General features: G+C 65.1%; 76 protein-coding genes. 16 read left to right on the top strand and 60 right to left on the bottom strand.

Annotated elements, in window-relative coordinates:
• Nucleotides 1-40: 40 nt before the first annotated feature.
• Genes acsF through bchF form a run of 12 tightly spaced genes read right to left on the bottom strand, consistent with a single transcriptional unit; the run spans nt 41 to nt 13,588 of the window.
• Nucleotides 41-1,138 (bottom strand): magnesium-protoporphyrin IX monomethyl ester (oxidative) cyclase, encoded by a 1,098-nt coding sequence (gene acsF, locus DY467_RS18330; protein ID WP_164638052.1) that lies wholly within the window; start codon nt 1,136-1,138, stop codon nt 41-43.
• Entirely contained in the window at nt 1,135-1,434 is a 300-nt protein-coding gene (locus DY467_RS18325) for an O2-dependent cyclase accessory protein (RefSeq protein ID WP_107343561.1), read from the bottom strand. The genes acsF and DY467_RS18325 overlap by 4 nt, the downstream gene beginning before the upstream one ends.
• A gap of 2 nt (nt 1,435-1,436) precedes the next feature.
• Nucleotides 1,437-1,943, bottom strand: coding sequence for a photosynthetic complex assembly protein PuhC (gene puhC, locus DY467_RS18320; protein ID WP_107343560.1), 507 nt, complete (start codon nt 1,941-1,943; stop codon nt 1,437-1,439).
• Nucleotides 1,944-1,955: 12 nt separating this feature from the next.
• Nucleotides 1,956-2,618: a photosynthetic complex putative assembly protein PuhB gene (gene puhB / locus DY467_RS18315; RefSeq protein WP_164638050.1), complete on the bottom strand. Its 663-nt coding sequence runs from the start codon at nt 2,616-2,618 to the stop codon at nt 1,956-1,958.
• Nucleotides 2,615-3,382 carry a photosynthetic reaction center subunit H gene (gene puhA / locus DY467_RS18310; RefSeq protein WP_107343558.1) on the bottom strand — a complete coding sequence of 256 codons (768 nt, stop codon included), beginning with the start codon at nt 3,380-3,382 and terminating at the stop codon, nt 2,615-2,617. The genes puhB and puhA overlap by 4 nt, the downstream gene beginning before the upstream one ends.
• Nucleotides 3,383-3,404: 22 nt before the next feature.
• Entirely contained in the window at nt 3,405-4,838 is a 1,434-nt protein-coding gene (locus tag DY467_RS18305; RefSeq protein ID WP_164638048.1) for a BCD family MFS transporter, read from the bottom strand.
• Nucleotides 4,835-5,536: a magnesium protoporphyrin IX methyltransferase gene (gene bchM / locus DY467_RS18300; RefSeq protein WP_107343556.1), complete on the bottom strand. Its 702-nt coding sequence runs from the start codon at nt 5,534-5,536 to the stop codon at nt 4,835-4,837. The genes DY467_RS18305 and bchM overlap by 4 nt, the downstream gene beginning before the upstream one ends.
• Nucleotides 5,536-6,474, bottom strand: a complete 939-nt coding sequence (gene bchL / locus DY467_RS18295; RefSeq protein ID WP_107343555.1) for a ferredoxin:protochlorophyllide reductase (ATP-dependent) iron-sulfur ATP-binding protein — start codon at nt 6,472-6,474, stop codon at nt 5,536-5,538. Before bchL ends, bchM begins: the two co-directional genes overlap by 1 nt.
• Complete coding sequence (locus DY467_RS18290; protein WP_164638046.1) at nt 6,471-10,217, bottom strand: magnesium chelatase subunit H; 3,747 nt, start codon at nt 10,215-10,217, stop codon at nt 6,471-6,473. Before DY467_RS18290 ends, bchL begins: the two co-directional genes overlap by 4 nt.
• Nucleotides 10,192-11,814, bottom strand: coding sequence for a ferredoxin:protochlorophyllide reductase (ATP-dependent) subunit B (gene bchB, locus DY467_RS18285; protein ID WP_164638044.1), 1,623 nt, complete (start codon nt 11,812-11,814; stop codon nt 10,192-10,194). Before bchB ends, DY467_RS18290 begins: the two co-directional genes overlap by 26 nt.
• A gap of 2 nt (nt 11,815-11,816) precedes the next feature.
• Nucleotides 11,817-13,106, bottom strand: coding sequence for a ferredoxin:protochlorophyllide reductase (ATP-dependent) subunit N (locus DY467_RS18280; RefSeq protein ID WP_164572280.1), 1,290 nt, complete (start codon nt 13,104-13,106; stop codon nt 11,817-11,819).
• Nucleotides 13,103-13,588 (bottom strand): 2-vinyl bacteriochlorophyllide hydratase, encoded by a 486-nt coding sequence (bchF, locus tag DY467_RS18275; RefSeq protein ID WP_107343551.1) that lies wholly within the window; start codon nt 13,586-13,588, stop codon nt 13,103-13,105. Before bchF ends, DY467_RS18280 begins: the two co-directional genes overlap by 4 nt.
• Nucleotides 13,589-14,117: 529 nt before the next feature.
• Between bchF and DY467_RS18270 the strand changes: the two genes are divergently transcribed.
• Nucleotides 14,118-14,801 carry a cobalamin B12-binding domain-containing protein gene (locus tag DY467_RS18270; protein WP_234820135.1) on the top strand — a complete coding sequence of 228 codons (684 nt, stop codon included), beginning with the start codon at nt 14,118-14,120 and terminating at the stop codon, nt 14,799-14,801.
• A gap of 60 nt (nt 14,802-14,861) precedes the next feature.
• On the top strand, nt 14,862-15,524 hold the full coding sequence (locus DY467_RS18265; protein ID WP_164638040.1) for a biliverdin-producing heme oxygenase: 663 nt from the start codon (nt 14,862-14,864) through the stop codon (nt 15,522-15,524).
• Nucleotides 15,525-15,781: 257 nt separating this feature from the next.
• Here the strand turns inward: DY467_RS18265 and DY467_RS18260 are convergent, their stop codons facing one another.
• Nucleotides 15,782-17,977 (bottom strand): GAF domain-containing protein, encoded by a 2,196-nt coding sequence (locus tag DY467_RS18260; RefSeq protein ID WP_164638038.1) that lies wholly within the window; start codon nt 17,975-17,977, stop codon nt 15,782-15,784.
• Nucleotides 17,978-19,369: a transcriptional regulator PpsR gene (gene ppsR / locus DY467_RS18255; protein ID WP_164638036.1), complete on the bottom strand. Its 1,392-nt coding sequence runs from the start codon at nt 19,367-19,369 to the stop codon at nt 17,978-17,980.
• A gap of 321 nt (nt 19,370-19,690) precedes the next feature.
• On the opposite strand from ppsR (DY467_RS18255), the gene DY467_RS18250 reads away from it, so the two are divergent.
• Nucleotides 19,691-20,110 (top strand): c-type cytochrome, encoded by a 420-nt coding sequence (locus DY467_RS18250; RefSeq protein WP_011157096.1) that lies wholly within the window; start codon nt 19,691-19,693, stop codon nt 20,108-20,110.
• Nucleotides 20,111-20,231: 121 nt separating this feature from the next.
• Here DY467_RS18250 and DY467_RS18245 read toward each other — a convergent pair whose 3' ends face one another.
• The 17 genes from DY467_RS18245 to DY467_RS18165 form a co-directional block, all read right to left on the bottom strand.
• On the bottom strand, nt 20,232-20,504 hold the full coding sequence (locus DY467_RS18245) for a hypothetical protein (RefSeq protein ID WP_164573483.1): 273 nt from the start codon (nt 20,502-20,504) through the stop codon (nt 20,232-20,234).
• 33 nt (nt 20,505-20,537) lie between these two features.
• Complete coding sequence (locus DY467_RS18240) at nt 20,538-21,002, bottom strand: TspO/MBR family protein (RefSeq protein ID WP_011157094.1); 465 nt, start codon at nt 21,000-21,002, stop codon at nt 20,538-20,540.
• A 19-nt stretch (nt 21,003-21,021) separates the two neighbouring features.
• Complete coding sequence (locus tag DY467_RS18235) at nt 21,022-22,227, bottom strand: geranylgeranyl diphosphate reductase (protein ID WP_164638034.1); 1,206 nt, start codon at nt 22,225-22,227, stop codon at nt 21,022-21,024.
• 1 nt (nt 22,228) lies between these two features.
• Entirely contained in the window at nt 22,229-23,545 is a 1,317-nt protein-coding gene (locus DY467_RS18230) for a BCD family MFS transporter (protein WP_164638032.1), read from the bottom strand.
• Nucleotides 23,546-23,547: 2 nt separating this feature from the next.
• Nucleotides 23,548-24,441 (bottom strand): chlorophyll synthase ChlG, encoded by an 894-nt coding sequence (chlG, locus tag DY467_RS18225; protein ID WP_234820134.1) that lies wholly within the window; start codon nt 24,439-24,441, stop codon nt 23,548-23,550.
• Nucleotides 24,434-25,867 carry a transcriptional regulator PpsR gene (gene ppsR, locus DY467_RS18220; protein WP_107343542.1) on the bottom strand — a complete coding sequence of 478 codons (1,434 nt, stop codon included), beginning with the start codon at nt 25,865-25,867 and terminating at the stop codon, nt 24,434-24,436. The genes chlG and ppsR (DY467_RS18220) overlap by 8 nt, the downstream gene beginning before the upstream one ends.
• A gap of 285 nt (nt 25,868-26,152) precedes the next feature.
• Nucleotides 26,153-27,076: a photosynthetic reaction center subunit M gene (gene pufM, locus DY467_RS18215; RefSeq protein ID WP_107343541.1), complete on the bottom strand. Its 924-nt coding sequence runs from the start codon at nt 27,074-27,076 to the stop codon at nt 26,153-26,155.
• Between the two features lie 27 nt (nt 27,077-27,103).
• The gene (gene pufL, locus DY467_RS18210) at nt 27,104-27,937 is read right to left on the bottom strand and encodes a photosynthetic reaction center subunit L (protein ID WP_107354746.1); all 834 of its coding nucleotides are present in this window, start codon (nt 27,935-27,937) and stop codon (nt 27,104-27,106) included.
• A gap of 131 nt (nt 27,938-28,068) precedes the next feature.
• Nucleotides 28,069-28,260: a light-harvesting antenna LH1, alpha subunit gene (gene pufA, locus DY467_RS18205; RefSeq protein ID WP_011157087.1), complete on the bottom strand. Its 192-nt coding sequence runs from the start codon at nt 28,258-28,260 to the stop codon at nt 28,069-28,071.
• A gap of 15 nt (nt 28,261-28,275) precedes the next feature.
• Nucleotides 28,276-28,473, bottom strand: a complete 198-nt coding sequence (gene pufB, locus DY467_RS18200; protein WP_011157086.1) for a light-harvesting antenna LH1, beta subunit — start codon at nt 28,471-28,473, stop codon at nt 28,276-28,278.
• Between the two features lie 153 nt (nt 28,474-28,626).
• Nucleotides 28,627-28,851 (bottom strand): hypothetical protein, encoded by a 225-nt coding sequence (locus DY467_RS18195; protein ID WP_107346496.1) that lies wholly within the window; start codon nt 28,849-28,851, stop codon nt 28,627-28,629.
• A 76-nt stretch (nt 28,852-28,927) separates the two neighbouring features.
• The gene (gene bchZ / locus DY467_RS18190) at nt 28,928-30,376 is read right to left on the bottom strand and encodes a chlorophyllide a reductase subunit Z (protein ID WP_164638030.1); all 1,449 of its coding nucleotides are present in this window, start codon (nt 30,374-30,376) and stop codon (nt 28,928-28,930) included.
• Nucleotides 30,376-31,965: a chlorophyllide a reductase subunit Y gene (bchY, locus tag DY467_RS18185; RefSeq protein ID WP_164638028.1), complete on the bottom strand. Its 1,590-nt coding sequence runs from the start codon at nt 31,963-31,965 to the stop codon at nt 30,376-30,378. Before bchY ends, bchZ begins: the two co-directional genes overlap by 1 nt.
• A gap of 23 nt (nt 31,966-31,988) precedes the next feature.
• On the bottom strand, nt 31,989-32,987 hold the full coding sequence (locus tag DY467_RS18180; protein WP_107346495.1) for a chlorophyllide a reductase iron protein subunit X: 999 nt from the start codon (nt 32,985-32,987) through the stop codon (nt 31,989-31,991).
• Nucleotides 32,987-33,925, bottom strand: a complete 939-nt coding sequence (bchC, locus tag DY467_RS18175) for a chlorophyll synthesis pathway protein BchC (RefSeq protein ID WP_011157082.1) — start codon at nt 33,923-33,925, stop codon at nt 32,987-32,989. Before bchC ends, DY467_RS18180 begins: the two co-directional genes overlap by 1 nt.
• 87 nt (nt 33,926-34,012) lie before the next feature.
• Nucleotides 34,013-35,134 carry a methyltransferase gene (locus DY467_RS18170; protein ID WP_164638027.1) on the bottom strand — a complete coding sequence of 374 codons (1,122 nt, stop codon included), beginning with the start codon at nt 35,132-35,134 and terminating at the stop codon, nt 34,013-34,015.
• 49 nt (nt 35,135-35,183) lie between these two features.
• Entirely contained in the window at nt 35,184-36,050 is an 867-nt protein-coding gene (locus DY467_RS18165; RefSeq protein ID WP_107354742.1) for a polyprenyl synthetase family protein, read from the bottom strand.
• 121 nt (nt 36,051-36,171) lie between these two features.
• Here DY467_RS18165 and crtD point away from each other — a divergent pair, with 121 nt between their 5' ends.
• Both crtD and DY467_RS18155 read left to right on the top strand, forming a co-directional pair.
• Nucleotides 36,172-37,731: a 1-hydroxycarotenoid 3,4-desaturase CrtD gene (gene crtD, locus DY467_RS18160; RefSeq protein WP_164638025.1), complete on the top strand. Its 1,560-nt coding sequence runs from the start codon at nt 36,172-36,174 to the stop codon at nt 37,729-37,731.
• A 4-nt stretch (nt 37,732-37,735) separates the two neighbouring features.
• Complete coding sequence (locus DY467_RS18155; protein ID WP_107343534.1) at nt 37,736-38,689, top strand: carotenoid 1,2-hydratase family protein; 954 nt, start codon at nt 37,736-37,738, stop codon at nt 38,687-38,689.
• A 329-nt stretch (nt 38,690-39,018) separates the two neighbouring features.
• Here DY467_RS18155 and DY467_RS18150 read toward each other — a convergent pair whose 3' ends face one another.
• From DY467_RS18150 to DY467_RS26725, 3 genes are all read right to left on the bottom strand, one after another.
• Nucleotides 39,019-39,321: a GIY-YIG nuclease family protein gene (locus DY467_RS18150; RefSeq protein ID WP_164638023.1), complete on the bottom strand. Its 303-nt coding sequence runs from the start codon at nt 39,319-39,321 to the stop codon at nt 39,019-39,021.
• A gap of 79 nt (nt 39,322-39,400) precedes the next feature.
• Nucleotides 39,401-39,544, bottom strand: coding sequence for a hypothetical protein (locus tag DY467_RS26240; protein WP_205502519.1), 144 nt, complete (start codon nt 39,542-39,544; stop codon nt 39,401-39,403).
• Nucleotides 39,541-39,675 carry a hypothetical protein gene (locus tag DY467_RS26725; protein ID WP_283811805.1) on the bottom strand — a complete coding sequence of 45 codons (135 nt, stop codon included), beginning with the start codon at nt 39,673-39,675 and terminating at the stop codon, nt 39,541-39,543. Before DY467_RS26725 ends, DY467_RS26240 begins: the two co-directional genes overlap by 4 nt.
• 299 nt (nt 39,676-39,974) lie before the next feature.
• Here DY467_RS26725 and DY467_RS18145 point away from each other — a divergent pair, with 299 nt between their 5' ends.
• Nucleotides 39,975-40,811 carry a universal stress protein gene (locus tag DY467_RS18145; RefSeq protein ID WP_164638021.1) on the top strand — a complete coding sequence of 279 codons (837 nt, stop codon included), beginning with the start codon at nt 39,975-39,977 and terminating at the stop codon, nt 40,809-40,811.
• 39 nt (nt 40,812-40,850) lie between these two features.
• Here DY467_RS18145 and hemF read toward each other — a convergent pair whose 3' ends face one another.
• The 5 genes from hemF to DY467_RS18120 form a co-directional block, all read right to left on the bottom strand.
• Nucleotides 40,851-41,762, bottom strand: coding sequence for an oxygen-dependent coproporphyrinogen oxidase (gene hemF / locus DY467_RS18140; RefSeq protein ID WP_164638019.1), 912 nt, complete (start codon nt 41,760-41,762; stop codon nt 40,851-40,853).
• Nucleotides 41,763-42,217: 455 nt separating this feature from the next.
• Nucleotides 42,218-43,285, bottom strand: a complete 1,068-nt coding sequence (locus DY467_RS18135; protein WP_107343529.1) for a phytoene/squalene synthase family protein — start codon at nt 43,283-43,285, stop codon at nt 42,218-42,220.
• The gene (locus DY467_RS18130) at nt 43,282-44,817 is read right to left on the bottom strand and encodes a phytoene desaturase (RefSeq protein ID WP_107343528.1); all 1,536 of its coding nucleotides are present in this window, start codon (nt 44,815-44,817) and stop codon (nt 43,282-43,284) included. Before DY467_RS18130 ends, DY467_RS18135 begins: the two co-directional genes overlap by 4 nt.
• A gap of 75 nt (nt 44,818-44,892) precedes the next feature.
• Nucleotides 44,893-45,780, bottom strand: coding sequence for an alpha/beta fold hydrolase BchO (gene bchO / locus DY467_RS18125; RefSeq protein WP_164638017.1), 888 nt, complete (start codon nt 45,778-45,780; stop codon nt 44,893-44,895).
• Between the two features lie 10 nt (nt 45,781-45,790).
• A complete protein-coding gene (locus tag DY467_RS18120) occupies nt 45,791-46,744 on the bottom strand; it encodes an alpha/beta fold hydrolase (RefSeq protein WP_164638015.1) in 954 nt (317 codons plus the stop codon).
• A gap of 110 nt (nt 46,745-46,854) precedes the next feature.
• Here DY467_RS18120 and hemE point away from each other — a divergent pair, with 110 nt between their 5' ends.
• Nucleotides 46,855-47,901, top strand: a complete 1,047-nt coding sequence (hemE, locus tag DY467_RS18115; protein ID WP_164638014.1) for a uroporphyrinogen decarboxylase — start codon at nt 46,855-46,857, stop codon at nt 47,899-47,901.
• 386 nt (nt 47,902-48,287) lie between these two features.
• Nucleotides 48,288-49,016: a PilZ domain-containing protein gene (locus DY467_RS18110; protein WP_164638012.1), complete on the top strand. Its 729-nt coding sequence runs from the start codon at nt 48,288-48,290 to the stop codon at nt 49,014-49,016.
• Between the two features lie 42 nt (nt 49,017-49,058).
• On the opposite strand, the gene DY467_RS18105 is transcribed toward DY467_RS18110, so the two are convergent.
• From DY467_RS18105 to hemC, 3 genes are read right to left on the bottom strand one after another with little or no spacing between them, the layout of a single operon-like run.
• Nucleotides 49,059-50,831, bottom strand: coding sequence for a magnesium chelatase subunit D (locus DY467_RS18105; RefSeq protein ID WP_164638010.1), 1,773 nt, complete (start codon nt 50,829-50,831; stop codon nt 49,059-49,061).
• Complete coding sequence (gene bchI / locus DY467_RS18100; RefSeq protein ID WP_107354732.1) at nt 50,828-51,850, bottom strand: magnesium chelatase ATPase subunit I; 1,023 nt, start codon at nt 51,848-51,850, stop codon at nt 50,828-50,830. The genes DY467_RS18105 and bchI overlap by 4 nt, the downstream gene beginning before the upstream one ends.
• A 5-nt stretch (nt 51,851-51,855) precedes the next feature.
• On the bottom strand, nt 51,856-52,848 hold the full coding sequence (hemC, locus tag DY467_RS18095) for a hydroxymethylbilane synthase (protein WP_205502517.1): 993 nt from the start codon (nt 52,846-52,848) through the stop codon (nt 51,856-51,858).
• Between the two features lie 238 nt (nt 52,849-53,086).
• On the opposite strand from hemC, the gene DY467_RS18090 reads away from it, so the two are divergent.
• The 5 genes from DY467_RS18090 (at nt 53,087) to DY467_RS18070 (ending at nt 58,347) form a co-directional block, all read left to right on the top strand.
• Complete coding sequence (locus tag DY467_RS18090) at nt 53,087-54,400, top strand: DUF3422 family protein (RefSeq protein ID WP_164638006.1); 1,314 nt, start codon at nt 53,087-53,089, stop codon at nt 54,398-54,400.
• Nucleotides 54,400-56,004 (top strand): alpha/beta hydrolase family protein, encoded by a 1,605-nt coding sequence (locus DY467_RS18085; RefSeq protein WP_164638004.1) that lies wholly within the window; start codon nt 54,400-54,402, stop codon nt 56,002-56,004. Before DY467_RS18090 ends, DY467_RS18085 begins: the two co-directional genes overlap by 1 nt.
• Nucleotides 56,004-56,492 carry a CIA30 family protein gene (locus DY467_RS18080; protein ID WP_164638003.1) on the top strand — a complete coding sequence of 163 codons (489 nt, stop codon included), beginning with the start codon at nt 56,004-56,006 and terminating at the stop codon, nt 56,490-56,492. Before DY467_RS18085 ends, DY467_RS18080 begins: the two co-directional genes overlap by 1 nt.
• Before the next feature lie 60 nt (nt 56,493-56,552).
• On the top strand, nt 56,553-57,782 hold the full coding sequence (locus tag DY467_RS18075) for a Coenzyme F420 hydrogenase/dehydrogenase, beta subunit C-terminal domain (RefSeq protein WP_164638001.1): 1,230 nt from the start codon (nt 56,553-56,555) through the stop codon (nt 57,780-57,782).
• 115 nt (nt 57,783-57,897) lie between these two features.
• Entirely contained in the window at nt 57,898-58,347 is a 450-nt protein-coding gene (locus tag DY467_RS18070; protein WP_107346492.1) for a ferritin-like domain-containing protein, read from the top strand.
• Nucleotides 58,348-58,664: 317 nt separating this feature from the next.
• Here DY467_RS18070 and DY467_RS18065 read toward each other — a convergent pair whose 3' ends face one another.
• The 9 genes from DY467_RS18065 to pufB (DY467_RS18025) all read right to left on the bottom strand — a co-directional run bounded on the left by DY467_RS18065 (nt 58,665) and on the right by pufB (DY467_RS18025) (nt 68,602).
• On the bottom strand, nt 58,665-59,120 hold the full coding sequence (locus tag DY467_RS18065; RefSeq protein WP_107343518.1) for a hypothetical protein: 456 nt from the start codon (nt 59,118-59,120) through the stop codon (nt 58,665-58,667).
• Between the two features lie 126 nt (nt 59,121-59,246).
• Complete coding sequence (locus DY467_RS18060) at nt 59,247-62,414, bottom strand: multidrug efflux RND transporter permease subunit (RefSeq protein WP_164637999.1); 3,168 nt, start codon at nt 62,412-62,414, stop codon at nt 59,247-59,249.
• 10 nt (nt 62,415-62,424) lie between these two features.
• Nucleotides 62,425-63,624, bottom strand: a complete 1,200-nt coding sequence (locus DY467_RS18055; RefSeq protein WP_107354727.1) for an efflux RND transporter periplasmic adaptor subunit — start codon at nt 63,622-63,624, stop codon at nt 62,425-62,427.
• Nucleotides 63,625-63,971: 347 nt separating this feature from the next.
• A complete protein-coding gene (locus DY467_RS18050; protein ID WP_205502514.1) occupies nt 63,972-65,513 on the bottom strand; it encodes a flavin-containing monooxygenase in 1,542 nt (513 codons plus the stop codon).
• 140 nt (nt 65,514-65,653) lie between these two features.
• Entirely contained in the window at nt 65,654-65,947 is a 294-nt protein-coding gene (locus DY467_RS18045) for a hypothetical protein (protein ID WP_107343515.1), read from the bottom strand.
• A gap of 15 nt (nt 65,948-65,962) precedes the next feature.
• Nucleotides 65,963-66,613, bottom strand: coding sequence for a hypothetical protein (locus tag DY467_RS18040; RefSeq protein ID WP_164573230.1), 651 nt, complete (start codon nt 66,611-66,613; stop codon nt 65,963-65,965).
• Between the two features lie 18 nt (nt 66,614-66,631).
• Nucleotides 66,632-68,068 (bottom strand): PucC family protein, encoded by a 1,437-nt coding sequence (locus tag DY467_RS18035; RefSeq protein WP_107343513.1) that lies wholly within the window; start codon nt 68,066-68,068, stop codon nt 66,632-66,634.
• Nucleotides 68,069-68,254: 186 nt separating this feature from the next.
• Nucleotides 68,255-68,434 carry a light-harvesting protein gene (locus DY467_RS18030; protein ID WP_011157053.1) on the bottom strand — a complete coding sequence of 60 codons (180 nt, stop codon included), beginning with the start codon at nt 68,432-68,434 and terminating at the stop codon, nt 68,255-68,257.
• A gap of 12 nt (nt 68,435-68,446) precedes the next feature.
• Nucleotides 68,447-68,602, bottom strand: coding sequence for a light-harvesting antenna LH1, beta subunit (gene pufB, locus DY467_RS18025; protein ID WP_011157052.1), 156 nt, complete (start codon nt 68,600-68,602; stop codon nt 68,447-68,449).
• A gap of 345 nt (nt 68,603-68,947) precedes the next feature.
• On the opposite strand from pufB (DY467_RS18025), the gene DY467_RS18020 reads away from it, so the two are divergent.
• From DY467_RS18020 to DY467_RS18010, 3 genes are all read left to right on the top strand, one after another.
• Nucleotides 68,948-71,260, top strand: coding sequence for a GAF domain-containing protein (locus DY467_RS18020; RefSeq protein WP_164637997.1), 2,313 nt, complete (start codon nt 68,948-68,950; stop codon nt 71,258-71,260).
• A gap of 19 nt (nt 71,261-71,279) precedes the next feature.
• Nucleotides 71,280-71,951, top strand: a complete 672-nt coding sequence (locus DY467_RS18015) for a response regulator transcription factor (protein ID WP_107346490.1) — start codon at nt 71,280-71,282, stop codon at nt 71,949-71,951.
• Between the two features lie 133 nt (nt 71,952-72,084).
• Complete coding sequence (locus DY467_RS18010) at nt 72,085-73,287, top strand: CaiB/BaiF CoA transferase family protein (protein ID WP_164637995.1); 1,203 nt, start codon at nt 72,085-72,087, stop codon at nt 73,285-73,287.
• A 3-nt stretch (nt 73,288-73,290) separates the two neighbouring features.
• Here DY467_RS18010 and DY467_RS18005 read toward each other — a convergent pair whose 3' ends face one another.
• From DY467_RS18005 to DY467_RS17965, 9 genes are all read right to left on the bottom strand, one after another.
• Entirely contained in the window at nt 73,291-73,539 is a 249-nt protein-coding gene (locus DY467_RS18005) for a DUF2249 domain-containing protein (RefSeq protein ID WP_107343510.1), read from the bottom strand.
• A gap of 39 nt (nt 73,540-73,578) precedes the next feature.
• Complete coding sequence (locus DY467_RS18000; RefSeq protein WP_164637993.1) at nt 73,579-74,805, bottom strand: NnrS family protein; 1,227 nt, start codon at nt 74,803-74,805, stop codon at nt 73,579-73,581.
• A gap of 209 nt (nt 74,806-75,014) precedes the next feature.
• Nucleotides 75,015-75,707 (bottom strand): NnrU family protein, encoded by a 693-nt coding sequence (locus tag DY467_RS17995; RefSeq protein WP_164637991.1) that lies wholly within the window; start codon nt 75,705-75,707, stop codon nt 75,015-75,017.
• 177 nt (nt 75,708-75,884) lie between these two features.
• Nucleotides 75,885-77,537, bottom strand: a complete 1,653-nt coding sequence (pgm, locus tag DY467_RS17990) for a phosphoglucomutase (alpha-D-glucose-1,6-bisphosphate-dependent) (RefSeq protein WP_164637989.1) — start codon at nt 77,535-77,537, stop codon at nt 75,885-75,887.
• A gap of 339 nt (nt 77,538-77,876) precedes the next feature.
• Nucleotides 77,877-78,722, bottom strand: a complete 846-nt coding sequence (locus DY467_RS17985) for an alpha/beta fold hydrolase (RefSeq protein ID WP_164572107.1) — start codon at nt 78,720-78,722, stop codon at nt 77,877-77,879.
• Between the two features lie 130 nt (nt 78,723-78,852).
• Nucleotides 78,853-79,248 carry a response regulator gene (locus DY467_RS17980; RefSeq protein WP_264075930.1) on the bottom strand — a complete coding sequence of 132 codons (396 nt, stop codon included), beginning with the start codon at nt 79,246-79,248 and terminating at the stop codon, nt 78,853-78,855.
• 102 nt (nt 79,249-79,350) lie between these two features.
• Entirely contained in the window at nt 79,351-80,181 is an 831-nt protein-coding gene (locus DY467_RS17975) for a phosphodiesterase (RefSeq protein WP_164638055.1), read from the bottom strand.
• Between the two features lie 24 nt (nt 80,182-80,205).
• Nucleotides 80,206-81,267 carry an ABC transporter ATP-binding protein gene (locus DY467_RS17970; protein ID WP_164637987.1) on the bottom strand — a complete coding sequence of 354 codons (1,062 nt, stop codon included), beginning with the start codon at nt 81,265-81,267 and terminating at the stop codon, nt 80,206-80,208.
• Nucleotides 81,264-81,558, bottom strand: a 295-nt coding sequence (locus tag DY467_RS17965; protein ID WP_164637985.1) for an ABC transporter permease, incomplete at its 5' end; no start/stop codon positions are given. The genes DY467_RS17965 and DY467_RS17970, both read right to left, overlap by 4 nt.

Here is an 81,558-nt window from a genome sequence, read left to right as displayed (position 1 = left end):
GACCGGTGGGCCGAGGTAGCGGACCATCACACCGTCCCCCTCACCACGCCGGACGCAGGCCGATGACGCGCGGCAGTTCGTTACGCTTGGCCGGCAGCAGGAACAGCCGGCCGAATGCCAGCGCCGCCGAGGCGGCGTAGAACGGCCGCTTCAACTTGCCGAGCAGGCCCTGGCGGTGGCTCTTGTCGATCTTCTCCGCGGCGATCCGCAGCCGCTCGAGGTTCTGGAGAAAACGCGGGTCGTCGAGATTGATCGTCACCGGGAAGACCTGCTTGGAGATCTCGGTGGTGATGCGGAACACCTGCATGCCGTAGTCGGTGGCATCGACCCCGAGCGCCTCATAGAACGCCGGGCGCATGTGGTCGCGCACATACATCGTGGCGAACACCGCGAGCAGGAAGAACCGGATCCACAGCTTGTTGACGCCGGACAGCAGCGACGGATCGGCGCGCATCAGGAGCGCGAACGCCTCGCCGTGCCGGAACTCGTCGTTGCACCAACGCTCGAACCACTTGAAGATCGGGTGGAAGCGGAGCTCCGGATGGCGCTCCATCTGGCGATAGATCGTGATGTAGCGGGCGTAGCCGATCTTCTCCGACAGATAGGTCGCGTAGAAGATGAACTTCGGCCGGAAGTAGGTGTACTTCTTGACCTTGGTCAGGAACGACAGGTCGACGCCGATGCCGTGATCCTTGAGGATCTCGTTGATGAAGCCGGCATGGCGGGCTTCGTCGCGGCTGAGCAGGCCGAACAGTTCGCGGATCTCCGGGTTCTTGATCCGCTTCTTGATTTCGGCGTAGAGCACGCAGCCGGAGAACTCGGCCGTCAGCGACGACACCAGAAAGTCCTTGAACTCGGCGCGCAGCTCGGGCGGCAGCTTGTCGAGGTCGCTGTTCAGAAACTCGTCGGTCTTCTTGAAGTGCGACTTGTTATAGTCGGCACGCAGCTCGTTCATCATCGCGGTCCATTCGGCCCGCACCAGACTGACGTCGAGCTTGTCCATCGCCGCGTAATCGGTCGTGTAGAACCGCGGCGTCAGGATGGTATCTTGCTTGGCGATGTTGAGGCTGTCGACGCTGCCCTTGATGTCCGGCCGCGTTCGCAGCGCGCCTTGGGCGCCACCCTCCATTGGAATCATTGTACCCTCCCGGTCGAAAAGCTGACTTCGTACAGTTCGGTCAGTTCACGGTAGCCTTCGAACCGCGCACGAATCTTGTCGAGAAGACCGGCACGGACCACGGTTGCGGTGCGACGAACTACCAAACGTTCGCCGAAGTCGACGTGGGTCGGCGCATCATGAACCAGGACTTCGTCGCCAGGTCCGATTTCGATGTCGCCGTCGAGAGTGACGTGCGCATGCAGGGTTTCCGAGGTCTGTTCGATCTCGACCGTGCAGGGGACGTCGAAGCTCGTGCGTTTCCCTAGTCCGAACATGCTTATTTCGAAGCGCCCTTCTCGTTGAGGATCTCATTATTGGAGGTGGTTTGATCGGTGCCGTTGCCGGCGGGCATCAACTGCGAAAAGGCGCGCAGATTGTCGGCGCCGAACGCGTTGAGATCGATCACCTTGTTGGTGACCGGATCGGTCAGCGTGTACTGACCGTTGACGTAGCGGGCGAGCTTGAACGACGGCTGCGAGCCGACGCCGGCGAGTTGACGCTCGCGCGCCAGCCCGTGCAACACCACGCGGACGAAGCCGGACTGACCCGGCTGCAACGACTTCACCAAGCTGCGATCGGAAGTCCGATACACGAGCACGGCGCCGTCGGGACTGTCTTCGAAGTTCAGGTCGAGGCTTTCGACCATCGCCGGAGGGGTCATTCGGGAATGACCGACCCCGGTCAGTCGGGCGGTTGCCGCCACGGCAATCGTGAACAACACGACCGCCGCAGCCGCGATCAAAGCGCCCTTCGGAACATTGAGATTGTGCGCGGCCTCGCTCATCTCGATCTCCGTTTAGGCTACTGCCGGTGCGGTTGGACTTGGCAGCGGACCGTCTTCTGGGCCGCTACTGGTGGATTGTACGATCGCCACCGCGGAGCTGTCGGTCTGCGCCTTCACCGCTTCGGTGAGTTTGGCAGCGACTGCGGCGACGTCCGGGACCGAGTTGAGCATCGGCTCCGGATTGTTGATGTACCAGGGCCGCACATGCGGCCACAGCAACACGTAGGATGCGCGCTTGTCGTCGATGACCCGCAGGGGGATATCGCCGCTGCCGTCACGATTCTGGCGGAGGTCGGCGTTGGCGATCCGGGTCAACGGGATGTTGATCGTGATCGGCAGCGCCACGCCCATCTGAAGCAGCACGCGCTTTGAGGTGATGGTGTAGCAGGTCGCCCGGCGGAACAGCCAGACGAGCAGTGAGAGCAGGCCGAGACCGGCAGCCGCCGGGATCAGAAGCATCGACGCGGACGTCAATGCTTCCGCCGGCGACTGGCCGTTCGACCAGTTCGACCAGGCCTTCCACGCGATCAGCAGGACGAAATAAATCGCCACGGCCCGCATGTGGAAGGACCTGATGGCCAACCCTTTATAGGTCGGCTTCCCCTGCCAGATAACGCGCTCTCCCTCCGGCAAGGGCGACGGAAGCTCACGAAACTGGCTGGGGCTGTCGGTCATACGATCGACTCCGAACGCATCGGCGTGGCGTAGAGAGTGCCGGCGCCGTAGTACGCGCAGATCTTGTCTTCTTCGAGCTTCGAGACCTGATCGCTCTTCGAGGTGGTCGGGACGCCGGCGAACTGATCGCCGCGGATGGCGTCGACGGACACCTTGCCGAATGGGTCGTTGATCAGCGCGAACGGCACCGGGAGCAGAACGCGCTTACGGCTCTTGGCGACCTCGACTTCGAGGTAGCGGGCGATCACTTCGGCGCGGTCGACCCACACCTCGGTCACCGTACCACCGACCACGCCGTCGCAGCCGACGACCGACATGCCGACCGGGTTCGGGTCACGCGGGTCGAGGAACATGCCCTTCGCGGCGCGCAGCGGCGCGATGATCGGCAGGTTGTCGAGGCCGAGTTCCGGCACGTCGGCGCGCTGAGCGTAGGAGCCCGGGCCAACGCCATCGGCGAACGGATTGCCGGTCGGAACGAACGGCGCACCGGGCCACGGCGCAGACGGAGCGAGCGCCACGTTCGGGCGATCGTTGCTGGTCGACGGCACGGTCTTGGTCGCGCCACCACGCAGCAGGTAGGTCTTCGGATCCGGCGGCGCAGGCACGCCGATCTTCGCCAGGCGGGTGCCGGTGCCGGCATCGGCGACCAGCGGATAGCCCTCGCGCTTATCTTCCCGGCGCAAGTAGAACAGCAAGCCAGCGAAGAAGATCCAAAATACGTACAGGGTAACCTGTGCTAAGTCCAAATACGCTCCGGGTTGCATGGGACAGACCCCTTCCTCTTAGTTAACCTGGAAATTCGGCAAGGCCGAATTTGGCTGACGACTGCGCGTAGTTCGTTCGTGTCGTGCGCACGAGCGGACCGACCGCAACAAGCGTTGCAAACAGCAACGCGATCTCGATGTAGTAAACGAAGCAGTAACCGATTGCCGGCCCCGACAGCACGGCACCGAGCATGCCGTCACTGGCGAGCGAAGCGACGGCGTCGCGAATGCCGCCGCCGAGCAGGATGCCGCCGCCGGCAGCGGTCGCCTGCACTGCGCCCCACGTACCGAGCGCCATTCCCGAATCGCTACCGGACGCAACGGCCATCGCCGCCGTCAGCGTGCCGGCCGCAAACAATCCGCCGCCGAAGCCGATCAGCGCCGTGCCGGCGCGGAACAGCAGCACCGACTGCGCCGGCGCCGACATCACCACCGCCGCGAAAGCGAACATGCCGATCATCGCGCCGAGCCCAGCAAGGCGATACGGATCGCCGCCGCGGCCGAGCATCCGCGCCGACAGCGCAAAGCCGCCCAGCGTGCCGATCGCGAAGAAAGCCGTGAGCGCGGTGGTCTGACCGACGGTGAGTTGCAGCACCTGGGCGCCGAACGGCTCCAGCAGAATGTCCTGCATCGAAAAGCCGGCAGTGCCGAGCGCCACCGCAACCAGCATCCGGGTCGAGCCGCCGGCGGCACGGAACTGCGCCCACGACTCGCCGAACTGCGGACGCAGCCGCGAGGCCGAAGTCAGCGTCGGGTTACGGGCTTCCTGCTTCCACAGCGCGACGATGTTCAGCAGCAGCTGCACCACCGCCACGCCCTGAATCACCTGAATGAGCTTGAGCTCGCTGAAGTCGCGCAGCAGCTCGCTGAAGATCACGGCGCTGCCGGTCATGCCGATCAGCAGCATCACATACAGAAACGCCACCACCCGCGGCCGCGAATCTTCCGGCGCGATGTCGGTGGCGAGTGCGAGACCGGCTGTCTGAGTGGTGTGCAGGCCGGCGCCGACCAGCAGGAACGCCAGCGCGGCGCCGAACTGACCGTACACCGCCGGATAAGCGCCCTCGCCCGACAGCACCAGCAGCGCGAACGGCATGATGGCGAAGCCGCCGAACTGCAGCAGCGTGCCCATCCAGATATACGGCACGCGGCGCCAGCCGAGCACCGAGCGGTGATGGTCGGACTTGAAGCCGATCAGCACGCGGAACGGCGCGAACACCAGAGGCAGCGACACCATCAGCGAGACGAGCAGCGTGGTGACGCCGAGCTCGACGATCATCACCCGGTTGAGGGTGCCGTTGAGAAGAACGATCGAAGCGCCGACCGAGACCTGAAACAGCGACAGACGCAGCAGACGACCGAGCGGAAGCTCCTTCGTCGCCGCGTCAGCGAACGGCAGGAAACGCGTCCCGAGACGCATCCAGCCCTTCGCCAATGTCGCCGCCACTTGGCTCATCGTCGAACCATCTCCAAGGCCTGCGAGGTGTAGAAGCCGGACGACACCCGATGGGTGCGGCCGGGCTGCCATTGCGCCAGCAGCGGCTCTTCGGCCACCAGGCTGCGCAGTGTCTTTTCGCTGATCGGTTCGATCGCCGGCGCACGGTCGGCGCGCGGGAAGAAGCCGCCGACGAAATGCATCAGCGTCAGCAGTGGGGTCTTCGGCGCGAACGTCACCGCCATCGACTGCCGGGTGCGCGATGCCAGCGTCGCCAGCATGCGGCAGATGTCGTGCGGCAGGTAGTGGATCAGCGAATCCATCGCGACCACGAAATCGAACTCGCCGAGTTCGGGGTCGAGCATATCGCCGGAGCGGAAGTCGATCGCGGCCGGATCGATGTCGGCCGGCAGACGCTCGCGCGCCACCGCCACCAGCGTCGGCGACAGATCGATCGCAACGATCTTGGCGCCGCGCCGCGCCGCCTCAATCGACAGCGCGCCGGTGCCGCAACCGGCGTCGAGCAGCCGGGTGCCGGTCATGTCGGCTGGAAGCCACGACAGCAGCGTGTTGCGCATTTCGTCGCGGCCGGCGCGCACGGTGGCGCGAATGCCGCTGACGGGAGCGTCCGACGTCAGCTTGGCCCAGGTGTCGGCCGCGGTGCGATCGAAATAGGTTTCAAGCTCGCCGCGACGCTCGATGTAGCTGCCCAACGCCATCAATCAAATCCCAAGAGATCAAAGATGTCGCGATCCTTCAGCGGCTTGCCCTGGACCGGGGGTTCCTTCGCCTCCCACAAATCCGTCGCGAGCCGAAGATACTCATTTTGCACAGCTTCAATTTCTGGGGTGTGATCCATCTCAAAAAGCGTCATCTTTTTCAGACGGCTCTTTCGGATGACATCCAGATCCGGCAGATGCGCGACGCGCTTGATGCCGGTGCGCTCGCCGAACTTGTCGATCTGGTCGGTTTCGCGGCTGCGATTGGCAATCACTCCCGCCAGACGCACGGCATAGTTCTTCGACTTCGCCTGGATCGCCGCGGCGATGCGGTTGGCGGCGAAGATCGAATCGAAATCGTTGGCGGCGACGATCATCGCCCGCTCGGAATGCTGCAGCGGCGAGGCGAAGCCGCCGCACACCACGTCACCGAGCACGTCGAAGATCACCACGTCGGTATCTTCGAGCAGATGATGCTCCTTGAGCAGCTTGACAGTCTGGCCGACGACGTAGCCGCCGCAGCCGGTGCCGGCCGGCGGACCGCCCGCCTCGACGCACATCACGCCGTTGTAGCCCTCGAACACGAAGTCTTCGGGGCGCAGCTCCTCGGAGTGGAAGTTCACCGACTCCAGGACGTCGATCACCGTCGGCATCAGCTTCTTGGTGAGCGTGAAGGTCGAGTCGTGCTTCGGATCGCAGCCGATCTGCAGCACGCGCTTGCCGAGCTTGGAGAACGCCACCGACAGGTTCGACGAGGTCGTGCTCTTGCCGATACCGCCCTTGCCGTAGATCGAAAACACCTTGGCGGTGCCGATGTTGAGGTTGGGGTCGAGCTGGACCTGGACACTGCCCTCGCCGTCGCCCTCGGCGCATTTCGACGCGTTGACGTCGGCGCAGCCCGAGGTCTTCAGCTTGTTGGGATCAGTCAGGATGTTCATGCGGCCACTCCCACGCCTTCCAGGCGATCCTCGAGCTCTTCGCCTGCCTTGCGCAGGGTCTCGAGCATTTCCGGGTCCGGAGACCAGTAGTTGCGTTCGTGCGCTTCGATCAGGCGGTTGGCGACTTTCGCCGAGGCTACCGGATTGAGCGCGGCGAGGCGTGCCCGCATTTCAGGATCGAGCACGAAGGTCTCGGTGAGCTGCTTGTACACCCAGGGGGCGACTTCGCCCGTGGTTGCCGACCAGCCCATAGTATTTGTCACGTGCTCTTCGATCTGACGCACGCCTTCGTAGCCATGCTTGAGCATGCCCTCGTACCACTTCGGATTCAGCATCCGCGTGCGAGTTTCGAGTGCGACCTGCTCCGACAGCGTGCGCACCGTGCCGGCGCCGCGGGTCTGGTCGCCGATATAGACCGGCGCGGCCTGGCCACCCTTCGCCTTGCGCACCGCGCGGCTGATGCCGCCGAGCGTGTCGAAGTAGTGATCGACCGTGGTGACGCCGAGTTCGACCGAGTCGAGGTTCTGATAAGCCAGATCGACGTCGGCGAGCGCGCTCTTGAGCAGCTCGGCGTGTTGCACCGGCTGGCCCTTGAGGCCGTAAGCGAAGCTCTTGCGCTTGGTATAGGTCTCGGCGAGCTCGTCCTCGTCTTCCCAGCGGCTGTTCTCGACCAGATGGTTGACGTTGGAGCCGTAGGCGCCGTCGGCATTGCCGAACACCCGCAGCGAGGCTGTCTCCATGTCGCAGTTGTGCGCGGCCTGATAGGCCAGCGAATGCTTGCGGATGAAGTTCTGCTCGGCCGGCTCCTCGGCGCTCGCCGCCATGAATGCGGCTTCGGCGAGCAGCTTGATCTGCAGCGGCAGCAGGTCGCGGAAGATGCCCGACATGGTGATGATCACGTCGATGCGCGGCCGCCCGAGTTCTTCCAGCGGGATCAGATCGGCGCCGGCGAGACGGCCGTAGCCGTCGAACCGCGGCCGTGCACCCATCAGCGCCAGGGCCTGGCCGATCGGCGCGCCTTCGTTCTTGAGGTTGTCGGTGCCCCACAGCACGATCGCGACCGTCTCGGGCAGCGGATTGCCCTCGGCGATGTGCTTGTCGATCAGCCGCTGCGCCTGCTTGGCGCCGTCCTGCAGCGCGTAGGCCGACGGAATCCGGAACGGATCGAAGCCGTGCAGGTTGCGGCCGGTCGGCAGCACTTGAGGCGTGCGCAGCAGGTCGCCGCCCGGCGCCGGACGGATGAACTTGCCGTCGAGCGCGCGCAGGATCGCGGCGAGTTCGTGATCCTCGGCGAGCAGCTTGTCGATCCCGACGAGCTCCTTGAGCATGTCGAGATTGGCCTGCGCTTCCGGACCATTGCCCGACAGATGTTCGGGATGGCCGCCGCGCACCAGCGCTTCGAGCAGGGCCTTGTCGGGGCGCTTGCCGTGCATCGCATCGGCGACGGCTTCCAGCGTCTCGACCCGCTCCTCTTCGGACGGCACGTTGCCGACGACATGGAGGCCGTGCGGGATCAGCGCGTATTCCATCTCGAGCACGGCGTCGGCGAGCTTGGCGATGGTGTCGCCCGCTTCCTCGGCGGTCCAGGCCGGCTCGGCCGGGGCGAGGTCGAGGCCCGCGGCCTGCGCCTGCACCAGCGTCGCGAGATTAGCGCGCTCGGTCTCTTCCTCCGGCGTCAGCCCGCGCCAGCGCTCGAGCGACGACTTCAGTTCGAGCAGCCCGCGATACAGGCCGGCATGCGCGACCGGCGGCGTCAGGTAGCTGACCAGCGTCGCGGCCGAGCGGCGCTTGGCGATCGCGCCTTCGGACGGATTGTTGGAGGCGTACAGATACATGTTCGGCAGATCGCCGATCATGCGGTCGGGCCAGCAGGTGCCGGACAGGCCGGTCTGCTTGCCGGGCATGAATTCCAGCGCGCCGTGGGTGCCGAAATGCAGCACCGCGTGGGCGCCGAAATCCTGCTTGATCCAGCGATAGAACGCCGAGAAGGCGTGCGTCGGCGCAAACCCCTTCTCGAACAGCAGCCGCATCGGGTCGCCTTCGTAACCGAACGCCGGCTGCACGCCGACGAACACGTTGCCGAAGCGCTCGCCGAGAATGAAGATCGACGAACCGTCGCTCTGCTGCTTGCCGGGCGCCGGACCCCACTGCGCTTCGATCTCGCGCAGATAGCGTTCGTTCTTGACGTGATCACCGGCCATCACGCGGGCATGGACGTTGGCATTGGCGCCGAACCGTGCCGCATTGCCGTTGATGATCGCCTCGCGCAGCGCGTCGACGCTTTCGGGGACCTCGACGGTGTAGCCTTCGGCCTTCATCGCCTTCAGCGTGTTGTAGAGCGACTCGAACACGCCGAGGAACGCCGCGGTGCCGGTGTTGCCGGCGTTCGGCGGGAAGTTGAACAGCACCGCAGCGACCTTGCGGTCCTTGCGTTCGCTCCGGCGCAGCGCCACCAGCTTGGCGGTGCGCGACGCCAGCATTTCGGCGCGCTCGCTGCAGACATGCATGTCGCCGCCGCTTTCGTTGCGCTCGAACTTGCAGAACTTCTCGCAGCCCGGGCAGGCAACGTCGCCGCCGTCGGAGCGGCCGCCATAGACCATCGGGTTGGAGCAGCCGTCGAGTTCGGGGATCGCCACCATGATGGTGCTTTCCACCGGCATCAGGCCGCGATCGGACGTCGCCCACTGCTCCAGCGTCTGGAACTCGACCGGATGCGCCGACAGATACGGCACGTCGAGCGCGGCGAGGATGTCTTCGGCCGCCTTGGAGTCGTTGTAGGCGGGACCACCGACCAGCGAGAAGCCGGTGAGCGACACCACTGCATCGACCGTGGGACGGCCGTTCTTGATGAAGAACTGCTCGATCGCCGGGCGCTGATCGAGGCCCGAGGCGAACACCGGAATCACCCGCAGGCCCTTGGCCTCGAACGTCTCCAGCATGCCGTCATAATGCCCGGCATTGCCGGCGAGCAGATAGGAGCGCAGCAGCAGCACGCCGACCGTGCCCTTGGCTTCGGACGGGCCCGTCGGCAGCTTATCGACCGACTCGGCGATCCGGCCCTTCATCTTCGGGTGGTACACGCCAATATCGGGATATTCGAGCGGCGGCTCGACCTTGGCGACGCCGCGCAGCCCCTTGCGCGGACCGTTGGCGTAGCGGTCGATCAGCAGCCGCACCATGTTGGCGATGTTCTGCTCGCAGCCCGCCAGCCAGTACTGCAGCGTCAGGAAGTAGGCGCGCATGTCCTGCGCGGTGCCGGGGACGAAGCGCAGCAGCTTCGGCAGCTGCCGCAGCATCTTCATCTCGCCCTTGCCGGCCGAGCCCTCGTGCTTCTTGCCGCGCAGCTTCTTCAGCCAGTTGATCATGCCGAGCGCTTCGGCGCTCATGTCGAACTTGCCGATGTGGGTGAGCTTCACCACCTCAGAGGCCGACATGCAGCACACCATCGCGTCGCATTCGGTGCGCCGCGCCTGCAGCGCCGGCATCACCGCACGGACGTGATCGTCCATGAACAGCATGGTGGCGATGATGATGTCGCCGGTGGCGATGTCGGCGAGGCAGCGCTGCAAAGCGTGTCCGTCGCTGCCCCACTCGTCGGCGGAGTGCACCGTCAGCTCGATTCCTGGATAATCCTTCCGCAACACGTTGCGAGCACGTGCGGCGGCACCGGACAAATGGCTGTCCAGCGTGACGATGACGACCCGAACCGGGGTCTTGTCAGCGGGCGAAGTGCGCTTTGGCATCGTACAAGGTCTCGACAGTAATGGTTGCGACACCATTTTCGTTGGCGAAGCGCTCGGTATTCCGGCGAGCCTTGCCGCGGACGAAGAACGGTATCTTCAGCAGTTCCTTTTCGGCTTCCGGTGCCCACACAGCCCCGGTGGGGGCGGGTGCGGTCGGAGCCGGCTCAGATGCTGCACCGTCGAGAACCGGCGCGCTTTGCGGCAGCGCAACGGCGACCTCCGCCACAGCAGGCGCCGAAGCGGGTGCGTGGCCAGTGCCGAGATGCGACGGCAGCGCGCCGTCCTTGAATTCGAAATCGTCCTTGAACATCGCCAAAAGATGCTCTTCGAGGCCCATCATCAGCGGATGGACCCAGGTGTCGAAGATCACATTGGCGCCTTCGAATCCCATCTGCGGCGCATAGCGCGCGGGGAAATCCTGGACATGCACCGGCGCCGAGATCACCGCGCAGGGCACGCCGAGGCGCTTGGCGATGTGGCGCTCCATCTGGGTGCCGAGCACCAGCTCCGGATGCAGTTCGGCAACCTTGGCTTCGACCTCGAGATAGTCGTCGGTGATCAGCGCCTCGACGCCGTACTTCGCCGCCGCCTCGCGGACGTCGCGGCCGAATTCACGGCTGTAAGTGCCGAGCCCGACCACCTTGAAGCCGAGTTCTTCCGACGCGATCCGCGCCGAGGCGATCGCATGGGTGGCATCGCCGAAGATGAAGACGCGCTTGTTGGTCAGGTAGGTCGAGTCGACCGAATGCGAGTACCACGGCAGCCGGGTCGAAGCAGCCGCCAGCACCGGCTCCGGATCGACGCCGGCAAGGCCGGCGACTTCGCGCACGAATTCGCGGGTCGCCGAGACACCGATCGGAATCGTCTTGGTGAACGGCTGATGGAAGATCCGCTGCAGCCAGGACGCTGCCTGCGAAGCCACTTCCGGATACAGCACGACGTTGAAGTCGGCTTCGCCGAGCCGGGTCAGGTCCGCCGGTGTCGCCCCCATCGGCGCCACCACGTTGACGTCGATCCCGAGCTGACCGAGCAGCTTGGTGATCTCGGTGATGTCGTCGCGATGACGGAAGCCGAGCGCGGTCGGCCCGAGCAGATTGCACTTGGCACGCTGGCCCGGCGCGCGCTCGGCGCGCTTGGTGCCGGGCGGCGGCGCCTTCGGACCGGCGATCGCGCGCACCAGCTGATAGAACGTCTCGGACGCGCCCCAGTTTTCCTTGCGCTGATACGCCGGCAGATCGATCGGAATCACCGGAATCGAAAAGCCGAGCGACTTGGCGAGACCGCCCGGATCGTCCTGAATCAGCGAGCCGGTGCAGGATGCGCCGACGATCATCGCCTGCGGCTTGAAGCGCGCATAGGCGTTGCGGGCCGCGCTCATGAACAGCTCGGCAGTGTCCTTGCCGAGATCGCGCGCGGCGAACGTCGTGTAGGTCACCGGCGGCCGCTTGTTGCGGCGCTCGATCATCGTGAACAACAGATCGGCGTAGGTGTCGCCCTGCGGAGCGTGCAGCACGTAGTGCAATTGCTCCATACCCGTGGCAACGCGCATCGCGCCGACATGGGGAGGGCCTTCATAGGTCCATACGGTGAGCTGCATGGTCAGGCCACCAACTTGGCGCGCCGCACCAGCGGCCGCGCGAACAATTCAGCAAGATCGGCCGCCTGCTCGTATCCCTGGATCGGGGTGAACACGAGTTCGATCGACCATTTGGTTGTGATGCCTTCCGCTTCGAGCGGATTGGCGAGACCGAGGCCGCACACCACGATATCGGGACGCGCGATGCGGCAGCGGTCGAGCTGATCGTCGACGTCCTGACCTTCGGTCAGCGCGACTTCGGCCGGCAGCAGCTTGAGCTCTTCGGCGAGCTGCTCGCGGTGCAGATACGGCGTCGCGACTTCGACGAGCTGCATGTCCAGCTCACGCGACAGGAAGCGCGCCAGCGGAATCTCGAGCTGCGAATCCGGGAAGAAGAAGATACGCCGGCCGCCCAGCTCGCTCTTGAACGCAGCGAGCGCACGCTCGGCGCGGGCGCGGTTGGGCGCAGTGACTTGATCGAACTTCGCCGGGTCGACACCGAACGCATCGGCCGCAGCACGCAGCCAGCCGGTGGTGCCTTCGACGCCGAGCGGGAACGGCGCCGCGAGGCGCTTGGCGCCGCGCTCTTCCAGGGCCCGCACGGTGTCGGGCAGGAATGGCTGCGCCATCAGGATCTTGGTGTTCGGCCCGACGCTCGGCAGCGCGGTCGACTTGCGCGGCGGGAAGAACGCGACATTGCCGATGCCGAGCGCGTCGAACATCCGCGCGAACTGATCTTCCACCACGTCGGCGAGCGAACCGATCACCAGCAGCGACGGCTTGGTATCGGTCTGCGCCGGAAGCTCCGGCACCAGCGACGCCAGACAGGCGTCTTCACCCTGGGTGAAGGTGGTCTCGATGCCGCTGCCCGAGTAGTTGAGGATGCGCACGCCCGGCGAGAACCGCTGCGACAAGCGGAGCGCGGCGCGCGACAGATCGAGCTTGATGACTTCCGACGGGCACGAGCCGACCAGGAACAGGAGCTTGATGTCGGGTCGGCGCGCCAGCAGCTGCGTCACCACACGATCGAGCTCATCATTGGCGTCGGTGAGACCGGCCAGATCCTTCTCTTCCATGATCGCCGTGCCGAATCGCGGCTCGGCGAAGATCATCACGCCGGCGGCCGACTGGACCAGATGCGCGCAGGTGCGCGAGCCGACCACGAGGAAGAATGCGTCCTGGATCTTACGATGCAGCCAGACGATGCCGGTCAACCCGCAGAACACCTCGCGCTGTCCGCTCTCGGTGCGGATTTCGCGAGCGACCAGCTGATCCGCGGTCGCGGTCGAACAACCTGTGACGTGAGCGGTCATGCGCGGCTCCCGGACACCGAGGGCTCACGCAGGCCGGCCAGACGTTCGTCGCGGCGCGCGGCGCGCAGCTTGAGGACGAACTGGGTGGCGTTGACGACGTAAGTCGCATAGGCCGCGAGCGCGACGTACATCTGATCGCGCGCATCGCCGAGGCCGAGGAACAGCATCACCAGATAGACGGTGTGCAGCGCCAGCACGAGGAAGCTGAACACGTCCTCCCAGAAGAACGCGGGCGCGAACAAGTAACAGCCGAAGACTTCGCGCTCCCAAATCGCGCCGGTGATCATGATGGTGTAGAGCACCAGCGTCTTGATCACGACCGACACGGTCGCAGCGGTGTAGCCATCACCGGTTCCGAGATAGCGGAGCACCAGACCGAGGCTGACGAGGAAGACGACGAACTGGACCGGCGCCAGGATACCCTGCACCAGCGTCCATTTTGTTGCGTCTCGGCGAACCCGCTCTTCGGGCGTGTAGAGCATCTTAACCGTCTGCTTTTGCTGAGAAACCGACCCAGCGGTGCCATCGTGCGGCACAGCACCCTCCGCGCTCTTCATGTAAAGAACGTTTGACACGTGCGTGTCGCGGTGGTGCGATACCGGAACGTTAGATTGGGAGGCCGGGACTGTCGCACCGAGACCCTCTTTTTCTTGATCTGATGCTGACGGACGATGCACCGCGCCACTCCCTAAAGTGCGGCTGATCAACAAAGGCTAGTCTCCACACATGCCACTGTCAATCAAACCATACGTAAATTAAACTTGACGGTCTGTCGGCCGTCAGCCTTAAGTCGAAGGTCAGGGAGTACCGCTCATGACGGACTGGGACGACCATCCGATCGCGGCCATTGCCGACGCCGAACCGGCCAACCTCCCGGTGACGCCCCTGCCCCCTCCGATCCCGGAGCCACTCTGGCGAGCACGCCCCCGGGTCCAGACCTCTGCCATTGCCCTATCGCTTCGAACGCTCACCCATTCCCGAATTAAGCTGCACACGATCCCGTTTTCGAACATGTCCGCCCCGGTCGATCCTGGTACGCCTTTCGGTGTGCAGCACTTCACCCTGCTGGTTCTCGGTCACGACGAGACTGCTGCCTTCGACTACGTGGAGAGTCTTATCGCGCAGGGGACTGCCACCGAATTGATCTTCCTCAACCTGCTCGCGCCGGCTGCGCAGCGCCTCGGCGAGATGTGGGAGCACGACAGCGCGAACTTCCTCAACGTCACGCTCGGCGTCAGTCGACTGCAACGAATTCTTCGCCATCTCGGCGAAAGCGTTGCCGATGATCACCGCGCCAGCGGTGGTGGCACGGTGCTGCTGACCACGCTGGACGGCGAACAACACAGCTTCGGGCTGACGATGGTCGCAGAGTTCTTCAGGCGCGATGGCTGGGACATTTGGACCGGACCATTCAACACGCGCCGCGAGATGATGTCGCTGGTGCAGGAACGCATGTTCGACGTCGTCGGCTTTTCGGTCGGCGGCGATCGCCACCTCGATCAGCTCAAGCGCTACGTCCAGGACATCCGCCGCGACTCGCGCAATCGCGACGTTGCGATCCTGCTCGGCGGCCCGTTGCTGCTGCTCAGGCCGGAACTGATCCGCTCGATCGGAGCGGATGGCTATGCGGTCGATGGCGCGACCGCGCCACGGCTCGCCCGCGCGCTGGTCCACGCCGCGCGAAACAAGAGCTGACGCGGGTTCGCAATCGCGAATCGATTTCTGCTATAACGCCTCCTGCATTGGAGGCTTGGTATGGTGGTGGAAGCAGCGGAGCGCGGCGCCGAGAGCGTCGTCACCGCGTTGTATGTGCGGACCCGACAGCTGCATCTGGAAGCCGAGAAGTCGGGCATCCTCTCCGAGATTCTGCACGGCACCGCTGGCCGCGATGGCTACACGCTGTTGCTGCGCAATCTGCATCCGGCCTATCGGGCGATCGAAGCGGGCATCGAACGCCACCGCGACAATCCGATCCTGGCGCCGCTTGCCGCGCATCCGCTGGCCCGCACGCCGGCGATCGAATCCGACCTCGCCGCACTTGCCGGCGCAGATTGGCACGAGCGGCTGCCGGTGCTGCCGGCGGCGGAAGCTTATGCCGAGCGGATCACGGAGGTGAGCGAAGGCGACGGCAGCCGCCTGATCGCGCATGCCTACACCCGCTATCTCGGCGATCTCAACGGCGGACAGATCGTGCGCCGGCTGCTGGAGAAGACCATGCAGCTCAGCGCCGCTGAACTCGCCCACTACGACTTTTCGGCAATCGGCGATCCGGCCTCCTTGAAGACCGAATACCGCGAAGCACTGGAGCGCGCCGGCGCGGCGGCTCCCGATGCAGCAGCGGTGATCGAGGAAGGCGCGGTCGCATTTACCTGCAACATCGCGCTCTCGGTCGCGGTGCAGCAGCATCTGGCTGCTTAAACTCCTTCATCGATTGATTGCAGCCGATATGGTCCTTGTGAAGGGTACTGAGTCCTCGTCCTGAGGAGCCCGGCAAAGCCGGGCGTCTCGAAGGATGAGGAGCCGCATCGCCTGCGGCGCATGGTTCGAGACGGCGCTTTGCGCCTCCTCACCATGAGGTTCTTCGTGTTGCAAAGATCGAGAGTCGCAGCCTGTCTCGATCGACCACAGAGCTGCTTAGGCGCTGGTCGCCACGCCTGCGGCTGAGAGACGCAGCGCTAAGTCTTATTCTGCGAGCCGTTGTTGGAGCTGTCGCTGCCGGCGGTGCGCGCCGCGTGCTGCACCAGATGGCCGAGCACTTCGGCGGTGCGCAGCATCGACTGGCGGACGCCTTCGAGCAGTTCTGCGATTCGTCCGGTCTCGACGCCGTAGGTGATCTCCAACGCGGCGAGCTGCGCGTTCTCGACCAGCGCCGACAGCAGCTTCTCGTGCAACAGGTCCGACCTGGAGTCGAGCCGCACGCCGGGACGCGCGCTGGCGAGAATGCCTTCCTGGAAACGCGTGCGTGCGGCATCTGCCGTGCGACGATCGGTAGCGTCGCTGAAGATCAGCACGAAGCCGAGCGACTGATCCTCCGTCCGCGTCACCGGATCGGCGCGCACCGCCAGCGGCAACGGGCTGTTGCCGGCGCCGCGCAGCAGAACCTCGCCGCGCCAGCCACGGCCGTGATCGATCAGCTCGGCGACGTTGCGCAGGAAGTCGTTGGATTCGACGAACAGGCCGGCGAGATCGTCGAGATGGACGGCCGACGGCGAACCCGCCGGCAGCATCTCGCGGAACGAGTCGTTCATCAGCAGGATGCGGCCTTCGGAGTCGGTGATCAGCACCGGCTGCATCGAGGCATGCACCTGAGACGAAAACTGTTCGTATTGTTCGCGGGCGATCAATGTCCGCACCGCGCGGAATTGCAGCACGATGTCGGCGACGGTCTGCCCGATCGTGCGGGCTGCGGCGAGATCGGCGGCGGTCCACGGATCGGACGTGCCTTCGACCACCTGATGCCATTTGGCGAAGGAGCGCCGCGGCGACAGATCCGCCGGCGTATCGCCCATCGTGAACGGCTTCTTCGGATCGCCGCCCCAGGTGACGGTGTGGACGCGCTCGGGGCGGAACCACATCAGAAACTCGCCGCGGTGATCCGAAATCGGCGCCGCGACCACGCCGCTCGCCATCCGCGTCAGATGTGCGAGCTCCGGCACGTCGAGACCCAGCGAAGCGGTCGACGTCACCGCCGTGCGCGGCTGGCGATCGAGCCAGGCGGCAATCTCGCGGACATCCTGCGTGGCCGGCACTTCGCCGATCGTTCGGATCTGATCTTCGTACACCAGCGCGCAGCCGGCGGCGTGTAGCGGCTGCAGAATCGATTGCGTGGTGTCGAAGATCGCCGCACGCCAGTCGCCCTCACGGGTGATCGCCTCGATCATGCGCTGCTCGAGCCGCTGCACGAACAGCTCCGACTGGCTTTGCGCGAAGCTTTCGAGCGCGGTGATCCGCGTCGCCATCGCTTCCGCAAGCAGCTCGCAGATCGCCCGCAATTCGAAATGGATGAAGCGCGGCAGATAGTGGTGGCAGGCGATCAGGCCCCACAGCTTGCCACCGACCACCAGCGACACCACCAGGGTGGCGCGCACGCCCATGTTCTTCAGGTACTGCAGATGGATCGGTGACATCGAGCGCAGGAAGCAGCCCGACATGTCGAGGTCGCGCCCGGTGAGCGGCGACAGCCGCGGCTGCAGCGGCACCGGCTGGTAGCCGACATCGACCAGCACGCGAACGCGCTGCCGCTCGTACAGCCGCCGCGCCATCTGCGGAATGTCCGACGACGGATAGCGGTTGCCGAAATAGGATTCGAGCCCGGGCACGTGGCGCTCGGAGAACACTTCGCCGTGGCCCTGCTCGTCGAAGCGATACACCATCACCCGGTCGTAGCCGGTGCGCTGCTGGAACAGCAGCGCGGCGTCGTCGCACAGCGCGCGCAGCGATCCCGCCGTACGGATGCGCTCCAACGCCGGCGCCAGCGTGCCGGACAGATCGATCGGCGGGCCGGCGCGTTCGAGTTCGATGATCATCCCGCCTTCCGGCGGCCGATGGATCAAGCCATCATATTCCGCCGAGGGATTGCCGATCCGGCAGCGCACCGCAACCGGCATGCCTTCGGCGGTGGGATCGAGATGCGGCAGGATCTTGATCAACAGATCGCCGTCGATCTCGGCGAGCGGAACGCCGAGCACGTTTCCGAGGTTCAGGAATTCGGCGGCGTTGGCGCTGGCCTGGATGACGCGATGATCCGGCTCGCTGACGACCAGAAGCGCGCCGTGCGGCTGGATCGAGGCGGCGAGGTGAATTTCTTCACGTTCGCAATTCGAAAGATCGGCAGTCCCGAATGCGGGGCTGCCAGAGGCATGACCTGCCACTCAATCCTCTGCGTCGTCTGAGGCGCTCTCTGCACCGTCGGCAGCAGCAGCGACGGCACCTTTGTCGTCGAAGCCGTAACGGTTGAGTTTTGCATAAAGACTCTGCCGGCTCAATCCGAGCAGTTCGGCAGTTGCCGTGCGGTTCCCCTTGGATCGCAGCAGCGCTTCCTTGACGTAGTGCTGCTCGACGATGCTCACGGCATTCTTCACCAGCTTGCGCAGCGAGGATCGCCCGAGCTGCTTGCTGATCGGACCGAGCGCCTGCCGCAAGGCATCGTTGTCGTCGGCAGCGTCGAGCCGCCGCGCGACATTGCGCATCAGCACGCCGATGTACTGATCCTCTTCGCCATCGACGGCCGAGACTTCGATTTCGGTCTCGGTGCCGAGCTCGCCGCGGATCGTGGTCTGGAACAGCCGCACGGTCTTGTAGCGCCGCAGCAGCGTCAGCAGGCTCGACAGATCGGCACCCGGGCGGCCCATCCAGCTGCCCAGCGATCGTCCGACCGCCGCGGGCTTGGAGCCGATCTGCACCAGATCGAGAAACGCCTGATTGACGTGACGGACGACACCTTCCGAATCCAGCGCGACGAAACCATCGGGAATGCGGTCGATCAGTCCGCGCAGCACGGCGTCGTCGTCGACTTCGTCGATCGCGGGCGTCGTCGTCACCGGGGTGAAATGCAGCAGGAAGACCTGACGGCGTTCCGACGACATCAGCGAGCCGCGCAGCATCCAGGCGCGGTCATAGCGGCCGAGATGGACGAGGACGCTGAGCGCGGTGCCGCGCTGACGAACCTGGGCCAGCATGTCGCGCACCGCATCGCGATCGGCAGCCGCAACTTCGGCGAGGAAATCGCGACCGGCGAGGTCGTCATTGCCGCGCTCGCGGCTGATCGCATTGGCCGCCGCGCGGTTGGCTTCGACGATGCGCATATCTCCGGCGGAGACGATCATCACCGCATCGGCGGCGGCGTCGAACACCAGCCGGTAGCGGGTCTCCAGTTCACGCAACCGCCAATAGTCGCGCTCCATCGCCTGCTGCGCCGCGATCAGGCGGGAATGCAGCTCGGTGACGGCCTGCATGTTCTTGCCGACCGCGATCATGCCGGTGCGATCGCCCAGCAGCATCGTGGTGAATTCGATCGGGATTTCGACGCCGCTCGGGAAAGGCTGATTGATTTGGCGGAAAGCCGAGATGCCGCTGCGGCGGGCGTCTTCCACCATGCGGCGAACCTTGTCGCCACCGTCGGTGCCGGCGATGTCGCTCCAGCGACGCCCCAGCCAACCGTCCACGCTTTCAGCCGCCATTGTCGGAGACAGAGTGGCTTCGCGAATCACACCCTCCATATCGAGCAGAAGGGTGATGTCGGCATGAACGGATTTTGACGCCATGAGCTCCGCTCGCACACAGCGGGGCGTCAATACGACGCATTGTCCAGAACACCGCCGTGCTCACAAGCACTTATGCAGGTTACGCCCCCTTGACAAGGGCCTGTTCGGGCCAGGGAAGGGAAAATTAGCCGAATTGTCTAACCGGTAATATAATTTCGACAGATCAACGTCATCTAGCACAAACGCATCGAACGGACGGTGTCCAATTGTGTTAGAACGACTTTACAGAACCGATCAGAACGGGTTTGGATGCGACTGTTTGTCGTGGCCTACGAGGCCCGGGGTCGCTTGACGCCAAGACGGGTTCTTAAGGAGAGAGACGTGGTCAAAAAACTTCTCACAATTCTCAGCATCGCCGCTACCGCCGGATCTCTGTCGATCGGCACTGCCTCGGCTCAGGACGCCAAGGCGGGTGAGGCGGTGTTCAAGCAGTGCATGACCTGCCACCGCGCCGACAAGAACATGGTCGGTCCGGCTCTCGGCGGCGTCGTCGGCCGTAAGGCGGGTACCGCGGCTGGGTTCACCTATTCGCCGCTGAACCACAACTCGGGTGAAGCGGGTCTGGTCTGGACCGCTGACAACATCATCAACTACCTCAACGATCCGAACGCGTTCCTGAAGAAGTTTCTGACCGATAAGGGTAAGGCTGATCAGGCGGTTGGCGTCACCAAGATGACCTTCAAGCTCGCCAACGAGCAGCAGCGTAAGGACGTGGTCGCCTACCTGGCCACCCTCAAGTAAGTCGATCAGACTTAACGACGCTTTGGAATCACAAGGGCTTCGGTTCGCAAGAACCGAAGCCCTTCGTGTTTTGGGAAGCCTTCTGACCGCGCGCCGGGAGCGTCCGCGCCCTGCCCGGTCTTCAGCGCCAGCGGCGCAGCACGTCGACCAGATGCGCGCCGCCCGCAGCCATCAGGCACAGCGTCGGCACCATCCAGCCCGCGCCGGCGAGCACGGCGCGCAGCGCCAGCAGCATCAGCGCGCCGGAGATCATGCCCGGCAGGAAGTCGGCCGGCGCGATGCCGCGCTTGCGCCACAGCCAATAGCCGATCACCGCGATCGCCTCGACGAGCAGGAAGATCAGCACCGCGTCGACCACGGTGCCGCTGGCGAACAGTTCGGACATCATCTGCATGGCGGCTCTCGATGCGACCGCATCGTCAGGGGCTCAGAACGGCGTGTTCAGCGCGACCACGGTCCAGTTGAGGTAGGCGGCGAACGTCACCCAGACCAGATACGGCAGCAGGTAGTAACTGGCGGTGCGGGCGCTGCGCCAGAACACCACGACGCCGGCCAGCACCGACAGCCACAACAGCGGCACTTCGAGCAGCGCCCAATCGGGCCGCCGCACCGTGAAGAACAGCATGCTCCACAGCACGTTGAAGAAGCCGTTGGCGGCGAACAGGCCGATCACCCAGTCGCGTTGCGCGCGGGTGCGGGCGCCGCGCCAGGCGTACACCGCCGACATCGCGGCGAGCGCGAAGATCACCGTCCAGGCCGGACCGAACGCCCAGTCCGGCGGCTGCCACCACGGTTTCACCAGGCTTTGGTACCAAGTCCCGGTGTCGGTCAGCGAGCCGCCGAGCAGACCAACGAAGATTGCGACGGCGGCCGCAACAAAGATCGGATTCACAAGCCACCGCCTGCAGGTATCAGACCGAAGCCAGCCCCGTCATGTGGGCCAGGTTCTTGAAGAAGATCCGGACGTGGGCGATCGGTTTCGCCCGCACCAGCTTTTTGTTCATGTAGGCGTCCCACGTCAACTTCTGCACGTCGCGATCGCGGCAGATGCTGACGAATTGTTCGCGGCGCTTGTCGTTGGCGTACCAATACCACTGCATCAGGCCGAGGATCCGGAACACCGAACCGTTGCCGCGCATGAAGCGCTTGCGGGCCAGCTTCAGCGCCTTGGCGTCGGCCGTCTGCAGGAATTCCTCGACCGCTTCGGCGGCGAGCCGGCCGCCGAGCAGCGCGTAGTAGATGCCTTCGCCCGACGCCGGCGCGACCACGCCCGCGGCATCGCCGGCGAGCAGCACGCTGTGGCCGTCGTCCCAGCGCGGCAGCGGATGCAGCGGGATCGGCGCGCCTTCCTTGCGGATGGTCTCGACCTCGTCGAGGCCGGTCTGCTTGCGCAGCTCCGCGACCGAATCGCGCAGCGAGAAGCCCTTGTGCATCGAGCCGGTGCCGACGCTGACCGTATTGCCGTGCGGGAACACCCAGCCGTAGAAGTCCGGCGAGACGTGGCCCTGATAGTACACGTCGCAGCGGCGGCTTTCATAAGCGGCTTTCTGCTCAGCGGTCGGCGCCTTGATAATCTCGTGATAGGCGAACACGAACGGCACGCGGTCGGCGTCCTGCAGGAACTGCCGCGCCACGCCCGACACCGCGCCATCGGCGCCGATGATCGCGCGGCAGCGCACCGTCTGGTCGATCATCGACCCATCCGGGCCGCGCCCTTCGTAGTGCACCGTGTTGACGCCGGCTTCGTCGCGGCTGAACCGCTTGAACAGGCCGGTGCGCCGCTCGGCGCCGACGGTCGCGGCGCGCTGGCGCAGCCACTCGTCGAAATGCTCGCGGTCGACCATGCCGACGAAGCCGCCGTCAATCGGCATGTCGACCTCGACATTGCTCGGCGACACCATCCGGGCGGCGTTGATCTTGGCGACCAGCATGCTGTCGGGAATCGCGAAATCGCGGATCGCGCGCGGCGGGATCGCGCCGCCGCACGGCTTGATACGGCCGGCGCGGTCGAGCAGCACCACCCGCTTGCCGGCGCGCGCCAGATCGCACGCCGCAGTAGCGCCGGCAGGGCCGCCGCCGACGACAACGACATCGTAAATTGCGGAGCTATCACTCATTTCAACCTCCGGCGACTGCTGCATTGGCCAAATCAACGTCACGACGATTTTGCGCGCGATGCACCCACACAGCCATCGCCGCCGACACCACAAACAAACCAGCTTCCGCGGCGAACACCGCCGCATAGGACAAAGCGGGCGCCCCCAGGATCAGGCGCGCCAGGTCGCTCGCCAGCGTGCCGATGAAGCCGCCGATGCCGAACGCGATCGCCTGCGCGGCGCCCCACAGCCCCATCCGCACGCCTTCGCGATGCTCGCCGCCGGCGCCGACCAATTCCATCATCGAGCCGATCGCCGCGACCGCATAAGCGCCGTTGGTGACGCCGAGCATGAACACGGTGCCGCGCAGCGGCCAGCTCGGACCGACGATCGCGGCCGACGACAGCCCGAGCAGCGCGATCGCCGACGCGATACAGCCGCCGATCGTCCAGATCTGCAGATTGCCGCGTGTCCTTGGAAACAGCGCGCCGATGATCGGCACCATCGCCATGCCGATCAGCGTGCCGCCGTGCTGCACGCTCGACAGCTTGGTGGTCTCGCCCGGCGTGAAGCCGAACACCGCGCCGGCAAACGGCTCCAGGATCAGATCCTGCGCGCTGTAGGCCAGCATCGACACGAACACGAAGATCGCAAACCGCCGCGCCTGCGGCTCGTGCCAGACCTCGAGGAAAGCCTTGCGGAACGACCCCTTCGGCGCCGCCGCGGGTGCCGCGACCGCGGCGCGGCCCTCGACGCCCCACACGCCCGCGAAGGTCAGCACCATCGCGATCAGCGACACACCGCCCGACACTGCGATCAGGCGCTGCGGCGAGAACGGATCAAGCAGCTGGCCGGCGATCGCAGTGGTGACGATGAAGCCCGCGATCATCATCACCCAGACGATCGTGGCCGCCGCCGCGCGGCGCTTCTCGTCAGTGCGCTTGGCCAGCAGCACCAGAAGCGACGTGCCGGCCGCGCCGACACCGCCGCCGATCAGGCAGAACGCGACGATCGCCAGCGCCGTACCGAACAGCGGCTGCACCGTCATCCAGGCGGTGGCGACCGCGGCCATGAAACCGCCGAGCGCCAGCACCGCCATGCCGCCGATGATCCACGGCGTGCGGCGCGAACCGCGGTCCGAGCCATGGCCCCAGGCGGGACGGAACACCTGCAGCGCGTAGTGAATCGCGACCAGCGCGCCGGGCAGCATCGCCGGCAACGCCAGCTCCACCACCATCACCCGGTTCAGCGTCGAGGTGGTCAGCACGACGATCGCACCAAGGCCGGTCTGCACCAGCCCCATCCGAACAATGCCGAGCCAGGACAGCGGTCGCATCATGATCAAGCTGCTCCGAACGATGAAACGGCGACGGCGCTGGCCATCATGCCGGACACATACAGCGCGACGCCGAGGCCCGAGAACCAGGTGGCGCGCTCGACCGGCGAGCGCAGAAACCGCACCATCAAGGCGAGCTGGACGACGAGCACGAAGCCGACGATGCCGGCCTGGATCGGCCGATCCCACGACAGCAGCAGCGCCACCACGATCACCTGCGGGATCGCCATCACGGCGCAGAGCACCCGCGCCGCGTTGTCGACGCCGAGCTTCACCGGCAGCGAGCCGACGCCGGTTTTGATGTCGCCTTCGATCGACTTGAAGTCGTTGAGCGTCATGATGCCGTGAGCGCCGGCGCTATACAGCAGTGCCAGCGTCACGATCCACCACGGCGGCAGGCCGCCGAGCATCACCGCGGCGCCGGTGAACCACGCGAAGCCTTCATAGGTGATGGCGCAGGCACCGTTGCCGAGCCAACCGTTCTGCTTCAGGCGGAACGGAGGCATCGAATACATCCAGGCCAGCACCAGGCCGAGCGCGGCGGCGCCGAACACCCAGGCGCCGAGCTGGCTGGCGACCAGCAGCGAGGCCGCAGTCCACAGGAACGACAGATACAGGCCCCAGCGGCCCGGAATGCGACCCGACGGAATCGGACGGTTCGGTTCGTTGATGGCGTCGACGTCGCGGTCGAACCAGTCGTTGACGACCTGGCTGGTGGCGACCAGCAGCGGGCCGCACAGCACGATGCCGGCGATGACTTCGACCCAACGCGTGGAGATCGGCACGCCGGACGACACGACGCCGCAGCCGAACGCCCACATCGGCGGAAACCAGGTGATCGGGTGCAGCACCTCGAGCACCGCCGAGGGCGCTGGACGCACGGCCACACTGTTACTCATCGGCTCCGTCTCCTTCCGGCGCATGTTCAGCTAAGCCGTACCGGCGCAATTTCACGTAGAGGCTCTGGCGGCTCAGTCCGAGCATATCTGCGGCCGAAGCGCGATTGTCGCCGGTCAATTCCAGCGCCGCCTCGATCGACAATTTTTCGATCACGTCGGTGGTCTCGCGCACCAAGTCGCGCAGCGGCACCCGGCCGATCAGTTCGGTGAGCTGCGCCACCGAGCGCGGCAGTTCGCGCTTCGACGTCGCCGCCGTGGTCAGCCGCTTCTCGACATTGCGGATCGCAAAGCCGAAGCATGGCTTGTCATCATTATCCTTGAGGGCGACCGCCGAGACTTCAACCTCGGCGACCGCGCCGTATTCGCCGCGTAGTACGGTGGCGAACAGTTTGATCGCCCCGCTCTGGCGCAGATTGGCGAGCGCCACTGACAGATCGACGCCGGTGCGGCCGAGCCAGCGATCGAGCAGCTCGCCGCGCGCCTGCTCGGCGCTGCCGAGCTGTGCCATCTCCAGGAACGCCAGATTGGCGCGGGCAACCCGGCCGTCATATTGCGTAATCACCAACGCATCGGCGGCGGATTCGAAATAGTTGAGCAGCAGCGACGCAGTCTTGGCGCTGCCGGCTTCGGGCGGCGCGCCGTGCGACGCGAGCCGCACCAGATACAGCGACGCATTCTCCTGGCGGAACAGCGACGCCGACAGCTCACATTCGCGGCGGCCATCGGCCAGCTTGACTCGGGCGCGACCGTCGCGGCCGGTCGAGCGCACATCGGCGAACAGGTTCAACACCGTCTGCTGATCGGCACCGTCGACGAATCCAATCACCGGCGCATTCAGCGCCTCGGGCGCGCTGGTATCGAACAATGCCAGCGTCGCCGGATTGGCATCCACGATGAGTTCACTCGCCGCATCCACGATCATCACCGCTTCCGACGACACCTGGAACAGCAGCCGGTACCTCGTCTCAGCGTGCCGCAGCCGGATGTAGTCGCGCTCCATCGATTGCTGCGCGTTGATTAACCGCTGCTGCATCATGGCGAGTTGACGCAGATCACGCCCCACCACCAGCAGGCGGTCGTCTCTCCCGAAATTGATCGCGGAATAAAGCACCGGAATGTCTTCGCCATTGGGCGAAGGATGGTTGACCTGCCGCCAGGTCGGGGCGTCGCGCACGGTGGCGTCGAGCAGTAATTCGCGGATCTTCGGCTGGGTATCGGAGGTGACGATGTCAACGAGCCGCGAGCCGAGCCAACGGCTCTGGCCGTCCAGCTCGTGGGCCAGTTCGTCCCTAGTAAACGCTACGTCCCGGATCACACCCTGCGGATCGACCACCAGCGCGACATCGGTCGCAGCGGCGATCAGCTTCGCAGCAGACTGTGCACCGAGATCCCCCAGCGACTCCTTCGGAGATTTGAACACTTGCACCAGGGCAAATATCCTCCAGCAAGAACTCGTCCCTCCACTCCGGCGTCTGCGTCCTAAAAGCCCAGCCCTGTTCTTAAAGTCTTCTCAGGCTTTGTTTTGTTGGCCTCTCAGGCGGAGTTGGAGGCGCTTCGTTTACAGCAGGCCGCTTCCCTCGTCACCAGTCAGCGGTACAAAAGAACCGCCTGCTGTCATCTTTCTCGGGAGCCGAAAGCAGAAGCGCGCGCCTGATTGGGTCTATAACCATCAGGCGCGCGCATCATTCGTTCAGATAGACGTGCGGTTGTATTACCGCGGCGGCGCCAGGCCGTGCTTCACGCCCCAATCGAACCAGTTGTCGACAACCGGACCGGTCAGGATGATGCCGATGGCACCGGTCAGCGGGCAGAGCACCGCGAACCACCAGGCCCAACGATGGATCGATTCGGCCGTCGCGTTGAAGCCCATCGTCCAGCGCCAGAACAGAGCAGCGCGTTCAAGTGCAGTACCGCGGTCCAGCATCTGCTCGATTTCGCGCTCGCCACCGTAGCGGCTCACAGCGAGGATGGTCGCACCGTGCATGGCGAACAGCAGGGCCGAGCCATACAGGAAGGCGATCGAGAGACAGTGGAAGGGGTTGTAGTACAGGTTACCGTACTTGATCGAGAAGTTGTTGGTCCAATCCAGGTGCGGGAAGATGCCGAACGGAGGTGCTTCACTCCAGGAGCCCATCAACACCGGCTGAATGAAGCCGAGCGCCAGGTACAGCAGGATCGCGGAAGCGAACGCCCACGACACGTGAGTGCCCATACCGAGCGCCCGCGAGCGCCGATAGGTGCGAACCCACCACAGGGCGATCGAGACGGTCAGGAAGAACCCGGCCATCAGCCACCAGCCACCTTCCTTCAGCGGCGGAATGGTCAGGCCGTATTCCGGCTTCGGCGGCTCGAGAGCCAGCCAGCAGAACTGACGCAGGAATTCGATCGGGCTCCAGTTCACCGACGCCAGCATATTGAGGCCGATGATCTCGAACGCGACCAACCCGCACAGCACGGAAGCCACACCGGTGAACCCGAGGTAGACAGGACCAACCTGCGCGTCACCGATTTTGCCGAGCCAGTAGTTGAACGTCGTCTGGGTCTCGCGAGGAGAGCTGCCGGGACGTAGCGGCACCCCCGCATAGGCAGGTCCTTCAACCTGGACCTGCGTAAAGATGTTCTGGTATTGGGCCATGACAAGACTCTCTTGTGACCGGTTGAATTACGGATTCCAGATCGGCAGGTTGCGCCACCAATTCCACCAATCGGGCCACGAACCACCTTCCGCCAGCACCGGACCGCTGAGGATCATGCAGACCGCGCTGAAGAACACGGCCGACAACGCCAGGAACAGACCGAGGCGGTGAATGCCGATGGTACCAATCGAGTAGCCGACGAGATCACGGAACACGGTGTTTTCATGTTCCGGAGACTTCACAGGTTCGCCACGGTCGGGATTGAGCGCCGACAGCACCAGGCCGCCATGCAGCGCGAGCGCCAGACAGGTGGTGAAGAAGAACGTGATCGCGATCATGTGCGCGGGATTGTAGTGGAACTGGCCGTAGGAGTAGCCGGTGTTCGACACCCAATCGAGATGCGTGAAGATGCCGTAGGGGAAGCCGTAGCTCCAGGAGCCCATCAGGACCGGACGGATCACCACCAGCGTAACGTAAGCGAAGATCGCGAAGCTGAAGGCGAACGGAACGTGGAAGCCAATGCCGAGCTTGCGGCAGATTTCGACTTCACGCAGCGCCCAGGTGACGAACGCGCCAGTCGCGCAGATGCTCACCCACTGCCAAATGCCGCCCTCGGCGAGCGGCGCAAATCCCAGACCGTATTTCGCGTCCGGCGGGTTGACGCTGATCTGCCAGAGATTCCAGGTGGGGCCGAGCGCGGTATTCCACGCGATCAGCGCAATGCCGATCAGCGCGAAGAACACGGTCATCACCCCGAAGATCCCAACGTAGAACGGGCCAACCCAAAAATCGAACAGGTCGCCCCCGATTAGCGTTCCGCCACGAACGCGGTATTTTTTCTCAAAGCTGAGCATTGCCATCGATCGTTCCTCCGCGTGCGAGCCAGGGAAAATCCATCGTCGTCGTCCAGTCCATGTCGCTTCCCGGAAGGGTGTGGGCCCGGCAGATCGGTCCGTTTCCCAGCCCTTCCGGCAAGCAGTGAGTCACGCCATTAGACCGGCATGCTCGGCGGAGTGAACGGCAGCGAGATCGACGCCGCCTTCGCCGCACGCGGACCATCGAGCCAGTTGAACCGGCTGGTGCTCAGCAGGATGAAGTGGATGATGATGGCCAGGCCGAACAGGAACACGAACAGCAGGACCAGCGCGCGACGCGGATCAAACAGAAGCCAAATTCGCCACATAGTAGTCGTCTCCCCTTAGCACAGGAACGAGGTCAGTTGATGAACGCTGTCCATCGCGTAGCCGGTCGCTTTGGGCAGCCACGGACGCCACATCCAGGCGAGGATGTGAGCGACAACCGCAACGACGATGAAGAGGAAGAAGCTGGTCACGAAGATCGAGTGGAATTCCTTGGCTTCCGCTTCGGAAAGTCCCGAGATGGAACCGTCACTCATTTGGTCACCTCCTAGTGATGGCCTTTCGGCCGACACGCCGCCCGAGCGAGGGCGGCAACGATTGCCGTATCGTTTCCGAAACGACAGCGATTTACCGTTTCGTCTCCAAAACGGCAGCCTTCCGTCCGGCGGAGGCCGGACGAAATCCCCGAATTACATTCCCATGAACGAGGAGGTCACCAGCACGCTTGCGGCGTTGTGAGCCTCGCTAAATACCGATTCCTGGGAGCCGGATTTCTTGCGCCACGGCATGGCACGCACCACGATGGCGCGAGTCAGAAACAGCGCGTAGCACGCACCGAACATCACCCGACATTCGAACGCGGCACTATCCGGTAGAACCCTCGAGCGACGGCCGGTGTGGACATAGTCGGACATCGTCATCTCCTCACTCTTGGATTGCTCATATTTGGTCGCGACATTGTGAAGCGCATTGTTCTAGCTCAAATCATCGTTACACCGATTGTCCGTCGAGCAGCGCAGCACGCGCTTTACTGACGAATTCGGTAGTGACTTTTTCCTGTCCGGCACGGCGCGCGCTGTTTTCAGCGGCATCGCGCAGACGTTTTGCCGCAGAGATTCGCACCAGCACCGGATGCTGCTCGAGCACTTCGTCGAGCAGCGCCTTGGCTTCGTCGCTCCACAGCAGTTCTTCGTGCCGGCGCGCAGGCGTCGGATCGACGCGATCGAGATCGCTGCCGAGCGGAAGAATGTTGAAAAGTGCGTCGAACAGCGCGTTACAGACTTCCTGCACCAGGTAAGTGGCGCCGGAATACCCCATGAACGGCGTGCCGGTGTGACGGCGGATCACAGCACCCGGGAATGACGCCGGAATGTACACGGCGCGACCACCGGTCTCGGCCAAGTACATTCTTTCGTTGTAGCTGCCGAACATGATCAGCGGCGGGGTCTGACGAATCGCCGCACGCACCGCTTCGTTGTCAGTCTTTTTGCCGACACAGCGCGAGATCGCGAAGGTGCACGGCAGCCCCATCTCGTCTTCGAGGAAATGCCGCACGCCGCGGGCATAGGTATCGGTCGCGACGATCGCGAAGCTGGCGGTGCCGAAGAAGTCCTGCGTCACCGACCGCCACAGATCCCACAGCGGCTTGATGGTGGTGTTCTTCTCGCGCTCGACAAACGGCTCCGGATCGAGGCCGGTGAGTTCACCGAGCTTGCGCAGGAAGCGCGTGGTCGAATGCAGACCGATCGGCGCCTGCAGGTACGGCCGCTCCAGTGATTCGCACAGCAGCCGGCCGAACTCGCGATACATGCAGACGTTGACGTCGGCATTCACCAGCTTGGGAATATCAGACAGGTGCGTGCCCAGCGGGAACACCATGTTGACTTCGGCGCCGATGCCTTCGATCAGCCGGCGGATTTCGGCGAGATCGGACGGCATGTTGAAGGTGCCGTAGATCGGTCCGATGATGTTGACCCGCGGCTTCTCGCCGTCCTTGCGTTTGCGCTCCGGAATCTTCTTCGGGCCGTATTCTTTCCACAGCCACGAGATCGCGCGGTCGGCGCTCTGCCACTGATCCTCATCGATGGTGCGCGGCAGGAAGCGCTTGATGCCGGTGCCTTCGGGCGTGACGCCGCCGCCGATCATTTCGGCGATCGAACCGGTGACGACGACGGCCGGCAGATAAGGATCAAGCGCCTTGTGGGCACGGTGCATCGCGCCTTCGGTGCCGAGCTTGCCGAGTTCTTCTTCGCCGAGGCCGGTGACGACGATCGGCAATTCGTGCGGCGGCAGCGCATCGGTGTAGTGCAGCACCGAGGTCACCGGCAGGTTTTCGCAACCGACCGGACCGTCGATGATCACCTGCAGGCCCTTCACCGCGGTGAAGGCGTACACGGCGCCCCAATAGCCGCCGGCGCGATCGTGATCGAGGACGAGCATCAGATCATCTCCTCCGCCTTGCGCTTCTTGGCTGCGGCTTCGATCTGCTTCTTGTACTTCTCGCGATAGGCAGGAACGTCCTTCGGAGTGTCTTCCCAGACGCCGGCGGCATAGCCCTGCCCGACGTCGCCGAAGAACTCCTTCATCTCGTCGAATCGCGCCTTGTTGCCGAGCGCGGCGTTGATCACTTGCGCCAGCGAGCCGGCACCGGCGGGACCGAACAGCGGCCGCGCCGAGATCAGGTTGGTGAAGTACAAGGCCGGGATCGACATCGTCTTGGCCTTCTGCACCACCGGGGTGGTGCCGATGGCGAGATCCGGCTTAAATTCATCGACCGCTGCGAAGTCCTGCTCAAGCGAAGCGCGGTACTGCACCCGCACGCCCTTGGCCTCGAGCCATTCGCGATCCGGATCCGACCACTGCGTGCGCGGCACCGCGGTGCCGACATAAGGCACGTTCGCGCCGCTCTCGATCAGCAGGCGCGCGACCAACAGCTCCGAGCCTTCGTAGCCCGACACGGTGATACGCGCATTGATCGGCTTGGCGGCGAGCGCGGCCTTGATAGCCGGCAGGAAACGATTCTTGGCGGCGTCGATCTTGGAGCGCTCGACGTTGCACGCCGTGCCGATCGCTTCCAGCCACGCTTCGGTGCCGTCGTGACCGACCGGCGCCGAGCCGACGACCTTGCGGCCGGCGAGATCGAACTGGCGGATGCACGATTTGTAGAACGGGTGAATCGCCGCAACGACCTGGCAGTCGAGCGCGGCATAGAGCTCGCGCCACTCGCGGGTCGGCACCACCGGACCCACGGCAAGGCCGAGCGGGTCGAGCATCAGGTTGATACCAACCGGATCGGCCGGGAACATTTCACCCAGCAGCGTCACGGTCGGACGCTCGCTGCGGCCGCCGCGCGGCGCCTGCACCGGGCCCTGCTCGGCCTCCTTGCGGGCGTATTCTAGCATCGCGCCGGACAGCACGTCCTTGGCCTCGGCGTGAGTCGGTACGCCGAATCCCGGCACGTCGATGCCGATGATGCGGACGCCATTGATCTCCTTCGGCAGCAGATCGAGCGGCACGCCCGACGCGGTCGGGACGCAGAGATTGGTGATGATGATGGTGTCGTACTGCGCCGGATCGGCCAGCTTGTACACCGCCTCGCGGATGTCTTCGAACAGCTTGCCGGTGACCAGCGTTTCCGAACTGAACGGCACGTAGCCGACGGTGCGGCGGGCGCCGTAGAAATGCGACACGAAGGTCAGGCCGTACACGCAGCAGGCCGAGCCGGACAGCACGGTCGCGGTGCGGCGCATCCGCAGGCCGACGCGGAGCGAGCCGAACGCCGGGCACATGCTCTGCGGCTGATCGTGCGGTCCCTTCGGATAGTCCTCGGCGTAGCGTTCGAGCACGTCGCTCTTGCCGGCGGCTTGCGCCGCCGCCTTCATCTCGGCAGCGCCGGCATGGCAGCCGAGACCGTCGGTTTTGGTCGCGGCTTCATTGATCGCGGGCGCGTCGGTGTCGACGGAAAAGTCCGCCGCATCGTCGCCGATCGATCCGGCGATACGGCCGGAATAACGAGACATCCCACTCATGACGAACTCCCGATCACCCGATCTCAGACCTCGTCGTAGATCACTTCGAGCGACGGCTTGTTCAGCACCGAGGCGCCGCACATATCTTCCATCGTGGCGGGCTCGAGCACGACATCGCGGCCGGTGACGTCGCTGGAGAACAAGCCGAGCAGACCATCCTGGGTGAGCGGCTTCGGCCGAACCGGCGGTGCGGTGGCGACGTTCTCGGCGAGCGTCGCGAACAGCGGGCCCCACTGCCCGTCCGGCAGCGCGACGATCTCGTAGTTGGCGCTCTTGCGGCGGATGCCTTCGTCGGCGGGAATCGCCGACAGCACCGGAATCCCGGCCGCCTTGGCGAACGCCTGGGCTTCGCCGGTGCCGTCATCCTTGTTGATCACCATGCCGGCGACGCCGACATTGCCGCCGAGCTTGCGGAAGTACTCGACCGCCGAACAGACGTTGTTGGCGACGTACAGCGACTGCAGGTCGTTGGAGCCGACGATGATCACCTTCTGGCACATGTCGCGGGCGATCGGCAGACCGAAGCCGCCGCACACCACGTCGCCGAGGAAGTCGAGCAGCACGTAGTCGAAGCCCCACTCGTGGAAGCCGAGCTTCTCAAGGGTTTCGAAGCCGTGGATGATGCCGCGACCGCCGCAGCCGCGGCCGACTTCCGGACCGCCGAGCTCCATCGCGAACACGCCGTCGCGCTTGAAGCAGACGTCGCTGATGGTGACTTCCTCGCCGGCCAGCTTCTTCTTCGACGACGTCTCGATGATGGTCGGAGTGGCCTTACCGCCGAACAGCAGCGACGTGGTATCGCTCTTCGGATCGCAGCCGATCAGCAGCACTTTCTTGCCCTGCTGCGCCATCATGTAAGACAGGTTGGCGAGCGTGAAGCTCTTGCCGATACCGCCTTTGCCGTAGATCGCAATGATCTGGGTTTCTTTGGTGACGGGAGTCGTCACCGGGGCATCGGGTTCAACCGACGCCTCGGCCCGGAGTTGTGCGTCTTGCAGGCTGATCTGCGGAACGACGTTCATCAGCTCGGTCTCCAATTCAGAACCATTTTGAGGCAAGCAGGGTCTTCGAAAGCGATCCGATAGGCGTCGGGTGCCGACGCCGCCTCCTGGTGGTGCGTGATCAGTCCATCGAGCGAGAGCTTGCCGCTTTCGATCAGCGCCTTGGTGGCGCCGATGTCCGGCGGCTGCCATTCCGCCGCAACCCGAATGCGTGCTTCACGCATGAAAGCGGGCGGGAACGAGAACGACAGCGGCTCGCTGTAAAATCCAGCGAGCACGATCTCGCCGGTGGCCGCGATGCGCGAGATCAAAGTGTCGAGTAATTTTGGATCGCCGCTGACGTCGTAGATGCTGCGATAGTCGCGACGTTCGTCGGATGCGGGATCGACCACCGCATAACCTTCGGCGCCGCCGCTGCGGATCGGGTTCTTCTCCCACACCACCGGCGGCGGATTGCCGAGCGCGATCGAAATCCGCGCCAACAAACGACCGAGCACGCCGTGACCGACGATGCAGTCGGGCGGGGTCGCGCCGCGCGCGGCGATCGCATGATAGGCAGTCGCAGCCAGCGCGATCAGGATGCCGCGCTCGCCGAGCTTCGAATCCAAAGGCACCACGCGCTTGGCGGGCACCACCAGTCGCGACGCCGAGGCGCCGAACAGGCCACGCACTTCGCCGAAGCACTTTGCGCCGGGCACGAACACCATCTGGCCCGGCTTCAGGTCGGTGGCCGAACCAGCCTCAACGACCTCGCCAACCGACTCGTAGCCGGGGACCAGCGGGTAACCCATTCCGGGGAATTGCGGCATCCGGCCCGACCACAACAGCCGCTCCGTACCGGTGCTGACGCCACTCCAAGCCACATCGACAACGATGTCGTCGTCAGTCGGCGCCGTAAGGCTCAAGCGACTGAGTTCGACCTGTTGTGGCTGCTTGAGTACGACCGCGATGGTGTCCATCGCTTACTCCAAATTCGAACGGCAGAGCTCTGCCGCCGAGTGTCATGCTAAACTGACGGATCACAGTGTCAAGCCAGATTAACACAACTACCGTTTGGATGCGGTAATTACGGAGGCAACCAGCGGCATCGGAACCGCGTGCAAAGTGACCTGGGAGAAGCCCGCATTCTCCAACATGGCCTGCAGTCGAGGGAAGCTCCGGGCTTTCCCGGAGCCCATGGCGTAAAGATAGAAGGCGAAATAGGCGTCGGAGATCGCGGCGGTGCCCGGAATCCCGGCGATCGGCTCGGCGATCAGCAGTTTTCCTTTATCCGGCAAGGCCTTGTGGATGGCGCGCAGCAGCGCTTCGACGACCTCGTCGTCATGGTCGTGGATCACCCGGACCAGCGAAATGATGTCGGCGCCTTCGGGCAGCGGGTCGGTGGTGAAGCTGCCGCCGACCGCGGTCGCCCTGTCCTTCAGCCCGTTCGCCTCGAACCGGGCGGCGGCCTTCGCGGCGACCGCCGGCAGATCGAACAGCATGCAGCGGAGATCCGGCGCCTGCGCGGCCACCGCCGACAGGAACGAGCCGTCGCCGCCGCCGACGTCGAGCAGGCAGCGGTGATCGCGGAACGAATAGACGTGCAGCACCTCGCGGGCGATCATCGGCTGCGACGCCGCCATCAGCGCCGTATAGGAGGCGATCGCATCGGCCGGCAGCTCGCCCGGCCGCTCGCCCCGCACATACGCCCAATAAGCCGCCAACTCGCCCGCCCCGCGCGGCGCGCGCAACAGCCCCACAGGATCAGCAAGATCCCGATAAAGCATGGCATGATGCGCCACGAGCGCCAGCACCCCCGGATTGCCGCGCAACTCGGCGCCGAGCTGGCCGAGGCCGTAGCGCGCGCCGCTGCGCATCTGCAGCAACTGGAGGGCGACTGCGCCGTCGAGCAGCATCCGCATCGACTCGACCGGCAACGACAGCCGCGCGGCGAGGTCTTCAGCGGTGGCGGGACGCTCGGCGACGATCTCGAACAGCCGGAGCTGCACGCAGGCGAGCAGGATCTGCGAATAGACGAAGCCGGCGAGCAGATCGAACATCGCCACGGCGCGCCGGCGCGCGACCGGACGCATCAACGGAAATACCGCGGCAAAGCGCTGAAAGCGCGGATTCGACAGGATCGAATCGCGCCAGCCGAGCAGCCGGTCACGCAGGCTTAAGGAGACCATTTGGTTCTGCTACCACCGGCCGGCCGCGAAGGCCAAGCCGGCGGTCGCGTCAGGCCGCAGTGGCGGCCAGCTTCGCCGGCACCAGGCGGGTCGCTTCCGACATGATCAGCGACCGCAGCTCGTTGCCATTGGTGCAGTCCGGCATTGCCTCGACGGCGCCGCGCACCAGCGACTTCAGGTGGTAGATCGCGCCGTCGATGCCCATCTCGCGCACCGCGCTCGGGCGATCATGGGCGATATCCTGCCCGACCGGCTTGCCAATCTCTTCGACGTCGGCAGCGGCGTCGCGGAGGTCGTCGGCAACCTGATAGGCCTCACCGATCTTCTCGCCGACCATCCGCCACGGCTCCGGATCGGCACCGGCAGACGCCGCGCCCATCGCGGTGGCGGCGACGAACAGCGCGCCGGTCTTGGAGCGGTGATAATGGGCGAGATTGATCTCGGTCTCGCATTCCCAGGCCTGGCCGGCGACGATGCCGAACGGCACACCGACCGCACCGCCAATGATCTGGGTCAGCTTCAACAGCCGGTCCGCCGGACCTTCGACCCGGGCGATGGTCTGGAACGCCAGCACGATCATCGCGTCACCGGCGAGCACCGCGAGCGGTTCGCCGAACGCCTTGTGCACCGACGGGCGACCGCGGCGCAGGTCGGCGCCATCGAAGCACGGAAGATCGTCATGGATCAGCGAAGCGCAGTGCATCAGCTCAAGCGCGGCACCGGCAGCTTCGGTAATTCCCGGATTGTCTTCGCCGCAGGCAAGGGCCACGCTGTGGCAGAGCCGCGGACGAACGCGCGCCCCGCGCGGGAACACCGCGCTGCGCATTGCTGCCGCCAGCCGCGGCGGACATCCGGCCATGTCGGCCTGATTGAGCGCATCAGTCAGAGCACGCTCGATCCGATTGGTCACGTCCATGGCCACACTCCCGCGCTGAAGGCACAAGTGTCAATTTAACTTGTCATGCGAAACTGTAAGTTATTATGGACACCTGTCAATGATATGGCTCAAAGACAGCTGAGCCGGAGTGAGAAAGCGCATGCGGGACCAGACCGCGAGGAATCGCGTCGTAGTGATCGGTGCCGGCATCGCGGGACTGACGTCCGCGCTGACCCTGGCTGCACGCGGCTTCGACGTGACGGTGCTCGAACGTGCCGCCGCCGCCGGCGGTAAAATGCGCGAAGTCGCGATCGGTCCGGCACGGATCGACAGCGGCCCGACCGTGTTCACGATGCGCTGGGTGTTCGAGGAGCTGTTCGCCGGCATCGGCCTGAATTTCTCCGACCATGTCCGACTACGACCTTTGTCGGTCCTGGCCCGCCACGCCTGGGATGACACCCAGCATCTTGATCTGTTCGCCGACGAGGCCCGCTCGGCCGATGCAATCGGTGCCTTCGCCGGTGCTGCGGAAGCGAAGCGTTATCGGCAGTTCTGCGCCGACAGCCGGCGCATCTACGAGATCCTGGAAAAGCCGTTCCTGCGTGCCACCGCGCCGAGCCTGCCGAAGCTCGCGACCGCCGGCGGCATCGGCGGCCTGATCGAGCTGCGCAAAATCCGCCCCTTCACCACGATGTGGAAGGCGCTCGGCGATTACTTCCACGATCCGCGGATGCGGCAACTGTTCGGCCGCTATGCGACCTATTGCGGATCGTCGCCGTTCGATGCGCCCGCCACGCTGATGCTGGTGGCTCATGTCGAACATGAAGGCGTGTGGATCATCGAAGGCGGGATGCACGCGCTGGCGCAGGCGCTGGCCGATTGTGCCACGCGGTTCGGCGCCACGATTCGTTATCAGCAAAGCGTGCGCGAGGTGATGGTCTCGGGCGGCCGCGCCTCGGGCGTGATCCTCGACAGCGGCGAGCGCATCGAAGCGCATTCGGTGATCGTCAATGCCGATGTCGGCGCGCTGCCGGCGGGACTATTCGGCGAGGCGGTACGAACTGCAGCAAACCCGCTGGCGCCGCGGCTGCGGTCGCTGTCCGCGGTCACCTGGAGCATGGTGGCGAAGACCCGCGGCTTTCCGCTGTGCCGGCACTCGGTGTTCTTCTCGCGCGATTATCCACGGGAGTTCGCCGAAATCTTTGGCGGCGGCGAAGTGCCCAGCGAACCGACCGTGTATGTCTGCGCACAGGATCGCGTGGACGACGAGGCCCGGCTCGGCGCGAGCGGCGAAGAGGAATTGCTGGTGCTGATCAACGCGCCGCCGGTCGGCGATCGCGAGAGCTTCGATCAGGGCGAGGTCGCGCGCGCCGCCGAGCGCGCGTTCGGCGTGCTGCAGCGCTGCGGCCTGCGGGTCGACATCGATCCAGGCAAGACCCGGGTGACCACGCCGGCCGACTTCAATCGGCTATTCCCCGCGACCGGCGGCGCGCTGTATGGTCGCGCCTCGCACGGCTGGAGTGCCTCGTTCGAACGTCCCGGAGCGCGTACAAGGATCCCCGGCCTGTATCTGGCGGGCGGCAGCACTCACCCGGGTCCCGGCGTGCCGATGGCCGCCCTCTCCGGCCGCGCTGCGGCGGCGACATTGTTCGCCGACCTCGACTCCAACCCCGCCGGGCCGCGGCCTGCGCTTCGCCCGGCTTCTTCCAAGACGACGTGAGATTATGATTGCCTGGCCTAACGAGACCGACGAACGCCGCGCCGGATTCAATGTCGACGTTCCGCGCAACGGCTACGCCTGGTGGTACATCGACGCGATCAGCGACGACGGCCGCGAAGGCCTGACCATCATTGCGTTCATCGGCAGTGTGTTCTCGCCGTACTACGCGTTTGCGCGGCGCCGTGGGCCGGCCGATCCGCTCGATCACTGCGCCATCAATGTCGCGCTGTATCACGAGGCCGGCAAGCGCTGGACCATGACCGAGCGCGGCCGCGGCCGCGTGGCGCGCAACGTCAATTCCTTCCTGATCGGGCCGAGCGACCTCGGCTGGGACGGCAAGACGCTCACCATCAACATTCGCGAGACGGGCGCGCCGGTGCCGGGCCGGATCGAAGGCCGCGTCCGGGTGACGCCGGCCGCGCTCACCAAGGATTTCTTCGTCCTCAATCCGCAAGGCAATCACCGCTGGTGGCCGATCGCGCCGCGCGCGCGGGTCGAAGTCGACTTGCGGCGGCCCAATCTGTCCTGGCGCGGCGAAGGCTATCTCGACAGCAACGCCGGCGACGAGCCGATCGAGACCGGTTTCCGGCATTGGGAATGGGCGCGCGGTGCGATGCGCGACAAGACCGTGATCCTGTACGAAGCCGAGCGCCGCGACGGCAGCCGGGTCGATCTCGCCGTCACGTTTGACGCCGAGGGCAACAAGCAGGAATTCACCCCGCCACAACTGCTGCCGCTGCCGCGCTCAGGCTGGAAGGTCGACCGCAGCGCGCGCAGCGAAGCCGGCGCCAAGCTGGTCCGCACGCTCGAAGATACCCCGTTCTACGCGCGTTCGATGGTGGAAACGACGCTGCTCGGCGAAAAGGTGACGCTGGTGCACGAAAGCCTCTCCCTCGACCGCTTCCGCATGCCGGTGGTGCAAGCCATGCTGCCGTTCAGGATGCCGCGGCGGCGGTAGTAAGCGCTGCGAGCTGGATGCTCATACTCACATCCGTTTCCTGGAGCGCTCTGTTTCTGTTGGAATCAACAGCGCGCCTATGGAGACTTACCCCAGGCAGACCTCATGGTGAGGAGGCGCGGAGCGCCGTCTCGAACCATCCGCCGCAGCCCCTTACGTCTCCTCATCCTTCGAGACGCCCGGCTTCGCCGGGCTCCTCAGGATGAGGACTCACTGCCCTTGAAACGCCAAATCCACTCCAATGAAGCGATGAGCTCCATATCGCATCCTTCGAGACGGTCGCTTCGCGACCTCGTCAGGATGAGGGCATAATCTGTTGTCGGCGATGTTCATGCGCCGAAGGGCGTTCTTCGCTTCGAGAGAGTGCGCAAGGCATCCATATCACCCCGGATCAGCGCCTCCTTCTTGGCACGCGACCATTTCTTCAGCTTGCGTTCGCAGGCAATTGCATCGGTGATGCGTTCGAACCACTCCGAATAGACGAGTACCACGGGACGCCGGGTCGAGGTGTAACCCTCGAAGGTGCCGTCGTTATGTTGAGCGATCCGCATGTCGAGCGAACCGCGCGTCATGCCGATGTAGAGGCTGCTGTCAGCGCACTGAACGATGTAGAGAAAAGCGCCCTCGGACATTGCCGCTGCCTCATCCTTCGATGGCGGCGACCTTTCGGCCTGCTCGCGATGAGAGACGAAAATCGTCGCACTCGCAACCTTATCGCCTCTCCTCCTGCTTCCCCTTCTCCGCCTCACGCTTGCGATCCAGCCGCCGTCCCTGCCATTCGAGCACGGCCCAGCCGGCGGCGAACATTCCGAGCATCAGGATTTCGAAGTAGTTGAAGGCGCTATCGCTGTTCATGGCGGGCTGCCCTTGTCGCGGTCGGCGCGGGCGCGGTCGAGACGTTTGCCTTGACGTTCGAGGACCAGCCAGCCGACAGTCAGGCAGAGCACGACCAGGATCAGTTCGATCAGTCCGTAATACTCGTCCACGGCAGGCTCCGTCGATGGCTGATGGCCAAGAGGTAGCAGAATAGCTCACCCCCGGGATTCCCGCACTGGCTTCCTCCATCGAGACGGCGCGGACCGGCGGCGGAAATTCAGGTGCCGGCCTGCATCGGCAGGTGGCCAGGGACGCGGACTGCTCGTGCGTCATCGCGACACATCGAAGGGGGCGGCGATCTCGCCAATGGTGTCGTCCCGACCTCGCTCGGCCTGCAGGCGCTTGACGAACCGTGATCGTCGCATCGAAGCCCCTGCCCTCTTCAGCATGCCGGAATGGGAGACCCAACATGTCGATGCTCAAGCGAACCCTGGTCCTGCTCGGCGATACGCCGTCGTCGCTCGCGGCCCGCGCCTACGCGTTCCGGCTGGTGCAGCAGACAGGCACTGACCTAGCAGGACTTGCCGGCGTGGATCTCGGCGAGATCGAAGCGCCGATGCTCGGCGGCATTGGGATGTCGGCCTACCAGACCCAGCTCCAGACCGAGCTGAAGCGGCAGGCCGACACCACGCGTGACCGCCTGCAGGCGGAATTTGCCGACGACTGCCGCAGCCGGTCGCTCACCTGCGAAGCGGTGTCGTTCGAAGGCAATCCGGCCGACGGCTTTCGGCTGGCGACGGAAACGCGCGATCTTGCGGTCTCGGGCCACGACACCGGATTCGGCGGCAGCCAGGAGCCGCTATCGGCGATGATCGCCAAGCTGGTGGTGCGCACGCCACGGCCGTTGATCGTCTGTCCCGATGAACTGCCGGCGGGGGATGCGGTGCTGATCGCCTATGACGGCAGTCTACCGGCGATGCGCGCGCTGCAGGTGTTCGCGCTGTTGGGCCTCGGCGACGGCAAACAGATCTGCGTGCTGGCGATCGACCGCGACGAGGCAGCGGCCGCACGCAAGGTCAATGCGGCAGCGGAGTTTCTGCGGATTCATGGACATGCGGCCGAAGCTATCCCGACCTTGTCGAGCGACGATCCTGCCGACCTGATCCGCGCCGCTGTCGCCGAGCGCAACATCGGCACGGTGGTGATGGGCGCCTACGGCAATCGCGGCTTCCGCGAAGCGCTGTTCGGCTCGACCACGGACGCGCTGGTCGACACCCCGCCCTGCGCGCTGTTTCTGTATCACTGAGACAGAGACGAAAGACCACGACAACGCCGGCCGCCGGCGTCAGCTCCAGCTCACCAGCGGCGGCATCGAGCTCATGATGGTCTCGGTGTTGCCGCCGGTCTGCAGACCGAACATCGTGCCGCGATCGTACAGCAGGTTGAATTCGACATAGAGCCCGCGGCAGGCGAGCTGCTGCGCCCGCTCCTCGTCGGTCCACGGCTCGACCATGCGCTTGCGCACGATGCGAGGATAAACGTCGAGCAACGCCGAGCCGACATCGCGGGTGAAGGCAAAGTCGCGATCGAAATCGCCGCTGTTGAGATAATCGAAAAAGATTCCGCCGACGCCGCGCGCCACGCCGCGATGCGGCAGGAAGAAGTAGGTGTCGGCCCAGGGCTTGAACTTTTCGTAGTAGGCCGGATCGTGGGCGTCGCAGGCACGCTTCATCGCGGTGTGGAACGTCACGGCGTCTTCAGCCTCCTGGCTACGCTGCTCCGGCAGCATCGGCGTGAGATCGGCACCGCCGCCGAACCAGCCCTGCGAGGTCGACAGGAATCGCGTGTTCATGTGCACGGTCGGCACCCGCGGGCTGCGCGGATGCATGATCAGGCTGATGCTGGTGGAGACATAGTCGAGGCTGCCGTCGCCAGGCACGTTCTTGGCCATTTCCGGCGAGAGCTTGCCGTTCGCCGACGAGGTGTGGATGCCGATCTTCTCGAACAGCCGCCCGTTCGACAGAAAGCCGCCGACGCCGCCGCCGGAGCCGGTCTTCCGCTGCCAGGGTTTGTAAGTGAACGTCGCCGGCTCGCCGGGAAACAGCTCGGCCGGCGCTTCGCGCTCCAGCGTCTCGATCTCGGCGCAGATCCGGTCGCGCAGCCCCTCGAACCAGGCGCGCGCCTGGGCGCGGCGGGCCTCGACGGGATTGTCGGTGGAAGCAGCGGGAGTGCGGTCGAGGTCGGTGTCGATGGTCATGGCCGTGATCCGTTGCGCAAGGTCAGCATCGGTATCACGCCAGTGTGGCGGCTTCGAGAGTTTTTGCAAATCAGTAGCGTTTGAGCGGACTCATTTCTGGCTTACGGCGAAGCATCTCGCGTGCCGTCATGGCCGGGCTTGTCCCGGCCATCCACGCCTTTCTTGCGGCTTTCGCTGCAAGACATGGATGCCCGGCACAAGGCCGGGCATGACGGTTGAAGCGAAGGTGCCTGATCTCATTGCCCGCAGTCCAGTCGGGCTCTTAGGATGAGGTCACGCTACGCAGCAGAGGGGGTCCCAGCGCGTTGCAAGGCTTTCAACACAGCGAGCCTCACGGTGAAGAGGCGCGCAGCGCCGTCTCAATCCATGCGCCACAAACATCAGCGCAATCGCCATTCATGGAAATGCCCGGGACAAGCCCGGGCATGATGGGGTGGTGCCGGCGATTGAGCTAACTACACCCGGCTGCGCTGCAGCATCTGATCGCGGCGTTCGAGGCGGGTGAACAGGTCGACCAGCCAGGCCACCTTCTGCTCGAGCGGCTTGACCTTCTGGCGCGCCGGCAGTTCGCGCACCGGATGCGCGATCACCGCGTCGACCAGAAACTTGGTCTCTTCCATGTCGCCGAACTTGGCCGGCAGATACTTCGCCGGGGCCCATTCGGTTTCCTGGAACGCCAGCAGGCGGGCCAGGACCGCGAGCTTGCGGCCGGTCGAAACCACCGCGCGGCTCGACACCGAGTCGAGGCCGGAACGTTCGACCTCACGGCCGATCTCGGCATACAGCGCGCGCGCCGCGAAGATGCCGGGACGGCAGGAGCGCGGCAGGTTGGCAATGCCGAGCGTAGCGCGATCGTACAGCGCGTCCGCGGTGTCGATCAGCCGCTTGACGATGCTGGCGATCTCCGGCGTGAACTTCGGATTGGCGAGCCAAGTCTCCGGATCGAGGCCGGCCTCGCGCATCCACGACAGCGGCATGTAGATGCGGCCGTTGCGCGCATCCTCGCCGATATCACGGGCGATGTTGGTGAGCTGCATCGCGCAGCCGAGATCGCAGGCACGCGCCACGATGTCGGGTTTGCGCTGGCCCATCACCAGCGTCATCATCACGCCGACGGTGCCGGCGACGCGGGCGCAATACGAATACAGGTCCGACAGCGTGTCGAACCGGCGGCCCTGCGCGTCCCACTCCAGGCCCTCGATCAGTGCCTCGGGAATCGCCGGCGGAATCGAAAACCGCGCCACCACATCAGCGAAGGCGCGGTCGGACGGATAGGCGCGCGGCACGCCGCGGCAGGCGCGGTCGAGCCGGTCCTTGAGCACTTCGACAGCAGCAGCGCGATCGAGGCCGAGGTCGACGGCATCGTCGGCGACGCGGCAGAACGCGTACAGCGCGATCGCCGGATCGCTGATCCGCCGCGGTAGCACCTTGGAGGCCGCGTGGAAGGTGTGCGAGCCTTCCTTGATCATCTCGCGGCAGGCCAGCATGTCGGATTGGGCCAACATATCGGATTGCAGACTCATGATGTCACCAGACTGTCGGCCTCGGGGACCAGCGCATCGACCACCCGCGCCGAGGACAGAACCCCGGGCAGGCCAGCGCCGGGATGCGTTCCGGCGCCGACGAGATAAAGCCGTTTGACGTCTTCGCTCTGATTGTGCGGCCTGAACCAGGCGCTCTGCCACAGCACAGGCTCCAGACCGAACGCGGCGCCGCGGAACGACGACAGGCGGTCCTGGAAATCGAGCGGCGTCGTGATCTTGGAAGTTGCGATCTGGTTTTCCAGATCGGGCAGAACGGTTGCGCCGAGCATCTTGGCGATCGAGGCGCGATAGGTCTCCGCCTTGGTGTGCCAATCGGTATCGCCGAGCAGGTTCGGCACCGGCGACAGCACGTAGAACGTATCGCAGCCGGGCGGCGCGAGCGACGGATCGGTCGCAGTCGGGCGATGCAGATACAGGCTGAAATCGTCGGCGACCACCTTGCGGCTGAAGATGTCGCTGATCAGCTCCTTGTAGCGCGGCCCGAGCAGAATGGTGTGATGCTTGACGTCTTCGTAGCGGCGCTTCGTGCCGAAGTACCAGACGAACAGGCTCATCGAGTAGCGCGACTTCTCGATCTTGGCGTCGGTCCAGCGCCGGCGCGTCTCCGGCGGCAGCAGATAGCGATAGGTCGAAGCCGAGTCGGCGTTCGATACCACGATATCGGCCTTGATCACTTCGCCGTCGGCGAGCTTGACGCCGCAGGCGGTGCCGTTCTGCACGACGATCTGGCGGACATCCTGATTGTAGCGAATCTCGTTGCCCTGGCCTTCGATCAGCTTGACCAGACCGGTGACGAGCGCGCCGGTGCCGCCCATCGCCGAATGCACGCCCCACTGCTTTTCGAGATAGGTGATCAGGCAATACACTGAGCTCGACATGAACGGGTTGCCGCCGATCAGCAGCGGATGGAAGCTGAACACCTGCCGCAGCTTCGGATCCTTGAAGTGCTTGGCAACCAGGCCGTAAACGCTGCGATAGCTCTCCAGCTTGATCATCGCCGGCGCGATCTTCAGCATGTCGGTGAAGTGGCTGAACGGCTGATCGCCGAGCTGCTCGAAGCCGACTTTGAAGATCTCGTGCGAGGCCGCCATGAAGCGGTCGTAGGCCGGAACGTCGTCCGGGCAGAACTTCGCGATCTGATCGAGCACCGCGTCGCGGTCGTCGGAGTAATCGAAGTGCGTGCCGTCGTCGAAGCGGATGCGATAGAACGGCGACATCGGCTTCAAAGTGATGTCGTCCGACATCCGCTTGCCGCACAGCTTCCATAGCTCTTCGAACAGATACGGCGCGGTGACGATGGTCGGCCCGGCGTCGAACGAGAAGCCGTCCTGCTTGTGGACGTAGGCGCGGCCGCCGGCCTTATCGAGCTTTTCGAGAACGGTTACTCGATACCCCTTGGCGCCAAGGCGCACCGCTGCGGCCAAGCCGCCGAAGCCGGAGCCGATCACCACCGCATGCGGGGCACGATCGCGAGGAAGACGGGGAGCAGGATTGGGGCCAGGATCGAGCATGGGTACCACTGTAACAAAAAATTGACAGAGGGCTAGCGGCAATCTGTAAGCAGATCCTGACAAGCCGTCTTTGATCTATTCGATATTCTCCAGTTTTTCGGCGTAGCGTTCGATCAGGGCGGCGATCAGCGCCGGACGCTCTTCATGGGCCAGATGGCCCAGCGCCGGAATTCGCTCGATCACAGCTTTCGGCAATAATTCCCGGACCTTAACCGCTACCGACGGCGGAATCGCACGGTCCCCTTCGGCCGCCACCAGCACCAGCAGGGGCTTCAGATTGGGCAAAGCTTTCAACAGCGGTTCGAGATCCCAGTTCGCCATCATCCGCAGCGCCGCGGCGACATGATGCGGGCTGGAGACCAGCTTGCCGTAGAGCTTGATGCCGGCCGGATCGATGGTGGAGCCGGTGTTCCCGATCAGACGTTCGACCGCGCCGCGGTGCCCGGCCTGCCAGGCGAACAGGCTCGGGACGAACGGATTCATCACCAGCATCTTGGCGAGCGGCGAGAAGAAGCTCGCCGCTGGGCCGCCATAAGGCAGGAACGCCCCGTTGAGGCTAAACAGGATTTTCGGATCGACCGCGCCGTCGAGGCACATCCGCGCGCCGATCGCCGCGCCCGCTGAATGGCCGACGAGCAGTTCGGGCGAGACTTGAAGTGTGCGGAGCAGAGCGGCGAGATCGGCCGCCATGCCGGGCAGCGACATCCGATGACCGCGCGGCGACTGGGTGAAGCCGTGCCCCGGCAAATCGGGTGCGACCACGTGGTAATGGCGCGCCAGCAGCGGCGCCAGGCCGCGCCAGGAATGCGAGGCGGCGCCGGTGCCGTGAATCAGCAGGATCGCCGGAGCGGCCGGCGATCCCATACGTTGCACATGCCAGCGGAAGCCGCCGGCTTCGATGAAGCGGCTGGCCTCGCGATGAGGCCAATCCAGGCCGTCGCGACTCCAGACCAGGTCGGACATCGCAGCAGCCTCAGGTCCCGGTCTTGCTCACTCGGCCAAGAAACTCGTCATAGGCCCGCATGAATTCGCCCGGGACCTCGAAATGCGGCATCGCCCCGGTCTGAAACACCGTGACGGTCCAGTTCGGCCGGCCCTCCACCGTGGTCTTCAGGGTGTAGTCGACGAAGTCGCCGCGCACGCCGTGGCTGAACCACACCGGCATAGGCAGATCCTGATAGATCCGCAGGATGTCCTGGCTGAACAGATAACCGGCCACGAAGTAATACGGCGCGTGCTGGGCGCCCGGCTGATGCGTCGTCAGATAGTCGTAGTCGAGCATGCCCTGATCGATGCTGGGCGAACCGAACGCCTTCTTCAAGAACCAGCCGATCACCGGCTTCATTGTCAGCAGCTTGAAGATGCTTTCGCTCCACACCGGATTTTCGAAGAACGAATGCAGCCACGGAATCGCCCGCGATCCCTGGGTCCAGCGCTGGTTCTTCTTGTCGAATCCGGTCGGCGCCACGAGCGCCAGGCTGCGGAACGCCTGCGGCGTTTCGCTCGCAGCACGGGCGAGGAATTCGCTGCCGAGCGACAGCGCCAGCGCGTCGATCGGCTTGTCGCCATGCACCTTCTGAATCTCGCCGACTACGGAATGCACCGCATCCGTCATCATCCGAATGGTGTATTGACGCTTTGCGCGCGACGAATGACCAAAGCCCGGCAATTCGATCGCATAAACCGGTCGGCTCCGTGCGTAGTGCTCGAAGATCGGCCGAACCTCGTAGGCCGAGCCTGCGGCATTGACACTGTGGATCAGCAGCAGAGGCGGCTGCGACGTCGGCTCTGCCGGCGCTGCGGACCAATAGGTCAGCCGACCGCCGAAACTGTCGATGTCGTGACGTTCGCCCGGGACCGGCGGCGGTAGCGCCGGATTTCCGCTGAGCGTCTCGGACGATGCGGGGGTGGGTGCGGTTGCATTCATCTCGAAATTCCTATTCGCGGCATCTCCGCCGCAGGTCGGCGTGGTCAAGACGGTGCGCGCAGTGTATCAGACCGTCAAGAAGACTTGTCGTACAACAGTGGGTAGCTCTCTTGACACAGAATCTGGTGACCAAACCGTTCATGGAAGTGCTTTCCGGCAACCGGCAGGCCTCTCCTCCGATGTGGATGATGCGGCAGGCCGGACGTTACCTGCCGGAATACCGCGCAACGCGGGCGCAAGCCGGTAGTTTCCTCGATCTGTGCTTTAACGCGGAGCTCGCCGCTGAGGTGACGCTACAGCCGATCCGGCGATTCGGCTTCGACGCGGCGATCATCTTCTCCGACATTCTGGTGGTGCCCTACGCGCTCGGCCGCTCGGTGCGGTTCGAAGTCGGCGAAGGCCCGCGGCTCGACCCGCTGAATTCGCCCGATCTGGTCGGTACGCTGAACAACGCGATCGATCTGTCCAAGCTCGAGCCGGTGTTCGAAGCGCTGCGCATCGTTCGCCGCGAACTGAAGCCGGAGACCACGCTGATCGGCTTCTGCGGCTCGCCGTTCACGGTCGCGACCTACATGGTGGCCGGCCAGGGCACCTCGGATCAGCATCCGGCGCGGCTGATGGCGTATGAGCACCCCGGCGCGTTCGCCAAGATCATCGACGTGCTGGTCGAGAGCTCGATCCAGTATCTGCTCAAGCAGCTCGATGCCGGCGCCGACGTGCTGCAGATCTTCGACACCTGGGCCGGCATCCTGCCGCCGCGCGAATTCGAGAAGTGGTGCATCGAGCCGACCCGCCGGATCGTCGAGGGCATCCGCAAGGTCAAGCCGGGCACCAAGATCATCGGCTTCCCGCGCGGCGCCGGCGCGCTGCTTCCGGCGTTCGTCGAGCGCACCGGCGTCGACGCCGTCAGCATCGACTGGACCGCTGAGCCCGCCTTCGTGCGCGAGAAGGTGCAGACCAAGGTCGCGGTGCAGGGCAATCTCGATCCGCTGCTGCTGATCGCCGGCGGCTCGGCGCTCGATGAAGCAGTTGACGACGTGTTGAAGAATTTCGCGTCGGGCCGTCACATCTTCAATCTTGGCCACGGCATCACGCCGGATGCGTCGATCGCTCACGTCGAGCAGATGATCAAGCGCGTCCGCGACTACAAGGCCTGAGGCAACCCTCGCCTCTCGCCATCTGATCTTATCCGACCAAAGAGCCGGTGCCGTGTGCACCGGCTCTTTTCTTTTTTCGATTGCAGCAGATAAACATCACAACCTTTCAAAGCAGTTCGGCCATCAGGTTGTGCGGACGCTTAGTTCGCGTTTTTGAACTCGTTGTGCTGGGTAGTCGGCATTGGTTGGAACCTCGTTGTTAGCTCGCGGGCGGTGAGAAAGCCTTGAACCGCTTGGGTTCCAGGTTCCCGGACAAGCTTATCCGCAGCCACAAGATTTCGATAACCAAGGTTGGAATCATTGGCGTGTACTGAGCAATCCTGAAGATCTCCGGGAGGGTGAGTGCGTTACTAATCGACAGGTATTTTCCCGGGGGCCGAACCGCCGTGTCAGTCCAGCGATTTCTCAAGCAGCGCGCCGTCAACGTCACCGTTGGCGGCAACTACTCGCTGGCGAACTGGTACGATCAGAACGGCAAGCTGCGACAATTCGCCTGCCGCACCAGCCGCGTCTCGCCGTTCCGCATGATCGTCGACGTTCCGGTGATCGGCCGGGTCGGCGACCACATCTCGTCGTACTTCAGCGAGTTCGGCAAGTTGGACGGGCATATCAGCGACACCCTGCCCGGCGGCTTCCTGCTCGAACTGGCGGTGACCCGCGCGATGCGCGAGCGGCTGTCGAATCAGCTGAGCTGGCTCGAGAAGAAGATGCTCGACCCGGCGATTAAGGACGCGCGCGAGCAGGCGCGGGTGGTTCCGGTGTGCCCGCATTCCAGCCTGACGCTCGCCGACGGCTCGTCGCACACCTGCTTCGTGATCGACATGTCGATCTCCGGCGTTGCGGTGTCGGCCGATGTGCAGCCCGAGATCGGAACTCCGCTGGCGGTCGGCAGCTGCGTCGGCCGGGTGGTGCGGCATCGGCCCGATGGTTTTGCGGTGAAGTTCACCGAATTACAGAACCGCACTGAGCTGGAGTGGCGGATCGCGCGGCCGCCGCAGCGGAACTCGACGGTCGGCGCGCGGGTCGAACGGCTCGCCACCATCGAGGCGCCGCCGCCTCCCCCAATCACGCAGCGCGTCGCCGGAGACGACGACGCCTTCGTGCTCGACGCTTGAGATCCAGAATTCTCAGCGAGCTAAGCGCCGGCAGGACCGCGATCAGTCCTGCCGCGTCGCGGCCGTGACGGCCTGCGCCAGCACGGTGGCGTCGGCATGCGGCAGCGGCAGGTAGCGCGCGTCCATTTCCTTGGCGAAGGATTCCGCCTGCGGTCCCGGGCGCGGCGACATATCGATCACCACCGAGCTAATTCCGGCGACGCGGAACTGCCTGGCCGACGCCTTAGCGTCCTCTTCAGCCTGCGGCCGTCCGGGCGCGCCGTCGCGCGCGATGTTGGCGCGGCCGTCGGTGAGCACGATCACCGTCGGCGTCTGGCCTTTGCGCTTGATCGAATCCGCCAGCATGAAGGCGCAGTCGAGCCCGGCCGACAGCGGCGTGCCGCCGCCGCCCGGCAGCCCGGCGAGGCTGCGCTTGGCGCGCGCCAGCGACCGCGTCGGCGGCAGCAGGATCTCGGCGATGGTACCGCGGAACGAGATCATCGCCACCTGGTCGCGGCGCACGTAGCAATCGGCAAGTAACAGTTCGACCGCGCCTTTGGCTTCGGCCAGCCGGTGCAGCGCCGCCGAGCCGGAGGCGTCGACCACGAAGATGGTGATGGTCTCGGTACGCTGCTTGAAGCGCGCGATCCGGAAATCGTCCTTCTCGACCAGGATGCGCGGCGCGCTGCCGTTGCGACCTTCGGCCTGGCGCCGCCGCAGCGGCTGCCACGGCGCCGCGGCGCGCAGCGTCTCGATCACGTTGAGCTTGGAGCCGTCGCGCAGTTCGCCGCGGATGCTGCCGGCGGGGCGGCCGCGCTTCTTCGACTTCTGCAGCTCGCCGGCCTTGCCGGCCGAGCGGGCCCGCGCCCGTCCGGCCGAGGCGCGCATCGCCTCCAGCACGCCGGGCGGCATCGCGGCCTTGACGGCGGCGAGGATCACCTCGTCCAGCGCCTTGTCGATGTCGGGCGTCTGCTGTTCTTGATCGTTGTTGTCCTGATTGTCGTCTTCCGGCGGCGGGGGCTCGGGCGGCGGCGGCTCGTCGGCCTGGTCCGGCTGCTCCTGCTGCGGAAACACGGTGGCGCGCGGCGCCAGCACCAGACGCGCGGCGAGCGTGATGTCGTCCTGTTCGATCTTGGTGCGATCGAACAACGCAGCGCTCGCCTTGGCGGCGCGGATCGCCAGCAGCGGCGCGCGCAGCGAGATGATGCCGAGCGCAGCCGCGGCAGTGCACACCGCCTCGATCTGCTCGCTCTCGACCTTGATATCGGTCAGCCGCGCGCGAGCCGCGCGAATATCGTCGAGCGAGATCGGGAAATCGTCGGTCTCGCGCCAGGCGAACTGATCGAGATCGAGATGGAAGCCGAGCCGGTCGCGCAGGCCGGCCGGCGAGAACTCGTCCTCGAGCCCTTCGTCGAGCGCCACCACGCCGAACCGCGCCGGCATCCGCAGCGACAGGCCATCGCGCTCCACCGCGGTCTCGTGCGCGTCCATCGCGGCGGTCAGATACACGTTGGTCGAGGACTGCAGCCGCTCGGCCATCGCCACCACCAGCACGCCGCCGTCGGCTTCCGACAGCAAGCCGCGCTCAGCGACCGGGCGGCCGGCGAGCAGCGTTGCCGACAGGTCGAGCCCGCCGAGCAGGCGGCCGTCGGCGATATGCAGCGGCAGATGTTTGTAGGGTTGTTCAGGCGGCAGCGCGGCTCGCAGCATCGCGAGCCAGCGGTCGCGCACCGGACCGGCGCGCGAGCGCAGCAACACACCGCCGGTGCCGACCGGATCGACCGCGAACAACTGCGCCGCGGTCACCGCATCGGACCATGCGAGCGCGATGCTCATCCGAAGATTTCGGCAAGCGCGCGGTCGACCCGCACGCTGGAGCCGGCGTCGTCGAGCGGATTGCGGCGCAGCCGGTGCCGCAAGGCAGAGGGCGCGATCCGCTTCAGGTGATCATCGGTCACGGTCTTGTCGTGCTCGAGCGCAGCGAGCGCTCGCGCGGCACGCATCAACGTCAGTTCGCCGCGGAGGCCGTCGGTGCCGAGCGTCATGCACAGCTTGGCGGCCCGTTCCAGCGCCGCGTCGCTCACGGTGACTTCCGGCAGCCGCTCCTTGGCCTGCGAGATCTTGCGGCGCAGCTTGGTCTCTTCCTTCGACCATTCGGCCACGAAAGCGGCCGGATCGGTCTCGAACGCATCGCGGCGACGCACCACTTCGATACGTTCCGGCAGCGTGTCCGGGGTCTTCACTTCGACCGACATGCCGAAGCGGTCGAGCAATTGCGGACGCAGCTCGCCCTCTTCCGGGTTGCCGGTGCCGACCAGAACGAAGCGGGCCGGGTGACGAATGCTGAGGCCTTCGCGCTCGACCACGTTCTCACCGGAGGCGGCGACGTCGAGCAGCAGATCGACCAGATGGTCTTCGAGCAGATTGGCTTCGTCGATGTAGAGGAAGCCGCGATGCGCCCGCGCCAACAGGCCCGGCTCGAACGCCTTCTCGCCCTTGGCCAGCGCACGTTCCAGATCGAGCGCACCGACGACGCGGTCTTCGGTGGCGCCGAGCGGCAGATCGACCACCGGCACCGGCACCTGCGCGGTCTTGACCTTGCCGTGCTTGACCTTCTCCTTGCACTCTTCGCAGTAGCGCTCGGGCTGGTCGGGATCGCAATTGTAGCGACAGCCGACCACGGTCTTCATCTTCGGCAGCAGCGCCGCCAGCGCGCGAACCGCGGTGGACTTGCCGGCGCCGCGGTCGCCGAAGGCCAGCACGCCGCCGACCTTCTGATCCACCGCCGCGATCAGCAGCGCCAGCTTCATCTCGTCCTGGCCGACGATGGCGGAGAACGGAAACACTGTGGCCATTGCGATTACTCCGGCCGGGTCTTTTCGATCACCGCGGCAGCGCCCTTGTCGAGCAGTTCGAGGCCCACCGTGCGGCCGAGCTCGCGCGGCCGATTGGCCGGGCCGGTGCGCGCCGCTTCGATGAACATCCCGCCCTCCAGGTCGAGAACCGAGGCGCGAAGCGTCATCTCGTCGCCGGTGATGACCGAGTGCGCCGCGATCGGCGAGTTGCAATGGCCGTTGAGCACCCACAGCACTTCGCGCTCGGCGTCGCAGCACAGCCGCGACTGATGATTGTCGATCAGCGCCAGATACTGCCGGGTCTTCCACTCGTGCACGGGGCATTCTACCGCGACGATGCCCTGGCCGGCTGCGGGCAGCATTTCTTCCGGCGTGAAGTCGTGAGCGATGCGATCGACGAAGCCGACGCGCTCGATGCCGGCGCGCGCCATGATCAGCGCATCGGCGGGACCGACCTCGCTGCCGTCCGGCATCCGCTGCTTTTCGCCATTGTCGAGCTTCCGCATCCGGCTGTCGGCCGCGCCGCGGAAATGGATCACCTCGACTTCGGGGAACAGCCGCTTGGCATAGGCCGCGCGGCGCACCGCGTTAGTGCCGATGGTGTAGCCCTTGCCGCGCGACTTCCTCAGCTCCTCGAGGGTGAGGCCCTTGCGCAGCACCAGCGAGTCGCAGGCCGGATCGCGCGCCAGCGTGGCGGCGACGATCAGACCGGGCGTTTCTTCGTTGGCCGGCATGTCCTTGAGCGAGTGCATCGCGCAATGCAGTTCGCCGCGCAGCATCGCGGCGCGGATCTCGGCGACGAACGCGCCGCCCTTGCCGCCGTGCGGAAGCAGCTTGCTGATCTGATCGCTATCGCCGACAGTCTCGAACTTGATGATCTGGGGATCGAGCTCAGTCGCAGCCGCGCTCAGCTGCTTGGCGATGTCTTCAGTCTGGGCAAGCGCCATCACGCTCTTGCGCGTACCAATACGGACTGGAAATTTCACCACACGCTCCATTCGACAACCGCGACGGGCCCGCGGCGAAGTTCGGCCGAACCTTATGACCAGCCCGAGCCAGATTGCAAACGGATGACACCGATGTCGCGTAGAAGCCCGGCGGGGGGCCGGGGGTCGTTGATCTCGGACAATTCCGGCGCCTGCGACAGCCTTTCGCGGAACCTTTCAGCTTCTGTCTATCGCCATGCAATGGTACTCAAGTCAACTAGGCGCAATATTGAGCAAGGTCAAAAGCGACATGACGGCTGACGTTCTGATCGGAGACGGCGACGTTCGACTTTCGCCGCATCCATTGCGCGCGATCGTTCTCGGCGAAGTGCACGCGCGCCCGTTCACTGCGCTCAACCTGCCGGCGCGCGTCCTACACTTCGCATTCGACACCTCGAGCTCGCGCGCCGCGGCCGACCGCGCCGCAATGATCAGCTTCTGTGAGTCGCGCGGACTGCAGCCACCGCCGCCCGGCGAGAAACATCATCGTGCCCGCTTCGGCACCACGATGCTGCGCTGGGAGCAGCACTCCGAGTTCACCACCTACACCTGGGAAATTCCGGCCGATCCCGCCGCGACGCCGTTCCACCCCGAAGCGTCCTCGCTGGCTTCGCCGATGCGGCTGCTGCCGCAGCCCGGACCGCTACTGGTCGCCGTCGATCTGCACGCGATGCCGGAAGATCCGCCGCGCACTTCGCCCGAGCGCCTGTTCGATCGCGCCAGCCTCGCGGTCGCGGAGAATTCCGACGGGGCCGCGGTGTTCGCCACCGATTTCCAGCCCGGTCCCTCCGGCTTCGTGCGCGTGCTGGTGCTCGATCGTGGCATGACACCGGAGCGTGCCGGCGCCCTGGTGCAGCGCGTGCTCGAAGTCGAAACCTACCGGACGCTGGCGCTGCTCGGCCTGCCCGAAGCGCAGCGGCTCGCGCCGTCGATCGCGACGAGCGAACGGCGCCTTGCTGAAGTCACCGCCGAAATGCGCCGCGTCGGCGACCTCGCCAACAACAACAAGCTGCTGCAGGAGCTGACGGAGCTCGCCGCCGAGGTCGAAGCCGGCGCCGCCGCCAGCCTGTATCGGTTCGGCGCCAGCCGCGCGTACGACGAGATCATGAACGGTCGCCTCGCCACGCTCGGCGAACGCAAGGTCGGCGGCCTGCCGACATGGTCGTCGTTCCTCGCTCGCCGAATGAAGCCGGCGATGCGCACCTGCGCCACCACCGAGGCGCGGCAGTCGGACCTGTCGGTCAAGCTCGCCCGCGCCGCCAACCTGCTGCGCACCCGCGTCGACGTCGAACTCGAACAGCAAAATCAGGAACTGTTGAAATCGATGAACGCCCGCACCCGGCTGCAGCTCAGGCTGCAGACCACGGTCGAAGGTCTGTCGACCGCGGCGATCACCTATTACGTGGTCGGGCTGTTCGGCTACATGGTGAAGGGCGCCGCCGAATCCGGGCGGCTCAAGATCGATCCAAGCCTGCTCACCGCACTGTTCGTGCCGATCGCGGCCCTATCGATCTGGTGGACGATCCGCCGCATCCGCAAGAAGCACATCCCGGACGTCGATTGATGGCCATGCGCCGCGGGCTGACGCCGCTTCGGATCATCGTCGCGCTCGCTGCCGTCTTGGCGATCGTGGTGGCGCTGTGGCAGTTGCAGCGCGGCAAGGACGGGCTGCTGATCACGACGGCCACGGTGGGGCAAACGCCCGTCACCGTGTTCCGGCAGCCGTCCGCCACCAAAGCGCCGGTGGTGGTGATCGCCCACGGCTTCGCCGGCTCGCAGCAATTGATGCAGCCGTTCGCCCAGACGCTGGCGCGCAACGGCTATATCGCCGTCACCTTCGACTTCACCGGCCACGGACGCAATCCGGTGACGATGGTGGGCGACGTCGATGAGCCGACCAAGATCACCGGCGTCCTGGTCGACGAACTCGGCCGGGTCACGGACTATGCCCGCAAGCTGCCGGAGAGCGACGGCCGCGCCGCCGTGCTCGGCCATTCGATGGCTTCCGATATCGTGGTGGCCTATGCGGTGGAACATCCGGAGATCGTCGCCACCGTCGCGGTGTCGGTGTTCACGCGCAAATCCACCGCGACGCTGCCACACAATCTGCTGGTCATCGTCGGCGCGCTCGAGCCGCAAATGCTGAAGGACGAAGGCCTGCGCATCGTCAATCAGGTCGCCGGCGGCAACGCAGCCGAAGGGCGCACCTATGGCAGCTTCGCCGACGGCACCGCACGCCGCTTCGTGCTGTCGTCAGGGGTCGAGCACATCGGCGTGCTGTACAGCCAGGACTCGATGCGCGAGTCGCTGCATTGGATGAACGATGCGTTCGGCCGCACCGGCTCGGGCTGGATCAATCAGCGGCCGCGCTGGCTGGCGCTGCTGTTCGGCGGCCTGATCGCGCTGGCGTGGCCGCTGTCGAAGCTGCTGCCCCGCGCCGCGGCAGTGCCGATGGGTGCGAGCCTGAGCTGGAAGCAGCTTCTGGTCACCGCGATCGTGCCGGCCGTACTGACGCCGCTGCTGTTGTGGAAGGCACCGACCGACTTCCTGATCATCCTGCTCGGCGACTACCTGACGCTGCACTTCCTGCTGTACGGCCTGCTGACGGCCGCGATTCTGGTGCTGATCCGGCTGCGCAACCGTCGTTCAGCGACGCATCCCACGCGGCCGCACGCGCAGGAGCTGGTCGCGCTCGGCGCCCTGCCCGATCCAGCCCACCCGCGGGTCGCGATCGCGGCACTGGTGATCGCAGCCGTGGCGGCGATCGCCTACAACATTCTCGGCTTCGGCATCGCGCTCGACACCTATCTGTTCTCGTTCATGCCGATCGAACAGCGCATCCACCTGATCGCGGCGGTGGCGTGCGGCACGATCCCGTATTTCATCACCGCCGAATGGATGGCGCATGGCCAAGGCGCCAAGCGCGGCGCCTATGCGCTGGCGAAATTCTGCTTCCTCGCCTCGCTCGCCGTCGCGGTGGCGCTCAATCTGCAGAAGCTGTTCTTCCTGATCATCATCGTGCCGGCGATCCTGCTGCTGTTCCTGGCCTTCGGGCTGATCAGCAATTGGACCTACAAGGCGACCAATCATCCGCTGCCCGGCGCGCTGGCCAACGCGGTGCTGTTCGCCTGGGCAATTGCGGTGACGTTCCCGATGGTGATCCGCTGATGCAATACGAGCTGTGGCCGGCGGAAGGACAGCGGCGCTGGCAGGTGATCACCGACACCGTGATGGGCGGCGTCTCGCAAGGCACGCTGCAGCTTGCCGAGATCGAGGGCCGGATGGCGGCGCGGATGCGCGGTGCGGTCTCGACCGCGAACAATGGCGGCTTCATCCAGATCGCGATGGATCTGTCGCCGGACGGCGGCGCATTCGATGCCGGCGGTTTCAACGGCATCGCCGCCGAGCTGCTCGGCAATGGCGAGGCCTACGGCCTGCATCTTCGCACCACCGACCTGGTGCGGCCGCAGCAATCCTATCGCCACCCGTTTCGGGCGCCGCAGCACTGGCAGGTGATCGAATTTCCGTTCGCCGAGTTCATCCCGCACCGCACCGACGTGCCGTTCGATCCCCGGCGGTTGCGCCGAATTGGGCTTGTGGCGATCGGCCGCGAGTTTGACGCAGATCTATCGGTCGCCCGGCTTTGGCTCTATTGATCGGGAAAGCAACTTAAGGCGAATGGCGAGGCCATTGGCCGGTTCCTACAAGACGCGCCCATGCACGACCGCAACACCTCGTCTGCACTGTGGACGCCGCCGCTGAACCAGCCGGCGGAGCGCGAGCTGTGCACCGATTGCGGCGTGTCGCGGATGAGCGATCCAAAGCAGTGCGGCCAAGCCTGCCAGTTCATCAAGCCGGACTATCCGGCGATGGAACAGCGGGTGCACGGCCGCAACCGCGACAGCGCCTCGAGTGACGAGGCGTTCTTCGGCCCCTATCGCCGGATGCTGCAGGCAGCGATGAAGCAGCCGCGCGAGGGCGCACAGTGGACCGGCATCACCACCACCATCGCGCAGCGGCTGCTGGAGACCGGCGCGGTCGACGCGGTGATCGCGATGGCGCCGGACCCGTCCGACAAATGGAAGCCGATGCCGGTGCTGGTGACCAAGCCGGAAGGCATGGCGCAGTGCCGCGGCATGCGGATGGGGTACGCACCGTCACTGGCGCTGATCGAACCGGCCATCGCCGCCGGCTATAAGCGGCTCGCGGTGATCGGCGTGCCCTGCCAGATCTACGCGCTGCGCCGGCTGCAGGATCAGCTCGGCCTTGAAAAGCTTTACGTGATCGGCACGCCGTGCTCGGACAACACCACCACCGAAGCGTTTCACGGCTTCCTCGATCTGCTGTCCGACAAGCCCGAGACCATTACCTATCTGGAATTCTGTGCCGACTATCACGTCGAGATGCGGTTCGACGACGGCAAGGTGAAGCGGGTGCCGTTTCTGCTGCTGCCGATCTCGAAACTGCCGCCGGACTTCTTCCCGATCACCTGCCGCACATGCGTCGACTACACCAATACGCTCGCCGATATCACCGTGGGCTATATGGGCGGACGCGGCGAACAGTGGCTCCTGGTGCGCAACGAGCGCGGCGAGGAACTGCTGAGGTTGCTCGGCGACGACGTCAAACTGAGCGAACCGACCACCGCCGGCAATCGCGTGGCGCCGGTGAAGGGCTTCCTCAAGAACACTGAGCTCGCCGCCGGCGGCCTGCCCGTGCGCGGCATGCCGAACTGGCTGCGGCCGTTCATGGGATGGCTAATGCCGAAGGTCGGGCCGCGCGGGATAGAATTCGCGCGCGCCCGGGTCGAGATGAAGGCGGTCGAGACCGTGCTGCATCTGCGGCGGCACTACAAACACAAAATGAAGAACATGATACCGGCTCACGTCTGGGCCCTGGTGAAGCCTTACGGGCTCGAGCCGCAAGACGGCGAACGCCGCAACTAACAACTTTCCGTGCCGTGGTTCCTGTCCGGAACCGAGTTTCCTGATCCCGGTTATCGCGCGGCAGGTGCGCGGGCGTTTGTCGCTCGCCATCGCTGAACCGAACATGGAGGCTGACGTGGACACCGATATCATCGACCACCTGAAGACGCTGCACACCAGCGAGATCGACGCCCGCAACGGCTACGAGGAAGCGCTGGAAGACGCCGAAGGCAAGGGCATGACGCCGCTGTTTCGCGACATGATCGCGCTGCATCACGGCAACGCCGAAGAATTGGCCGGCCTGCTGATCAACGCCGGCGAAACCGCCGACGATTCCGGCTCGTTCATGAGCGTGGTTCACCGCACCATCATGAGCGTGCGTTCGTTGTTTGACGGCCTCGACGGCAGCGTGCTGCCGGGCCTGATCGACGGCGAAAAGCGCAACTTGTCCAAATACGACGACGCGCTGAAGGTCACCGCCGGCCTGCCGTCGATCGCATCGACGCTCTCCACCCAGCGCGCCAAGATCAGTGAAAAGATCGCCCTGATGGAGCAGCAGAAGGCAGCCTACGAGGCCGCGCACTAAGCAACGCCATCATCCATCAAGCACGACCTCGGGGGCCGCGGCCCCCGTTTTTGTGTCTGGCGCTCCGACGGACTCAGCAACACCCGCAACCTCGTGGGCAAGGAGGCGCAAAGCGCCGTCTCGAACCATGCGCCGCAGGCGATGTGGCTCCTCATCCTTCGAGACGCCCGGCTTTGCCGGGCTCCTCAGGATGAGGACTTCGGACGCTTGGCAAAGGCCAAATCCGCTTCAATCAATCGATGAAGCGCTCTAGCAAGACAAAGGCCCCGGTCTTTCGACCGAGGCCTTGTTGTTAACCCAGCTCACGCTGCCGGAAATTACTTGGTCACCGTGCCGGTCGAGCCCGGCGAGTTGCCGACGCCGGTGTCGGACGCGGTCGGGGCGACGCGGGTGTCGGTGCCCGGGTTGTGCGGCTGATAGCGCTTCGGGTCGTTCTGCACGCCCTTCGGCTGCGCCATGCCGGTGGTGCCGGTGGCCCCCGACTCGGAAGCCGGGCCGCTAACCTGCGCGGTGTCGCGCTCACCGCCCTTGTAGGTGGCGCCGAACGCCAGCAGGCCCATCGCGATGAACGCGAACACCGCGATGCCGGCGAGTTCGGGCAGAGCGCCATCGGGCGCCGCGCCGCGGGCGGAGGTGCTGCCTTCCAGCGTATCGGCCGCGATCGCGCGGTTGGAGCGCGAGCGAATGAAGTTGATGAAAGCGAGGCCGACGATCACCACGCCTGCAGCGAGCGTGAAGAACATCAGCCAGCTAATCGGTTGGTCTCCGTTCATGAATTCCTCCAGTTGTCGGTCGACGAGACGAGTTGTTCACCTGTCGACCAACAACTGGAGATAATTCGATTGGTTCCGGCTTTCCGCCCGCGGGAATCGCGAGCGGACAACGCTCGCAATTTCGATTTAAGCTTGATCGTGCGGCAGTTGCGCGTGCATCGGAACCTGATGCGTCAGGGTTTCCCCGACAGGATCGTCGGAACGGTCGCGGGCGAATAGCCGCTGCACGACGACGAAGAACACCGGAACAAATAGCAGCGCCAGCACCACGACCGCGATCATGCCGCCCATCACGCCGGTGCCGAGCGCCTGCTGGCTTTTGCCGCCAGCGCCACTCGCGATCACCATCGGCAACACGCCCGAACAGAACGCCAAACCGGTCATCAGGATCGGCCGGAAGCGCAGATGGCACGCCTCCATGGTCGCCTCGCGCAGCGTCTTGCCTTCCTTGCGCAGGTCCTTGGCGAACTCGACGATCAGAATCGCGTCCTTGGCAGCGAGACCGATGATCGTGATCAGGCCGACGGTGAAGTACACGTCGTTCGGCAGCGACCGCGTCGTCGCCGCCACCACCGCGCCGGCGATACCGAGTGGCACCGTCAGCAGCACCGACAGCGGAATCGTCCAGCTTTCGTACAGAGCCGCCAGCACGAGGAACACCACCAGCGCCGACAGCGCCAGGATGATCGGGGCCTGCGAGCCCGACAGCTTTTCCTGCAGCGACTGGCCGGTCCAATCGTAGCCGAAGCCGCGCGGCAACTGATCGGCGAGGCGCTCCATCTCGGCGATCGCGTCACCCGAGGTGAAGCCCGGCCGCGCCTCGCCGCTGATGCGGATGGCCGGATAGTAGTTGAAGCCGACGATCTGGGTCGGGCCCTTGGCCCATTCCACCGTGGCGAAGGACGAGAACGGCACGAGCTGGCCGCGACTGTTCTTCACCGTGTAGGACAGGATGTCGTCGGCGTTCATCCGCCCTTCCGCGTCGGCCTGCACGATCACGCGCTGCATGCGGCCGCGATTGGGGAAGTCGTTGATGTAGGCCGAGCCGAGATTGGTCGAGATCGTGGTGTTGATGTCCTCGAAGGTGACGCCGAATGCGCCGGCCTTCTCGCGGTCGATCATCAAGTTGAGCACCGGCGCCGGCGGCAGGCCTTCGACATAGACCTTCTGCAGCACTGGGCTGGCGTTGGCGGCGGCAATCAGCTGCTCGCTGGCCTTGACCAGCGCCTCGTAGCCCTTTTGGCCGCGATCCTGCAGCCGGAAGCTGAAGCCCGACGAGTTGCCGAGGTTGTCGACCGGCGGCGGCTGCAGCGCCGAAATTCGGGCGTCGCGAATCCCGCCGAGCTTGCGGTTGGCATCGTCGACGATCGCGGCGGCGGAGGAGTTCTCGTCGCGCTCGCCCCAGTCCTTCAGCGTGACAAACGCCTGCGCGGCGTTCATGCCCTGGCCGAGGAAGCTGAAGCCGGTGAGGAAGGTGACGTTCTGGACGCCGTCGCGCTTGAGCAGATAGTCCTCGACCTGCTTCACGACGTCGTAGGTGCGGTTGTAGGACGAGTCTGACGGCGTCTGCACGTCAACGGTGACGAAGCCCTGGTCGTCGATCGGCAAGAAGCCGCCGGGCATCCGCGCCATGCCCCAGCCGAGCACGGCGACCAACACCGCGTAGATCACCATCAGCCGGCCGGTGCGTCCGAGATTCCAGCGCACAATGCTGGAATAACGCTCGCGGATATTGTCGAGCGTCCGGTTGAACCAGCCGAACACGCCGCGCTCGGCGTGGGCGTGGCCCTTGTTGACCGGCTTCAGCAGCGTGGCGCACAGCGCCGGCGTCAGCGACAGCGCCATCAGCGCCGAGAACGCGATCGCCGACACCATCGTGACCGAGAACTGCCGATAGATGATGCCGACCGAGCCGGGGAAGAACGCCATCGGCAGGAACACCGCGATCAGCACCAGGGTGATGCCGATAATCGCCGAGGTGATCTGCGACATCGCCTTGCGGGTCGCCTCCTTGGGCGGCAGCCCTTCCTCGGACATGATGCGTTCGACGTTCTCGACCACCACGATCGCGTCGTCGACCAGAATGCCGATTGCCAGCACCATGCCGAACATCGACAGCATGTTGATCGAATAGCCGAACAACAGCAGCGACGCGCAGGTGCCGAGCAGCGCCACCGGCACCACGATGGTCGGGATGATGGTGTAGCGGATGTTCTGCAGGAACAGGAACATCACCACGAACACCAGCACCACCGCTTCGACCAGCGTATGCAGCACCTTGGTGATGGAGGCCTCGACCACCGGCGTGATGTTGTAGGGGATCTCGTATTTGATGTTGGCCGGGAAGAAGCGCGACAGCTCCTTCATCTTGGCCTCGACCGCGCTGGCAGTGGCGAGCGCGTTGCCGGTCGGCGACATCAGCACCGACAGACCTGCGGTCGGCTTGCCGTTGAGGCGGGTGTTGAACTGATAGCTGAAGCCGCCGATCTCGATCCGCGCCACGTCGCGCAGCCGCACCGTCGAACCGTCGGAGTTGGCGCGCAGCACCACGGCGCCGAATTCATCCGCCGACGACAACTGGCCCTTCACCAGCACCAGCGCGGAGATCTTCTGGCCCTTCGGGGTCGGCTCGGCGCCGATGCTGCCGGAAGCGACCTGGGCATTCTGCGCCTCGATCGCCTTGGTGACGTCGTCGGCGGTGAGGTTGTAGCCGATCAGCTTGGCCGGATCGATCCAGATGCGCAGCGCGCGCTCGGTCGAATACAGCGTCGCGCGGCCGACGCCGGGGATACGCCGGATTTCGCCGAGCACGTTGCGGATCATGAAGTCGCCGAGGCCGACTTCGTCGAGTGATCCGTCGGTCGACGTCAGCGTGATGATCTGCAGCACCGCGCTGGAGGCTTCCTCGACCAGGATGCCCTGCTGCAGCACCGCGCGCGGCAGACGCGCCTCGATGCGCTTGATGCGGTTCTGCACGTTCACCGACGCCATTTCGGTGTCGGTGCCCGGCTCGAAGTTGGCGATGATTTCGACTTGGCCCAGCGAGTCGGAGGTCGACTCGAAGTTCAGAATGCCGTTGGCGCCGTTGAGCTCTTCTTCGATCAGCCGGGTGACGCTGTTGTACAGGTTCTCCGGCGAGGCGCCGGGATATTGCGTCGACACCGAGATCGAGGGCGGCGCGATGATCGGATATTGCGCGACCGGGAGAAACGGAATCGAGATCGCGCCGATCAAGCAGATGAACAGCGCGATCACCCAGGCGAAGACCGGCCTGTCGATAAAAAATGCGGGCATCGGGCGGCGCCTATCGCACCGCGTTCGCCGAACCCGTGGTGGTCGGTGCGGCAGCCGCCGACCGGCGATCACTGACGCTCACCGGCACCACGGTGTCACCCGCAGCGAATTTCTGGAAGCCTTCGACCACCACCCGCTCGCCCGGCTTCAAGCCATCGAGCACCAGATAATGGCCGTCCTGCTGCGCGCCGACCCGCACCGCCTGCACAGCGACGCGGTTGTCGTCCTTGACGACGAACACTTCGCTGCCGCCGCCGCTGTTGCGCTGGACCGCCTGCTCCGGCACCGCCAGGGCGTCGGCGTCGATGCCCTGCTCGATCCGCACCCGGACATACATGCCCGGCAGCAGCTCGCGCTTCGGATTGTCGAACTCGGCGCGCAGCGTCACCTGGCCGGTGTAGGCATCGACCTTGGCGTCGGAGAACAGCAGCTTGCCGTGCACCGGATAGTGCGTGCCGTCGTCGAGCACGAGGTGAGCGCGCACCGCATCGGCGGCGATCTGATCGAGCTCGCCGGAGTCGAACGCGCGGCGCAGCCGCGCCATCTCGGACACCGGCTGGGTGAAGTCGGCATAGACGTGGTCGAGCTGCTGAATGGTCGCGAGGCTGGTGGCATCGTTTTGGACCACGAGAGCGCCTTCGCTGACCAGCGCCGCACCGATCCGGCCGCTGATCGGCGCGCGGATGGTGGCGTATTCCAGATTGAGCTTGGCGCGTGCGACTTCGGCTTCGCGCACAGCGACTTCGGCCGCCGCCTGGCGCAGATTGGTGGTCGCGACTTCGTTGGCGGCGCGCGACGCCGCCTGCTCGCTCGCCAGCATCGAGACGCGCTTGGCGTGCATGTCGGCCTGATCGCGGGCGGCGGTGGCCTTGGCGAGCGCAGCTTCGGCAGCCTGCAGCTCGACTTCGAATGGGCGCGGATCGATCTGATACAACGGATCGCCGGCGTTGACCTCGCTGCCCTGCTGGAACGTCCGGCGCAGAATGATGCCGGAGACGCGCGGCCGCACGTCGGCAACCCGGATCGGCGCAATCCGGCCCGGCAGTTCGCGCACAATCGAGCGCGGCTGCGGCTTCACGGTGACGATGCTGACTTCGGGCTTCTCCGCCGCAGAAGCGTTGGCGGCGGACGGTTCCTTGCACCCGGCAAGCGCCGGCGCCAAGACGGCGAGCGCAACGGCCGTCCAACCCAGCTTGGTCCATCCCCGCATCAAAATAACCTCTTCAATCCGTCTCGTGTCATCCGCGAGGCACCGACGCCTCGTCATGCGCAGCCGACCGTCGGCTGCCGATCGCAGCAACGCGATCGTGGACACGCTTGATGAATGGAAATTAATCGCGGAATTGTGCGGCACAACATCGTACGGCGGCGGCGCAATGTCACACGGTACGGAACCGCATGAACTCGTTGCGCTTTCGCCGCCTCACGGCTGTGTGAATCGGAGAACTACGAAGTGATAAGAGGCCCTGCGTTCCACCGAACTGAGTTAATCGAAAGTTAAAGACGGAGACCTGCCGGCACGCTCACACGGAACCGGCAGGCGACCTCTGCGGCAGATCAGCTGCCGTAAACAAACGCCGGATCGTCGAGATCGATCGCCGGGAACTGATCCTTCTCGGTCCAATAGTCCTGGCTGTGCTGCCATTCCGGCTTGTCGCCGCGCTTGGGCAGCAAGTGCATCCCGCGCATCAGGTAACCGGGATTGAAGTTCTCCGGATCGATCCACGGCAATAGCGCCATGTCCCGGTCTTCCGGCCGCAGCGCCGGTACCACGCTGCGATGGCCGTTCTGCTTCATGTGGCTGAGCAGACGGCAGACGAAGTCGGCGACCAGATCGGCCCGGAGCGTCCAACTGGCGCGGAAATAGCCGAACACCCACGCCATATTCGGTACGCCCGTGAACATCATGCCGCGATAGGTCACGGTCTCGGCGAAATCGAGCGGCTTGCCGTCGATCGAGAATGCGATGTCGCCGAGCACGTTGAGATTGAAGCCGGTCGCGGTGACAACGATGTCGGCCTCGAGCGTCTCGCCCGACTTCAGCCGGATACCTTGCTCGGTGAAGCGGTCGATCTCGTCGGTGACCACCGAAGCCTTGCCGGATGCAATCGCCTTGAACAGATCGCCATCGGGAACGAAGGCGATGCGTTGCCGCCACGGCCGATAGCTCGGCGTGAAGTGCGGATCGAGATTTGCATCCGGGCCGAGATGGGCGCGAACGCCGGCGAGCAATTCCTGCTTCACCACCTCGGGCTCGCTCATCGAGCGGCGGGTGAAGGTCGCCTGATCGAACAGGATCTTGCGGCGGACGATCTCGTGAATCCAATCTTCGGAGATTCCGAGCTCGCGCAGCGTGTCGGCGATCTCGATCTTGTTGCGGCCGGGAATGAAATAGGTCGGCGAGCGCTGCAGGACGGTCACGTGCTCAGCCTTGGGGGCGATCGACGGCACCAGAGTCGCAGCCGTCGCGCCCGACCCGATCACGATCACCCGCTTGCCGGCAACGTCGAGATCGTCCGGCCAGGTCTGCGGGTGGACGATCCGCCCCTTGAACTCGGCCATGCCCGGCCATTCCGGGGTATAGCCTTCGCTGTGGCGGTAGTAGCCCTGGCACATCCAGAGGAAGTTGGCGGTGAAGCGCACGGTCTCGCCGCCCTCGCCGCGCAGCGCCTCGATCGTCCAGCACGCATCCTCGTTCGACCAGTTCGCCGAAACGATGCGGTGGCGGTAGCGGATGTGGCGGTCGAGATCGTGCTCGGCGATCACCTCGCCGAGATAGTCGCGGATTTCGGCAGCCGTCGCGATCGGCTTTCCGGTCCATGGCTTGAAGCGATAGCCGAAGGTGTAGAGGTCGCTGTCGGAGCGAATGCCAGGATAGCGGTGGGTTCGCCAGGTACCGCCGAAGCCGTCCTGGGCTTCGAGCACGGCAAAGCGGGTACCGGGACACTGCGTCGTCAGGTGGTAGGCGGCACCAATGCCGGAAATTCCGGCGCCGACGATCAGCACGTCGACATGTTCGCAATCGGGATGGGGAGCGGGGCCGCTGAACGGCGCGGACGCCGCGGCGCTGCTGGACGCAGCGGAAGCAGAGTGGGTCATGTTTCCTCGACTTTTTTTGTGTCGTTGGAAACAGATTGACCGCTGGGCGCGCGTTTGCCCAGCATTTTCTTGCGACCCAAAAGCACGGCGCCGCGGGCATTGCTGCCCGCGGCGTCATGGGACCTGTAAGGCCGGCTGGCTCAGATGTTGAGCAGCAGCGGATAGCCGGAGAACGACTTGTACTCGCCTTCCTGCTTCAGGATCAGCGGCGCGCCGGAGAAGCCCCGGTATTCGCCTTCCTGCTTCAGGATCAGCGGGGTGCCGGAAAAGCTCTGATACTCGCCCTTCTGCTCGAGGATCAGCGGAGTACCGGAGTAACCCTTGTACTCGCCTTCCTGCTTCAGGATCAGCGGCTCACCGGAATAGCTCTTGTATTCGCCTTCCTGCTTGAGGATCAGCGGATGTCCAGAGTGTCCTTTGTATTCTTCGCTCATGGTCGATTCCTTTACTTAGAGTAGCACTGGCAGGCCCAGCCAGGAGGAGAAGGGTGTGGAGTTGTTGATCAACAGCGGCTCGCCCGAGTACGACTTGTACGGACCGCTGGTGTCCAGCAACAGAGGAGTCCCTGAGAAGGACTTGTATGGGCCGCTGCTGTCGAGCAACAACGGTGTTCCGGAGAACGACTGATACGGGCCATCGCTGCTGATAACCAGCGGCGTACCAGAGAAGGTCTTGTCGCTGTCGACCAGCAGCAAGTCACCGGAATAGGATTTGTACGGGCCGGAGGTCTCAAGCAGCACCGGCGCGTGGATCAAATTCGAGAACGGCGCGGCATCGCTCTGTTCGGCGGCACGCGACGAGGACGACGACTTCAGGCTGATCGGGTTCGGCCCGTAGCCGTCGAGAATCTTGGTCAGTTTCGCGCCGTAGCCGAACTCGGCCTGCGCCGCGACGACGACGCCACCCTTCTTGAGATAGTCGGCATAGGTCGCGGCTTCCGCGCGCGACACGCCGGCCTTGAGAAGCGCGGCAGCAGTCTCTTCGGTGGACGAACGGCCGGCCGTGACCACCGCGTATTTGAAGGAATTGCTCTTCAAATCGCTCTCGAGTGCCGACAGGCGGCTGCTCGAGTCATACAAGCGGGTGATGATGTGGGTCATAGCTACTCCGTCTCACTCTCAGGACCCGCGCAACTGGCCCTGCATCAGAATCGGCTCCCGCCGCCGTGTCAGAGGGAACATCGTCACCAGCGTGGCAATGAGCAACACTAGTTCGAGGTAATAGACAAAGTGATAACCCGCTGCGGCGCCGCCCCAACCGTGCGGCGCATAAGCGGTTACCACGTCGCGAAGAATACCACCGAGCGCGATAGCGATACCGGCGGCCGAAGCCTGCACAGCGCCCCAGGCGCCCAGTGCGAGACCGACCTGATCCTTCGGCGCAGCGTTCATCGTCGCGGTCAGCGTGCCGTGGCCGAACAGACCGGCACCGAAGCCGATCATCAGCGTACCGAAGCCGAACACCAGCGCAGAGGCCGTGCTCGACGACAGATCGGCAGAGAAGATCACCGCAAGGAATGCCGGAATACCGACCAGCGCGCCGAAGCTCGCCATCCGGAACGGATCAGCACCGCGGCTCAACACGCGCGAGGCGTAGCCGAAGCCGAACAGACCACCGACCGCCAGCGCTGCGGTGAGCTTGGTGGTGTCGCCGACGCTCAGATGCAGGATCTGACCGCCATATGGTTCGAGCAGCACGTCTTCCATGCTGAACGCCATGGTACCGAAGCCGACGGCGATCAGCCGGCGCATCGCGTTCGGACCTTGAATGAAAGCGTCCCACGACTCGCGGAAGCCACCGCTCGGCGCCTCAGGATGCGCGGTCACCAGATTGGGATTGTCGCGGCGGCGCGCTTCCATCTTCCAGGACGCGATGCCGTTGAGCACGATGGTGACGACGGCAGAGCCCTGGATCACCTGAATGAGGCGCCCGGGCGAAAACTCGGCGAGCAGCACACCGAAGATGATCGCGCTCGCGATCATGCCGAACATCAGCATGGTGTACATCAGGCCGACCACCTTCGGCCGCGACTCCGGCGGCGACAGGTCGGTCGCGAGTGCGAGGCCGACGGTCTGGGTGGTGTGCACGCCGGCGCCGATCAGCAGAAATGCCGCGGCGGCTGCAACCTGTCCAACCCAGACGGGGGCCTGCGCCGAGTCGCCGCCGCCGGACAGAACCAGCAGCGCGAACGGCAGAATGGCGAGGCCGCCGAACTGCACCATCGTGCCCTTGTACAGGAACGGCACGCGGCGCCAGCCCAGCGCAGATTTATGAACGTCGGATTTGAAGCCGATCAGCGCCCGGAACGGCGCAAAGATCAAAGGCAGCGAAACCATCACGCCGACGATCGAGGCCGGCACGTTGAGTTCGACGATCATCACCCGGTTCAGGGTGCCGACCAGCAGCACCAGCGACATGCCGACTGCGACCTGAAACAGCGACAGGCGCAGCAACCGGGATAGAGGCAGATCCGGCGTGGCCGCATCCGCGAAAGGCAGAAAGCGCGGCCCAAGCGAGGACCAGACCTTCATCATCTTTTGGCTGACTGTGTTCATCGTGCAGCGATTCCAGCTTGCGTGAGCCCGGCGGTCAGATCCGCCGGTGTCCGATCGAACAGCACCACTTTGCGACCAAAGATGAACTGCGGCAGATCAAATGTCCGCACCCCGCTCCGGCTACAAAGCAAGCGACCGGGACCCTTGGATCCCGGTCCAGCCACAACAGCTTCGAAAGAAGCTGAATTAGCCGATGGAGACCGAGCTCTCGATCGCCGCGGCCTTGCCGTTCCAGTACTTCGAGAACCAGGTGGTGTTGCTGAGAACAGCAAAGTGCACCAGGATCGCGATCACGGTCACGCTGCCGAGCAGGAGCGGAAGACCAACGGTCGGCTTCACAACAGTCCAAATACGACCTTGATTCATCTTACGTACTCCTTAGTGCAGCCAGGGCGAGTAAACATACGCCAGGAAGTGAGCGACGATGGCGATCGCGCCGAAAATGCGCGTGCCGTCGATCACATGCTTGTGGAGCTCTTCCGATTCCGCGATCGTCAGACCGGTCGGCCAGACCTTGTTGGGATCGTCTGCCATAGTAAATCCTCCTGAGAGACTTACGATCAGTGTCGTGCTGAACCTGCACGTAGGTTGATTGCTGCTACGCCGAACATTTGTTCGCTTGGTCTCAGCATTCCCTGTTCGCTCCTGCACCCGCCCTCTGGACAACGACGAGTCGCCTCGCGTTGGAGCAGACCGATGTGGATGCTTCCAGCCCTCGGATGACGAGGACTCACGCCCTGATCACATCCGAGTGATTGTAAGACTATCCTGACACACATCTTTGTCAATTTAACATGACACTGACGACTGTCCGTGTCATACCGGACATCCTCAAACCGGTCCGACGAGTCCCGGACACGGAAAATTGAGTAGATTGTGATGTACTCTGGCCTTGACAATTCTGCCGGGTTCAGGGTCTCGGACTTCGACCCGATCACCCTCGCCGGTGGGACGCGTACAGAGGTCCTGCCCGGTGCGATTCAGCCCCACGCCGCACTGCTGGCGCTGGCCCCGGCGGATTTGACCATCATCCACGCCGCCGGCGCGACCGAATCGCTGCTCGGCGCGGCCGCGGATCTGTTGCCGGGCACTGCCGCTTCGAGTGTGTTCTCGTCCGACCAGATCGCACGGCTGCAGACGCTTGCCGCTGCAGAGCGAGCGATCGAACGGCCGCAGCACGTCTTCACGCTGAGCGCGCCGGACGCCACGCCGATCGATGTCATCGTCCACCACGCCTCGGGGCTGCTGGTCGTGGAGCTCGATCCGCGGCGCGAACCCGCGCCGGAGAATTCGCTCGCGTTGGTGCAGTCGATGATCCGGCGGGTCCGGCCGGCGCCGAACCTGCAGGCCTTCTTCGACGCGATGGCCGCTGAGCTCCGCAACGTGACCGGCTTCGACCGGGTGATGGTGTACCGCTTCGCGCCGGAAGGCAGCGCCGACGTGATCGCCGAAGCGCGCGATCCCGATGCGAGCCCGTTCCTCGGCCTGCGCGATCCGCAACCGGACATTCCACATCGGCCGGGGCCTGCCAGCCGGATTCGGGTGCAGCCCGACGTTCACGCGCCCGCTGCACCGCTGGTGCCGGCGCACAGTCCGCGCAGCGGCACCGCACTTGATCTCTCGTTCAGCGCGATCCGCAGTTGCTCCCCCGAGCACCGGCTGTATCTGGCCCAGCTCGGCGTCGCCGCGTCGCTCTCGCTGTCGCTGGTGGTCGAAGGCGAAGTATGGGGCTTGATCGTCTGCCATCACGGCACCCCACGATTTCTGCCCTACCGGATGCGAGAAGCCTGTGCGCTGTTCGCCGAAATGGCGTCGTTGCAGCTCGAGGCGCGGCTCGCCGCCGATCAGCTCGCCGCGCGGCTGCGTAGCACGCGCATCCACGAAGAGCTGGTCACGCGGATGAGTCAGGAGTCGGATCTCGCCGAAGGGCTGATCCGGTTCTATCCGAACCTGCTCGACTTCATTCCGGCCGCCGGCGTCGGCCTGTGGATCGACGGCCAGTTCACCGGGATCGGCGCGACACCGGGTCCTGCGCAGGTCGCCGCGATGATGGGATGGCTGCACGGCGTTGCGCACGACGGCGTCTATCACACCGACTGCCTGGCGCTGGCCTATCCGCCCGCCAAGGCGTTCGCCGGCTGCGCCAGCGGACTTTTGGCGCTGTCGCTGTCCAATACGCCGCACAACTACGTGCTGTGGTTCCGCCCCGAAGTGGTTCGCGTCGTCACCTGGGCCGGCATGCCCAACAAGCCGGTCGGCGTCGGTGCCGATGGCAGCCGAACGCCCAAAGGCTGTGCTTCGAGTTGGCAAGAGTCGGTGCGGCTGCACGGCGAGCCGTGGCGCGACGCCGAAATCGATGCGGCGCACCGGCTCCGCGAGTCGCTGCTCGACGTCGTGCTGCGCCGGATCGACGGCATCGCCCGCGAGCGGCGCTCGGCGCAGCTGCTTCAGGAACAGCTGATGCGCCAGGTCGAGCTCGGCCTGAGCCGCTCCAAGGACGTCGCCAAGACGCTGCAGGAAGAGAAGCGGCGGCGGGTGCTGGTCGAGGCGGACCTATCCAAGGTGCTGCGCAGGACAGTCGAAGATCAGGAAGCCGAACGGCTGCGGATCGCCCGCGAACTGCACGACACGCTGGGACAGTCGCTGACGCTGTTACAGCTCGGCTTCGACAAACTCGGCCAGGCCGCCGGCGACAATCCCGAATTGCAGCAGCGCATCGCCGAGATGAAGAGCCTGACCGCCGATGTCGGCCGCCAGGCCAATCGCCTCGCCTGGGAAATCCGCCCCACCGCGCTCGACGACCTCGGCATCCAGACCGCGATCCAGAACCTGCTCGACTCCTGGAGCGAGAAGTCGAGCATCGAGTTCGACCTGCACATGACCCTCGGCTCGCGCCGGCTGCCGTCGCCAGTCGAGACGACGCTGTACCGCGTGCTGCAGGAAGCGCTCACCAACGTCGTGCGCCATGCCTCTGCCCGCCACGTCAGCGTCATCCTGCAGCTCGGCGACGACCAGGTGACGATGATCGTCGAGGACGACGGCTGCGGCTTCGTCACCGCCGGCCACAAGCAGCCATCCGGACGGCTGGGCCTGCTCGGCATCCGTGAGCGGCTGACATTGGTCGGCGGCTCGCTCGAAATCGAATCCGCGCCCGGCAAGGGCACTGCGCTGTACGCGCGCATTCCGCTGTGACCAGATGAAAGCAACCGCGATGGACCAGCAATCCCCTTCCCGACTGCGCGTGTTTATCGCCGACGATCACCCGGTGGTGCTCAGCGGCATGAAGGCGCTGGTCGCAGGCGATCCCGGACTCGAAGTGGTCGGCGAGGCCAGCGACGGCCCGAACGCGCTCCGCCGCGCCACGGAATTAAAGCCGGACGTCGCCGTGCTCGATCTGTCGATGCCCGGCCTCAACGGCATCGAGGTGGCGCGCAAGTTCCTCGCCGCGTGTCCGGACTGCCGCGTGCTGGTGCTGACCGTGCATGAAGACGGCGCCTACTTGCGCCAGCTGCTCGACCTCGGCGTCGCCGGCTACGTGCTGAAGCGCTCCGCCACCGACGAACTGATCCGCGGCATCCATGCGGTCGGCAGCGGCGGCATCTATCTTGATCCGGCGATTGCCGGCCGTGCGATCGGGCGTACCACGCCGCATCTGCACAATGGCGACGAACACAACGCGGTGTCGGAACTGTCGACCCGCGAGATCGAGGTGCTGCGGCTCGCCGCGATCGGCCATAGCAACAAGACCATCGCCGCCAAGCTGCAGATCGGCGCCAAGAGCGTCGAGACCTACAAGGCGCGCGGCATGGCCAAGCTCGGCTTCCACAACCGCGTCGAGGTGGTGCGGTTCGCGCTCAGCATGGGCTGGCTTTCGGACCCATAGCGTCCGTTCCATTTCGCCCCGTTGATCCTGTTCGATCGACCCGCTAGCCTGCTGTTCATTGAGCAAGCAACTTCCCGCGGGCGCTGGCGCTGTACGCGTCGCGCCTAGAACGGGGAGGATCAGGGGAGACCGAATGACCGTCGAAACGCGGACGCAGAAACCGCTGGCCACCTCCGCCAACGCCAAGGCCCTCGAGGGGCTCCGCGTGCTCGATTTCTCCACCACCATCGCCGGCCCGCACTGCACCCGGATGCTGTCCGACATGGGCGCCGAGGTGATCAAGATCGAAGCCGCCGACGGCGACACCATGCGGAACCGGCCGCCGGTGCGCGAGGCCTGCAGCACCGCATTCGGTCAGCTCAACGTCGGCAAGAAGAGCATCGTGCTCGACCTGAAATCGCCCGACGGTCTCGAAGCGGTGCAGCGGCTGGTCGCCGGCGCCGACATCCTGGTCGAGAACTTCCGCCCCGGCGTGATGCAGCGGCTGCAGATGGACTACGCGTCGCTGCGTGGCTTCAATCCCGAGCTGATCTACTGCTCGATCTCCGGCTACGGCCAGACCGGACCATCCGCGGAACTGCCCGCCTACGCGCCGGCGATCCATGCCGCATCCGGCTTCGACCTCGCGCACCTCGCCTATCAGCCCGGCCGCGACCGCCCGGATTATTGCGGCATCTATCTCGCCGACGTCGTCAGCGGGATCTACGCCTATGGGGCGATTACCTCGGCGCTGTATCAGCGAGTCCGCACCGGCGAGGGTCAGCACATCGACGTGTCGATGCTGGAGGCGATGCTGACGCTGACGCTGAACGAGATGCAGTGGTCGCAGTTTCCGGTGACGCTGCCGGCGCGGCCGCAATTCGGCCCGGTCGAAACCTCCGACGGCTATGTGATGATCGCCGTCGCCAGCGAGAAATCGTTCCGCAGCTTCATGCTGGCGGCCGAGCGACCCGACCTGATCACCGATCCACGGTTCGAAAAATACGCCGACCGCCGCCTCAACTGGGGCGAACTGATGGACACGGTCGAGACGAGCTGGTCGAGCAAGCTGACGTCGAAGCAATGCCTCGCCGCGCTCGACAAGTTCGGTGTGCCCTGCTCGGCCTATCGCACCGTCGCCGAGGCGATGGCCGATCCGCAGACTGAACATCGCAAGGCACTCGCCGAAGTTTACGACGATGCCGGCAGCTTCAAGGTGCTCAACCTGCCGTTCAGGATGTCGTCGGCCAATCCGTCGCCGAACCCGCGGGTGGCGCGGCTCGGCGAGCACACCAAGACGGTGCTGCAGCAGGCCGGCTATTCGGACGAGGACATCGCCCGGTTCGGCGCACGTTGAGTGCTACGCGGCGCGGCGGAGCTGCACGCGCCACACCTCCGGTCCCTGCTCCAGATAAGTCCACTGGCAATCGTCGCCGTGGACCGACGCGAAGAACTGGCGGAGCGGCCGCGGATCGTGATCGACCACGATCTGCATCGCCTGTCCGGGCGCCAGGTGATCGAACAGCCGCGGGATGATCTCGTGGCGCTGATAAGGCGGGATCTCGCGGACGTCGAGCACGCGTTCGGTCGTGGTGGCGGCTTCGGTCATGGCTTTATCCTGGTTGGAGTGAGTGAAGGTTCGGGCGGATCAGTGCGGCTTGCCGCGGGCGAGCAGCGTCGGGCCATAGCTCAGCGCAAAGCCGAGGAAGGCGGTGGCCCAGCCGAGCGCCGCCAGATGCAGCAGCGGATCGCTCCAGGCCGGTAGTAGCGCCGCCGCGATCCGCGCGGTGACGGCGAACAGGGCGGCCAGATAGATCCCCTGCGTCGGCAGCGAGGCGGTGAGTTGCTGGCCGGTGTGGCCGAGCGATGCGCGGGTCATCACCGCCAGCGTCATCACGCCGGCGCCGCCGACCATCCAGGCGTGGATGCCTGCGCTGACCGGGATCAGCCCGAACGCCGCCGCTGAGGTCAAAAGGAAGCCGAGCGGGATGAACAAATAGCCGACATGCAGCACCAGCAGCAGCTTCTCCTTGACGGTGCGGTCGCCGGCCCAGCGCGCCAGCCGGACCAGATGCAGCACGCCGGCGATCAGTAAGGCCGAGCCGCTGATCGGGCTGAACGGCATCGCAACCCACAGCACCAGCGTCAGGCCGCTGAACGCGACGATCACCATGTCGAGCTTGTTGAACGGCTGCGGCAGCCGGCCGGGATTTGCGCGCACCAGCCAGTTGCGGGTGAAGCTCGGCGTGATACGGCCGCCGATCAGCGAGATCAGCATGATCACCACCGCGATGCCGATCCGGATGCTGTAGTCGGCAGTGCCGCCGAAATGCGCTTCGAGATGGAATGCGACGTTGCCGACTAGCAGCAGCGTCAGCAGCGCGACGACGTTGAGGTTGCGCCAGTTCCGCCCGGCGATGATCTCGCGCAGCGCCGCAAGCGCCACCAGCAGCAGGAAGCAGGCATCGATCAGCAGCGCGGCGAGCCAGCCGGTGTCGGCCGAGAACGTCACCGCCAGCCGTCCGGCGAGCCACACCACCGCCAGCGTCGCCAGCGGCGCACCCTGCAGCGGCAGGCGTCCGGTCCAATTCGGAATCGCGGTGAGCAGGAAGCCGGTGATCACCGCTGGGAGATAGCCGTACAGCATCTCGTGGACGTGCCAATCGCGCGGCGCGAACGCGGTCTGCAGCGTCAGCTCGCCGTGATATACCGGCAACCACAGCAGCACCGCGACCGCGGCGAAGATCGCGCCGAGCAGAAAGAACGGACGGAAGCCGGCCGACAGGATGGTCAAGCGGCTCTGCAACGGATAGCGCGGCACCGGCTTGCGCTTGGCGGGGCCGGCTGCGGAAGATTCGATCGTCGTGCTGCTCATCGCGGTCCACCGGAACTGACACCGGCGGTGCATTGCCGGCTCATCCTGTGTAGGAGCGCGGCGTCCAGCGCTGGTTGTGCCAGCACAAACTCGCGAACGATTTGCAGGGAACAGCATCGTCTGTCACTGCGAGTCGGACGAACAGTTCCAGCTCAGTGGACGAAGTTGGATTGCTTCGCTGCGCTCGCAATGACGGCTGAGACTGCCGGTTAGGGCAGCGGCGAGACGCCGATCACCAGCGGATGCAGCAGCAGCAGCGACAGCCACGCCGCGATGCCGATGCCGAACCGCAAGAGGCTGATCCGCCAGCGCTGCGGCTTGAAGCGGCCGCTGATCAGCGCCGCGAACGGCCAGAACGAGGTGCGCGCCGCAAGTTCCGCCCAGCGCTCGGCGCCGAGCTGGCGCCGCTTGCGGCGGTCGATGATCATCATGCCGACCAGCGCGATCATCGCGAAGAAGCCGAACAGCAGCACATGCGCGATGTCACCGTTCGGCACGACATGCGCGCCGGCCCAGAGGCCGATCGCCCACAACAGCGGATGCCGGACGATGCCGACGACGCCGGGGTGTTGCGGATCGAATATTTTCCGCGGATCGCCGCCGAACGACAGCGGATTGGCGGCTCCGATGCCGAACGCCGCAAACTGGCAGGCGAGCGGCAGCGCCAGGTTCGGCACCCACATCTGCCAGGTCTCGAACGGCCACAGCTCGACGAACGGCGCCCGCTCGGTGGCGACGATCAGCCAGGTCAGCACGACCAACGACTCGATGCTGTAGGCGATCAGGAAGCCGCGCTCGCCGAGCGCACCGACCAGCCTCGTCCGCACCGCCGGCCGCACCGGAATCGCGTGGCTGAGCAGGAACACGGCGAAGGCGGCGACGAATTCAGTCCAGCCGGACACGGTCGACCTCACACGTTGGCGGCGCAGTCCGTCATTGCGAGGAGCAAAGCGACGAAGCAATCCAGCGTCGTGCGTAGAGGTCTGGATTGCTTCGCTTCGCTCGCAATGACGGAGTGAAGCGATGACAATTTATCTGGCAGACATCGCCCGGCTTGCCGGTTCCAACGTTGTCGCGCGTCAACCTGCGGCGAACATTGCGCTGAGGGCGGCCTGGGCTTCGTGTTGGATCTTGCTGAGGTGATCGGCACTGACGAAGCTCTCGGCGTAGATCTTGTAGACGTCCTCGGTGCCAGACGGACGCGCCGCGAACCAGCCGTTCGCGGTGGTGACCTTGACGCCGCCAATCGATTGGCCGTTGCCAGGCGCCTTGGTCAGCGTCGCGGTGACCGGCTCGCCGGCAAGCTGGGTGATGCCGAGCTTCTCGGCGGTCAGGGTCTTGAACAGCGCCTTCTGGGCCGGCGACGCCGCCGCATCGATCCGCGCATAGAACGGCGCGCCGAGTTCTGCGGTGAGGCGCTGATACAATTCGCCCGGGTCGGCCTTGCTCACCGCTGTGATTTCGGCCGCGAGCAGCCCAAGGATGATGCCGTCCTTATCGGTGGTCCAGACGCTGCCGTCGCGGCGCAGGAACGAAGCGCCGGCGCTCTCCTCGCCGGCGAAGCCGAAGCTGCCACCGATCAGTCCGTCAACGAACCATTTGAAGCCGACCGGAGTCTCGACCACCTTGCGGCCGATCTTGTTGGCGACGCGATCGATCATCGCGCTCGATACCGCGGTCTTTCCGATCGCGGCGTCGCGGCCCCAATGCGGCCGGTGTGCGAACAGATACGCAATCGCGACCGACAGGTAGTGGTTCGGATTCATCAGCCCGCTCGAGCGGGTGACGATGCCGTGGCGGTCGGCGTCGGTGTCATTGGCGAACGCCACGTCGAAATCGTTGCGCATCCCGATCAGCCGCGCCATCGCGTAAGGCGACGAGCAGTCCATCCGCACCTTGCCGTCCCAATCCGCGGTCATGAAGCGGAAGGTCGGATCGACCGCGTCGCTGACCACCTTGGCGTCGAGCTTGTAGCGCTCGATGATCGGGTGCCAGTAATGCACCGCGGCGCCGCCGAGCGGATCGATGCCGAGCTTGACGCCCGAGCTGCGGATCGCCTCCATGTCGACCACATTGGCGAGGTCCTCGACATAGGGCGTGATGTAGTCGCGGCGATGCACGCAAGCCGCCTTGCGGGCGCGATCGTAGGAGATCCGCTTGACGCCCTTCAGCCCGTTTTCGAGCATCGCATTGGCGGCCTTCTCGACTGCCGAGGTGATGTCGGTATCGGCCGGGCCGCCGTTCGGCGGATTGTACTTGAAGCCGCCGTCCTCGGGCGGATTGTGCGACGGGGTCACTACCACGCCGTCGGCAAAGCCGTCGGTGCGGCCGCGATTGTGGGTGAGGATCGCGTGCGAGATCACCGGGGTCGGCGTGTAACCACCGCGGTCGTCGATCACGACGTCGATTTCGTTGGCGGCGAAGACTTCGAGCGCGCTGACCAGCGCCGGCTCGGCCAGCGCATGGGTGTCGATGCCGATATACAACGGACCGGTGATGCCGGCGGCGCGGCGATGATCGCACACCGCCTGGCTCACCGCCACGATATGGTTCTCATTGAAGGCATTGTTGAGCGACGAACCGCGATGCCCGGAGGTGCCGAACGCCACCCGCTCGGTCGCCACCCCAGGGTCCGGCTTGCCGGCGAAATACGCCGTCACCAGCCGCGGGACGTTGACCAGACTGTTGGGATCGACGGTCTTGCCCGCCAGCGGGCTCACCTTCGCAGCCATCTTGCACTCCATGACTTCAGATCAGGTCCGATCCCTCGCCCGCCGCGGGTCGGCCGTCAAGACGGCATCCGGATGAGTTGTTCGAACGAGGGCGCCTGCGCGGAACAGTTCGCGAGTGACACGGTTATCGCCCCAGGTTGGATGACTGGAGGATGAGACATGACTTTCGGAAAAGGCGCGTTGATGTGGCTGATCGGGATCCCGCTGCCGATCATCATTCTGCTGGCGCTGTTCTGGCGCTAATTCGCGCGCAGTAACAGTATTTTGGAAGGGTCTCGGCCGCGTCGGCGCGAGGCCCTTTCGTTTATCGGCCCGGCACTAAACACGCCAGCGCTTGCGCTACGGACCCATCGCCCGCGGATCGTTGTACATCCGCTTGATGTCCTTCTGCACGTCGAGCGGCTGCAACTTGCTGCTGCCCTCGTCGGACAAGAATTTGTCGAGCGTCGACTGAATCCGCGCCTTGACGCTGTCCGGGCCGCGGTCGCTCAGCTCGGTGTGCTGGGCGCCGGTGTCGATGATTTCGATGCCGGCCTCCTTGGCTGTCTTGGCATCGGGCAGCACGCCGGGGTCGGTCTTGAACTGCGGATCCTTGGACCGGAACGACAGGATCTTGGCGAAGCCGGAGGTCACGAACGGCACCCGCAAATTGTCCAGCGTCACCACGCGCCGCACCATTTCGGGGTGCTGCTGGGCGAAGAACATCGAGATGTCGCCGCCATTGGAATGGCCGACCAGAGTGAGATGATCGTAGTCGGCGTTGGGCTCGAGCCTCTTCAGCTCCTTGAGGGCGAAGAAGATGTTCTGCTCGCCGCGCTCATACACGGCCAGGCGCCCGACATAGAGCGAGCCGGCCACCGTCATCAGCGGCTTGTCGTCGGGGAGATCGTGCTGGATGCTGGCGACCAGATAGCCGCGGGCGGCGAGCACGTTGGCCAGGAACGAGTATTCGGTGTTCTTGACGGTGTTGCCGTGGCTGACCACCGCGACCGGCAGCGTGACCATTCCGGCCTCAGCCTTCATTTCGGCGTCTCGCCGCACTGCGAGATCGATCGCGACCGGACGACCGCGCGCTTCGTCGAAGAAGGTCAGCGTCTCGTGCCTGATCGCCCAATGGCTGAATGAAAAGTACGCCGCGGCGGCGACCACGCTCAGCAGGCAGAAAATGATCAGTGGCCGTTTCATGATATCCTAGTCCGTCCTCCCTTATTCTTTAGCTGGGACGGGAGGATAGCTCGAAAAGACCTATTTCTAGAACGATACGATTAAATTTTGGAAAGCGCACGGGCAAGTGCCATCGTGGCCCGATCCCGGTTCAGGCCAACATTTCTCGCAGCAACCCGGTAATCTGCTCGGGAGTGTACGGCTTTGGTACAAAGCGGCCGCCATCCGGCAGATCATCCGCAGTCACATGCACCCGTCCCGAAGTGGCGACGATCTTGATCGGCGGCCATCGGCCGCGCACAGCGCGGGCCAGCTTCAAGCCGTCCATCGAGCCCGGAATCTGGATGTCGGTGAACACCACGCGGATATCGTCGCGCTTCTCAAGAATCGCGATGGCATCATCGGCCGATCCGGCCTCCAGCACCTGGAATCCAGCCGTCTCGATCATATCGACGGCGTTCATGCGCAGGAGCGGTTCGTCTTCGACCACCAGCACAACAGGTCTCCTGCTCACCTCAGTCATCCCTCTACCGTCCCGACCGATCATCAAGGGCTTAGCCTCTTGATCGTTCCGGGCCCGAAAGGTTTCCCTCGGTAAAATTGTTCCTAATTCCCGCAGCGTCGTTAATGCCGCAGGGTTCCTACGGCTTTACAGAAGTTTGCCGTCGGCGCCGAAGAACGGATGCGGGCCGTCGAACGCTCCGATCGGGACCTGATGCGTGACGAGTTCGCCGCGCTTGGCGAACCAGGTGTGCAGATGAAAAGCCGGCGGTTCGACGCAAAACGAGGGCACGAGCTGTTCGCCGAGATCCAGCGCCACCGCATGATTGGGGGCCGGACAGATCGTCGCGACAGTCCCGGCAAAGCCGGTCACCGTTGGGCGGTGCACGTGGCCCGCAGCGACCAGCCGCACCCACGGATAGCGCTCGACGAGGGTCGCGAACTCCGCGGCGTTGCGAAGGTTCTGGCGATCCATGTGCCAGATGCCGGTGGCGAAGGGCGGATGATGCAGGAACAGCAAGGCGGGCCGGTGATCCGACGACGACAGCACCGCCTCGAGCCACTGCAACGTCCCGGCATCGAGCTCGCCATGCGGCTGTCCATGGACATTGGAGTCGAGCAGCACGATATCGATCCCGTCGACGGGATAGAGCTGATTGAGCGGGCCCTCGGCTGGAAACGTTGGCTGGGCGAACGCGGTGCGCATCAGGTCGCGGGAATCGTGATTGCCCGGTACGGCAACGAACGGAATCTGCAGCGGCGCCAACAGTCGTTCGAGATGCGCGTATTCCTCAGCGCTTGGGGTATCGACCAGATCGCCGGAGATCACCACGAGGTCGGGCCGCGGCGTCAGCGCGTTCAGCGCTGCGACGCAGCGGGTCAGCGCCGCCGCGGTGTCGACCTTGCCGTAGGCGAGTTCGCCGGGTGCCTTGATATGCAGGTCTGAAATCTGGGCGATCAGAATCGGCTTCGGCGGCATGGTCGGATTTCTCATTCTGGTTCGTCACAGTTGCTCGGGCAGCAGCCGGATGGCTTCGGGATCGGCCACGAGGCCGATGCGATCGCCGCTCCGGATCGGCAGCGCGTTCGGTGCGTCGATCGCCAGTGGCCGCGCGGCTGCGCCGGACACCACGACGCGCTGGCGGTCGCCGACGAAACTGACGCTGTCGACCACGCCCTGCAGCGTCGCGGCCTCAGGTGCCGCAATTCGGATCGTCTCCGGGCGGATCATCGCGAGCGCGCGGCTGTGGCTATTGCTGCCCGCGACGCGCCAGTGTCCGCCCGGCAATCGCAGCGCCCCATCGGCGATCTCGGCCTCGATGATATTGGCAGCGCCGACGAACTCGGCAACGAACCGAGTGGCCGGGCGGAAATAGATCTCGCGCGGCGTGCCGACCTGCGCGATCGCGCCCTTGCTCATCACCACGATGCGGTCGCCGAGCGCCATCGCCTCGGCCTGATCGTGGGTGACGTAGATCGTGGTGATGCCGAGCGAGCGCAGCAGCCGGTCGAGTTCGCCGCGCAGCTTGTCGCGCAAGGCCGCGTCGAGCGTGGTGAGCGGTTCGTCGAGCAGCAGCACCGCGGGACGGATCGCCACGGCGCGGGCGAGAGCGACGCGCTGGCGTTGGCCGCCGGAGAGCTGATCGATCCGCCGATGCTCAAGCCCGGCGATGTTGGTCAGCGCCACCAGTTCGGCGATCCGCGCGGCACGCTCCGCCTTGGCGACGCCCCGGATCTTGAGCCCGTAGCCGATGTTGTCGGCCACCGTCATGTTGGGAAACAGCGCGTAGGACTGAAACACCATGCCGACATTGCGCTTCTCGATCGGCACCGAGGTCACATCTGCGCCGTCAAACAAGATGCGCCCCCCGGCATCCGGACTCTCCAGCCCGGCGATGATCCGCAGCATCGTGGTCTTGCCGCAGCCGGACGGACCGAGCAGCACCAGCGTTTCGCCGCGTGCGATGCTGAGGCTTGCCGGCTCCAGCGCGCGGGTCCCGTCCGCAAAGGTCTTGCCGCAGGCCGCAACCTCGACCGCCGCGCCGTGTCCGTCATCCGCCGTCATCGTTTCGGCTCCCGCTCCGCGAGCAATTGCATCGCCGCCAGCAATGGGACGATCATGATGAAGAAGATCAGCGTGTAGGCCGAGGCGACTTCGAGCCGCATCGACGCGTAGCTGTCGGCGAGGCCCACCGGCAGCGTCTTGGTCAGCGGCGTGTGCAGCATCCAGGTGAGATTGAACTCGCCGAGTGACAGCGTCACCACCATCAGGGCGCCGGCCAGAATGCCCGGCATCGCATTCGGCACGATGACATCGACGAACCGCCGCGCCGGCGACGCGCCGAGCGAGGCCGCG

Source organism: Rhodopseudomonas sp. BR0G17 (genome assembly GCF_010907025.1).
Taxonomy (GTDB): Bacteria; Pseudomonadota; Alphaproteobacteria; order Rhizobiales; family Xanthobacteraceae; genus Rhodopseudomonas; species Rhodopseudomonas palustris_H.
Note: the sequence above shows the minus strand (reverse complement) of the source record. Positions and strands in the feature narration are given on the sequence as shown.

Bases quoted from the DNA above. Each gene is read 5' to 3' on its own strand.
- DY467_RS18040 (WP_164573230.1), bottom strand. From the start codon at position 66,613: ATGACCCACATCATCACCCGCTTGTATGACTCGAGCAGCCGCCTGTCG.
- bchB (WP_164638044.1), bottom strand. From the start codon at position 11,814: ATGCAGCTCACCGTATGGACCTATGAAGGCCCTCCCCATGTCGGCGCG.
- pufL (WP_107354746.1), bottom strand. From the start codon at position 27,937: ATGGCAATGCTCAGCTTTGAGAAAAAATACCGCGTTCGTGGCGGAACG.
- DY467_RS18280 (WP_164572280.1), bottom strand. From the start codon at position 13,106: ATGACCGCTCACGTCACAGGTTGTTCGACCGCGACCGCGGATCAGCTG.
- bchI (WP_107354732.1), bottom strand. From the start codon at position 51,850: ATGGCCACAGTGTTTCCGTTCTCCGCCATCGTCGGCCAGGACGAGATG.
- ppsR (WP_164638036.1), bottom strand. From the start codon at position 19,369: ATGGCGTCAAAATCCGTTCATGCCGACATCACCCTTCTGCTCGATATG.
- DY467_RS18290 (WP_164638046.1), bottom strand. From the start codon at position 10,217: ATGCCAAAGCGCACTTCGCCCGCTGACAAGACCCCGGTTCGGGTCGTC.
- DY467_RS18155 (WP_107343534.1), top strand. From the start codon at position 37,736: ATGATTGCCTGGCCTAACGAGACCGACGAACGCCGCGCCGGATTCAAT.
- hemC (WP_205502517.1), bottom strand. From the start codon at position 52,848: ATGGAGCGTGTGGTGAAATTTCCAGTCCGTATTGGTACGCGCAAGAGC.
- DY467_RS18000 (WP_164637993.1), bottom strand. From the start codon at position 74,805: ATGAGCAGCACGACGATCGAATCTTCCGCAGCCGGCCCCGCCAAGCGC.
- DY467_RS18270 (WP_234820135.1), top strand. From the start codon at position 14,118: ATGTCCGCCCCGGTCGATCCTGGTACGCCTTTCGGTGTGCAGCACTTC.
- pufA (WP_011157087.1), bottom strand. From the start codon at position 28,260: ATGTGGCGAATTTGGCTTCTGTTTGATCCGCGTCGCGCGCTGGTCCTG.
- DY467_RS17985 (WP_164572107.1), bottom strand. From the start codon at position 78,722: ATGAAACGGCCACTGATCATTTTCTGCCTGCTGAGCGTGGTCGCCGCC.
- DY467_RS18005 (WP_107343510.1), bottom strand. From the start codon at position 73,539: ATGACCGAAGCCGCCACCACGACCGAACGCGTGCTCGACGTCCGCGAG.
- pufM (WP_107343541.1), bottom strand. From the start codon at position 27,076: ATGGCCCAATACCAGAACATCTTTACGCAGGTCCAGGTTGAAGGACCT.
- bchZ (WP_164638030.1), bottom strand. From the start codon at position 30,376: ATGCTCGTCCTCGATCACGATCGCGCCGGCGGCTATTGGGGCGCCGTG.
- pufB (WP_011157052.1), bottom strand. From the start codon at position 68,602: ATGGCAGACGATCCCAACAAGGTCTGGCCGACCGGTCTGACGATCGCG.
- puhC (WP_107343560.1), bottom strand. From the start codon at position 1,943: ATGAGCGAGGCCGCGCACAATCTCAATGTTCCGAAGGGCGCTTTGATC.
- DY467_RS18150 (WP_164638023.1), bottom strand. From the start codon at position 39,321: ATGTCCGAGGGCGCTTTTCTCTACATCGTTCAGTGCGCTGACAGCAGC.
- acsF (WP_164638052.1), bottom strand. From the start codon at position 1,138: ATGATTCCAATGGAGGGTGGCGCCCAAGGCGCGCTGCGAACGCGGCCG.
- bchL (WP_107343555.1), bottom strand. From the start codon at position 6,474: ATGAACATCCTGACTGATCCCAACAAGCTGAAGACCTCGGGCTGCGCC.
- DY467_RS18195 (WP_107346496.1), bottom strand. From the start codon at position 28,851: ATGTCCGACTATGTCCACACCGGCCGTCGCTCGAGGGTTCTACCGGAT.
- chlG (WP_234820134.1), bottom strand. From the start codon at position 24,441: ATGAGTAACAGTGTGGCCGTGCGTCCAGCGCCCTCGGCGGTGCTCGAG.
- bchM (WP_107343556.1), bottom strand. From the start codon at position 5,536: ATGGCGTTGGGCAGCTACATCGAGCGTCGCGGCGAGCTTGAAACCTAT.
- DY467_RS18120 (WP_164638015.1), bottom strand. From the start codon at position 46,744: ATGAATGCAACCGCACCCACCCCCGCATCGTCCGAGACGCTCAGCGGA.
- DY467_RS18075 (WP_164638001.1), top strand. From the start codon at position 56,553: ATGCACGACCGCAACACCTCGTCTGCACTGTGGACGCCGCCGCTGAAC.
- DY467_RS18130 (WP_107343528.1), bottom strand. From the start codon at position 44,817: ATGCTCGATCCTGGCCCCAATCCTGCTCCCCGTCTTCCTCGCGATCGT.
- DY467_RS18050 (WP_205502514.1), bottom strand. From the start codon at position 65,513: ATGACCCACTCTGCTTCCGCTGCGTCCAGCAGCGCCGCGGCGTCCGCG.
- DY467_RS18035 (WP_107343513.1), bottom strand. From the start codon at position 68,068: ATGAACACAGTCAGCCAAAAGATGATGAAGGTCTGGTCCTCGCTTGGG.
- DY467_RS18085 (WP_164638004.1), top strand. From the start codon at position 54,400: ATGGCCATGCGCCGCGGGCTGACGCCGCTTCGGATCATCGTCGCGCTC.
- DY467_RS18030 (WP_011157053.1), bottom strand. From the start codon at position 68,434: ATGAATCAAGGTCGTATTTGGACTGTTGTGAAGCCGACCGTTGGTCTT.
- bchY (WP_164638028.1), bottom strand. From the start codon at position 31,965: ATGAGTGGGATGTCTCGTTATTCCGGCCGTATCGCCGGATCGATCGGC.
- DY467_RS18060 (WP_164637999.1), bottom strand. From the start codon at position 62,414: ATGCCCGCATTTTTTATCGACAGGCCGGTCTTCGCCTGGGTGATCGCG.
- DY467_RS26240 (WP_205502519.1), bottom strand. From the start codon at position 39,544: ATGAACAGCGATAGCGCCTTCAACTACTTCGAAATCCTGATGCTCGGA.
- DY467_RS18135 (WP_107343529.1), bottom strand. From the start codon at position 43,285: ATGAGTCTGCAATCCGATATGTTGGCCCAATCCGACATGCTGGCCTGC.
- puhA (WP_107343558.1), bottom strand. From the start codon at position 3,382: ATGCAACCCGGAGCGTATTTGGACTTAGCACAGGTTACCCTGTACGTA.
- DY467_RS18165 (WP_107354742.1), bottom strand. From the start codon at position 36,050: ATGGACGTGACCAATCGGATCGAGCGTGCTCTGACTGATGCGCTCAAT.
- DY467_RS17980 (WP_264075930.1), bottom strand. From the start codon at position 79,248: ATGATCGGTCGGGACGGTAGAGGGATGACTGAGGTGAGCAGGAGACCT.
- DY467_RS18020 (WP_164637997.1), top strand. From the start codon at position 68,948: ATGTACTCTGGCCTTGACAATTCTGCCGGGTTCAGGGTCTCGGACTTC.
- DY467_RS18325 (WP_107343561.1), bottom strand. From the start codon at position 1,434: ATGTTCGGACTAGGGAAACGCACGAGCTTCGACGTCCCCTGCACGGTC.
- puhB (WP_164638050.1), bottom strand. From the start codon at position 2,618: ATGACCGACAGCCCCAGCCAGTTTCGTGAGCTTCCGTCGCCCTTGCCG.
- crtD (WP_164638025.1), top strand. From the start codon at position 36,172: ATGCGGGACCAGACCGCGAGGAATCGCGTCGTAGTGATCGGTGCCGGC.
- DY467_RS18010 (WP_164637995.1), top strand. From the start codon at position 72,085: ATGACCGTCGAAACGCGGACGCAGAAACCGCTGGCCACCTCCGCCAAC.
- DY467_RS18080 (WP_164638003.1), top strand. From the start codon at position 56,004: ATGCAATACGAGCTGTGGCCGGCGGAAGGACAGCGGCGCTGGCAGGTG.
- DY467_RS18235 (WP_164638034.1), bottom strand. From the start codon at position 22,227: ATGAGTGATAGCTCCGCAATTTACGATGTCGTTGTCGTCGGCGGCGGC.
- pgm (WP_164637989.1), bottom strand. From the start codon at position 77,537: ATGGCTGCGAAGGTGAGCCCGCTGGCGGGCAAGACCGTCGATCCCAAC.
- DY467_RS18245 (WP_164573483.1), bottom strand. From the start codon at position 20,504: ATGCAGATGATGTCCGAACTGTTCGCCAGCGGCACCGTGGTCGACGCG.
- DY467_RS17975 (WP_164638055.1), bottom strand. From the start codon at position 80,181: ATGCCGCCGAAGCCGATTCTGATCGCCCAGATTTCAGACCTGCATATC.
- DY467_RS18015 (WP_107346490.1), top strand. From the start codon at position 71,280: ATGGACCAGCAATCCCCTTCCCGACTGCGCGTGTTTATCGCCGACGAT.
- DY467_RS18145 (WP_164638021.1), top strand. From the start codon at position 39,975: ATGTCGATGCTCAAGCGAACCCTGGTCCTGCTCGGCGATACGCCGTCG.
- DY467_RS18305 (WP_164638048.1), bottom strand. From the start codon at position 4,838: ATGAGCCAAGTGGCGGCGACATTGGCGAAGGGCTGGATGCGTCTCGGG.
- bchO (WP_164638017.1), bottom strand. From the start codon at position 45,780: ATGTCCGACCTGGTCTGGAGTCGCGACGGCCTGGATTGGCCTCATCGC.
- pufB (WP_011157086.1), bottom strand. From the start codon at position 28,473: ATGAGTGACGGTTCCATCTCGGGACTTTCCGAAGCGGAAGCCAAGGAA.
- DY467_RS18065 (WP_107343518.1), bottom strand. From the start codon at position 59,120: ATGAACGGAGACCAACCGATTAGCTGGCTGATGTTCTTCACGCTCGCT.
- DY467_RS18090 (WP_164638006.1), top strand. From the start codon at position 53,087: ATGACGGCTGACGTTCTGATCGGAGACGGCGACGTTCGACTTTCGCCG.
- DY467_RS18180 (WP_107346495.1), bottom strand. From the start codon at position 32,987: ATGAACGTCGTTCCGCAGATCAGCCTGCAAGACGCACAACTCCGGGCC.
- DY467_RS18105 (WP_164638010.1), bottom strand. From the start codon at position 50,831: ATGAGCATCGCGCTCGCATGGTCCGATGCGGTGACCGCGGCGCAGTTG.
- DY467_RS18045 (WP_107343515.1), bottom strand. From the start codon at position 65,947: ATGAGCGAAGAATACAAAGGACACTCTGGACATCCGCTGATCCTCAAG.
- DY467_RS18055 (WP_107354727.1), bottom strand. From the start codon at position 63,624: ATGCGGGGATGGACCAAGCTGGGTTGGACGGCCGTTGCGCTCGCCGTC.
- hemF (WP_164638019.1), bottom strand. From the start codon at position 41,762: ATGACCATCGACACCGACCTCGACCGCACTCCCGCTGCTTCCACCGAC.
- DY467_RS17970 (WP_164637987.1), bottom strand. From the start codon at position 81,267: ATGACGGCGGATGACGGACACGGCGCGGCGGTCGAGGTTGCGGCCTGC.
- DY467_RS18230 (WP_164638032.1), bottom strand. From the start codon at position 23,545: ATGATGCGACCGCTGTCCTGGCTCGGCATTGTTCGGATGGGGCTGGTG.
- DY467_RS18265 (WP_164638040.1), top strand. From the start codon at position 14,862: ATGGTGGTGGAAGCAGCGGAGCGCGGCGCCGAGAGCGTCGTCACCGCG.
- bchF (WP_107343551.1), bottom strand. From the start codon at position 13,588: ATGCTCTACACGCCCGAAGAGCGGGTTCGCCGAGACGCAACAAAATGG.
- DY467_RS18170 (WP_164638027.1), bottom strand. From the start codon at position 35,134: ATGGTCTCCTTAAGCCTGCGTGACCGGCTGCTCGGCTGGCGCGATTCG.
- bchC (WP_011157082.1), bottom strand. From the start codon at position 33,925: ATGGACACCATCGCGGTCGTACTCAAGCAGCCACAACAGGTCGAACTC.